103 protein-coding genes and 1 pseudogene (2 of these 104 running past the window's edge) are annotated in these 113875 nt (G+C 71.6%); 49 read left to right on the top strand and 55 right to left on the bottom strand.

Features of this window, described 5'->3' with window-relative positions; translation table 11 throughout:
• The 4 genes in view from FLP10_RS10140 to FLP10_RS10125 are tightly spaced (at most 59 nt apart) and all read left to right on the top strand, a layout consistent with a single transcriptional unit that may run on beyond the window.
• Window positions 1–922: the 3' portion of an ABC transporter substrate-binding protein gene (locus FLP10_RS10140; protein ID WP_168209161.1), read on the top strand. Its footprint begins 704 nt before the window's first position; 922 of the gene's 1626 nt are visible here — the last part of the coding sequence; its start codon lies beyond the left edge, outside the window; the stop codon is at window positions 920–922.
• A gap of 59 nt (window positions 923–981) precedes the next feature.
• The gene (locus FLP10_RS10135) at window positions 982–2016 is read left to right on the top strand and encodes an ABC transporter permease (RefSeq protein ID WP_210418375.1); all 1035 of its coding nucleotides are present in this window, start codon (window positions 982–984) and stop codon (window positions 2014–2016) included.
• Window positions 2013–2918 carry an ABC transporter permease gene (locus FLP10_RS10130; RefSeq protein WP_149160743.1) on the top strand — a complete coding sequence of 302 codons (906 nt, stop codon included), beginning with the start codon at window positions 2013–2015 and terminating at the stop codon, window positions 2916–2918. Before FLP10_RS10135 ends, FLP10_RS10130 begins: the two co-directional genes overlap by 4 nt.
• Complete coding sequence (locus tag FLP10_RS10125; protein ID WP_149160742.1) at window positions 2915–4606, top strand: dipeptide ABC transporter ATP-binding protein; 1692 nt, start codon at window positions 2915–2917, stop codon at window positions 4604–4606. The genes FLP10_RS10130 and FLP10_RS10125 overlap by 4 nt, the downstream gene beginning before the upstream one ends.
• A 125-nt stretch (window positions 4607–4731) precedes the next feature.
• Here FLP10_RS10125 and FLP10_RS10120 read toward each other — a convergent pair whose 3' ends face one another.
• From FLP10_RS10120 to FLP10_RS17820, 6 genes are all read right to left on the bottom strand, one after another.
• Complete coding sequence (locus FLP10_RS10120) at window positions 4732–5664, bottom strand: nucleoside hydrolase (RefSeq protein WP_149160741.1); 933 nt, start codon at window positions 5662–5664, stop codon at window positions 4732–4734.
• Window positions 5661–6671, bottom strand: a complete 1011-nt coding sequence (locus FLP10_RS10115) for a ribokinase (protein ID WP_149160740.1) — start codon at window positions 6669–6671, stop codon at window positions 5661–5663. The genes FLP10_RS10120 and FLP10_RS10115 overlap by 4 nt, the downstream gene beginning before the upstream one ends.
• On the bottom strand, window positions 6668–10057 hold the full coding sequence (locus FLP10_RS17580) for a hypothetical protein (RefSeq protein ID WP_210418374.1): 3390 nt from the start codon (window positions 10055–10057) through the stop codon (window positions 6668–6670). The genes FLP10_RS10115 and FLP10_RS17580 overlap by 4 nt, the downstream gene beginning before the upstream one ends.
• Window positions 10057–10632: an orotate phosphoribosyltransferase gene (pyrE, locus tag FLP10_RS10105; RefSeq protein ID WP_246149988.1), complete on the bottom strand. Its 576-nt coding sequence runs from the start codon at window positions 10630–10632 to the stop codon at window positions 10057–10059. Before pyrE ends, FLP10_RS17580 begins: the two co-directional genes overlap by 1 nt.
• 10 nt (window positions 10633–10642) lie before the next feature.
• A complete protein-coding gene (locus FLP10_RS10100; protein ID WP_149160739.1) occupies window positions 10643–12013 on the bottom strand; it encodes a threonine/serine exporter family protein in 1371 nt (456 codons plus the stop codon).
• A gap of 266 nt (window positions 12014–12279) precedes the next feature.
• The gene (locus FLP10_RS17820; RefSeq protein WP_281286416.1) at window positions 12280–12402 is read right to left on the bottom strand and encodes a hypothetical protein; all 123 of its coding nucleotides are present in this window, start codon (window positions 12400–12402) and stop codon (window positions 12280–12282) included.
• Window positions 12403–12552: 150 nt separating this feature from the next.
• Between FLP10_RS17820 and FLP10_RS10090 the strand changes: the two genes are divergently transcribed.
• The 4 genes from FLP10_RS10090 (at window position 12553) to FLP10_RS10075 (ending at window position 17501) form a co-directional block, all read left to right on the top strand.
• The gene (locus FLP10_RS10090) at window positions 12553–13455 is read left to right on the top strand and encodes a LysR family transcriptional regulator (RefSeq protein WP_149160738.1); all 903 of its coding nucleotides are present in this window, start codon (window positions 12553–12555) and stop codon (window positions 13453–13455) included.
• 112 nt (window positions 13456–13567) lie between these two features.
• Window positions 13568–14449, top strand: coding sequence for a hypothetical protein (locus FLP10_RS10085; RefSeq protein WP_149160737.1), 882 nt, complete (start codon window positions 13568–13570; stop codon window positions 14447–14449).
• A 55-nt stretch (window positions 14450–14504) separates the two neighbouring features.
• Window positions 14505–16718 (top strand): MMPL family transporter, encoded by a 2214-nt coding sequence (locus FLP10_RS10080; protein WP_149160736.1) that lies wholly within the window; start codon window positions 14505–14507, stop codon window positions 16716–16718.
• A 9-nt stretch (window positions 16719–16727) separates the two neighbouring features.
• Window positions 16728–17501 (top strand): enoyl-CoA hydratase/isomerase family protein, encoded by a 774-nt coding sequence (locus tag FLP10_RS10075; RefSeq protein WP_149160735.1) that lies wholly within the window; start codon window positions 16728–16730, stop codon window positions 17499–17501.
• Window positions 17502–17624: 123 nt separating this feature from the next.
• On the opposite strand, the gene FLP10_RS10070 is transcribed toward FLP10_RS10075, so the two are convergent.
• The 9 genes and pseudogenes from FLP10_RS10070 to FLP10_RS10030 form a co-directional block, all read right to left on the bottom strand.
• Window positions 17625–19160 (bottom strand): CoA-acylating methylmalonate-semialdehyde dehydrogenase, encoded by a 1536-nt coding sequence (locus FLP10_RS10070; RefSeq protein WP_149160734.1) that lies wholly within the window; start codon window positions 19158–19160, stop codon window positions 17625–17627.
• Window positions 19161–19163: 3 nt separating this feature from the next.
• Entirely contained in the window at window positions 19164–20492 is a 1329-nt protein-coding gene (locus FLP10_RS10065; RefSeq protein ID WP_149160733.1) for an aspartate aminotransferase family protein, read from the bottom strand.
• 118 nt (window positions 20493–20610) lie between these two features.
• Entirely contained in the window at window positions 20611–21774 is a 1164-nt protein-coding gene (locus tag FLP10_RS10060) for an ABC transporter substrate-binding protein (RefSeq protein WP_149160732.1), read from the bottom strand.
• 82 nt (window positions 21775–21856) lie between these two features.
• Window positions 21857–22705: an ABC transporter permease gene (locus FLP10_RS10055; protein ID WP_149160731.1), complete on the bottom strand. Its 849-nt coding sequence runs from the start codon at window positions 22703–22705 to the stop codon at window positions 21857–21859.
• On the bottom strand, window positions 22705–23571 hold the full coding sequence (locus FLP10_RS10050) for an ABC transporter ATP-binding protein (protein ID WP_149160730.1): 867 nt from the start codon (window positions 23569–23571) through the stop codon (window positions 22705–22707). The genes FLP10_RS10055 and FLP10_RS10050 overlap by 1 nt, the downstream gene beginning before the upstream one ends.
• Window positions 23568–24461: an ABC transporter permease gene (locus FLP10_RS10045; RefSeq protein WP_149160729.1), complete on the bottom strand. Its 894-nt coding sequence runs from the start codon at window positions 24459–24461 to the stop codon at window positions 23568–23570. Before FLP10_RS10045 ends, FLP10_RS10050 begins: the two co-directional genes overlap by 4 nt.
• Window positions 24458–25473 (bottom strand): annotated as a pseudogene (locus tag FLP10_RS10040) (TIGR03842 family LLM class F420-dependent oxidoreductase). Before FLP10_RS10040 ends, FLP10_RS10045 begins: the two are co-directional and overlap by 4 nt.
• 27 nt (window positions 25474–25500) lie before the next feature.
• Window positions 25501–26937 (bottom strand): dihydropyrimidinase, encoded by a 1437-nt coding sequence (gene hydA, locus FLP10_RS10035; RefSeq protein ID WP_149160728.1) that lies wholly within the window; start codon window positions 26935–26937, stop codon window positions 25501–25503.
• Window positions 26938–26968: 31 nt separating this feature from the next.
• Window positions 26969–27817, bottom strand: coding sequence for a nitrilase-related carbon-nitrogen hydrolase (locus tag FLP10_RS10030; protein WP_149160727.1), 849 nt, complete (start codon window positions 27815–27817; stop codon window positions 26969–26971).
• Window positions 27818–28054: 237 nt separating this feature from the next.
• On the opposite strand from FLP10_RS10030, the gene FLP10_RS10025 reads away from it, so the two are divergent.
• From FLP10_RS10025 to FLP10_RS10010, 4 genes are all read left to right on the top strand, one after another.
• On the top strand, window positions 28055–29446 hold the full coding sequence (locus FLP10_RS10025) for an aminotransferase class I/II-fold pyridoxal phosphate-dependent enzyme (RefSeq protein WP_149160726.1): 1392 nt from the start codon (window positions 28055–28057) through the stop codon (window positions 29444–29446).
• A gap of 58 nt (window positions 29447–29504) precedes the next feature.
• Window positions 29505–29921, top strand: a complete 417-nt coding sequence (locus FLP10_RS10020) for a YciI family protein (RefSeq protein ID WP_342780513.1) — start codon at window positions 29505–29507, stop codon at window positions 29919–29921.
• Window positions 29918–31195 carry an RNA polymerase sigma factor gene (locus FLP10_RS10015; protein WP_246149987.1) on the top strand — a complete coding sequence of 426 codons (1278 nt, stop codon included), beginning with the start codon at window positions 29918–29920 and terminating at the stop codon, window positions 31193–31195. The genes FLP10_RS10020 and FLP10_RS10015 overlap by 4 nt, the downstream gene beginning before the upstream one ends.
• Window positions 31196–31292: 97 nt before the next feature.
• Window positions 31293–33431, top strand: a complete 2139-nt coding sequence (locus tag FLP10_RS10010; protein WP_149160725.1) for a bifunctional lysylphosphatidylglycerol flippase/synthetase MprF — start codon at window positions 31293–31295, stop codon at window positions 33429–33431.
• Between the two features lie 93 nt (window positions 33432–33524).
• Here FLP10_RS10010 and FLP10_RS10005 read toward each other — a convergent pair whose 3' ends face one another.
• Window positions 33525–37073 (bottom strand): HYR domain-containing protein, encoded by a 3549-nt coding sequence (locus FLP10_RS10005; protein WP_149160724.1) that lies wholly within the window; start codon window positions 37071–37073, stop codon window positions 33525–33527.
• 225 nt (window positions 37074–37298) lie between these two features.
• On the opposite strand from FLP10_RS10005, the gene cofD reads away from it, so the two are divergent.
• From cofD to FLP10_RS09980, 5 genes are all read left to right on the top strand, one after another.
• A complete protein-coding gene (gene cofD / locus FLP10_RS10000) occupies window positions 37299–38318 on the top strand; it encodes a 2-phospho-L-lactate transferase (protein WP_149160723.1) in 1020 nt (339 codons plus the stop codon).
• Between the two features lie 248 nt (window positions 38319–38566).
• Window positions 38567–39643, top strand: a complete 1077-nt coding sequence (locus FLP10_RS09995; RefSeq protein ID WP_149160722.1) for a putative F420-0 ABC transporter substrate-binding protein — start codon at window positions 38567–38569, stop codon at window positions 39641–39643.
• Window positions 39643–40734: a putative F420-0 ABC transporter permease subunit gene (locus tag FLP10_RS09990; protein WP_149160721.1), complete on the top strand. Its 1092-nt coding sequence runs from the start codon at window positions 39643–39645 to the stop codon at window positions 40732–40734. The genes FLP10_RS09995 and FLP10_RS09990 overlap by 1 nt, the downstream gene beginning before the upstream one ends.
• Entirely contained in the window at window positions 40731–41612 is an 882-nt protein-coding gene (locus FLP10_RS09985) for an ABC transporter ATP-binding protein (protein WP_246149986.1), read from the top strand. The genes FLP10_RS09990 and FLP10_RS09985 overlap by 4 nt, the downstream gene beginning before the upstream one ends.
• A 52-nt stretch (window positions 41613–41664) precedes the next feature.
• Window positions 41665–42162 (top strand): nucleoside/nucleotide kinase family protein, encoded by a 498-nt coding sequence (locus tag FLP10_RS09980; RefSeq protein ID WP_149160720.1) that lies wholly within the window; start codon window positions 41665–41667, stop codon window positions 42160–42162.
• Window positions 42163–42190: 28 nt separating this feature from the next.
• Here the strand turns inward: FLP10_RS09980 and fgd are convergent, their stop codons facing one another.
• The 4 genes from fgd to FLP10_RS09960 all read right to left on the bottom strand — a co-directional run bounded on the left by fgd (window position 42191) and on the right by FLP10_RS09960 (window position 45992).
• The gene (fgd, locus tag FLP10_RS09975; protein WP_149160719.1) at window positions 42191–43219 is read right to left on the bottom strand and encodes a glucose-6-phosphate dehydrogenase (coenzyme-F420); all 1029 of its coding nucleotides are present in this window, start codon (window positions 43217–43219) and stop codon (window positions 42191–42193) included.
• Between the two features lie 110 nt (window positions 43220–43329).
• The gene (locus FLP10_RS09970) at window positions 43330–44016 is read right to left on the bottom strand and encodes a glycosyltransferase family protein (RefSeq protein WP_246149985.1); all 687 of its coding nucleotides are present in this window, start codon (window positions 44014–44016) and stop codon (window positions 43330–43332) included.
• 140 nt (window positions 44017–44156) lie between these two features.
• Complete coding sequence (locus FLP10_RS09965; protein WP_149160718.1) at window positions 44157–45158, bottom strand: TIGR03557 family F420-dependent LLM class oxidoreductase; 1002 nt, start codon at window positions 45156–45158, stop codon at window positions 44157–44159.
• A 54-nt stretch (window positions 45159–45212) separates the two neighbouring features.
• Window positions 45213–45992, bottom strand: a complete 780-nt coding sequence (locus FLP10_RS09960; protein WP_149160717.1) for a coenzyme F420-0:L-glutamate ligase — start codon at window positions 45990–45992, stop codon at window positions 45213–45215.
• Between the two features lie 116 nt (window positions 45993–46108).
• Between FLP10_RS09960 and FLP10_RS09955 the strand changes: the two genes are divergently transcribed.
• Window positions 46109–46603: a DUF6328 family protein gene (locus FLP10_RS09955; RefSeq protein WP_149160716.1), complete on the top strand. Its 495-nt coding sequence runs from the start codon at window positions 46109–46111 to the stop codon at window positions 46601–46603.
• A 35-nt stretch (window positions 46604–46638) separates the two neighbouring features.
• A complete protein-coding gene (locus FLP10_RS09950) occupies window positions 46639–47487 on the top strand; it encodes an exodeoxyribonuclease III (protein WP_149160715.1) in 849 nt (282 codons plus the stop codon).
• 11 nt (window positions 47488–47498) lie between these two features.
• On the opposite strand, the gene FLP10_RS09945 is transcribed toward FLP10_RS09950, so the two are convergent.
• Both FLP10_RS09945 and FLP10_RS09940 read right to left on the bottom strand, forming a co-directional pair.
• Window positions 47499–48125, bottom strand: a complete 627-nt coding sequence (locus tag FLP10_RS09945) for a response regulator transcription factor (protein WP_149160714.1) — start codon at window positions 48123–48125, stop codon at window positions 47499–47501.
• Window positions 48122–49327, bottom strand: a complete 1206-nt coding sequence (locus FLP10_RS09940; protein WP_149160713.1) for a sensor histidine kinase — start codon at window positions 49325–49327, stop codon at window positions 48122–48124. Before FLP10_RS09940 ends, FLP10_RS09945 begins: the two co-directional genes overlap by 4 nt.
• Window positions 49328–49413: 86 nt before the next feature.
• On the opposite strand from FLP10_RS09940, the gene FLP10_RS09935 reads away from it, so the two are divergent.
• Entirely contained in the window at window positions 49414–49887 is a 474-nt protein-coding gene (locus FLP10_RS09935; protein ID WP_149160712.1) for a DUF2871 domain-containing protein, read from the top strand.
• On the opposite strand, the gene FLP10_RS09930 is transcribed toward FLP10_RS09935, so the two are convergent.
• Entirely contained in the window at window positions 49871–50710 is an 840-nt protein-coding gene (locus FLP10_RS09930; protein ID WP_149160711.1) for an SDR family NAD(P)-dependent oxidoreductase, read from the bottom strand. The two genes, FLP10_RS09935 and FLP10_RS09930, sit on opposite strands and share 17 nt — an antisense overlap.
• A 262-nt stretch (window positions 50711–50972) precedes the next feature.
• On the opposite strand from FLP10_RS09930, the gene FLP10_RS09925 reads away from it, so the two are divergent.
• Genes FLP10_RS09925 through FLP10_RS09915 form a run of 3 tightly spaced genes read left to right on the top strand, consistent with a single transcriptional unit; the run spans window position 50973 to window position 53966 of the window.
• Entirely contained in the window at window positions 50973–51839 is an 867-nt protein-coding gene (locus FLP10_RS09925) for an ABC transporter ATP-binding protein (RefSeq protein ID WP_246149984.1), read from the top strand.
• 59 nt (window positions 51840–51898) lie between these two features.
• Window positions 51899–52948 (top strand): aliphatic sulfonate ABC transporter substrate-binding protein, encoded by a 1050-nt coding sequence (locus tag FLP10_RS09920; RefSeq protein ID WP_149160710.1) that lies wholly within the window; start codon window positions 51899–51901, stop codon window positions 52946–52948.
• 10 nt (window positions 52949–52958) lie between these two features.
• Window positions 52959–53966: an ABC transporter permease gene (locus FLP10_RS09915; protein ID WP_210418373.1), complete on the top strand. Its 1008-nt coding sequence runs from the start codon at window positions 52959–52961 to the stop codon at window positions 53964–53966.
• Between the two features lie 226 nt (window positions 53967–54192).
• Here the strand turns inward: FLP10_RS09915 and FLP10_RS09910 are convergent, their stop codons facing one another.
• On the bottom strand, window positions 54193–54600 hold the full coding sequence (locus FLP10_RS09910) for a TetR-like C-terminal domain-containing protein (RefSeq protein WP_210418372.1): 408 nt from the start codon (window positions 54598–54600) through the stop codon (window positions 54193–54195).
• Between the two features lie 181 nt (window positions 54601–54781).
• Here FLP10_RS09910 and FLP10_RS09905 point away from each other — a divergent pair, with 181 nt between their 5' ends.
• Genes FLP10_RS09905 through FLP10_RS09890 form a run of 4 tightly spaced genes read left to right on the top strand, consistent with a single transcriptional unit; the run spans window position 54782 to window position 57050 of the window.
• Window positions 54782–55111 carry a PadR family transcriptional regulator gene (locus tag FLP10_RS09905; RefSeq protein ID WP_149160708.1) on the top strand — a complete coding sequence of 110 codons (330 nt, stop codon included), beginning with the start codon at window positions 54782–54784 and terminating at the stop codon, window positions 55109–55111.
• 1 nt (window position 55112) lies between these two features.
• Window positions 55113–55478 (top strand): DUF1048 domain-containing protein, encoded by a 366-nt coding sequence (locus FLP10_RS09900; RefSeq protein WP_149160707.1) that lies wholly within the window; start codon window positions 55113–55115, stop codon window positions 55476–55478.
• 31 nt (window positions 55479–55509) lie between these two features.
• A complete protein-coding gene (locus tag FLP10_RS09895) occupies window positions 55510–56289 on the top strand; it encodes an ABC transporter ATP-binding protein (RefSeq protein WP_149160706.1) in 780 nt (259 codons plus the stop codon).
• Window positions 56286–57050 carry an ABC transporter permease gene (locus tag FLP10_RS09890; RefSeq protein WP_149160705.1) on the top strand — a complete coding sequence of 255 codons (765 nt, stop codon included), beginning with the start codon at window positions 56286–56288 and terminating at the stop codon, window positions 57048–57050. The genes FLP10_RS09895 and FLP10_RS09890 overlap by 4 nt, the downstream gene beginning before the upstream one ends.
• Here the strand turns inward: FLP10_RS09890 and nhaA are convergent.
• Complete coding sequence (nhaA, locus tag FLP10_RS09885) at window positions 57043–58995, bottom strand: Na+/H+ antiporter NhaA (RefSeq protein WP_149160704.1); 1953 nt, start codon at window positions 58993–58995, stop codon at window positions 57043–57045. The genes FLP10_RS09890 and nhaA overlap by 8 nt on opposite strands.
• Before the next feature lie 243 nt (window positions 58996–59238).
• Here nhaA and acs point away from each other — a divergent pair, with 243 nt between their 5' ends.
• Window positions 59239–61248: an acetate--CoA ligase gene (gene acs, locus FLP10_RS09880; protein ID WP_149160703.1), complete on the top strand. Its 2010-nt coding sequence runs from the start codon at window positions 59239–59241 to the stop codon at window positions 61246–61248.
• Window positions 61249–61809: 561 nt separating this feature from the next.
• Here the strand turns inward: acs and FLP10_RS09875 are convergent.
• Genes FLP10_RS09875 through FLP10_RS09865 form a run of 3 tightly spaced genes read right to left on the bottom strand, consistent with a single transcriptional unit; the run spans window position 61810 to window position 64717 of the window.
• On the bottom strand, window positions 61810–63399 hold the full coding sequence (locus FLP10_RS09875; protein WP_149160702.1) for a polysaccharide deacetylase family protein: 1590 nt from the start codon (window positions 63397–63399) through the stop codon (window positions 61810–61812).
• A 36-nt stretch (window positions 63400–63435) separates the two neighbouring features.
• Window positions 63436–64188, bottom strand: a complete 753-nt coding sequence (locus tag FLP10_RS09870) for a DNA alkylation repair protein (RefSeq protein WP_149160701.1) — start codon at window positions 64186–64188, stop codon at window positions 63436–63438.
• A 1-nt stretch (window position 64189) separates the two neighbouring features.
• Window positions 64190–64717, bottom strand: coding sequence for a hypothetical protein (locus FLP10_RS09865; RefSeq protein ID WP_149160700.1), 528 nt, complete (start codon window positions 64715–64717; stop codon window positions 64190–64192).
• Between the two features lie 105 nt (window positions 64718–64822).
• Here FLP10_RS09865 and FLP10_RS09860 point away from each other — a divergent pair, with 105 nt between their 5' ends.
• The 4 genes from FLP10_RS09860 to FLP10_RS09845 all read left to right on the top strand — a co-directional run bounded on the left by FLP10_RS09860 (window position 64823) and on the right by FLP10_RS09845 (window position 68261).
• Entirely contained in the window at window positions 64823–65323 is a 501-nt protein-coding gene (locus FLP10_RS09860; RefSeq protein WP_149160699.1) for a GNAT family N-acetyltransferase, read from the top strand.
• A gap of 159 nt (window positions 65324–65482) precedes the next feature.
• The gene (locus tag FLP10_RS09855; RefSeq protein ID WP_149160698.1) at window positions 65483–66940 is read left to right on the top strand and encodes a DUF6421 family protein; all 1458 of its coding nucleotides are present in this window, start codon (window positions 65483–65485) and stop codon (window positions 66938–66940) included.
• The gene (locus FLP10_RS09850; RefSeq protein ID WP_149160697.1) at window positions 66933–67625 is read left to right on the top strand and encodes an SDR family NAD(P)-dependent oxidoreductase; all 693 of its coding nucleotides are present in this window, start codon (window positions 66933–66935) and stop codon (window positions 67623–67625) included. Before FLP10_RS09855 ends, FLP10_RS09850 begins: the two co-directional genes overlap by 8 nt.
• Before the next feature lie 240 nt (window positions 67626–67865).
• On the top strand, window positions 67866–68261 hold the full coding sequence (locus FLP10_RS09845) for a PPOX class F420-dependent oxidoreductase (protein ID WP_149160696.1): 396 nt from the start codon (window positions 67866–67868) through the stop codon (window positions 68259–68261).
• Between the two features lie 31 nt (window positions 68262–68292).
• Here the strand turns inward: FLP10_RS09845 and FLP10_RS09840 are convergent, their stop codons facing one another.
• A complete protein-coding gene (locus FLP10_RS09840) occupies window positions 68293–69324 on the bottom strand; it encodes a hypothetical protein (protein WP_149160695.1) in 1032 nt (343 codons plus the stop codon).
• Window positions 69325–69464: 140 nt separating this feature from the next.
• Between FLP10_RS09840 and FLP10_RS09835 the strand changes: the two genes are divergently transcribed.
• The 3 genes from FLP10_RS09835 (at window position 69465) to FLP10_RS17425 (ending at window position 70779) form a co-directional block, all read left to right on the top strand.
• The gene (locus FLP10_RS09835) at window positions 69465–69854 is read left to right on the top strand and encodes a phage holin family protein (protein ID WP_149160694.1); all 390 of its coding nucleotides are present in this window, start codon (window positions 69465–69467) and stop codon (window positions 69852–69854) included.
• Between the two features lie 122 nt (window positions 69855–69976).
• Window positions 69977–70606 carry a VOC family protein gene (locus FLP10_RS09830; RefSeq protein WP_212392669.1) on the top strand — a complete coding sequence of 210 codons (630 nt, stop codon included), beginning with the start codon at window positions 69977–69979 and terminating at the stop codon, window positions 70604–70606.
• A gap of 29 nt (window positions 70607–70635) precedes the next feature.
• On the top strand, window positions 70636–70779 hold the full coding sequence (locus tag FLP10_RS17425; RefSeq protein WP_168209160.1) for a hypothetical protein: 144 nt from the start codon (window positions 70636–70638) through the stop codon (window positions 70777–70779).
• 132 nt (window positions 70780–70911) lie between these two features.
• Here FLP10_RS17425 and FLP10_RS09825 read toward each other — a convergent pair whose 3' ends face one another.
• Both FLP10_RS09825 and FLP10_RS09820 read right to left on the bottom strand, forming a co-directional pair.
• Complete coding sequence (locus FLP10_RS09825; protein WP_149160693.1) at window positions 70912–71283, bottom strand: UBP-type zinc finger domain-containing protein; 372 nt, start codon at window positions 71281–71283, stop codon at window positions 70912–70914.
• A complete protein-coding gene (locus FLP10_RS09820) occupies window positions 71283–71825 on the bottom strand; it encodes an EXPERA domain-containing protein (protein WP_149160692.1) in 543 nt (180 codons plus the stop codon). The genes FLP10_RS09825 and FLP10_RS09820 overlap by 1 nt, the downstream gene beginning before the upstream one ends.
• 292 nt (window positions 71826–72117) lie before the next feature.
• On the opposite strand from FLP10_RS09820, the gene FLP10_RS09815 reads away from it, so the two are divergent.
• Window positions 72118–73668 (top strand): sensor histidine kinase, encoded by a 1551-nt coding sequence (locus FLP10_RS09815; protein ID WP_246149983.1) that lies wholly within the window; start codon window positions 72118–72120, stop codon window positions 73666–73668.
• On the top strand, window positions 73665–74441 hold the full coding sequence (locus FLP10_RS09810; RefSeq protein ID WP_149160690.1) for a response regulator: 777 nt from the start codon (window positions 73665–73667) through the stop codon (window positions 74439–74441). The genes FLP10_RS09815 and FLP10_RS09810 overlap by 4 nt, the downstream gene beginning before the upstream one ends.
• A 131-nt stretch (window positions 74442–74572) precedes the next feature.
• Here FLP10_RS09810 and FLP10_RS09805 read toward each other — a convergent pair whose 3' ends face one another.
• Window positions 74573–76018, bottom strand: a complete 1446-nt coding sequence (locus FLP10_RS09805; RefSeq protein ID WP_281286415.1) for an MFS transporter — start codon at window positions 76016–76018, stop codon at window positions 74573–74575.
• Window positions 76019–76187: 169 nt separating this feature from the next.
• Here FLP10_RS09805 and FLP10_RS09800 point away from each other — a divergent pair, with 169 nt between their 5' ends.
• A complete protein-coding gene (locus FLP10_RS09800) occupies window positions 76188–77072 on the top strand; it encodes an ABC transporter ATP-binding protein (protein WP_149160689.1) in 885 nt (294 codons plus the stop codon).
• Complete coding sequence (locus tag FLP10_RS09795; RefSeq protein ID WP_149160688.1) at window positions 77069–78253, top strand: ABC transporter permease; 1185 nt, start codon at window positions 77069–77071, stop codon at window positions 78251–78253. Before FLP10_RS09800 ends, FLP10_RS09795 begins: the two co-directional genes overlap by 4 nt.
• A 189-nt stretch (window positions 78254–78442) precedes the next feature.
• Here the strand turns inward: FLP10_RS09795 and FLP10_RS09790 are convergent, their stop codons facing one another.
• A complete protein-coding gene (locus FLP10_RS09790) occupies window positions 78443–82423 on the bottom strand; it encodes a phage tail protein (RefSeq protein WP_168209159.1) in 3981 nt (1326 codons plus the stop codon).
• Between the two features lie 269 nt (window positions 82424–82692).
• Here FLP10_RS09790 and FLP10_RS09780 point away from each other — a divergent pair, with 269 nt between their 5' ends.
• Window positions 82693–83763 (top strand): threonine aldolase family protein, encoded by a 1071-nt coding sequence (locus FLP10_RS09780; protein ID WP_149160687.1) that lies wholly within the window; start codon window positions 82693–82695, stop codon window positions 83761–83763.
• A 206-nt stretch (window positions 83764–83969) separates the two neighbouring features.
• Entirely contained in the window at window positions 83970–84563 is a 594-nt protein-coding gene (locus FLP10_RS09775; RefSeq protein WP_149160686.1) for a nitroreductase family protein, read from the top strand.
• Between the two features lie 79 nt (window positions 84564–84642).
• Here the strand turns inward: FLP10_RS09775 and FLP10_RS09770 are convergent, their stop codons facing one another.
• Complete coding sequence (locus FLP10_RS09770; protein WP_149160685.1) at window positions 84643–85113, bottom strand: aromatic ring-opening dioxygenase LigA; 471 nt, start codon at window positions 85111–85113, stop codon at window positions 84643–84645.
• A gap of 168 nt (window positions 85114–85281) precedes the next feature.
• On the opposite strand from FLP10_RS09770, the gene FLP10_RS09765 reads away from it, so the two are divergent.
• A complete protein-coding gene (locus tag FLP10_RS09765) occupies window positions 85282–86568 on the top strand; it encodes an MFS transporter (protein WP_149160684.1) in 1287 nt (428 codons plus the stop codon).
• A gap of 160 nt (window positions 86569–86728) precedes the next feature.
• On the opposite strand, the gene FLP10_RS09760 is transcribed toward FLP10_RS09765, so the two are convergent.
• Window positions 86729–88960 carry an ATP-dependent Clp protease ATP-binding subunit gene (locus FLP10_RS09760; RefSeq protein WP_149162198.1) on the bottom strand — a complete coding sequence of 744 codons (2232 nt, stop codon included), beginning with the start codon at window positions 88958–88960 and terminating at the stop codon, window positions 86729–86731.
• 209 nt (window positions 88961–89169) lie between these two features.
• Here FLP10_RS09760 and FLP10_RS09755 point away from each other — a divergent pair, with 209 nt between their 5' ends.
• Entirely contained in the window at window positions 89170–90198 is a 1029-nt protein-coding gene (locus FLP10_RS09755) for an LLM class flavin-dependent oxidoreductase (protein ID WP_149160683.1), read from the top strand.
• 36 nt (window positions 90199–90234) lie between these two features.
• Here FLP10_RS09755 and FLP10_RS09750 read toward each other — a convergent pair whose 3' ends face one another.
• The 7 genes from FLP10_RS09750 to FLP10_RS09720 all read right to left on the bottom strand — a co-directional run bounded on the left by FLP10_RS09750 (window position 90235) and on the right by FLP10_RS09720 (window position 97217).
• Complete coding sequence (locus FLP10_RS09750) at window positions 90235–90753, bottom strand: GNAT family N-acetyltransferase (protein WP_149160682.1); 519 nt, start codon at window positions 90751–90753, stop codon at window positions 90235–90237.
• Between the two features lie 25 nt (window positions 90754–90778).
• Entirely contained in the window at window positions 90779–92008 is a 1230-nt protein-coding gene (locus tag FLP10_RS09745; protein ID WP_149160681.1) for an enterochelin esterase domain-containing protein, read from the bottom strand.
• A gap of 14 nt (window positions 92009–92022) precedes the next feature.
• Window positions 92023–92850: an ABC transporter ATP-binding protein gene (locus FLP10_RS09740; protein WP_149160680.1), complete on the bottom strand. Its 828-nt coding sequence runs from the start codon at window positions 92848–92850 to the stop codon at window positions 92023–92025.
• A gap of 39 nt (window positions 92851–92889) precedes the next feature.
• Window positions 92890–93906, bottom strand: coding sequence for a FecCD family ABC transporter permease (locus FLP10_RS09735; RefSeq protein ID WP_168209158.1), 1017 nt, complete (start codon window positions 93904–93906; stop codon window positions 92890–92892).
• Between the two features lie 185 nt (window positions 93907–94091).
• The gene (locus FLP10_RS09730; protein ID WP_210418371.1) at window positions 94092–95219 is read right to left on the bottom strand and encodes a FecCD family ABC transporter permease; all 1128 of its coding nucleotides are present in this window, start codon (window positions 95217–95219) and stop codon (window positions 94092–94094) included.
• On the bottom strand, window positions 95216–96208 hold the full coding sequence (gene fepB / locus FLP10_RS09725; RefSeq protein WP_149160678.1) for a Fe2+-enterobactin ABC transporter substrate-binding protein: 993 nt from the start codon (window positions 96206–96208) through the stop codon (window positions 95216–95218). The genes FLP10_RS09730 and fepB overlap by 4 nt, the downstream gene beginning before the upstream one ends.
• A gap of 139 nt (window positions 96209–96347) precedes the next feature.
• Window positions 96348–97217, bottom strand: a complete 870-nt coding sequence (locus tag FLP10_RS09720) for a siderophore-interacting protein (RefSeq protein ID WP_168209157.1) — start codon at window positions 97215–97217, stop codon at window positions 96348–96350.
• Between the two features lie 89 nt (window positions 97218–97306).
• On the opposite strand from FLP10_RS09720, the gene FLP10_RS09715 reads away from it, so the two are divergent.
• Entirely contained in the window at window positions 97307–98101 is a 795-nt protein-coding gene (locus FLP10_RS09715) for a helix-turn-helix domain-containing protein (RefSeq protein ID WP_149160676.1), read from the top strand.
• A 16-nt stretch (window positions 98102–98117) separates the two neighbouring features.
• Here the strand turns inward: FLP10_RS09715 and FLP10_RS09710 are convergent, their stop codons facing one another.
• Window positions 98118–98915, bottom strand: a complete 798-nt coding sequence (locus tag FLP10_RS09710; protein WP_149160675.1) for a tyrosine-protein phosphatase — start codon at window positions 98913–98915, stop codon at window positions 98118–98120.
• Between the two features lie 112 nt (window positions 98916–99027).
• Here FLP10_RS09710 and FLP10_RS09705 point away from each other — a divergent pair, with 112 nt between their 5' ends.
• Window positions 99028–99468: a nitroreductase family deazaflavin-dependent oxidoreductase gene (locus FLP10_RS09705; RefSeq protein WP_149160674.1), complete on the top strand. Its 441-nt coding sequence runs from the start codon at window positions 99028–99030 to the stop codon at window positions 99466–99468.
• A gap of 142 nt (window positions 99469–99610) precedes the next feature.
• Here FLP10_RS09705 and FLP10_RS17700 read toward each other — a convergent pair whose 3' ends face one another.
• The 5 genes from FLP10_RS17700 to FLP10_RS09670 all read right to left on the bottom strand — a co-directional run bounded on the left by FLP10_RS17700 (window position 99611) and on the right by FLP10_RS09670 (window position 103833).
• Complete coding sequence (locus FLP10_RS17700; protein ID WP_168209156.1) at window positions 99611–100942, bottom strand: FAD-dependent oxidoreductase; 1332 nt, start codon at window positions 100940–100942, stop codon at window positions 99611–99613.
• A gap of 140 nt (window positions 100943–101082) precedes the next feature.
• Window positions 101083–101805: a methyltransferase domain-containing protein gene (locus FLP10_RS09685; RefSeq protein ID WP_246149981.1), complete on the bottom strand. Its 723-nt coding sequence runs from the start codon at window positions 101803–101805 to the stop codon at window positions 101083–101085.
• A gap of 11 nt (window positions 101806–101816) precedes the next feature.
• Window positions 101817–102968 carry a type III polyketide synthase gene (locus FLP10_RS09680; protein ID WP_149160673.1) on the bottom strand — a complete coding sequence of 384 codons (1152 nt, stop codon included), beginning with the start codon at window positions 102966–102968 and terminating at the stop codon, window positions 101817–101819.
• Between the two features lie 59 nt (window positions 102969–103027).
• Window positions 103028–103402, bottom strand: coding sequence for an SHOCT domain-containing protein (locus tag FLP10_RS09675; RefSeq protein WP_149160672.1), 375 nt, complete (start codon window positions 103400–103402; stop codon window positions 103028–103030).
• 2 nt (window positions 103403–103404) lie between these two features.
• The gene (locus FLP10_RS09670; protein WP_149160671.1) at window positions 103405–103833 is read right to left on the bottom strand and encodes a DUF6325 family protein; all 429 of its coding nucleotides are present in this window, start codon (window positions 103831–103833) and stop codon (window positions 103405–103407) included.
• Window positions 103834–103983: 150 nt separating this feature from the next.
• Here FLP10_RS09670 and FLP10_RS09665 point away from each other — a divergent pair, with 150 nt between their 5' ends.
• Both FLP10_RS09665 and FLP10_RS09660 read left to right on the top strand, forming a co-directional pair.
• Window positions 103984–105132, top strand: coding sequence for a DUF998 domain-containing protein (locus tag FLP10_RS09665; protein WP_149160670.1), 1149 nt, complete (start codon window positions 103984–103986; stop codon window positions 105130–105132).
• A complete protein-coding gene (locus FLP10_RS09660) occupies window positions 105129–106595 on the top strand; it encodes a DUF2252 domain-containing protein (RefSeq protein ID WP_149160669.1) in 1467 nt (488 codons plus the stop codon). Before FLP10_RS09665 ends, FLP10_RS09660 begins: the two co-directional genes overlap by 4 nt.
• Window positions 106596–106734: 139 nt before the next feature.
• Here FLP10_RS09660 and FLP10_RS09655 read toward each other — a convergent pair whose 3' ends face one another.
• On the bottom strand, window positions 106735–107895 hold the full coding sequence (locus FLP10_RS09655; protein ID WP_149160668.1) for an AI-2E family transporter: 1161 nt from the start codon (window positions 107893–107895) through the stop codon (window positions 106735–106737).
• A 349-nt stretch (window positions 107896–108244) separates the two neighbouring features.
• Between FLP10_RS09655 and FLP10_RS09650 the strand changes: the two genes are divergently transcribed.
• Window positions 108245–108643: an SHOCT domain-containing protein gene (locus tag FLP10_RS09650; RefSeq protein ID WP_149160667.1), complete on the top strand. Its 399-nt coding sequence runs from the start codon at window positions 108245–108247 to the stop codon at window positions 108641–108643.
• A 60-nt stretch (window positions 108644–108703) separates the two neighbouring features.
• Here FLP10_RS09650 and FLP10_RS09645 read toward each other — a convergent pair whose 3' ends face one another.
• The 4 genes from FLP10_RS09645 to FLP10_RS09630 form a co-directional block, all read right to left on the bottom strand.
• On the bottom strand, window positions 108704–109888 hold the full coding sequence (locus tag FLP10_RS09645; protein WP_246149980.1) for a hypothetical protein: 1185 nt from the start codon (window positions 109886–109888) through the stop codon (window positions 108704–108706).
• A gap of 77 nt (window positions 109889–109965) precedes the next feature.
• The gene (locus tag FLP10_RS09640; RefSeq protein WP_149160666.1) at window positions 109966–110454 is read right to left on the bottom strand and encodes a DUF2017 family protein; all 489 of its coding nucleotides are present in this window, start codon (window positions 110452–110454) and stop codon (window positions 109966–109968) included.
• Window positions 110451–110741 (bottom strand): ATP-dependent Clp protease adapter ClpS, encoded by a 291-nt coding sequence (gene clpS / locus FLP10_RS09635; RefSeq protein ID WP_149160665.1) that lies wholly within the window; start codon window positions 110739–110741, stop codon window positions 110451–110453. The genes FLP10_RS09640 and clpS overlap by 4 nt, the downstream gene beginning before the upstream one ends.
• Before the next feature lie 52 nt (window positions 110742–110793).
• Window positions 110794–111960, bottom strand: a complete 1167-nt coding sequence (locus FLP10_RS09630) for a class I SAM-dependent methyltransferase (RefSeq protein ID WP_149160664.1) — start codon at window positions 111958–111960, stop codon at window positions 110794–110796.
• A 69-nt stretch (window positions 111961–112029) separates the two neighbouring features.
• Between FLP10_RS09630 and FLP10_RS09625 the strand changes: the two genes are divergently transcribed.
• Window positions 112030–112746, top strand: coding sequence for a hypothetical protein (locus FLP10_RS09625; protein WP_246149978.1), 717 nt, complete (start codon window positions 112030–112032; stop codon window positions 112744–112746).
• A 78-nt stretch (window positions 112747–112824) separates the two neighbouring features.
• Here FLP10_RS09625 and FLP10_RS09620 read toward each other — a convergent pair whose 3' ends face one another.
• A complete protein-coding gene (locus FLP10_RS09620) occupies window positions 112825–113238 on the bottom strand; it encodes a heat shock protein transcriptional repressor HspR (protein ID WP_149160663.1) in 414 nt (137 codons plus the stop codon).
• Window positions 113239–113241: 3 nt separating this feature from the next.
• Window positions 113242–113875 carry the 3' portion of a DnaJ C-terminal domain-containing protein gene (locus FLP10_RS09615; RefSeq protein ID WP_149160662.1) on the bottom strand. It continues 359 nt past the right edge of the window, so the window shows 634 of its 993 coding nt (coding positions 360–993); the start codon falls outside the window, past its right edge; its stop codon occupies window positions 113242–113244.

Raw genomic sequence — 113875 nt, 5'->3', positions numbered from 1 at the left:
TGAGGCGTACCTCGATGAGATCGTCATCATCCCGGTGACCGAGGACAGCGTGCGGCTGGGCACGCTCAAGTCGGGCGAGGCCGACCTCCTGCGCTACGTGCAGCCGAGCGAGGAGCAGCCGCTCGAGGACGCGGGCTTCCAGGTGCTCGGCCTCCAGGGCGCGGGCAACGCGAACATCTGGGATGTCCGTCAGCAGGCGCCGTTCCTCGACGAGCTCGACGTGCGCAAGGCGCTGCAGGTCGGCATCGACCGCGAGCAGATCGTCGACGATCTCTACACCGACCGCTGGAACGCGGCCACGAGCATCGTCTCGCCGACGGCGTTCGGGTACGTCGACCTCTCGGCCAAGCTCGGATACGACCCCGACGAGGCGAACCGGCTCCTCGACGAGGCGGGCTTCACCGGCCGCGACGCCGACGGCTACCGCACGCGCGACGGCGAGACACTTCGCATCCTCACCTTCGTCGATGTCTTCGACAGCACGTCGAAGCCGCTCTTCCAGCTGATCCAGTGGCAGCTCAAGCAGATCGGCGTGAAGCTCGACATCGACGAGACCGACTACGCGAACTACTCCAACGCGCTGAAGGACCCGAACGTGGGCGTGCGCCGCAACGGCTGGCCCGAGGCCGACGCGTGGGTGCGCCAGCGGGTGAACTACAGCTTCACCGGGTCGAACGCATGGTTCTTCTCCGAGGCAGACCCGAAGCTCGAGGAGCTGTACGACAGCCAGCTGCACGCGACCACGCCCGAGCAGCGCGCAGAGATCCTCGCCGAGCTGCAGGAGTACGTCGTCGACCAGGCGTACGCGCTGCCGATCATCGACGACACCCAGGTGTTCGTCCTGCAGCCGCACCTCCACGGGTTCTCGTGGAGCGCGGAAGCACGTCCGTACTTCTACGACGTCTGGACCGAGAAGAAGTGACCGCGGCCCGGCGCCCGTCTCGACGGGCGCCGGGCGCATCCCATCCTGGAAGGAATCCCATGCTCAGCTGGCCCGCCCTGCTTCGCAGACTGGCGCAGTCGGTGTTCGTCGTCGCGGCGACCTACGTGCTCGTCTACTTCGTGCTGTTCCTGCTGCCCGGCGATCCGATCCAGAGCCGAATCGACAACCCGCTCAACCCCATCCCCGAGGATCAGGCCCAGGCGATCCTCGCGTACTACCACCTCGACGCACCGGCCCTCGAGCAGTTCCGGCTCGCCGTCGTCCGGGCAGTGCAGGGCGACTTCGGCTATTCGCTGACGAGCGGCCGGCCGGTCGCCGACCTCATGGCGCAGGGCATCGGCCAGACGGTGACGCTCGCATCCATCGCGCTCGTGTTCGCGGTCGCCCTCGCCCTCGCCGTCGCGCTCGCCGCCGTCTACGCGCCGCTGCGAAGCATCCGCTCGTTCTTCCGCACGCTGCCCGTGGTGATGACCTCCACGCCCGGCTTCCTCGTCGGCCTCCTGCTGCTGCAGATCTTCGCCTATCAACTCGGATGGTTCTCCTCGATTCGCGACGAGGGCTTCAAGTCGCTCATCCTCCCGGCGGTCGCGCTGGCGATCGGCGTCAACGCCCCGATCGCGCAGGTGCTCATCCAGGGGCTGGATCGATCGGCGAAGGAGCCGTTCGTGACGGTGCTGCGCGCCGGCGGCGTATCCGAGCGGTCGATCGCCACCCGTCACGTCCTGAAGAACGCCTCGATCCCCGCGATCACGCTCATCGGGCTCACGGTGGGCGAACTGCTCGCCGGCTCGGTCATCGCCGAGACGATCTTCTCGCGCACCGGGCTCGGGTTCATGACCGAGCAGGCCGTGCGAGCGCAGGACGGCCCCATGGTGCTGGCCGTCGTCATGTTCGTCGCGATCGTCTTCACCCTCGTGAACCTCGCGACCGACCTCGTCTATCCGCTCATCGACCGGCGCATCTCGCTCACGAACGCGAGTGCGGCGCGATCCTCCGCTCGCCAATCGACGTCCGGAAAGTCGAGCGAGTCGACCGAGCAGAGCGACCAGTCTCGAAAGGTGGTGGCCGCATGAGCCTCACCGAGCACAGCCGCACGACCGACGCGCCCGACGCGCCCGACACCCTCGATGCGGGCTCGCCCGCCCCGGCGACGTCCAAGCGGCCCCGACTTAGCGCCATCGGGGTGAGCGACTGGCTCGCCATCGGGTTCCTGACCCTCGTCGCGATCGCGATCGCCGCCCCGTGGATCATCGCACCGGGCGACCCCCTCGGCGCATCGCCCGGCAACACGCTGCTCGCGCCGTCGCTGCAGCACCCCTTCGGCACCGACTACCTCGGTCGCGATCTCTACACCCGCGTGGTGCACGGCGCCGGGCGAACGTTGTTCGCCTCGCTGATCGCCGTCGTCATCGGCCTCGGCGTCGGATCCGTCCTCGGGCTCGTTGCGGCGTACTTCGGTCGCGGCACCGACCTCGTCGTCAGCCGTTTCGTCGACGTCCTGCTCTCGATCCCCGGCCTGCTGCTGTCGATGGTCGTCGTCGTCGCGCTCGGGTTCGGGTCGATCAACGCCGCCATCGCGGTGGGTGTGGCGTCGGTGGCGACGTTCGCCCGGCTCATGCGGTCGGAAGTGCTGCGAGTGCGCTCGCTCGGGTTCGTCGAGGCGGCCCACCACCTCGGCTCCTCCCCGGGCCGGGTACTGCTGCACCACGTGCTGCCGAACTCGTACGGCCCGGTCGTGTCGATGACCGCGATGCAGTTCGGCGGCTCGATCCTCTGGATCGCCGCCCTCAGCTTCCTCGGCTACGGTGCTCCGCCGCCGCTGCCCGAGTGGGGACTGCTCGTGGCCGAGGGCCGCGAGTACATCGCCTCGTCGCCCTGGCTCGTCCTGTTCCCGGGCGCAGTCGTGGCGCTCACCGTCGTGTCCATCAGCCGAGTGAGCGGGCTCATCGGCGCAAGCAGGAGCGTGAACCGATGACCCTGACCACCGACCGGATCGCCGCATCGACGGCGCCGTCGACATCGGCCGGCGGCGATCCGGACCGCGGCGTCCCGGCGCTCGAGTTCGACCGGCTCTCCATCGCCTACGACACCGGCGGGCACGATGCCGCGCGCGTCGTGCACGAGGTGTCGCTGCAGGTGCCCGCCGGCTCCACCGTCGCACTCGTCGGCCAGTCGGGGTCGGGCAAGAGCACGACCGCGCTCGCCGCGGCGGGACTGCTCCCCGCGAACGGACGCATCGAATCGGGCGCGGTGCGCATCTCGGGGCGGGATGTCACGTCTCTCCGGCCTCGCGATTGGAGGACGTTGCGCGGATCGGCGATCGGATACGTGCCGCAGGATCCGCTCGGGTCGCTCGATCCGGTCGAGCGCGTCGGTCGGCGCGTCGCGTTCGCCCTGCGCACCCATGCCCGAGTCCCGCGCGAGCGCGTGCACGCGGCGACGATCGAGTTGCTCGCGAAGGTGGGCATCCGGGACCCCGAACGCGCCGCGCGGGCATTCCCGCACGAGCTGTCGGGCGGGCAACTCCAGCGCGTGCTGATCGCGGCGGCGATCGCCGGCCGCCCGCCGCTGCTCATCGCCGACGAGCCGACGTCCGCGCTCGACGTCACGGTGCAGAAGACGATCCTCGACCTCATCGGCGAGCTGCAGGCCGAGCTCTCGCTCTCGGTGCTCTTCATCACGCACGACCTTGCCCTCGCGGCCGAGCGCGCCGACCGGGTCGTCGTGCTCACCGACGGCCGGGTCGTCGACGACGGCACGACCGCCGAGGTGCTGGGCGCCGCCACCAGCGCGTACACCCGCGAGCTCTTCCGCAACGCCCCGGCGCTCGCGCCCGACAAGTACCAGGTGGAGGTCGGCGCGTCCGACGCAGACGAGCGGGCCACGGCTGCGGAGCCGGTGATCGAGGTCACCGACCTGGTCAAGCGGTTCCCCGGCAGCGAGAGCCCGGCCGTCGACGGCGTCTCGTTCGCCGTGCGCCCCGGCTCGGTGCACGCGCTGGTCGGCGAGTCGGGCTCGGGCAAGACCACCATCGGCCGAGCGATCGCGGGGCTCACGCCGTTCGACTCGGGGCGCATCCGCATCGGCGAGCGCGAGCTCGGCGACCGCGATGCGCGCGGGCCCCGTCACGGGCGTCAGGTGCAGCTCGTCTACCAGAACCCGCTCGCGGCCCTCGACCCGCGGTTCACCGTGCGGCGAAGCATCGAGGAGCCGCTGCGAGTGCACCGGCTCGGTTCGGGGCGTGAGCGATCGCAGCGCCTGGCCGAGCTCCTCGATGCGGTGGCCCTGCCCGCCGCACTGCTCGACCGTCGCCCGCGGGAGCTCTCGGGCGGGCAGCGCCAACGCGTCGCCATCGCACGAGCACTCGCCCTCGAGCCCGAGATCCTGGTGCTCGACGAGCCCACGTCGGCGCTGGACGTGACCGTGCAGGCGCAGATCATCGACCTGCTCATGCGGCTCCGCGATGAGCAGGGCCTCACGTACCTCTTCATCTCGCACGACCTCAGCCTCGTGCGGCAGATCGCCGACGAGGTCGCGGTGCTCGAGCATGGGCGTCTCGTCGAGCAGGGGCCGGCGCAGCGCGTGCTCGCCGCGCCGGAGCATCCCTATACCCGGCGTCTCGTCGACGCGATCCCGAAGCCCGGGGTGATCGCGAACGCCTGAGCGCATCGCGACCGCCTGAGCGCATCGCGACCGCCTGAGCGCGTGTCGGGCGAGGGTCAGGACTCGCCGGTGCTCTGCGGTGACAGCCGCGACCGCGCCTCACCCGTCGCCGCCCGCGTGAGACCTCACCCCAACCGCGCCAACGCCTCCAGCACCGCGTCCCAGAATCGCGGCACGTCGAGTGCGACGGCGACGTTCGCGTTCGGCTCCCGGCGGAGCATCCCGTCGAAGTCGACGCTCGTGGCGCCGGCCGTCTCAGTGCCGGCGAGCTCGATGTCGAGCCGAGTGCGCACGACCTCGACGCTGCCGGGGTCGGCGAGCACGGCGACCGCGACGGGGTCGTGCAGCGGGCCGTCGGGCATGCCGAACACCTCGTCGTTGGTGCGGCAGAAGAAGTCGAGAAGTTCATCGCCGAACGCACCGATGCGGGTGCCGAGCGCGGCGATCCGCGAACGCACCGCATCGGTGACGAGCGCGCGATGCGTGACGTTCAGTCCGACCATCGTGAACGGGATGCCGCTGCGCACGACGAGGGCGAGCGCCTCGGGGTCGACGAGCGCGTTGAACTCGGCGTAGGGGGTTGCGTTGCCGCGTTCGGTCGATCCGCCCATCCAGACGATCTCGCGGATGCGCAGCGCGAGCTCGGGCCGATCGCGCAGCAGCACGGCGACGTTGGTGATCGGGCCGGTCGCGATGATCGCGACGGGTTCGGATGCCGCGGCGAGTGTGTCGGCCATGAGCTCGGTCGCCGTACGCGGGTCGAGCGGCACCGTGGGCTCGGGCAGCTCGGGCCCGCCGAGGCCGTTCGCATCGTGGATCCACTCGGCGGTCTGCAGCACGCGTTCGAGCGGCCCCGATGCGCCGGCCGCGACGGGCACATCGGTGATGCCGGCGACGGTGAGCGCAACGCGTGCGTTGTGCTGCGTGAACTCGAGCGGCGCGTTGCCGCCGACGGTGGTCACCGCGCGCAGGTCGAGCGCCGGATGCCCCGCCGCGAACCACAGGGCGAAGACGTCATCGTGGCCGGGGTCGCAGTCGAGGATGACGGGGAGGCTCATGAGGCCGTCTCGAGGGCGGCTGCGGCGGCGATCACCGCGTCGCGGTCGGCGTAGGAATCGACGGTGCCGCGCTGCTGCACCGCGAGCGCGCCGGCTGCGGTCGCGAATCGCACGGCATCCACGAGCGGATGCCCCGCGGCGAGCGCCGCGGCCAACGTGCCGGTGAACCCGTCGCCGGCACCGGTGCTGTCGACCGGGGTCACATCGAGCGAGGGCTGCGCCCACGCCACGACAGACTCGGCTGCGTCACCGCTGGACTCGAGGTCGCCGCGGGACGCGATGGCGGATGCCTCGGCTGCCACCGCGCCCGCCGCGCCGAGCGTCACGACCACCGAGCACGCCAGCCCGCGAGCGACCGCGGCCGACGCAGCGACGAGCCATCCGTCGAGTTCGCTCTCGTCGTCGTGGACGCCGGGCTCGATGCCGACCGCTCGCGCCTCGTGCTCGTTGACCACCAGCGGGTCGGCCGCGGCGAGGGCCTCGCCTGACACCGCGACGGGGGGCGCGAGATTGAGCACGAACCGGGTGCCGGCCTCTCGCGCGACCGCCGCGAGCCGCTCGATCGTGCCGACCGGGAGCTCGCCCTGCGTGAGCACCGCGGCGGCCGCGGCGATGCGCTCGCGCGCCTCGTCGACGACGGCGGGAGACATCCGCTCATTCGCGCCGCTCGCGACGATGACGGTGTTCTCGCCCGAGTCGGCGACGGTGATGAGCGCGACGCCCGTCGGAGCATCCGGTTCGATGCCGAGCCCATCGACCGCCAGGCCGAAGCCCGCGAGCGTATCGCGCGCCAGGTGGGCGTTGGCGTCATCGCCGACGCGCGCGAGGAGCCCCACCTCGGCACCGAACCGCTGGGCCGCGACCGCCTGGTTGGTGCCCTTGCCGCCGAGCGCGATGCGCAGGCCGTGCGCGGTGATCGTCTCGCCCGGCGCGGGGAACCCGCGCACGTACGCCGTCGAGTCGACGTTGAGCGACCCGACCACGATCACGCGGCCGACCCGACTCATGCCGACGGACCGGGCCCTTGCAGGCTCCCCGTGAGGGGCTCGCCGCTCGTGCGGTTGACGAAGCAGTAGAGGTTGCGCTGCCCCGAGTCCCACTGCTCCTGGGTGACGGGGAACGTACCCTGCACCTGCAGATCGGGCACCGCCGAGGCCGCGGCCTGGTCGATGACGCCCGCCGTCGTGCAGGTCGCGGTGATCTGCCCGGCGATCGCCTCCTCGCCCGGGAACGGCGCAGCCGGATCGGGGTTCACGCTCGCACGGTAGACGAGCTGCGCCGCGTGCGGCTGCGCGCAGTCGACGACGGTGAACTCCTCGGCCCACGGATCGGTGAACGGATCGAGGCACTCGCCGCCGAACAGGGTGTCCCAGGCGTGCGCGCCGGCCGGTTGCGGAGCGGTCGGCTCGGGTGCAACCGTCTCGGTCGGGGTCGCCGATGCCGAGGGCGAGCCGTCGGATGCCCCGCTGATCAGCCGCGTGCCGAGGATGAACAGGCCGACCAGGATGAGCAGCGCCACGAGCCCGCCGGCGATCCACAGCAGCAGGCGAACCGGGCCGCCCGAACCGTTGCGATTGCCGCCGCCGGCGCCGCCGGCACCACCGGAACCCGGTCCGCCGGAGTACCCGCCGCCGGAGCCGCCGGTGCTGCGGCCGCCCGCGCCACCGGGGCCGCCACCGGGGCCGCCACCGTACCCTCCGCCGGGGCCGCCGGAGTAGCCGCCGCCGGGGTAGCCTCCGGCGCCGGCGCCGCCTCCCGGCGCGCCCGCGGGCGGGCCCGGGTACGGCGCACCACCACCGGTCGATGCCGATGCCGATGCCGAGAACCAATCGGCCGGATCGTGCGCCGGCGGTGCGGGATCCCGCGGCGACTGGGCCGCATCGAATCCGGGCCTGTCGTATCCGGGCCTGTCGAATCCGGGCCTGTCGAATCCGGCCGCGTCGAACTCGGCCAGGTCGAGGCGTGCGGTCGGCATCGGCTCGGAGACCGGGTCCGCCACGGGCGCGGTCGACGGCTGGGTCGCCACCGGGGTCGGCTGGTGGAACCGGGGGACGTCGGGCGTGCCGCCCGCGCGCGGGTCGACGAACCCGGGATCGGGCCGCAGACCCCACTGGTAGACGGGCTCGGTCACCTCGGATGGGTACTCGTCGTCGTCGTCGACGTCGTCGCGCTCCTCGCGGCGGCGCTGCAACCAACCCCGAAGCCCTCGGGGCTCATCCGACTCCGAGCCCTCGTCGGGCATGACGAAGTCGGTGCGGGCGTACTCACCGGTCGCGGTCAGCGCATCGAAGCCGAGCGCCGACAACCCGTCGAACGATCCGGTGGCGGTCAGCGGCTCGCGAGGCGACGGGTCGTCCAGCGCAGGCGGCGCGGCACCGAAGCCGGCGCCCCAAGCGGGGGCCCCGGCTGCCGGGAGAGTGGTGGCTCCGCCGCCGGTCAGCGCAGCCAACACGTCGTCGACCGGCTCGGGCGGGCCGAATTGCGATCCCGTGAGCGGTTCCCGCGCTGGGGCCGATGGGAAGGGCTCGCGGTCGAGCCCGGGATGCTCTGCACCGAGCGTCCAGCCGGATGCCGCGGCAGCCGCCTGGCCGTCGCTCGGCCCCCGGACCTCGAGGAACGGAAACCCGCCGTCGCCCGCCGCGTTCGCCTCGGGCTCGTCATGCTGCGGCCAGGCTTGCGGGGCGTCGCGCCACGGTTGCTCGGCCGGATGCTGCTGCTCCCATGCCTGCGGCTGCGATTCCTGGTTCCACGCCTGCGGTTCTGGCGCATGCGCGACCTGATCCCAGGCCTGCGGCGGCGCCGACTCGTTCCAGGTCTGCTGCTGGGGTTCCGGCTCCCAGTTCTGCTGTTGGGTTTCCGGCTCCCAGTTCTGCTGTTGGGTTTCCGGCTCCCAGGTCTGCTGCGGCGCGACCTGATCCCAGGTCTGCGGCTGGGCGACCTGTTCCCAGGTCTGCTGCTGGGGTTCCTGAGTCCAGGCCTGCGGCTGGGCGACCTGTTCCCAGGTCTGCTGCTGGGGTTCCTGAGTCCAGGCCTGCGGCTGGGCCGGCTCGTTCCACGACTGCGGCTGCTCGACCGGGTCATTCCAGCTCTGCGGCTGCTCGACCGGCTCATTCCAGCTCTGCGGCTGCGACCAGTCCTGCGTTTGCTGCGACCAGTCCTGCTGCTGGGCGGCGGGCTGCTCCCAGGGGGTTGCCGACTGCTGCCCCCACTCGGGCTCCTCAGCGTGCGGCTGCTGCTGGGGCTGCTGGGGCGCCCACTGCTGCGGCTGCTCCCACGGCTGGGCGACCGGCTGACCCCACGCGTCGGGCTGTTCGGAGGCGGCCGGCGACGGGGCGACGGGTTCGGGCGACCACTGGTTCGCGGGTGCCTGAGGCTCGGGTTCGGTCAGGGCCGACCAGAGCTCGGCGCTGTAGTCGTGTGCGGGCCGCGCACCCTCAGGAGGAAGCGGGGTGAACGAGCTGCGCGCCACGGGTGGCGGGGTGAAGCCCGCGAACGGGTCGGCCGCCTCCGAATCCGGCTCGGTCTGCTGAGCCGGCGCAGCGGGCTCGGACCTCGTCGGCTCGGGCTGCCACGCCGCAGGCGGCGCAACCGGCTCGGGCTGCCACGGCGCAGGCGGCGCCGCCGGCTCGGGCTGCCACGCTGCGGGCTCGGGCTGCCACGGCGCAGGCGGCGCCGCGGGCTCGGGCTGCCACGCCGCAGGCGGCGCAACGGGCTCGGGTTGCCACGCCGCGGGCGGCGCAACCGGCTCGGGCTGCCACGGCGCAGGCGGCGCCGCGGGCTCGGAGGGCGCGACCGTCTGCGGCGCAGCGACGGAATCGGGATCCGCGAGCCGGCGGAAGGCGGCACGGAGGCCGTCCTCGGTGGCGAGGTCGGGACGCCGCTCGGGTTCGCCCCACGTGAGGGCATACGGTGCCGTCGGAGTCGCGGGCCCGGGTGCGGGTGGCGCGCCCCACGAAGCATCCGGCCCGGGCGCTGCAGGTGGTGCGACCGGCGGCACTGTGCCGCCGTGGAACGGCGCGCCCGAGGACGGCACCGAGAACTGCCGAGTGATCGGTTCGGGCTCGGTGCTGGCCGGCTCGGGACGACCGACGGGCTCGGCGAGTGAGAACCAGTCGGCCTGCTCGCCCCGGGTCGACGCCGGAGCCGGCGGCGACGCCGGAGCCTGCGGTGCCGGCTCAGGAGCGGGAACGCGAGGCGCGCCGGGATACCCCGCGTCGGGGTACGACGGCGTGCGACCCGCATCGGGATACGACGGATACGTCGCGGGCTGAGTCGGCGCCGCCGGCGGAGCCTGCGGCGCCCGTGGTGCTCCGTTCGCGAGATCGCGCAGGAGCCATTCGGCGCCCCGAAGGTCGAGCGGGTCTCCGCCGGGCACCGGTTCGTGGCGCGCCATCAGGCCAGCCCCAGGTCGGCCAGGCCGATCGCGTACAGGTAGGGGACGCCTGCGGCCTCGATGACCTCTCGCGCCCCCGTATCCCGGTCGACCACGACTGCGACCGCGACGACCTCGGCGCCGACCTTGCGCAGCGCCTCGACGGCCTTCAACGGCGAGCCGCCCGTGGTCGACGTGTCCTCGAGCACGATGACGCGCTTGCCCTCGAGATCGGGGCCTTCGACCTGCTTGCCGCGGCCGTGGTCCTTCGGCTCCTTGCGCACGACGAACGCGTCGTACGCGAGCCCCCGCGCAGCGCCCTGGTGCAGGATGGCCGCGGCGATCGGGTCGGCGCCCATGGTCATGCCGCCCACCGCGACGACGTCGGGAACTTCGGCGATGAGGTCGATCATGACCTGCCCGATGAGCGGCGCGACCCGATGGTCGAGACTCACCTTGCGCAGGTCGACGTAGTAGGTCGCCTTCTTGCCGCTGGTCAGCGTGAAGTCTCCGTGGAAGACCGCCTCGGCGGAGATGTGGTCGATGAGCCGGCGGCGCACGTCGACGGCCTCGGGCGAGGGCTCTGCTGAAGTCACGGGTGAGAGTTTACGTGCCGTCGGCCTTCGAGGAAGGGGGGAGTTCTCCGTGAGGACGCCCCCAGAACGAGCGCGGCGTGCCCGGGACGAAGCGCGCCCAGAGCGGCGGACGCTCGCTCTCGTGCAGTGCGGGCACGTCGACATGGAAGTTCGCCACTTCCTCGGCGCCGTGCCTCGCGAACCGGAACACCGCGGTTCCGACGAGCACGCCGATCGCGATCGACATGATCGACACCAGCGCGCCGACGAAGTCGTCGGTCGCCCCGTTCGGGCTCTGGATCGCCTCGGTGAGCCCCACCAGCCCGGCCGCCCCCGGCACGAGCAGCCAGAATGCCGGCAGGAACGTGAGCTGCGAGGGCGCGCCGTGCTTGAGACCCGCGATCCACAGGACCACCGGCGCGACCACGAACCCGCCGATGAAGCCGTTCACGCTCTGTCCGGCGATCAGTTCGCCGACCGTCTGCCCGAAGTACGCGACGATGATGACGAGGAACACCCACCAGAACGTGCGCGCGGGTGCGCCGAAATGCAGGAAGTTTCCGACCGCGAAGCAGATCAACCCCAGAGGGGCCGCCCACCAGGGGAACGACTCGGTGGTGACCAGCGGTACGTAGCTCGATGAGCCCACGCCGATCAGCGTGCCCGCCGCGATGATGCCGAACGAGAGCAGCCCGAGCGTCACCATGCCCATCACCAGCCGGGACGCACCCGCAACCATCTGCCCGGCGGCGAGTTCCATGACGGCGGTGGTGAGCGCCCCGCCCGGAAGGAAGGTCGCCAGCGGCGCGATCATGAGTCGGATCGGGTCGCCGAGCTCGATCACCGGCGCGATGAGGAACACGGCGAGCGCCGACACGAACGCCGCGACCACCGGGAACACGAGCTGCAGGGTGGGCGAGCGGATCAGCTTCGCGAACCCGAGCACCGTCCCGAGGCCGAACGCGACCAGCGCGCCCTGCCAGGTCGGCGCGAGCAGCAGCGCGAGCCCGGTCGTGAGCACCGCGTGCCCGAACACGCGCGAGATCCAGTGGCGCTGCATCTTCATCGCGCCGATCTCGTTCAGCCGGTCGATGCCCGCGCGGGGGTCGATCGCCGCCTGCTTCGCCTGCTCGATCAGCTCGTAGAGCGCGGCGATCTGGTCGAAGCGGAACTTCGCGCGCGACGACGACCGGAAGCCGATCTTCGAGCTCTCGCCGCCGCCGGTCTCGACGAGGGTCAGCGTGGGCAGCACGAAGAAGTCGACCTCGTCGTGGCCGTACGCGCGCGCCACCTGGCTCATCGTGTCGCCGACCCGGTCGACGCCGTCCTCGGCCGCGAGCATGCCCTCCGCCAGCCCCAGTAGGAAGCGGCGGAGCGCGGTGTCCTCGCTCAGCTCGGCCATCGACCGATCACACGATGAAGAGTCACAGGATCACCCCGATCGCCTCGCCGGCCCGGTCGCGATCACGTCCACCATCGCCACCCCCCGTGTCGGTGATCCCATTGGGTCAACCTAGCGCTGAGATCGCGATGGTGTCGAGGATGCCGCGGAGCGCGACGCGGCATCGCCCGCGCGGTTCGGACAGATGCGAAGAGCCGCATCGCGAGGTGTCCCTCTCTCGCGCTGCGGCTCTTCGTTGCGGGGGTTTGAGCCCCCGGTCGCACGGCCTAGACGGTGCGTGCGAACGTCTCCCTCGGCTGGCGGCGGTAGCCGTCACGCGCGGTGACGACGAACGATCCGATGACACCGGCAACGCTCAATGCGCCCAGGAGGAGAAGTGCGATGGTCACGGCCGAGTCCTTTCGAGGTGAGGTGGCTTCCGCAAGTACGCGGAGACACCGTCCCAGAGTGGTCCGCGTCCGCTTCGACTCTTCTATTGTGACCGCCGCAACCATTCAGCACAAGCTCACAATACTTCAACAACACTGTAGTCTTGCTACATGGATGTGAAGCGTCTCGACCTCCTTCGCGAACTCGCCGAACGCGGCAGTGTGACGGCCGTCGCCGATGCGACCGGCCGCACTCCGTCGGCAGTGTCGCAGCAGCTCAAGGTGCTCGAGCGCGAGGCCGGCATGCCCCTCACGCAACGCGAGGGCCGTGGCATCGCGCTCACCAGTGCCGGGCACGCGCTGGCGCGCAGCGCGACCGAGGTCGCCGTCGCGATCCAGCGCGCCGAAGCCCTGTGGGACGACTTCCGCAACCACCCGAGCGGCGAGGTCACCCTGCTCACGTTCCCCACGATCGGCGCCACCCTGCTGCCGGGCGTGCTCACCGATCTCGCCAGCGTCGCGGGGCTCGTCGTGCACGCCACCGACCTCGACCCCGAGCTCGACGAGTACGCCGACCTCACGAACGACCACGACATCGTGCTCGCCCACGCCATGCCCGGTGACCTGCCGTGGGGCGGCCGCGGGCTGAACGCCGTGCCGCTGCTCACCGAGCCTCTCGACGTGGGCCTGCCCGCCGATCACCGGCTCGCCGGCCGCTCGCACGTCACCGCCGACGACGTGGTCGACGAGACCTGGCTCGGCGTGCCGCCGGGGTTCCCGTTCGAGCGCATCCTGCACGCGATCGAGCAGCAGGCGGGCGGGCGCATCGAGGTGTCGCAGCGCATCAGCGACATGCGCATCATCGAGGCCCTCGTCGAGGCCGGGCTCGGCATCGCGTTGGTCCCCCGGTACACCTCGGGCCCCGTGCCGCCCGGCATCGTGCTGAAGCCGCTGCGCGGCGTGGCATCCGCTCGTCGCATCGTCGCGCTCACCCGACCCGACGTCGCCGAACGGCTCGCCGTGCGCACCGTGCTCGACGTGCTCGTCTCGCGCGCGGCGCGTTTGGGCGAATAGCCGCCCGGCCCGCACAGCCGCCCGGCCCGCCTTGCGTGGCGGGAGCACATTCGACGGGAGCGCAGCGACTCACAGGGGTGCGGCGGAACCGGCGAACGACGAGAATGGGCAGATGGCAGGCAGGTCGCGAGGCAAGCGGCTCGCGGGGGTGGCGGTCGCCGCTGCCGCGGTGGTCGCGCTGCTCACCGGCGCGGCGTGGGTAGGCAGCCAGGCGATCGACCTCGCGAACGCCCGCGGCGAACTGGATGCCTCGCGGCAGGCGCTCGACCTCGCGATCGACCGGTTGGATGCCTCGCTCGATGACGCTCGCACAGCCGACGCCGACGGACGCGCCGCGCTCGACGAGTCATCCGGTCGCACGCTCGACGAGGTCGCGCGCGACGCGCTGTCGACAGCACTCGCCGAACTCGACACGGTGAGCGCCGACGCCGAGCAGACGCTCGCCGAGGCATCCGCACTGCTCGCCGGCGCGACCGACCTCGACGACTCCCTCAGCCCCGACGACGTTCGGGCGACCGCCGGGGCCCTCGGCGAGGCATCCGACTCGATGACCGCGCTCGACGCCGATCTCGCTGACGCGACCGACGGCGCACGCGCGGCGACCGCCGCGGTGCGCGACGCCGTCGCCGCGCACGACGCCTGGCTCGAGCAGATGCGCGCGGGCGCCTACCGCGAGCACGTGTGGGCCGCCGGCTGGACCCCCGAACTCGACGCCTGCCAGGGCTCGGTCGACCTGACCGCCGCCTACGGGCTCCCCGCGATCGCCGAGCACTGGTCGTGCACCGGCAAGGAGTTCCCGCGCGAAGCGGGCGCGTTCGTCGTGCTCGACGGAGTGCTGGCCGGAACGTACCGAGTCGACGGCATCGCCGCGATGCTCGACCAGACGACCGACACCGTCGCCGACCTGCCGCAGGGCCACGACCTGCTCTACCAGACCTGCATCGACGGCAACTCGCGCACGATGGCGATGGTCGCGCTGACCCGGGTCGACTGAGCATCCGCCACGCAACGGGTGGCGCGAAGCATCCGCCGACCGCCAGCATGGGCGCATGAGAACGCTGCGCGTGGTGCTGCCCGCCGTCGTCATCCTCGCGTGGCTGACCCTCGCCGCCGTCGGCGGGCCGTTCTTCGGGCGCATCTCGGAGGTCGCGTCGAACGACCAGTCGACCTACCTGCCGCGCAGCGCCGAGGCGACGCAGGTGAGCGAGCTGCGCGACGACTTCCTCGGCGAGGCGACCGGGCGCCCCGCCATCGTCGTCGTCGAGCGCGACGGCGGCCTCACCGACGACGACCTCGCGTGGACCCAGGACCTCGCGGACCGGCTCGCCGACCTCGACGGCGTCGACCAGGTGAGCCCGCCCATCCCGTCGGACGACGGCGAGGCGGCCGAGCTCGTCGCCTCCACCTCGGGCGAGGTCGACGAGACGGTCGCGGCGATGCGCGAGGCATCCGACGACGACCGACCCGAGGGGCTGGGCGTCTGGGTGACCGGCCCGGCCGGGTTCACCGCCGACCTCGTCGAGGCGTTCGCCGGCATCGACGGGTTCCTGCTCGTCGTCGCGTTCTCGGCCGTGTTCCTCATCCTGCTCGTGGTCTACCGGTCGCCGCTGCTGCCGATCGTCGTGCTCGCGACCGCGCTCATCGCGCTCACCGGCGCGATCGTCGCCGTCTGGTGGCTCGCGAAGGTCGGTGCGATCGACGTGAACAGCCAGGTGCAGGGCATCCTGTTCATCCTCGTGATCGGTGCCGCGACCGACTACTCGCTCCTCTACATCGCGCGCTACCGCGAGGCGCTGCGCGACCACGAGTCCAGGTGGGATGCCACGCGGCTCGCGCTGCGCCGATCGGTCGCGCCCATCGTGGCCTCGGGCGGAACCGTCATGGCGGGCCTGCTCTGCATGCTGCTCAGCGAGCTGAACTCGAACCGCGCGCTCGGGCCGGTCGCCGCGGTCGGCATCGTCTTCGCCCTGGCGGCCACCCTCACCTTGCTGCCCGCGACCATGCTCGCGATCGGGAGGGCCGCGTTCTGGCCGCGACGCCCGAAGTACGGCGACCCGCAGCCCGACTTCACCGCGCCCGACGCGAAGGGATTCTGGCCGGGAGTCGCCCGACTCGTCTCGCGACACGCACGTGCGGTCTGGCTCGTCACGACCGGTGCGCTCCTGGCGGCCGGACTCGGCATCGTCGTGCTCGACGCCGACGGAGTGCCGCAGAGCGACGTGATCCTCGGGCAGAGCGACGGCCGCGACGGGCAGCGGGTGATCGGCGAGCACTTCCCTGCGGGTGCCGGAAGCCCGGCGCTCGTCGTCGGCGCCGACGACGACCTCACCGCGCTCGCCGATGCGGCACGCGACGTCGAGGGCGTCTCGGACGTGGTCGCCGTGTCGTCGAACTCGCCCACCGGCACGATGCCCGCAGGCACCGACGCGCCACCGTTCCCCATCCCGACGCTCGTTCCTCTCGAACCGACCGTCGTCGACGGGCAGGTCATGCTGCAGGCCACGCTCGAGGACGCACCCGACTCGGATGCCGCGGAGCAGGCGGTGCTCGACCTGCGCGACGCCGTGCGGGCGATCGACCCCGACGCCCTCGTCGGCGGGTACACCGCGACGATGCTCGACTCCGACGCGGCGTCGATCCACGACCGCACGGTCATCATTCCGCTGGTGCTCGCGGTGATCCTCGTCATCCTGATGCTGCTGCTCCGGTCGATCCTCGCGCCGATCCTGCTCGTGGCGAGCGTGATCGTGTCGTTCGCGGCGGCGCTCGGCGTGGCGTCGCTGGTGTTCCTCGCGTTCGGCTCGCCCGGCGCCGACCCGGCGGTGCCGCTCTACGGGTTCGTGTTCCTCGTCGCGCTCGGCATCGACTACAACATCTTCCTCATGACGCGCGTGCGCGAGGAGGCGGCGCACCTCGGCACCCGGCCCGGCATCCTGCGCGGGCTCACCGTCACCGGCGGCGTCATCACGAGCGCCGGCATCGTGCTCGCGGCGACGTTCGCGGCGCTCGCCGTGATCCCCGTGCTGTTCCTCGTGCAGATCGCGTTCATCGTCGCGTTCGGGGTGCTGCTCGACACACTCGTCGTGCGTTCGCTGCTCATCCCGGCCCTGTCGTACGACATCGGACCGGCGATCTGGTGGCCGTCGAAGCTGTGGCGCGACGAGCGGGCGGGGCGCGGCGGTGCGGATGCCCCGCAGCACTCTCACGGCCGAGACGCCGCCCACGGCCGGCACGCCTCCGAGGCATCCGACCCGCTCGTCTAGGCTCGTCGGGTGAGCAACGACGCGATCCTCTTCGAGGTCTCCGACGGCCTCGGCCGCATCACCCTGAACCGCCCCGACCGGTTGAACGCGGTCGACCCCGACGCGATCCGGCGCTGGAACGAGATCGCCCACGAGGTCGCCGAGCGCGACGACGTGCACGCGATCGTCTTCGACGCCGTGGGGCGCGCGTTCTGCGCGGGCGGCGACCTGCGGGCGATGAGCGAACTCGCGGCCTCCTCCGACGGCCCCGCGGGCGCGACGATCACGGCGCTCGCCGACGAGATCCACGCGGGCCACCGGATGCTCCGCGACAGCGGCGTGCCGATCGTGGCCGCCGTGCAGGGCGTGGTGGCAGGCGGCGGGCTCGGGTTCATGCTCGTCGCCGACCTGATCGTCGCGAGCGAGCAGGCGGTGTTCCAGAGCGGGTACGCCGACGTCGGACTCACGCCCGACTGCGGGGTGAGCTGGCTGTTGCCCGAGGCGGTGGGCCAGCGCCGCGCGCTCGAACTCACGCTGACACCGCGGCGGTTGAGCGCCGCCGAGGCACTCGACCTGGGGCTCGTCACCGAGGTCGTCGCGCCCGACGCGCTCGCCGACCGGGCGCTCGCGATCGCACAGACGTGGCTCGCGACATCCGGCGCCTACCAGCAGGCCAAGCGCCTGGTGCGCGCGGCGGCCGAGCGCCCGTTCGCGGAGTCGCTCGACGACGAGGCCCGCACCATCGGCGCTGCCTTCCAGACCCCCGAGGCGCAGGCCCGTATCGCTGCCTTCACCCGCCGCTGACCCGCGCGCCCCGCCGCCCCGCCGACTGAACCGCATTTGCGTGACGGAGCCGGTTCTGCACCGGGCTCCATCGCGCAAATGCGGTTCCATACGGCTGCGACAGGGCGGGCCGGCCGCGCGGGCTCAGTCGTGCTGCGGGAAGCCCAGGTTGATGCCGCCGTGCGTGGCCGGGTCGAGCCAGCGGCTCGTGATCGCCTTCTCGCGCGTGAAGAACTGCACGGCCGCGGGGCCGTACGCCTTCGCGTCGCCGAACATCGACGCCTTCCAGCCGCCGAACGAGTGGTAGGCCACCGGCACCGGGATCGGCACGTTCACGCCGACCATGCCGACCTGCACCTCGCGCTGGAACCGCCGAGCGGCGCCGCCGTCGTTCGTGAAGATCGCGGTGCCGTTGCCGTACTTGCCGCGGTTGATGATGTCGAGTCCGTCTTCGTAGCCCTCGACGCGCACGATCGACAGCACCGGCCCGAAGATCTCGTCGGTGTACACGGGCGAGTCGAGCGGCACCTTGTCGATCAGGGTCGGCCCCAGCCAGAAGCCGGATGCCTCGCCGTCGAACTCCCCGTCGCGCCCGTCGACGACCACCGTCGCGCCGTCGCCGGCCGCCCGGTCGATGTAGGTCGCGACCTTGTCGCGGTGCTGCTCGGTGATGAGCGGACCCATGTCGCACGAGCGCCGGCCGTCGCCGGTCTTCAGGCCCGCCATGCGCTGCTTGACCTTCGCGACCAGGTCGTCGGCGATCGAGTCGGTCGCCAGCACGACCGAGATCGCCATGCACCGCTCACCCGCTGAGCCGAATCCGGCGTTGACGGCCGAGTCGGCGACCAGGTCGAGGTCGGCGTCGGGCAGCACGAGCATGTGATTCTTCGCGCCGCCGAGCGCCTGCACGCGCTTGCCGTTTCGCGCCGCGGTCTCGTAGATGTACTGCGCGATCGGGGTCGACCCGACGAACGAGATCGAGGCGATATCAGGATGCGACAGCACCGCGTCGACCGCCTCCTTGTCGCCGTGCACGACGTTGAACACCCCGTCGGGCAGGCCGGCCTCCTGCAGCAAGCGGGCCAACCAGATCGCAGCGCTCGGGTCCTTCTCGCTCGGCTTCAGCACCACGGTGTTGCCGGTCGCGATCGCCATCGGGAAGAACCACAGCGGCACCATCGCCGGGAAGTTGAACGGCGAGATGATGCCCACGACTCCGATCGGCTGGCGCACCGTGTACACGTCGATGCCGCCCGACACCTGCTCGCTGTACTCGCCCTTCATGAGCTGCGCGATGCCGCACGCGTACTCGACGACCTCGAGGCCGCGGGCGATCTCGCCGGCGGCATCGGAGAGCACCTTGCCGTGCTCGCTCGTGAGGATCTCGGCAAGCTCGCCCTTGCGGGAGTTCAGCAGCTCGCGGAACGCGAACAGCACCTGCTGCCGCTTCGAGATCGACGTCTCGCGCCAGCCCGGCAGGGCGCGGGACGCGGCGGCGACCGCCTCGCCGACATCGGCGGCGGTGGCGAAGCGCACGCGCTTCTGCACGATGCCGAGGGCGGGGTCGTAGACGGGCCCGGTGCGGTCGCCGGTTCCAGGGGCGGATGCCCCGTCGATCCAGTGGTCGATCGTGCCGACCTCTTCGGCCTGGGCGGGGGTGTCAACAAGTGTCTGGCTCATGAGTCAGCTCTCTCCTTCGAGTGCGGTGCTCAGTACTTCATCGTAGATCGCCATGGCTTCGGCGACCTCCTCCGCCGTGACCACGCACGGCGGCACCACGTGGATGCGGTTGTCCTGCACGAACGGCAGGAGCCCGCGCTCGACGAGCGCGGCTTTGATGCGGCCCACCGCCGCGGCGGGCAGCGGCTCGCGGGTCTCGCGGTCGGCGACGAGCTCGACCGCCCAGAACACGCCCTCGCCGCGCACTTCGCCGATGACGGCGTGCCGGTCGGCGAGGTCGGCGAGCGCCGGCCCGATCTCGGTTTCGCCGATGGCGCGCGCGTTGTCGACGATGCCCTCGGACTCCATGGCGTCGAGCGCGGCGACGATCGAGGCCATCGCGAGCGGATGCCCCGAATAGGTGAGGCCGCCGGGGAACACCCGGTCGTCGAAGGTCTGCGCGATCGGCTCGTCGATGATGACGCCGCCGACAGGGACGTACCCCGAGTTCACGCCCTTCGCGAACGTGATGAGGTCGGGCCGCACGTCGTACCCGTCGAACGCGAACCACCGGCCGGTGCGGCCGAATCCGGCCATCACCTCGTCGAGGATGAGCAGGATCCCGTGCCGGTCGCACAGTTCGCGCACCCCCGCGAGGTAGCCGGGCGGCGGCACGAGGATGCCGGCGGTACCGGGCACCGTCTCGAGCAGCACCGCCGCGATCGACGTCGGCCCTTCGGCCTCGATGACCCGCCGCAGGTGGTGCAGGGCTCGCTCGGCCTCCTGCTCGGGCGTCGTCGCCCAGAACTCCGACCGGTAGAGGTAGGGCCCGAAGAAGTGCACGTGCCCGCGGGCGAACTCGTTCGGGACGCGCCGCCAGTCGCCCGTCGACACGATGGCCGCTCCGGTGTTGCCGTGGTACGACCGGTACGTCGACAGGATCTTGTCGCGGCCGGTGTGCAGCCGAGCCATCCGGATCGCGTTCTCGTTCGCGTCGGCACCGCCATTGGTGAAGAAGACCCGCCGGAATCCCTCGGGCGCGCGCGCGACGATGCGCTCGGCCGCCTCGCCGCGGGCGAGGTTCACGGTGGCGGGTGCGACGGTGGTGAGCAGCTCGGCCTGCTCGCGGATCGCCGAGACGACGGCCGGGTGCTGGTGCCCGATGTTGACGTTCACGAGCTGGCTCGAGAAGTCGAGGTATTCGCGGCCGGCGTGATCCCACACGCGACATCCGCGGCCGCTCGCGATCACGAGCGGGGAGGCCTGCGATTGCGCAGACCAGGAGTGGAAGACGTGCGCCCGGTCGAGCTCGCGCGCCACTGCGTCGAGGTCGGCGACGGTGTCGTCGGTCATGGCTTGGTGCCTTTCTTTCGTTCGGATCGCTGGTCGAGTAGCGACGAAGGAGCGTATCGAGACCTGGTGACGTGGTCTCGATACGCGCTTCGCGCTACTCGACCAGCGGTTGGTGGTGCTAGTTGCCGCCTTCCTGGAGCTCGACCTCGATCGGCGACCAGTTCTCACCCGTCAGGTCGAGGTCTTCGCCCTCGAGCTCGTCGAGCGCCTTCTGGATCCACTCGTTCGACCAGGCGGTCGCGGGCGGCTCCTCGGTGATGAGGTGGGCGCCCGACTCGTTCACGGCTGCGAGCGCGCCCGCCACCGTCTTGTCCCACGCGGCCTCGTCGATCACGCCGATGCCGTCGGGCGAGGGCCAGATGAGCTTGTTGGTCTCGTTGACCATCCACAGTTCGTGGCTGGGGCCCCAGCCGCTGCCGGCCGCGATCGTGATCTCGGACGCCTGCTCGGGGTTCTCGGCGGCGAACACCCAGCCCCTGATGACGGCCTTCAGGAACTTGACCGTCGTCTCCTGGTACTCGGTGTCGCTCTCGAGCCGTTCGGTGTCGGCCCAGATGGCGTCCTGCAGCATGGCGCCCTCGGTGTCCTCGTACGAGATGACGTTGAAGTCGTCGGGCTGGTACAGCTCGCCGGTGTCGGGGTTCACCGACTCGAGCAGCTGCGCGTACTCGTTGTAGGTCATCGCCTGCGCCGCATCGATATCGCCCTGCAGGAACGCGTTCATGTTGAAGTCCTGCGTGATGATCTGCACGGTGGTCGAGTCGAGGCCCTCGGCGGCCATGGCCGCGAAGATCTCCCACTCGTTGCCGAAGCCCCACGAGCCGATCTTCTTGCCCTCGAAGTCGGCGACCTCCTCGATGCCCGAGTCGGCCCACGACACCTGCAGGGTGCCCGAGCGCTGGAAGATCTGCGCGATGTCGGTCAGGTTCGCGCCCTGCTCGATCGACCCGAGCACCTTCGGCACCCACGCGATCGCGTAGTCGACGTCGCCGTTGGCGAGCGCGTCCTGCGGCACGATGTCGCCGCCCGACGGGATGATCTCGACTTCGAGGCCCTCGTCCTCGAAGTAGCCCTGGTCGACGGCCGCGAAGTAGCCGGCGAACTGGCCCTGCGGCAGCCACTGGAGCTGGAGCTTGACGGGGGTGAGTTCGCCGCCGGCGTCGCCGCCGCCGCCCCCTGCGTCGCCGGAGTCGCCGGTCGAGCAGGCGGAGAACACGAGGGCCGCGGTGGCGGCCAGGGCGCCGAACATCGCGAGGCGACGACGGCGGGTGCTGTGTTTCATGTCGATCCTTCCGTGGTGATTCTCTGGGTGGGACCGGGCAGGGCCGGGTGGTGCGGTGGTGGCGCGGTGTGCGGTGGTGCGTTCATCTGTGGTGCGTTCGGTGCGGCTGGACGAGGCGTTCGAGAGCGAGGGTGGCCAGGTAGAACAGCAGGCCGAGGGCGATGGATGCCACGACGTACGCCCAGGCGCGGGCGTAGGCGCTCGACGCGGCCGAGGTGGAGATCAGCCCTCCGAGCCCGCCGCGCGGGCCGCCGAAGTACTCGGCGACGAGCGCCGAGATCACCGCGAGGGACGACGCGATGCGGATGCCGGTGAGGGCGAACGGTCGCGCGGTCGGCAGGGTGAGCTTGCGCAGCACCTCACCGGATGTCGCGGCGTACGCCTTCATCAGGTCGCGATGCACGGGCGTGGTCTGCCGGAACCCGCGCAGCGTGTTCACGAATACCGGCACGAACGACGCCAGCGCGGCGATCGCCTGACGGCCGAACTGGCTGTCGGCGCCGAACATGGAGTTCAGCACGGGCGCGAGCGCGACGATCGGGATCACGGCGAGCGACGCCACGACTGGTGCGCTCATCAGGTCGATCGCGCGCCAGCGCGCAGCGAGCGCGGCGAGCACGAGCCCGAGCAGCGAGCCGACGATGAGCCCCAGCAGTGCGTTGGTGCCGGTGATGATCGCGGCCTGCAGGATCGACGGCCAGTAGGCGACGAACTCCCCGGCGATCGACGCGGGGCTGGGCAGCAGGTAGTCGGACACGCCGACCACGCTGACCAGGAACTGCCAGACGCCGAGCACGACGAGTCCGACCACGATCGGCGCGAGGATGCGCAGCACGGTCTCGCGACGGCTGCGCGCGGCGCGCGACCCGCCGACCCGGGCGCCCATCACGGCCGTCGTGGTCGCTGCGGTCGTGCCGGCGGTGGCTGCCATCAGCGCGTCTCCACTCCGCGCGCGCCGCCGACGGGCGCACCGTGCAGCGCTTCGCGCACGGCGGTCACCATGTCGAAGAACGCGCGCTCTTCACGCAGGCCCTCGGTGCGGGCCGCGCGGCTCGTGCCCGAGGCATCCGCACCCAGGCGCATCGTGACCACCTCGCGGATGCGACCCGGCCGCGGGCTCATGACCACCACCCGATCCGAGAGGAACACGGCCTCGGGGATCGAGTGCGTGACGAACACGACCGCGGCGCCCGTCTCGGCGGCGATACGCACCAGGTCGGCCTGCATCTTCTCGCGGGTCATCTCGTCGAGCGCGCCGAACGGCTCGTCCATGAGCAGCAGTCTCGGCTGCTCGGCGAGCGCGCGAGCGATGGCGACGCGCTGCTGCATGCCGCCCGAGAGCTGGTCGGGGTAGCGGTCGGCGAAGTCGGTCAGACCCACCATGTCGAGCAGGTGCGCGACCCGGTCGCGTCGGGCAGCGGATGCCACGCCGTGCACCTCGAGCGGCAGAGCCACGTTGTCGGCGACGGTGCGCCAGGGCATGAGGCCCGCCTGCTGGAACGCGATGCCGTAGTCCTGGTCGAGCCTGGCCTGCTTTGCCGACTTGCCGAAGACCGTCACGGTGCCCGTGCTCGGCTCGTCGAGGTCGGCGACCAATCGCATGAGCGTCGACTTGCCGCAGCCCGACGGGCCGATGAGCGACACGAACTCGCCCGCGGCGACGGTGAGGTCGATCCCCTCGAGCGCCTGCACGGCGCCGGATCGGGTGTCGAAGATCTTGTCGACGCCGGTGATCTCGACGGCGTGGGCGCCCGCGGTGGCGCCGGGGGCGGTCGGCGTGGTCGTCGGGTCGGTCATGCCGTCTCCTCGTTGCGTCGGTAGTTCTTCAGGATCACGCCGAGCAGGGCCACCGACCCCGCAGCGACGAGGCCGAGCAGGACGGCGCCGAAGATCGGGCCCCACGCCTTCGCGGGGTCGCCCGACGCCTGCCCGGCGAACTGGATGAGGATGCGCCCGATGCCGCCCTGCAGGCCGGTCGAGACCTCGGCGACGACGGCGCCGATGACGGCGTTCGCGGCCCCCAGGCGCAGCGCGGGCAGCAGGTAGGGCACGGCCGCGGGTGCCCGCAGCTTCCACAGCGTCGCCCAGTACCCGGCCGCGTACGTCTGCATCAGCTCGGTGTGGATGCGGTCGGGCGATTGCAGGCCCTTGAGCGCGCCGACCGCGATCGGGAAGAACGCGAGGTAGCTCGCGATGAGCGCGACCGACATCCAGTCCTGCCACTCGAGCGCGCCGATCTCGATGCGCGAGCCCCAACTCTTCACCACCGGCGCGAATGCGATGAGCGGCACGGTCTGGCTGAGGATGATCCACGGCAGCAGGCCCCACTCGGCGAGCCGCCACCGCTGCATCACGAGCGCGAGCCCGACGCCCACGACGACGCCCACGAGCCATCCGGCCGCCGCGATGCCGAGCGTGGTGAGCGCTGCGAGCAGGATGACCAGCCAGAGCGGCAGCGCGTTCGGCGAGCGCGTGACCGGTTCGGCGAGCCGGCCGAGCATCTCCCAGACGTGCGGCATCGCGAGGTCGGTCGTGCGGGGCAGTACGCGCAGTCCGCCGACCACGACGCCGTCGGTCGGGGCGAGCAGCTTGTAGGCCTCCCAGAGCACGACGAGCGCGAGTACGCCCGCGACACCCCAGCCGACGGCCGACCATCGGCGTCGGGATCTCGAGACCTCCGCACTCATGACTTCGCCGTGACGTGCTCGGACATCGCCGGGATGACGGTCTCGCCGTAGACCCGCAGGGTCTCCTCTTTGTTGTCGTGCTGGAGGTAACCGGCGAACTGGTCCACACCGAGCTCGGCGAGCTGCTTGAGCTTCTGCAGGTGCTCGTCGGCCGACCCAAGCACGCAGAAGCGCTCGACGATCTCGTCGGGCACGAACTGCGTGTGCGAGTTGCCGGCTCGCCCGTGCTCGTTGTAGTCGTAGCCCTCGCGCCCGCGGATGTAGTCGGTCAAGGCGTCGGGCACCGTGCCATGCGCCCCGTACTTCTCGACGATGTCGGCGACGTGGTTGCCCACCATTCCGCCGAACCAGCGGCACTGGTCGCGCATGTGCGCCCAGTCATCGCCGATGTAGAACGGCGCCGCCACGCAGAACTTGATCGACATCGGGTCGCGGCCGGCGCGCTCCGCGGCATCCCGAACCGTCTTGATCATCCACTCGGCGATGTCGACGTCGGCCAGCTGCAGGATGAACCCGTCGCCGACCTCACCGGTGAGCTTCAGCGCCATCGGTCCGTAGGCCGCGACCCACACCTCGAGCTCCGAGCCCTTCGACCACGGGAACTGCAGGGTCGAGCCCTTGTACTCGACCGACCGCGAGTTCCCGAGCTCACGGATGACGTGGATCGCCTCGCGCAGCTCGGCCATCGTGGTCGGCTTGCCGTTCGTCACGCGCACCGCAGAGTCGCCGCGGCCGATGCCGCACACCGTGCGGTTGCCGTACATCTCGTTGAGCGTGGCGAACGTCGACGCGGTGACCGTCCAGTCGCGGGTCGCGGGGTCGTGACGAACGGACCGACCTTGATCCGCTGCGTCTCGGCGAGGATGCGGCTGTAGATGACGTACGGCTCCTGCCAGAGCAGGTGCGAGTCGAACGTCCACACGTGGCTGAAGCCGTGCACCTCGGCGAGCTTCGCGAGCTGCACCGTGCGCGACGCGGGCGGGTTGGTCTGGAGGACTGCGCCGAATTCCATGGATGCTCCGTTCGGGGTTCGGGGCGGTCAGATCAGGTACTGGCTGAGGCCGCGCTTCAGGAACTTCCCGTCGCCCTTGGTGCCGAGGTACTCGTTCCCGTCGACGACGACCTTGCCCCGCGAGATGACCGTGTCGACGTGCCCGTCGATCTCGAAGCCCTCCCACGCCGAGTGGTCCATGTTCATGTGGTGCGTCTTGTCGACCCCGATGCTCGTATGACCGGCAGGGTCGTACACGACGATGTCCGCGTCGGCGCCCGGCTGGATGACGCCCTTGCGCCCGTACAGGCCGAACATGCGCGCCGGGGTGGTGGAGGTGAGCTCCACCCAGCGCTCGAGCGTGATCTCGCCGGTCACGACACCCTGGTACATGAGGTCCATGCGGTGCTCGATCGAGCCGATGCCGTTCGGGATCTTGCGGAAGTCGCCGAGCCCGAGCTCTTTCTGGTCTTTCATGCAGAACGGGCAGTGGTCGGTCGACACCATCTGCAGGTCGTTGGTGCGCAGCGCCTGCCACATCGAGTCCTGGTGACCCTCTGCTCGCGAGCGCAGCGGTGTCGAGCACACCCACTTGGCACCCTCGAAGGCGCCCCACTGGTCGCTGGATGCCCCGAGCTGCTCCTCGAGCGAGAGGTACAGGTACTGCGGGCAGGTCTCGCCGTAGACGTTCTGCCCCTTGTCGCGCGCCCAGGCGAGCTGCTCGACCGCCTGCTTCGCCGACACGTGCACCACGTAGAGCGGCGCCCCGGTGAGTTTCGCGAGCATGATCGCGCGGTGGGTCGCCTCTTCCTCCATCTCCCACGCGCGGGCGATGCCGTGGTAGTACGGGTCGGTCTTGCCCTGCTCGACGAGCTGCGCTGCGAGCACGTCGATCGCGGGCCCGTTCTCGGCGTGCATCATCGTGAGCATGCCGGTGTCGCGCGACACCTGCATCGCCTTCAGGATCTGCGCGTCATCCGAGTAGAAGACCCCCGGATACGCCATGAAGAGCTTGAAGCTGGTGATGCCCTCGTCGGGGAGCTTGCGCATCGCGTCGAGCGATGCCTCGTTCACGTCGCCGATGATCTGGTGGAACCCGTAGTCGATCGCGCAGTTGCCCGCGGCCTTCTCGTGCCAGGCGGCCAGGCCGTCTTCGACGCGCTGCCCGTAGGTCTGCACCGCGAAGTCGACGATGCTCGTCGTGCCGCCGTGCGCGGCGGCACGGGTTCCGCTCTCGAAGGTGTCGGATGCCTCGGTGCCGCCGAACGGCAGCTGCATGTGCGTGTGGGCGTCGATGCCGCCGGGGATCACGTACTTGCCGGTCGCGTCGATGACGCGGTCGACGGAGGTCGCGACATCCGACCCGAGCAGTTCGCTGCCCGGCTCGAGCACGGCGACGATGCGCTCGCCGTCGACGAGCACGTCGGCGGCGACGCGGCCCGTGGCGCTCACGACGGTGCCGCCGAAGATGAGGGTGGTGGTCATGGGGGCTCGCTCCTTTACGACTCGGCCGGCCTCACGGCTTGGGGATGGAGGTGTACGACTCGGGGCGGCGGTCGCGGTAGAACTGCCAGGCGTTGCGCACCTGGCGGATCATGTCGAGGTCGAGGTCGCGCACCACGACCTCTTCGGAGGTCTCGGAGCCGTAGTCGCCCACGATGTTGCCCTGCGGATCGACGAACTGGCTCTTTCCGTAGAAGTTCACCGCGAGGTCGCCGTACTCGTTGTCTTCGAGGCCGACCCGGTTCGCGGCGCCGATGAAGTAGCCGTTCGCGGCGGCCGCGGCGGGCTGCTCGATCTCCCACAGCCGGTTCGACAGGCCCGGCTTCGTGGCGTTCGGGTTGAACACGATCTGCGCGCCGTTCAGGCCCAGCTCGCGCCACCCCTCGGGGAAGTGCCGGTCGTAGCAGATGTACACGCCGATCGGCCCGACCGCGGTCTGGAAGACCGGATAGCCGAGGTTGCCGGGGCGGAAGTAGAACTTCTCCCAGAACTTGTCGAGGTTCGGGATGTGGTGCTTGCGGTACTTGCCGAGGATGGTGCCGTCGGCATCGACGACGACCGCGGTGTTGTAGTAGACGCCGGGCTGCTCCTCTTCATAGATCGGCAGCACCATGACCATGCCGAGCTCCTTCGCGAGCGCGGCGAAGCGCTGCACGATCGGGCCGTCGGCCGGCTCGGCGTAGTCGTAGTACTTCACGTCCTCGGTGATGCCGAAGTACGGCCCGTAGAACAGCTCCTGGAATGAGATCACCTGGGCGCCCTGCGCCGCGGCGTCTCGCGCGAACTGCTCGTGCTTGTCGAGCATCGAGTCCTTGTCGCCGGTCCAGGTCGTCTGCGTGATGGCCGCTCGGACGATCGTCATACTGCCTCCTGTTTCAGGTCGGCGTCGTTGCCGTCCGCGGTGGGCGTTGCGCGGGTGCGCGGTGGTGCTCGCCTACCGGGATCTGACCAGACGCCGAGAGGTGGTGCCGAGAACGTGGCGGGCCATCCGACCCGTTCTGTTATTCTTCGGCGTGAACATTTCCCTTGTGTTTCACTCTGTGACGTACGTGTAAGTCATTGTGAGGGTCGCTCCCGTTCGCGGCAAGAGGCAGACAGGGTGGAAACCGTGCACAGCGGAATCGAGATCGACGGCGGGTCGCCGAGCGACATCGCCGCCTCGATCGCGCGACTCATCACCGGCGGCCGGCTCGCTCCGGGCGAGCGACTGCCCACCGTGCGTGCGCTCGCGGCCGAGCTCGGCGTGAGCCCGGCGACGGTCAGCCAGGCCTGGCAGGCGCTGTCTCGCGCCGGGCTCATCGTGTCGCGCGGGCGGGCCGGCTCCTTCGTCAGGCAAGCGGATGCCTCGTGGCTGCCGCCGCGCACGCAGGGCCTCGCGGGCCACCTGGGCCCGACCCGGCTCGACCTCTCGCGCGGCACGCCCGACCCCCTGCTGCTGCCGCGACTCGGCCGCGCGCTCGCCCGGGTCTCGGCGATCGCCGACACCCCGAGCTACCACGACCTGCCCGTCATCCCCGAGCTCGAACGCGTGCTGCGCGACGGCTGGCCGTACGAGGCCGAGGCCGTCACCGTGGTGGACGGCGCGCTCGATGCGGTGAGTCGCGCGCTCGAGGCATCCGTGCGCTTCGGCGACCGGGTCGCCGTCGAGGTGCCCGGATTCCCGCCGTTCTTCGACCTGCTCGACGCGCTCGGCGCGAGCCGGGTGCCCGTCGCCGTCGACGCCGAGGGCGTGACGCCCGAGTCGCTCTCGGCCGCGCTCGGGCAGAAGCCCCGGGTCGTGCTGCTGCAGCCGCGGGCCCAGAACCCGACCGGCGCATCGATGACGGCCGAACGCGCCGAGCGGCTCGCCCGCCTGCTCGCGAACCACCCCAACGGCGCCGACGTGCTCGTCATCGAAGACGACCACTCGGGCCAGATCTCGACATCGGCCGACGTCAGCCTCGGCCGCTGGCTGCCCGACCGGGTGCTGCACGTGCGCAGCTTCTCGAAGTCGCACGGCCCCGACCTGCGGATCGCGGCCATCGGCGGCCCGGCGTCGGTCGTCGACCCGATCGTCGCACGCCGGATGCTCGGGCCGGGGTGGACGTCGCGCATGCTGCAACGGATCCTCGTCGACCTGCTCACCGACGGCGAGTCGATGGACGAGGTCGCCGAGGCGACCCGGCAGTACTACGCCAGGCAGCGCGCGCTGGCTGCGGCGCTCGAGGGATTCGGCGTCGAACCGACCCGATCCGACGGCATCAACACCTGGCTGCCCGTGCACGACGAGCGATCGGCGCTCGTGCAGCTCGCGGCGGCGGGGATCCGCGTGGCACCCGGCTCGCCGTTCCTCGCGCCCGACGGCGCGGGGGGCGCGTTCGTGCCCGGCGCGTTCGTGCGCGTCACGGTGGGCATGATGCGCGAGGATGCCTCCGGCGTCGCCGCCGCCCTCGCCGCGGCCGCCCTTCCCCACCCGCCCGGCGTCTACTCCCTCGAGCACCGCTGGGCGTAGCCGGCGCCCCATCCGCCTGTCGATCGGGGGCTGGCCGGATCGTCATTCCGATGTCAGCATGACGAGAGGAAGGACCACCATGCGGTACACGCTGCTGTTGCACTACCCCGAGCTCATGGCCGAAGGCGAGCTCGACGAGGCCGCGATCCAAGAGGGCCAGCGGGCGTTCCAGGAGTACGCGACGGCGCTCGCCGACGCCGGCGTGCTCATCGGCGCCGACGTGCTCGCGCCGTCGTCGGCGACCACGCAGGTCACCCGCAAGGCCGGCGAGCTGCAGGTGCAGGACGGCCCGTTCGCCGACACCCGCGAGGCCCTCGGCGGCCGGTTCCTGATCGACGTCGCCGACCTCGACCAGGCGCTCGAGTGGGCCGCGAAGGCGCCGTCGGTCACGTGGGGCACCGTCGAGGTGCGGCCCGTCGGCACCTGGTTCGACCTCGACTCCCGGCACTGGCAGGTCGATCCGCAGGCGACGTGAGCGCCGACGCGGTGGATGTCCCGGGCCCGGCGGACGCCGCCGACGCCGCGGCATCGGCCGTTCGCCGCTCAGCCGGGCGGCTCGTCGCGATGCTCGCGAGCTCGACCCGAGACATCCCGCTCGCCGAGGACGTGCTGTCCGACGCGGTCGAGCGCGCACTCGAGCGCTGGCCGCGCGACGGCGTGCCCGACAATCCCGATGCTTGGCTGCTCACGGTGGCGCGCAACCGCCAGCGCGACCTGCTGGCCGGTGCCGCGGCCACTCGCTCGGCCCCGCTCGACGACGAGACCATCATGCACACCATCGACGACGCGCTCGAATCTCTCGACGGCATCCCCGATCGGCGGCTCGAGCTGCTGTTCGCGTGCGCGCATCCGGCGATCGATCCCGGTATCCGTGCGCCCCTGATGCTGCAGGTCGTCCTCGGCGTCGATGCCGCCGTGATCGCGCGCGCGTTCGCCGTGGCACCGGCGACGATGGCGCAACGGCTGGTGCGGGCCAAGCGCCGCATCCGTCAGGCCGGCATCCCGTTCGCCCTGCCGACCCTGCACGACCTGCCCGGGCGCACCACCGCGGTGCTCGAAGCGATCTACGGCGCCTACTCGGTCGACGCGACCGAGTCGGGCGAACTCGCCTTCGAGGCGCTCCAACTCGCCGTCACCACAGCCGGCCTGCTGCGCACCGACGCCGAGGCCTGGGGCCTCGCCGCCCTCATCGCACTGTCGCTCGCACGCGCGGACGCGCGCGTCGTCGACGGCCGGTTCATCCCGCTCGACGAGCAGGACCCGTCACGCTGGTCGCGACCGCTCATCGAGCAGGGCGAGCGGATGCTCCGCACAGCCGCCGTGGTCGGCGGTGCCGCCGGCGCGGGGCGAGCGGGAGTACCGCCGGGCCGGTTCCAGCTCGAGGCGGCGATCCAGTCCGCGCATGACGCGCGCGCGACGGATGACCCGCGGCCCGGGGCCGCCGACGCGGTCGCACGCCTGTACGCGGCGCTCGTCGCCGTATCGCCGACGCTCGGCGCCCGGGTCGCCCACGCCGCCGCGGTCGGGCGCGCCGACGGCCCGACCGCGGGACTCGCGCTGCTCGACGCCATCGGCTCGGAGGCCGAGGAGTTCCAGCCGGCCTGGGCGACCCGTGCTCACCTGCTCGCGACGGCGGGGGCTGCCGGCGAGGCATCCGTCGCCTTCGACCGTGCCATCGCGCTCACCGGCGACCCCCTCATCGCCGTGCACCTGCGCGAGCGACGGGCCGCGATCGCGGCGACTCCGTGAGCATGCGCTCACCCCTCGACCAACGGCGACCGCGGGTTCTTGTCGCGACGAGCCGCGCGCCGATACCGTGGGCACACGCCTTGGGGGGAGGCATCCGATGACCGTGACATCCGAACGCGAACCGGCGCCGACCGCCACGCCCGCACGCACGACCCCGCGCCCGATCGCGTTCCTCGCCCGCGTGCCGTTCACGCTCGCGCTCATGGCGGCGCTGCTCGTCGTCGGCATCGCGACCGGTGGGTTGGTGCGGCCGATCACCGAGGCCGACTGGTACGAGACCTTCGCGTACGGGGCGCCGTCGTTCGCCGACGGTCGATGGTGGACGGTCGTCACGGGCACCTTCCTCGTGATCACGCCGTGGGGCTATCTGATCCTGGCGGTGCTCGTGCCGCTGGGAGTCGGATGGCTCGAACTGCGCCGCGGGTCGAGGGCCGCGTCGGCGTACTTCATCGGCGGGCAGGCGATCGCGGTCGTGGGGGCCGCGATCGTCATCGCCGCGTTCGCCGAGTTCGGTTCCACTTGGGCCGAAGGGCTCGTCACGCAGGTCGACGTCGGGCCGTCTGGCGGCGTGATGGCGTGCCTGGCCGCAGCCGGGGCGAGCCTCGGGTCGCCGTGGCGCAGCCGCGCGCTGCTCGTGCTCACCGCGTTCGTGTTGGTGAGCGTGCTGTTCCTCGGGTCGATCGCCGACGTCGAGCACGCCGTCGCGGTCGGCACCGTGCTGCTCATGAACGCTCGGTCGTTCACGAAGCCGACCCTGCGTGAGCAGCGGTTCGTCGCGTTCGTCGCGATCATCGCCCTGACCGCCGTGCAGGTGCTCGCCGCCCTCGTGCCGACGCGCGGGCCGTTCGGAGCGACCTACGCCGGTGGCATGGACCTGATCGACGTGCTGATCGATACCGTGATCGTCGTGGTCGTGGCGACCGGACTGCGCCGCGGCTACCGAGCGGCGTGGATCACGACGCTCGTGCTCGCAGCTCTCAACGTGCTTGTCGGCGCGCTCGCGGTCGTGTTCATCGCGCACCCCGATCTGCTCGGCGGCTCGTCGGGCGCGGTCGACGCCGGCGACTTCGACGACCGTGAGGGCCTCGCGTTCGCCGCGGCCACCGGGTTCCTCTGGGCGGTGCTGCTTCTCTGGCTGCTCGTGTGCGCGCGGGCGTTCCGGGCGCGGTTGCGCCGCCGGCTCCACGGCGATCACGGCGCCGATCGGCCCGGTGCCCGAATCGAGGAGGCCCGCGACGTCGTCCAGACGACCGGTGGCGGCGTGCTGTCGTGGATGGCCACCTGGCGCGACAACCGGCATTTCTTCGGCGCGCCGGGCACGGTCGTCGCCTACCAGACCCACCAGGGCGTCGCACTCGTGCTCGGCGATCCGATCGCTCCGCCCGACGAGCTCGGTGAGGCGCTCGCCGGTTTCGCGAGCGCCGCTGAGCGCGGCGGGTTCATCGTGTGCGTGTTCGGCGCGAGCGCGGCCGCCCGCGACGCGATGCCGCGCGGCTGGCACGCGCTGCAGATCGCCGAAGACACCCTCGTCGACCTGCCCGGGCTCGAGTTCACCGGCAAGCGGTGGGGGGCAGTACGTACTTCGCTGAACCGCGCCGAGCGCGAGGGCGTGCGGTTCCGGTTCGCCTCGCTCGCGACCGAGCCGCGGTCGGTGCGGGCGCAGATCGGTGCGATCTCCGAGCAGTGGGTGGGCGACAAGGGCCTGCCCGAGATGCGCTTCACCCTCGGGTCGATCGACGAGGCGCTCGACCCCGCGGTGCGAATGGCGCTGGCCGAGACATCCGACGGCACCATCGAGGGGTTCCTGAGCTGGCTGCCCGTGTACGCACCCGGCGGAAGCCCGCGCGGCTGGACCCTCGACCTGATGCGCCGACGCGACGGCGGCTTCCCGCCGGTGATGGAGTTCCTGATCGGGTCGTCGGCGCTCGCGTTCCGCGACGAGGGCGCGCAGTTCCTGTCGCTCTCAGGCGCACCGCTCGCGCATTCCGAGGAGCTCGAGGGCGAGTCATCCGTCGAGCGCGTGCTCGACCGGCTCGGCGCGCTGCTGGAGCCGGCCTACGGGTTCCGCTCGCTGCACCGCTTCAAGCAGAAATTCAACCCGCGCGCCGAGCCGCTGTACCTGCTCTACGGCGACGGCGCCGACCTCGCGCGCATCGGCGTCGCGCTCGTGCGCGCCTACCTGCCGGATGCCTCGGTGCCGCAGCTCGTGCGCGCCGGGCTCACGATGGGCGGTTAGCGCGGCTCGAGCGGGTGGCGCGCTTCGAATGCGGGGAAGCTCCTTGCGAGGTGCGCTCGGGGCGCGGACTCGTCACTGTCGGTTCGGGTCGCATCAACGATGAGCGGATGCCTCGCGGCGGCGTGATCCGAGTCGCAGTGCCGCCGCGCCGCCGAGCAGCAGCGCGAGGGCAGCGAGCAGGGCAGCGTCGGCCTCGGCGCCGGTCGAGGCGATCCGACCGGTCGACCCCGTCCCGGCACCGCCCGAACCGCCGCCCGAGCCGCCGCTGCCACCCGGATCCTCACCGGGGCCGCCCGGTTCGCCCGGTTCGCCCGGTTCGCCCGGTTCGGTCGACTCGTTCACCGTGATGGTGAAGGAGTCGCTGACGACGGCGAACAGCACGATCTGGTCGGGCGGCGCCGAGTCGGTCGCCGTGCAGGTCACCGTCGTGACCCCGATCGGGAAGAAGTCGCCCGAGTCGGCATCGCACTCCGTCGTGATCGGCGGGACGCCGCCGCTCACCGTCGGTGCCGGGAAGTCGACGTTCGCGCCGCTCTCTCCCGGGTCGGCCGTGACGACGATGTCGTCGGGAGCCGTGATGGTGAGCGGGTCGCTCGCCGCGGGGAGTAGGTAGGTCACCGAGTTGTCGGTCGAGATGGATGCCGCGTTGGGCAGGTTCGCGGCATCGGTGAACACGTCGGCGGGAATACTCGCGGTGAGCGTTCCGTCGCCGAGCAACCCGTCGACCTCGAGGGTGTACAGCGTCTCGGTTGCGCCCGGCACGAGCGTCGCACTCGGAACGCCCGGGCCGGTCCAATCCAGCAGCACGTCGCTCGCGGCGAACCCGGCGACCGCCTCGGAGACAACGATGTCGAACACGATCGGCAACACGCTCGTCGGATCCACCTGCCCGGCACCCTGATTGATCGTCACCGTCGGCGCCGTCACATCACCCTCGTCGAACTCGAACGTCACCTCGTTATCGAACGTCGTCGACGCCTCGCTCAGATTCGCCGCGGCATCCTGCGCAGCGCCCGCCGGAATCTCCGCGACCACCAGACCGTCCGCGTTCATCCCCGACACCTCGACCGTGTACGTATCACCATCGACCGCGATCACCGTCGCCGTCGTCGCATTCGCCGAACCGCTCAACACCACATCCGCGTTCGTGAACCCCGTCACCGGCTCACTGAACTGCACATCGAACACGATCGGCGACACCGACGTCGGATCCACCTGCCCGGCACCCTGATTGATCGTCACCGTCGGCGCCGTCACATCACCCTCGTCGAACTCGAACGTCACCTCGTTATCGAACGTCGTCGACGCCTCGCTCAGATTCGCCGCGGCATCCTGCGCAGCGCCCGCCGGAATCTCCGCGACCACCAGACCGTCCGCGTTCATCCCCGACACCTCGACCGTGTACGTATCACCATCGACCGCGATCACCGTCGCCGTCGTCGCATTCGCCGAACCGCTCAACACCACATCCGCGTTCGTGAACCCCGTCACCGGCTCACTGAACTGCACATCGAACACGATCGGCGACACCGACGTCGGATCCACCTGCCCGGCACCCTGATTGATCGTCACCGTCGGCGCCGTCACATCACCCTCGTCGAACTCGAACGTCACCTCGTTATCGAACGTCGTCGACGCCTCGCTCAGATTCGCCGCGGCATCCTGCGCAGCGCCCGCCGGAATCTCCGCGACCACCAGACCGTCCGCGTTCATCCCCGACACCTCGACCGTGTACGTATCACCATCGACCGCGATCACCGTCGCCGTCGTCGCATTCGCCGAACCGCTCAACACCACATCCGCGTTCGTGAACCCCGTCACCGGCTCACTGAACTGCACATCGAACACGATCGGCGACACCGACGTCGGATCCACCTGCCCGGCACCCTGATTGATCGTCACCGTCGGCGCCTCGGTGTCGACCGGCACATCGGTGTCGATGATCGTGACCGTCGCCGTGCCGTCGGTGATCGAGACGTCGAAGCCCGGCGGGAACGGCGGGTCGGCCGGGAAGCCGTCGATCGAGACGAGGTAGGTCTCATCAGGGTCGACCTCGTCGTCGTCGAGGGCGTCGACCGGGATGTCGATCGACGCCGCGTTCTCGGGGATGGTGAACGTCTGGGCGGTGATCGGCGAGAAGTCGGTCGCGCTCGTCGGCGGCACCGCCGAGGTCGAGACGATGACGTCGAACGCGGGGTGGGTCGTCGGCGTCACCGTGATCGGCACCACGTCGGCGCCGCCCTCGGGGATCGAGACATCCGTCGGCATCGCGACCTGGATCTCGGTGCCCTCGCCCACCTCGACGACGACCTTCTCGACGGTCGGGAAGTCGTTCGTGTCGAAGTCGAATCCGAAGAACGGCACCTGGATGCCGTACGGCGGATCGCCGAGGTACTGCAACGGCAGCCCGTTGTTACCGAGGTCGCTGACCAGGAACCGCACGGTGCACGTCACGTCGGCCAGACCCGTCGCGTCGAATTCGACCTGATCGAGGACGTAGTTGAGGTCGTCGATCGCGTTCAGCCCGCTCACGACGCCGGCGAACGCGCTGTGCGGATCGCTCGGGTTGCCGGTCGCGAACGGCAGGTTCTTGACCTCGTCGGGCAGCGCGTTCATCGCGGCCTCGATCAGCAACGCCTTGTTCGCCTCGTACTCGGCGAACTCGGGGTCGCTCGGGTCGGGCGAAACCGCGAGGTCGAGCGTGTCCTCCATGAGCTGCTCGAGGTCGTCGTAGATCGAGAACGGCGAGGCGGGCATGGAGAACATGCCGCAGTCGGCCCACGCGATGAGCAACCACTCGTCGCCCGGCCCGTCGAGGGTGTCGTTGTCGTCCTGCTCGTCGTTGTCCTCATCGACGACGTTCCAGTCCTCCTCATCGGGCTCGCCGACGTCGGACCCCGCGTCACCGAGGAACCCCGTGCCGCCCGACGGCACCTGGAACACCTGGTCGGGCACCGTGACCTCGGGGAACCCGTTGATCTTCTGCACGCGGATCTGCACCTGGTGGCTCGCGGTGCCGAGAGTCGGGTCCCCGGGCGCGAGAAGCACCTGCAGCGTCTCGGGATTCGAGCCGTTGTAGTAGTAGGGATCGTCGGCGGTACCGTCGTCGTCCTCATCGGTCTCGGGCGTGTACACGAGGGTCTTCAAGGCGTCGTTGACCTGCTGGGTCGTGCCGATGATCGCGACCGCCGCGGCGTCGTCGAGCTCCGACAGCTCGTGCTTGTCGCGCTCGAGCGCACCGCCCTGCAGTTGCAGCACGTCGAAGTCGCTGTCACCGTCGTCCTCCTGGGTCGGTGCCGGGTCGAAGCTGAGCCTGCCGTGCGAGACGCTCAACTGCACCGCGGTGCATCCGCCCATATTCCAGTCGGGGGCGGCCATCGCACAGCCCTGCTCGGCCGACTCGACGATGATCGAGCGCACGTCCTGAGAGATCAGGTCGGTCTCGCCATCGAACGCGAGCTCGCCCTCGGGGATGACGGTCGGGAATCCGTCGGGCAGCGACACCGGCAGCGAGCCGGCGGGAGCCATGTAGAGGCGCGTCGGCGGCTCGACGAACGACGGCGGCGCCGCGAACGCGGGTGCCGAAAGCGTCATCGCGAGCAGCGCGGCCGCTCCGATTCCAGCGATGGATGCGACGCCCACCCGCCGGGGCGCACGCCCACGACCGCTTCGGGAACGCGCGGACTCCACGACCATCTCGGCCTCCCCATCGCCGACCAGTGGTGCGTTGGGCTCACGCAACCAGTACCGGGGGCGGCGCGTCAAGAGCCAATCGAGCAATCCTCGTGAAATCAGGGGCAGCCCTGAGGATGAACCGCTGTTCCGGTCACGGGCCGTCGCGGTCTCGGCGCGACCTACGCTGGGATGATGCGGATCACGGTGCTGGCAGGCGGTGTCGGCGGTGCACGGTTCGTGCGCGGCCTGCGTGAGGAGGTCGCTCGGCGCGGCGGCGACTCCGATGAGATCACGGTCGTCGTGAACACCGGCGACGACCTGTGGCTCGCCGGCGTGCGCCTGATGCCCGACTTCGACTCGATCCTGTACGCGCTCGCAGGCGTGAATGACACCGAGCGCGGCTGGGGTCGGGCCGGCGAGACCGAGCGGGTCGCGGCCGAACTCCGCGAATGGGGCGTGGGCTGGCCGTGGTTCACCCTCGGCGACCTCGACCTCGGCACGCACCTCGCGCGCACCTCGTGGCTCCGCGAGGGACTCACTCCGTCGCAGGTCGGCGAACGCCTGCAGCGACGTTGGCCGCTCGGCGTGCGGCTCATCCCCGCGACCGATACCGAGGTCGATACGCACGTGCTCGTCGACGTCTCGGGTCTCCACGACGACCCGCCCAGCGGTGCCCCGACGCGGGCCGAGCTGCACTTCCAAGAGTGGTGGACCCGCTACCGCGCGTCGCTGCCCGCCCTCGCATTCCGGCAGCGGAATATCGACGATGCCCGCCCTGCCCCCGGGGTCGCCGAGGCCATCGCCGACGCCGACCTCGTGCTCGTGGCCCCCTCGAATCCGGTCGTGTCGATCGGCACGATCCTCGCCATCCCGGGCATCCGCGACGCGCTCGCGACGACGGCTGCCCCGGTGGTCGGCGTCTCCCCGATCATCGGCGGACGCGTCGTGCGCGGCATGGCCGACGCCTGCCTGCACGCGATCGGCGTCGAAACCGACGCCGGCGCGGTCGCCCGGCACTACGGCGCGCGGTCGGCCGGCGGCCTGCTCGACGGCTGGCTCGTCGACGAGACGGATGCCCCGAGCGCCGACGCGCTGACCGCCGAGGGCATCGCTTCGCGCGCCGTTCCTCTCTGGATGCGCGATCTCGACACGTCGGCGACGCTCGCGGGCGCGGCGATCGACCTTGCCGACGGGCTGCGCCGCACACCCTGACCCCGGACCCCCGCCGCGCCGCTCCACGCGCGCCGACCCCGCCGTTTGGACGCCTTTCGGCGGCACTCCGGTCGGCGACCCACCCAAACGCGTCCAAACGGCGGGGGCGACTCCGCCGCCCCGCACGCCTAGACTGGGGACGACCGCCGGCCGAGCTGTGGCCGGTCGCGATGGCCCGGGCTGTGGGCCGTGAGTCCCCGACCTTCGTCGGATGCATCTCATCCACCACGCCTGCCCTCGGAGCATCCATGCCATCGCGATCCGTCCGTCCCCTCCGCTCGTTCCGCCACTGCCGGCGCTCTCGCGTCGTCGCGATCGCGGGTGCGCCGCTCGCCGCCGCCCTACTGCTCGCCGGCTGCGCCGCACCGAGCGCCATCGGCAGTGGTGACGCCGCCGCCGACACCGGCTCCGAGGCATCCGGCTACCCCGTCACTGTCGACAACTGCGGCACCGAGGTGACCTTCGACGCCGCACCCGAGCGGGTCGTCACGATCAAGTCGTCGACCCTCGAGCTGCTGCTCGCGCTCGGACTCGGCGACCGCGTGGTCGGCACCGCCTTCAGCGACGGGCCGGTGCCCGACGACGTGGTCGGCGCGGCCGGGCTCGCCGGCGAGGCATCCGATCTGGTCGTCGTCAGCGACAAGGTGCCCTCGCAGGAGGCGACGCTCGCGCTCGAGCCCGACCTGGTGTTCGCCGGCTGGGAGTCGAACTTCTCGGCCGAGGGCGCGGGCGACCGGGCGATGCTCGAGCAGCTGGGCGTGCACACCTATGTCGCGCCCGCCGCATGCAAGGCGGCCGGGTACATGCCCGATCCGCTGACCTTCGACGAGGTCTTCCGCGAGTTCGAGGAGGCCGGAGCGGTCTTCGGCGTGCCGGATGCCGCGGAGCACCTCGTGAGCGAGCAGCGCGCCGCGCTCGACGCGATCACGCCCGACGACCGCGGACTCACCGCGCTCTGGTACAGCTCGGGCGACGAGACGCCCTACGTCGGCGCCGGCATCGGCGCACCGCAGATGATCATGCAGGCCGCGGGCCTCGAGAACGTCGTCGCCGACGTGCACGACACCTGGACGTCGCTCGGATGGGAGGCGATCGTCGACGCGAACCCCGACGTGATCGTGCTCGTGGACGCCCCGTGGAACACCGCCGAGCAGAAGATCGCGCACCTCGAGACCAACCCGGCGACCGCCGCGATGCCGGCGGTGCAGCACGGGCGGTACCTCGTGGTCGACTTCCCGGCAACCGAGGCCGGCGTGCGCAACGTGTCGGCGGTGCAGTCGCTCGTCGGCCAGCTCGGTGCGCTCGAGGTCGGGAGCCTCGGCTGATGTCCCGCACCACCGCGCCAGACGACTCGGGGTCGCTCGTGATCGCCTCGGAGCCCGCCGAGCGGCAACGAGCGACCCCGACACGGGGAATCGGGGCGTGGTGGCTCGGCGGGCTCGGCGTCGGGTTGCTCGCGGCGTCGATTGTCGCGGCCGTCACGATCGGGCCGGCCGGCCTCGCGCCGCTCGACGTGATCCGCAGCGTCGCCGCACACCTCGGCCTGGGCACCTCCGACCTCACGCACCTGCAGGACGCGATCGTCTGGGAGCTCCGGATGCCCCGCGTGCTCACCGCTGCCGCCGTCGGCGCCGGGCTCGCGATCTGCGGTGCCGTGATGCAGGCCCTCACCCGCAACCCGCTCGCCGACCCGTACCTGCTCGGCCTGTCGGCGGGCGCATCGGTCGGCGCGGTGCTCGTACTCGTGCTGGGCCTGGGTCTCGTGCTTCCGGTCGCGGCGTTCGCCGGTGCCCTCGCGGCCCTCGCCGCCACGCTCGGACTCGCCCGCGCCGCCGGCGGCCTCACCCCCGCGACCACGCTGCTCGCCGGCCTCGCCGTCTCGGCGGTGTTCGGGGCGATCACGAGCCTCGTCATCTTCTGGAGCGCCACGACCGACAGCTACCGCGAGATCCTGAACTGGCTGCTCGGCTCGCTCGCGGGCACCGACTGGAGCTCGGTCGCCCTCGCCGCGGGCGCGCTCGCGATCGTCGGCATGCCGTTGCTCTTCAGCGGCCGCACGCTCGACGCCTTCACGTTCGGCGACTCGGCCGCGGCAGCGCTCGGCGTGCACGTCACCCGCACGCGAACGCTGCTGCTGGTCGCCACCGCGCTGCTCACCGGCGCGCTCGTCTCGGTGAGCGGTGCGATCGGGTTCGTCGGGCTCATCCTGCCGCACGCGGTGCGGCTCGTCGTCGGTGCTGGCCATCGTGCGCTGCTGCCCCTGTCGGCGCTCGCGGGTGCGGTGTTCCTGGTGTGGGTCGACACCGGCGCGCGCACGCTCTTCGATCCGCGCGAGTTGCCGGTCGGCATCCTCACCGCGCTGGTCGGCGGCCCGGTCTTCGCGGCGCTGCTGATCCGGTCGAGGAGGCGGGCATGACGGCTGCAGAGCTCATGACGGATGCCTCGCGCGGCAGTGCGTCCGAGGCATCCGAGTCGCCCGAGGCATCCGCGCTGCCCGAGGCATCCGCCCTCGATCTCGCCCACCTGCGGTTCGCCCGCCGCGACCGGCTCGTGCTCGACGACGTCGGCCTCGAACTGCCGCGCGGATCGGTGGGCGCCCTCGTCGGGCCGAACGGTGCGGGCAAGTCGAGCATGCTGCACGTGCTCGCGGGCGTCGAGCACGCCGAGGCGGGCACCGCGCTGCTCGGAGGCGACGACCTCGCCGCACTGCGACGCCGCGAGCGGGCCCGACGCATCGCCCTCGCCGAGCAGGAGACGCGCGATGCCCGTACCCAGGGGCTCACCGTCGCCGACGTCGTCGCGCTCGGGCGCATCCCGCACCAGGGCGCGTGGGGCGGCGACCGCGCCGAGGACCGCGAGGTCGTCGCGCGCAGCCTCGACGCGGTCGACGCGTCGGCGTTCGCCGCACGCGGGTACGACGAACTGTCGGGCGGTGAACGACAGCGGGTCAACCTCGCCCGCGCGCTCGCGCAGGAGCCCGAGCTGCTGCTGCTCGACGAGCCCACGAACCACCTCGATGTGCGAGCGCAGCTCGTGACCCTCGACCTGCTGCGTCGGCTCTCCGCCGACGGGCTCACGGTGCTCGCGGCCCTGCACGACCTCGGGCTCGCCGCCTCGTACGCCGACCACGTCGTGGTGCTCGCCGAGGGCCGGGTCGTCGCCGCGGGCTCGACCGACGAGGTCCTCACCCCGTCGCTCGTGCGCGACGTATGGGGCGTGGACGCCGAAGTGTCGAGGCATCCGCGAACCGGGCGACCCGTCGTGCACTACCTCGGCATCGCCGAGGGCGACTGACTCGGGACGGATGGCCTGCTTCGAGGCATCCTCACGGGCATACCGTGGAGGTATGAGCGACACGACCGATGCGACCCGCCTGACCGACGCTCGACGCGACCAGCTCGACTCGATCGTCGACGAGTTCCTCCACAACTCCCCGCGCGGCCGCCGGCTGCTCGCGGTCGACGGTGCCTCGCCCGAGCAGGCCGCCCGCTGGGCCGACGACCTCGCCGCCCGGCTGCGCGCCAAGGGCCAGCCCGCGACGCGGGTGTCGAACGGCGACGCCGGCGAGCAGGCGCTGCGCGCCGAGACGATCGAACCGTTCCGCGCGGGCACCCTCGCGGGCGCCGACGACCCCGACGCTGTGCTCGTCGTCGACGGGCGCGGCCTGCTCGACGGGTCGGCTCACGGGCTGTGGCACTTCCGCGTCTGGACGCTGGCCGGCGCCGAACTGCCGAACTCGGGCGCCGACATCATCGTCGACGCGACTGACGAAGACGCTCCGACGCAGTTCTTCTACGACTACTGCAAGCTGCCGCCGAGTGTGAATCCGCCCGGGCTGCACTGAGCCGGGTTCACCACGCCCCCCTGACCGGTTACTGCCCGGCTCGGGCCCGCAGCCGCGGCGCGAGGTCGCGCTCGAACAGCTCGAGGAACCGGCGCTGGTCGTGCCCCGGCGCGTGGAACACCAGGTGGTCGAAGCCCCAGTCGACATACTGGCCGATCTGCTCGACGACCTCGTCGGGGTCGGTGCCGACGATCCAGCGCTTCGCGATCTGCTCGATCGGCAGCGCGTCGGCGGCCCGCTCCATCTCGACCGGATCGGTGATGTCGTGCTTCTGCTCCTTCGAGAGCGACAGCGGTGACCAGAACCGGGTGTTCTCGAGCGCCGCGTCGAGGGTCTCTTCATACGACAACTTGATCTCGATCATGCGGTCGAGCTGCTCGAATGAGCGGCCGCCGGCCTCGGCGCCCTCCTTCGCCGCCGGGATCAGCTGGTCGACGTACAGCTCGGCGCCCTTACCCGAGGTGCAGATGAACCCGTCGCCCGCACGCCCCGCGTACTTCGCCACGGTCGGCCCGCCGGCCGCGATGTACACCGGCACCGCGATATCCGGCCGATCGTAGATCGACGCGCCGTGCGTCGAGTAGTACTCGCCCTCGAAGCCGACCTGGCCGTCCTCGGTCCAGAGCGCGCGCATCAGCCGCACCGCCTCGCGCAGCCGCGCGAACCGCTCGCGGAACTCGGGCCAGTCCTGCTCGCCCGCACCGCGGAACCCGGTCGCGATCTCGTTCAGCGCCTCACCGGTGCCGAAGCCGGCGATGATGCGGCCCGGGTACAGGCACCCGAGCGACGCGAACGCCTGCGCCAGCACCGCCGGGTTGTAGCGGAACGTCGGCGTCATGACGCTCGTGCCGATCTTCACCGTCGACGTGCGCTCGCCGACCGCGGCCATCCAGGTCAGCGAGAACGGTGCGTGCCCGCCCTCGTGCCGCCACGGCTGGAAGTGATCGCTCGTCCACACCGATTCCATGCCGTGCTGCTCGGCGAGCACCGCGATCTCGACGAGCTCACGCGGGTTGAACTGCTCGGCGCTGGCCTTGTATCCGAGGGTGAGGGTCATACTTCGATCCTTCCACGCCCACCCGTCATTCGAGTGGGCAGAGAACGCTCGAAGGCACCCGGACTCGCGCGTTCTCTGCCCACTCGATCTGCGGCGAGGCTGCGGCGCGGTCAGGGGCCGAGCCAGGGCAGGGATGCCGCGAGGCGCGCGACCTCGGCGGCGGTCGCCCGACCGACTCCGAGGGCGACGGCCTCGGCCAGGGCTGACGCGGTGTCGACATCGCGTCGCAGGGTCGGCCATGAGGACGCATCGGATGCCCCGAGCTCGACGAACCCGGCCGCGGAGTGCCGCGCCGCCGAGTCGTGCCCGAACCGCGGCGCGAACGGCACGCCCGCGCGGGCGGTCGCGAGGGTGGTGCCCGTGCCGTCGGCGTCGCGCACGAAGGCGAGCGGATGCCGCGCCGCGGCCTCGAGCGCCGCCGCGAGGTCGACCGTGCGAAGGGCCGGCAGGTCGCCGAGCAGCACGCCGACCGGCGGGGCCTCCGCGGGGTGCGCGCCACTTGAGCGCCCTCCGCGCCATTCGGACTGGCGCGACACGCGCGTGGGTGGCGCAGAGCCGATAGCGGTCGCGCCCGCCGCGGCGATGCCGTCGGCGATCGCGGGTTCGAGCCCGCGCACCTCGGGCTCGGCGACGAACTCGGCGGCGCCGGCGAGCGCGCGGTCGTCGGCGACCACGAGCACGCGCCCGACGCCGGGGGTGGCGAGCGCGACCGCGACGGTGTCGGCGGCGAACGCGCGCGCGAGCGCGGCCCGGTCGTCGGGCCCGACCTCGGGCGCCAGGCGCGTCTTCGCGCGCAACGGCGACTTCACCGGAATGACGAGGGTCCAGACATCCGGGCCCGCGCGCTCTGCGCCAGTTCGCCGCCCGCTGCGCCATTCCGGCTGGCGCGGAGGTCGGGCAGCTGGCGCAGACGCCGAATCCGGCAGCTCGCCCGCGCTCATCGGTGCAGCCCCGGCAGCACCTCGCGGCCGTACACCTCGAGGAACGCGCGCTGGTCGCGCCCCACCTGGTGCACGTAGACCCGGTCGAAGCCGAGGTCGAGGGCCCGCTGGATACCCGCACGGTGCACGTCGGGGTCGGCGCCGATGAGCATGCGGCCGGCGAAGTCGTCGGGGCGCACGGTGCGGGCGACGTGCTCGAAGTCGAACGGTGAGCGGATGTCGCCGCGCGGGATGCGCAGCCCCGCGATCGGCCACTCGGCGACGGCATTCGCGATCGCCTCCTCGTCGGTGGGCGCCCACGACACGTGCAGTTGCAGCACCTTCGGCATGCGAGACGCGTCGCGGCCGACCTCGCGCGCCCCCTCGGCGAACTTCGTCAACAGCACCGCGAGCCGGTCGTCGCCGGGCGCCCCCGTCGTGATGAGCCCGTCGACCGTGCGACCCGCCCGCTTCGCCGTGACCGGGCCGCCAGCCGCGACGAGGATCGGCGGCGCGACCTCGGGCATCGTCCACAGCCGAGCCGACTCGAGCTTGAAGTCCTGCCCGGCGAACCGCACGTCACGGCCCGCGATCGACGCGGCGAACAGGCGCTTGATCAAGTCGACCGCCTCGAACATGCGGTTGATGCGCTCGGGCGGCTCTGGCCAGTACCGCCCGACGACGTGCTCGTTCAGCGCCTCGCCCGACCCGATGCCGAGCCAGTGCCGGTCGGGGTGCATGGCGGCGAGCGTCGCGGACGCTTGCGCGACGACGGCGGGATGCATCCGGTAGCCGGGGGTCGTGACGCCCGGACCGAAGTCTCCCGTGGTGCGCGCGGCGATCGCGGCGAGCACGCTCCAGACGAAGGATGACTCGCCCTGCGCCGGCAGCCACGGCTGGAAGTGGTCGCTCGCCATCGTGCCGGCGAACCCGTGCCGTTCGGCGAGCGCGGCGAGCTCGACCGCCTCGGCGGGCGGGAACCGTTCGAGCATCGCGGCATAGCCGATGTGCGCAGGCATGCCTCAATCCTGCCCTGTCGCGTGGTCCGCCGGTCGACCGGCGGAGAGGACGGCTCAGGAGTGCAACGGCCCCTCGGCCTGCGCCTCGTCGAAGCCGGCACGGTAGCCCTCGTCGTACGCCTCGTCGGCGCCGAGCCGGAACAGGTCGCGTTCGGCGGGCCGCACGATGCTGCGCGCGCCCGGCAGGTCGAGGTCGCCGACGTAGCGCCCGAGGCCCCGCACGATCGCCACGGGCACGCCCGCCGACTTGCCCTTCACGAGCTCGGCCGCACCGGCGATCTCGTCGGCCACGCACGGCATGGTGACCGCGAGCGCATTGCCCGAGGCATCCGTCGAACCGCGCAGGTCTTCGAAGACGTGCACGCCGGCCGCGCCGATCGCCAGGTCGGTCTGCCCCTCGCGCCAGGCGCGCCCCACGGTGTCGGAGACGATCACGCCGACGTGCGCGCCGGTGAGGGCGCGCAGGCCGGTCGCGAGGTCGCGAGCGGATGCGTCGGGGTCGACGGGCAGCAGCAGCACCGTGCCATCCGGGGCATTGGAGGCGTCGACCCCGGCCGCGGCCTGCACGATGCCCTGCCGGTTCTCGACGATGCGGGTGACGCCGCCCTCGAACTCGCGGGTGGCGACGACGCGCACCGTCTCGGCGGTGATCGCGTCCTCGCGATCGGATGCCTCGATCACCCGCCCCTCGGCCTTCGACACGATCTTCGAGGTCACGACGAGGATGTCGCCGTCTTCGAGTTCGGTCGCGGCGGCGATGATGCCGGCGAGGTCGTCGCCCGCCGTGATCTCGCCGATGCCCTCGACGCCTACGACACTGAAGCCCACGCTCACCCCCGGATGTCTCGCCGACCATCATTGCAGTTCGCCGTGCGCGTCGCCCTGAGACATCCGGCCGAACCGATCGCAAGCCCTCGTCTCGGCCGCACCCGACCGCGTACGATCCGACCATGACGCACGCCGACATCCCGGGCGACGGGCGCTCCGAGACGCCCACCGAGAAGGCCGACCGCAACTGGAACGACATCCTCCAGGAACTGCGGGCCGTGCAGACCGGCACACAGCTCATCACCGGCTTCCTGCTCGCCGTCGCGTTCCAGCCGCGGTTCACCGACCTCGACGCGTACGAGGTCGGCCTGTACCTCGTGCTGGTGGTGCTCGCGGGCCTCGCGACCGTGCTCGGGCTCGCGCCGATCATCATGCACCGTCAGCTGTTCGGGCGCCGCCAGAAGCCGCGACTGGTGCGCACCGCGAACCGGCTGCTCATCGCGCTGCTGGTCGTCGTGTCGATCCTCGCGGCCGGGGTCGTGAGTCTCATCTTCGACGTCGCGGTCTCGCGCACGGCCGGATTCGTGGCCCTCGGCGTGTCGGTCGTCATCGTCGTGCTGTTCTGGATCGCGGTGCCCCGCATCGGACGCCGGGCCGCGACGGACGCGGGCGCGTAGCATCCGGGTCGGCGGTGCCGCTTACGCTGGATCGCATGCGCATCGCCACCTGGAACGTCAACTCGATCCGCACCCGCCACGCTCGGGTCGTCGACTGGCTGGTGCGCGAAGACGTCGACGTGCTCGCGATGCAGGAGATCAAGTGCAAGCCCGAGCAGTTCCCGCACGAGGCGTTCGAGGCGGCCGGGTACGAGGTCGTCGCGCACGGGCTCAACCAGTGGAACGGGGTCGCGATCGCCGCGAGGCATCCGATCACCGAGGTCGAGACGCACTTCCCCGACCAGCCCGGGTTCCTGAAGGGACATGAGGGGCCCGACCTGCCGATCGAGGCGCGCGCGCTCGGGGCGACCGTCGGCGGCGTGCGGCTGTGGAGCCTGTACGTGCCCAACGGGCGCACCCTCGCCGACCCGCACTACGTCTACAAGCTCGACTGGCTCGCCGCACTGACCGAGTACACGCGTGCCGAGACCACCGGCCGGCCCGAGGTGCCGTTCGCGCTCATGGGCGACTTCAACATCGCGCCGTTCGACGTCGACAACGGCGACCCGGCCGTGCGGGTGGGGGTGTCCACGCACGTGTCGCCCGAGGAGCGCGAGGCGTTCTTCACCCTCGAGAACGCGGGCGTCGCCGACGTGGTGCGCGCGCGGGTGCCCGAGGGCCTCTACACGTACTGGGACTACCAGCAGCTCAAGTTCCCCCGCAACGAGGGCATGCGCATCGACTTCATCCTCGGTTCGGCGGCGTTCGCCGAGCGGGTGACGGATGCTTCGATCCACCGCAACGAGCGCAAGGGCACCGCGCCGAGCGACCACGTGCCGGTGCTCGTCGACCTCGCCGACGCCGAGGGCGACGACGAGGACTTCGACCGGCCGATGTTCCTGTAGCGGTCGGCGGATCAGTCGCGCAGCACGCCCCACTCGCGGGCGCGCGCGACCGCGTCGGTGCGCGAGGTCGCGCCGAGCCGATGATTGATGCGGGCGAGGTGCGACTTCACGGTCGCCTCGCTGAGATGGAGAGCCGCGGCGATCGCACGGTTCGACTCGCCGGCCGCGACGAGTTCGAGCACCTCGAGCTCGCGGCGGCTGAGCGGGGCGAGCTCGGCGCGTTCGGCGAGCAGCACGGCGCCGCGCACCGGGTCGCCTGCCGCCGCCGAGCGGATCGCGGCGACCAGCACGTCGGGCGGGGCGTCCTTCAGCAGGTACGACGTGGCGCCCGCGTCGATGGCGCGCACGATGTCGCGGTCGCTGTCGTAGTTGGTGAGGATGAGCACCGCGGGCGGAGCGACCCATCCCTGCGCCGCCGCACCCGAGCGGATCAGGCCGGTCGCTTCGGCGCCCTGCATCCCGGTCGGGAACTGCAGGTCCATGAGCACCACGTCGGGTCGCAGGGTCGCGATCGCGTCGATCGCGGCGGATGCCTCGCCGAGATCGGCGACGACCTCGATATCGGGCTCCGACGACAGCACCGCCCGCAGGCCGGCCCGCACGACGGGGTGGTCGTCGACGATGAGCACGCGGATCACGCCGCCCTCCCGGGAACGGTCACGGCGACGGCGGTGCCGCGCCCCGGCGCCGACTCGATGCTCAGCGTGCCGCCGAGGGCCGCCGCACGCTCGCGCATCGACTGCAGACCGAACCCCGAGGTGGTCGCCGGGTCGAAGCCCGCACCGTCGTCGACCACGTCGAGGGCGACCTCGCCCGACCCGAGATGGCTCAGCGTCAGGTCGACCCGGGTGGCGCCGGCGTGCCGCACCGCGTTGGCGACCGCGCCCTGGGCGATCCGTAGCAGCTCGCCCGCCGTGACCTCGTCGAGGTCGTGCGGGTCGCCCGTCACGTGCGCGCCGACGGGCACCTTCGAGATCGCGGTGGTCTCGACGGCGAGCCGCTGCAGTGCGGCCGCGAGTCCGTCCGTGGCATCCGCCCGCAGCCCGGCGATGAACCGGCGCGACTCGGCGAGCGCATCGCCCGCGGTCTCCCGAGCGAGCCGGACGTCGGCCCGCACGGCCGGGTCGAGCGCACCGCGCTCGGCCGCGTGCAGCAGCAACTGGATGCTCGACAAAGCCTGCGCGACCGTGTCGTGCAGGTCGCGGCCGATCCGCGCCCGCTCGGCGAGCACGCCGGATTCGCGTTCGGCGGCGGCGAGCCGATCCCGGGTGTCGGTGAGTTCGCCGATCAGCCGGTCGCGCTCACGTGCCTGCCGGATGAACGCTTCGAGCGCGGCCGAGATCACGACCGCGACGGCTGCGCCGAGCACCGGCCCGATCACCCCGCCGAGCGACCACCCCGATCGCAGCCCGGGCACGACCACGGCGATCGCGGTGATGCCCGCCACCCAGGCGATGCCACGGAGCCCGGGCCGCTCGTGCAGCACGATGAAGCACAGCGGGAACGCGAGGAACAGTGCGTCCGCGGCGACCCAGACGAGCCCCGCCCAGATCAGGACGGCGGCGGCGAGCCAGACCAGCCGGATCCGTCGGGCACGCCGGGCACGCCCCTCGGTGCCGGCCGCGGAACGCGCCCCGACCGCGCAGCACGCGACGAACCCGGTCACGCCCGCGAGCGTCGCGATCGCGGCCGGCGTCCATCCGGATTCCGCGATCCCGATGCACGCGCGCAGCACCACGATGGCGACCAGCCCGACCAGCAGCGCGGCGACCGCCCAGCCGAGCACGGTGAGGATCCGCGCGATGCCCGGCGGATCGCCGCGGTGGTGCGACCGGGTCATGGCTCGAGGCTACCCGGCCGGCGCCGGCCCCGATTCATCCGTTCGGATGAACGCGCGCACCCGCGCGACGCGACAGGCTCGACCGCATGAGACGACTCTTCATCGCAGCCTGCGTCTACCTCGCCGCCGGCCTCGCCGGTGGCCTCTTCCACCGCGAGTTCACGAAACTCACCGGGTTCCCCGAGGGCGGCGCCACGCAGCTCGCCGTGGTGCACACCCACCTGCTCACGCTCGGATTCCTCGCGATGCTGCTGTTCCTGGTGCTCGAGCGGGTCTTCGCGCTCAGCCGGTCGCGCCTGTTCGGATGGTTCTTCTGGACGTACAACGCGGGTCTCGTGCTCACCGCCGGCATGCTGGCGCTGCACGGGTCGCTCACCGTACTCGGGCTCGAGAGCTCGAAGGCGATCGCCGGCATCGCCGGCACCGGTCACCTGCTGCTGGGCGTCGGTACCGCGCTGCTGCTGGTCGCGCTGGGCAAGCGGCTGCGGGCAGACCGCATCGCATCGGCGGATGCCCCGCTCAGCGCTGCATCGGATGCCCCGCTCAGCGCCGCCCGGTGAACCCCTGCATCGAGCGGTAGACGCCGAAGCCGTCGCCCACGACGCGGTCGAACACGCGCGTGGGCAGTACGGCGCGCAGCACGCGTGAGAGGCGCACGCTCGACGGCAGCTCGAGCAGCGGATCGCCGGCGAGCATCGACTGCCATACCCGGTCGATGACGTAGTCGGGCTCGAGCACCGGCGCGAGCAGCGGGCCCGTCGCACCGGCGAACATGCCGGTCGAGATGTAGCTCGGGGTCACGGTGAGCACCTTCACGTGCCGGTGCCCAGCCTGCTCGAGCTCGATGCGCAGCGAGTCGCTCCAGCCGATGACGGCCGCCTTCGACGCGGCGTAGGTCGCCATCCGCGGGTTGCCGAGCGTGCCGGCCGCGCTCGCGATGTTCACGATGCGCGCCTCGCGGGCGGGGTCGGCGATCATGCCCGGCAGGAACTCGCGGGCGACGTACATCGGCGCGAGCGCGTTGACGAGCATGGTCGGCCGGATGTCGTCGCCGCTGTCGGTCTCCCAGAAGTACCGGTTGCCGCGCACGATGCCGGCATTGTTCACGACGATGTCGGGGTTGCCGACCTCTTTGCGCACCTTCTGCGCGTGCTTCGCGATCGCGCCGAGGTCGCCCACGTCGACCACGTAGGTGTGCACTCGGGTACGGCCGCGCGAGCGGGCGCCGAGCTCGTCGGCGGTGCGGGCCAGGGCGTTCGCGTCGCGATCCCAGAGGGTGACGGATGCCGCGCCCTCCGCCACGGCCCGCTCGGCGTACATCCGTCCCATGCCGGCGCCGCCCCCGGTGATGAGCAGTGCAGCGCCGCGAACCGTCCTCGTCATACGGCAATTCTCCCCCGCCCGACCACCCCCTCCTGAGGAAATCGGGCTCCCCGTGGATGCCTTTTTCAGGAGTTCCTGCGCCGTGAAGCGGCTCGACACGGCGTGTCGTCCTGAAAAGCGATCGGTTTCGATGCCTGGCTCCTGAAAAGGGCATCCGCGGGGCGGTGACGCGTGTTACGTCGTGGGTCGGGTGACCGCGACAGGATCTGCGCGTGTGGGTAGCTTCAGAGCACCGCCAATCCACGTTCTTCGGAGATACCCCGTGTCCGTCGCAGCAGCTTCCGCCTCGGCCGGCGTCGCCGGCACCGCGGTCGGCGTGCGCCTCGCCGGCCTCGGCCGCGCCTTCGGCGATCGCCCCGTGCTGCGCGACATCGACCTCGAGGTGGTGCCGGGCGAGATCGTCGCGATCCTCGGCCCGAGCGGCTGCGGCAAGTCCACGCTGCTGCGCATCGTCGGCGGGCTCGACCGGGCGACGGCAGGCTCGGTCGAGATCGACGGCTCGCCCGTCGGCGACTACGACGTGCGCTGCGCGGTCGGGTTCCAGGAGCCGCGCCTGCTGCCGTGGCGCTCGGTCGAGCAGAACGTCGCGCTCGGACTTCCGCGCGGCACGCCGCGGCCGGCCGGTCGCGCCCGGGTCGCCGAACTGCTCGAGCTCGTCGGGCTGGACTCGTTCGCTCGACACCGGCCGCGCGAGATCTCGGGCGGCATGGCCCAACGCACCTCGCTGGCGCGGGCACTCGCCCGCCGCCCCGAGGTGCTGCTGCTCGACGAGCCGTTCGGGGCGCTCGACGCACTCACCCGGCTGAAGATGCAGGACCTGCTGCTCGATGTGCACGCGGCCGCCCCCACGACCGTGCTCCTCGTCACGCACGACGTCGACGAGGCGCTGCAACTCGCCGACCGGGTCATCCTGCTCGGCGCCGAACCCGACGACGACGAACTCGGCCAGGCAGCCCCGGGCGCCGTGATCCGCCAGATCGTCACCGTGCCGGGCCACCGCCCGCGCGACCGCGGCTCGGCCGAGCTCGCCGAACTGCGCGGACGCCTGCTCGACGGACTCGGCATCGACCGGCACGGGCAGGCCCGTGGCATCCCATCGACCGCGACCATCCCGCACTTCCCGTACTGAATCGCACCGCACCGCACCGCACCCCACCGCCCTGCCTCGCCCACGAAGGAGTCCCGCCCATGTCCCGCTCCCGCTTCCTCCGCTCCGCGCTCGCGGCCGGCGTCGTCGCCGCAGCATCCGCCCTGGTTCTGACCGGATGCGTCGCCGGCGAAGGCCAGGCCGCCGCACCCGCACCCGAGGCTTCCGAGGCCGGCGACGCCGCCTCGCTCGAAGGCCAGACCCTCGCGATCGACTTCGCGACCTACAATCCGCTGAGCCTCGTGATCAAGGACCAGGGCTGGCTCGAAGACCTCGGCCTCGAGGTCACCTGGGTGCAGTCGGCGGGGTCGAACAAGGCCAACGAGGCGCTGCGCGCGGGCGCGATCGAGGTCGGCTCGACCGCGGGCTCGGCGGCGCTGCTCGCCCGGTCGAACAGCTCGCCCATCCAGGTGATCGACCTCTACTCGCAGCCCGAGTGGGCCGCACTCGTGACCGTCGACGGCACGGGCATCTCGTCGGTCGAGGACCTCAAGGGCAAGCAGGTCGCGGCCACCAAGGGCACCGACCCCTACTTCTTCCTGCTGCAGTCGCTCGAGGCCGAGGGCGTATCCCCCGACGAGGTCACCGTGCAGAACCTGCAGCACGCCGACGGCTGGGCCGCACTGCAGAACGGCTCGGTCGACGCGTGGGCGGGCCTCGACCCGATCATGGCCGGTGCCGAGGAGTCGGGCGCGACGCTGTTCTACCGCAACGTCGACTTCAACTCGTACGGGTTCCTGAACGCCACCGAGGACTTCATCGCGAACAAGCCCGAGGTCGCGCAGGCCGTCGTCGACGCCTATGCGAAGGCCCGCGAGTGGGCCGAGGCGAACCCCGAGGAGACCGCGCAGATCCTCGCCGACGTCGCCGGCCTCGACCTCGCGGTCGCGACGAAGGTCATCGACGAGCGCACCAACCTCGACGTCGACCACGTGCCCGGCGACGCGCAGGTCGCGGTGCTCGAGAAGATCGGCCCGATCTTCGTCGAGCTGGGCGACGTCGCGTCGCAGCAGCAAGTCGACGACGCGCTCGACACGCTCATCAACGACGAGTTCGCCTCCGCGGCGGACGCGTCGCGCTTCGAGGGCTGAGGCTGCGCAGATGACGGATGCCTCGCGCGGAACGCGCACCGGCGAGCCGGCCTCGCCCGGCCACGAGCGGGCGGATGCCTCGGTGACCTCGGTCGACCGGCAGTTCCGTTCGCCCGTGGTCGACGGGGGGCTCGCGGTCGCGACTGCGGGCGAACTCGGGGCGTCGGGCATCGACCGACCCGAGCGGCTGCCCGGATCGGGCATCGGCCGGCCGGGCGGCGAGGCATCCGTCACCTCGGCGCCGGGCGCACGCCGTCGACTCGTCGACCGTCGCTGGTTCCGCATCGTCGGCGGCGCGCTGATCCCGATCGTGCTGCTCATCACGTGGCAGGTCGTGTCGACCTCGGGCGCGGTGCCCGTGTCGCAGCTGCCGAGCCCCGAGATGGTGTGGCTCGCCGCCGTCGACCTCGCGCAGCGCGGCCTGCTCGGACTCTACGTCGCGATCTCGACGCAGCGCGTGTTCATCGGGTTCGCGTTCGGCGCTGCCATCGGGCTCGCGGCCGGCGCGATCGTGGGGCTCTCGAAGCTCGGCGACATCCTGCTCTCGCCGACACTCGGCGCGATCCGCGCCGTGCCGTCGCTCGCGTGGGTGCCGCTGCTCATCCTCTGGTTCAAGATCGGCGAAGAGTCGAAGATCATCCTCATCGCGATCGGCGCGTTCTTCCCCGTCTACACGATCGTGGCGGCCGCGCTGCGGCACGTCGACCGGCAGCTCTTCGAGGCCGGGCGCGCGTTCGGTCTGCGCGGGGTGCGCCTGTTCACGGCGGTGCAACTGCCGGCCGTCGTACCCTCGGTCGTGTCGGCGCTGCGGCTCGCGCTCGCTCAGGCGTGGCTGTTCCTCGTGGCGGCCGAACTCATCGCGAGTTCGATGGGGCTCGGGTTCCTGCTCGTGGACTCGGGCAACAACGGCCGCATCGACCGGATCTTCCTCGCGATCATCCTGCTCGCGATCCTCGGCAAGCTCACCGACGCGCTCGTCGGACTGTTCGAGAAGTGGGCGATCAAGCGCTGGGCGTGAGCCCTCCCGCCCCCTGAGCCATCCGCCCACTGAGCCACCCGCCCCAACCTGCACGCGCGCCCACCCGGGCTTCGGGCTCGGCTCTGCGCCAGTTGCGCGTCCTCCGCGCCAGGTCGGATGGCGCGGAGTCGCCCGAAGCGGCGCAGCCGGGGGACGGGGGCCGGCAGTTCGCGGGTTCGCGGGGGGCGGCGGGGCCGGGGCGGGGGCGGCGGTTGGCGGCTCGGCGTCAGGGGCGCAGGCCGTTGAGCGCGGTGCCGATGAGCGCGTCGAGGTGGGCATCGTCGAGCGGACCGCTGCGCTGGAGCCACCGGTTGAGCACGGGCCCCCAGATCAGGTCGATCGCCACCTCGAGGTCGAGGTCGGCCGCCAGTTCGCCTGCCGCTTGCGCGCTGCGCAGGCGCTGCCGCTTCGCCTCGCGCAGGGGCGCGTCGAGCCGCTCGTGGTACGCGGCGGCGAGGGTCTCATCGTGCGCGATCTCGGTGGCCAGCGCACGCATCGGCTCCGCAAGCTGCGGATTGTTCAACTCGGTGGCGGTCGCGCGCAGCACCAGCGTCAGGTCGGCCCGAAGGTCGCCGGTGTCGGGAAGCCGCGGCGGCTCGCCCTCACCCGCCTGACCGCACCCGCCTGACCGCACCCGCCTGCCCTCGCGCCGCCGACACATTCCCGCTGCGCCACCTCGACGACACCCGCGCCACTTCGGCTGGCGCAGACCCTGACGAAGTGGCGCGGCGGGGTATTCAGTGTTGCTATCTACTAGTACTCATGCTTACTATGTACCAGTACTCAGCAACACCGACTAGCAGAGCGGGGGTCTCATGGGCAAGCAGATGACCGAGATGCTGAAGGGCACCTTGGAGGGCATCGTGCTCGCGCTGATCGCGGGGCAGCCCGCATACGGGTACGAGATCACCGCGCGACTTCGCGAGCAGGGGTTCACCGAGATCGCCGAGGGCACCATCTACGCGCTGCTGGTACGCATCGAGCAGCGGGGACTCGTCGATGTCGAGAAGGTCCCCTCCGAGAAGGGGCCGCCGCGCAAGGTGTACTCGCTCAACCCCCGGGGTCGGGAAGACCTCGATGAGTTCTGGAGGACCTGGAGCTTTCTCGCAGACCGGATCGAAGAGCTCCACACGAAGGGAAACTGACATGGCCGCGAAGTGGATCGAGACGATCACCGGATCGCTCGACGACAAGAAGCAGTACAAGCAGTACAAGGCTCGCCTCGAGGCGCTGCCCGGCAAATACCGCACCGCCGCCCAGGCGCTCGACCGCTACGTCATCTACTCGGGCGGCGTCGTGAAGGCCGACGTGATGCTCAAGATGTTCGACGACCTGGCCACGCTCTTCGAGCAGGCCGCCGCCGACGGCACGCCCGTCAGCGCGATCGTCGGCGACGACCCCGTGGAGTTCGCCGAGACGTTCCTCGCGAACTACGCCGACGGGCAATGGCGGAACAAAGAGAAGCAGCGCCTCACCGACGCGATCGGCGAGGCCACCGCAGACGAGAACTGAGGCCCGCTGGCCTCGGCGGGAGGGAACCACCGTGAACACCGCACTCCAACCGGCGATCCACGTGCGCGGCATCGAGAAGTCGTTCAAGGACCTGCACGTACTGCGGGGCGTCGACTTCGACGTCGCATCCGGCTCGATCCTCGCCCTGCTGGGCTCGAACGGGGCCGGCAAGACGACGCTCGTGCGCATCCTGTCGACGCTGCTGAAGGCCGACGCGGGCACCGCGACGGTGCACGGCTTCGACGTGGCCGAGAAGCCCGGCGACGTGCGCGAGTCGATCAGCCTGACCGGGCAGTTCGCCGCGGTCGACGAGGTGCTCACCGGCCGCGAGAACCTCGTGCTGGTCGCGAAGCTCCGCCACCTGACGCAGCCGGGCGCGATCGCCGACGACCTGCTCGCGCGATTCTCGCTCACCGAAGCGGGCGGGCGTCGGGCGGGAACGTACTCGGGCGGCATGCGCCGCCGACTCGACATCGCGATGAGCCTGATCGGCGACCCGCCGATCATCTTCCTCGACGAGCCGACCACCGGCCTCGACCCGCAGTCGCGCATCGAGGTCTGGCAGACCGTGCGGGCGCTCGCCGACGGCGGCACGACCGTGCTGCTCACCACGCAGTACCTCGACGAGGCCGAGCAACTCGCCGACCGCATCGCGATCCTGCACCAGGGCACCATCATCCAGAACGGCACGCTCGCCGAGCTCAAGCAGCTCCTCCCGGCCGCCCAGGTCGAGTACGTCGAGAAGCAGCCGACGCTCGAAGAGGTCTTCCTCGCGCTGGTCGGCGCACCGACCGGAACGGAGTCATCATGACCACGCACGTCCTCGGCGACACCCGGGTGCTCACCGGGCGTTCACTCACCCACATCCTGCGCAGCCCCGACACGATCATCACGACCGCGGTCACCCCGATCGCGCTGATGCTGCTGTTCGTGTACGTGCTCGGTGGGGCGATCAACACCGGCACCGACCAGTCGTACATCGACTACATGCTGCCCGGCATCCTGCTGATCACCGTCGCCTCGGGTGTGGCCTACACCGCATACCGGTTGTTCCTCGACCTGCAGGGCGGCATCTTCGAGCGGTTCCAGTCGATGCCGATCTCCCGGTCGAGCGTGCTGTGGGCCCACGTGCTGACCTCGCTCGTGGCCAACCTCACGTCCCTCGCGATCGTGGTCGGCGTCGCGTTCATCATGGGGTTCCGCACCGGGGCATCCGTCACAGCCTGGCTCGCGGTCGTCGGCATCCTGGTGTTGTTCACCCTCGCGCTGACCTGGCTCGCGGTCGTCGCGGGGCTTTCGGCGAAGACCGTCGATGGTGCGAGCGCGTTCAGCTACCCGCTGATCTTCCTGCCGTTCATCAGCTCGGCGTTCGTGCCGACCGAATCCATGCCGGGGCCGGTCGCCTGGTTCGCCGAGAACCAGCCGGTGACGAGCGTCGTGAACACCATCCGTGCGCTGTTCGCCGAGCAACCGGTGGGCGCCGACATCTGGATCGCCCTCGCGTGGCTCATCGGCATCCTGCTCGTCGCCTACGCCTGGGCCGTCGCGATCTACCGCCGCAAGCTCAGCTGACGTCCTCGGAACGACGTTCGACCGGCCGCGACGCGGGATCCGACGAGGATCCGGCCGTCGCAGCCGTCGCGTCCGACGCGTCCGTCGCAGCCGGTGCCGTCTCCTGCAGCGCTCGGATGAGCGATCGCGCGTCGAACGGCCCGCGATGCCTACGCCCGTTGACGAACAGCGTCGGCGTCGAGGTGATGTCCATCGCCTCGGCATCGAGGATGTCGTCGCGCACGCGATTCGCGACCTGTGCGCTGGTCAGGTCGGATTCGAACCGGTCGACGTCGAGACCGAGCTCGACGGCACGCCGCGAGATATCGGCGGGGAGCAGGTGATCCTGGTCGGCGAAGAGACTGCGCTCCATCTCGAAGAAGCGGCCCTGCAGCGCCGCCGCCTCGGATGCCTCGGCCGCCGCCAACGCGTTCGGATGCACCTGGGTGAGTGGGGCGTGCCGCCATGCGTAGCGGAGTCGGTCGCCGAGCACCTCGTGGACCTCTTGGATCGACCCCGAGGCCTTCAGGCAGAAGGGGCACTGGAAGTCGCCGTACTCGACGATCGTGTACTCGGCGTCGTCGGGCCCGAACACGTGGTCGCGAGCGGGATCCACCGGTCGGGCGAGCGTCTCTCCGATGCGCTGCTGCGGGGCGACCGCGTCGGAGATCCGGAAGATCACGGTGGCGAGCAGGAACGCGACGACCGACGCGGCGAGCACCCCGACCCGCGCCTCGTTCTGCGCCGCGGGGTCGTCGATCGCGAGATCGACGATGAACAGCGAGATCGTGAAGCCGATGCCGCAGAGCGCGGCGCCGCCCGCCATGCGCGCCGTGGTGAGCCCCATGCCGAACTCGCCGACGCGCAGCGCGCGCAACAGGGCGGTCGACCCGAACACGCCGACGAACTTGCCGACGACCAGACCCGCGAGGATGCCCCAGGTCACCGAGGAGACCGCGGCGGCTTGCAGGATCTCGCCGCTCAGGTGCACCCCGGCATTCGCCAGTGCGAACACGGGCAGCACGAAGTACGCGATGTACGGATCCCAGGCCGACTGCAGCCGCTCGTTGATCGAGATCGACTCGCGCAGGCTGTTCGCCGCTTGCCGCGCGTACTCGCTGTTGGGCGACTGGCGGAAGGTTCGCGCGAGCTCGAGGGCGTGCTCCACATCGCGGCGGGTCGGCCGGTAGACGGGCACGAGCAGTGCGATGGCCACGCCCGCGAGCGTGGGGTGCACGCCCGACGCGAGGAAGCAGAGCCAGACGAACACGGCGAGCGTCGCGTAGACGGGCCCCCGGCCGCCGCGAAGGTATCGGGTGAGGTACACGCCGGCGAGGCCGACCGCCGCGAACGCGAGCGGCAGCGGATTGAAGTCCTGGGTGTAGACGAGCGCGATGATGCTCAGCGCTCCGATGTCGTCGACGACGGCGAGCGCGAGCAGGAACACGCGCAGCCGGCCCGGCACCTTCGGCCCGACGAGTGCGAGGGCACCGACGAGGAACGCCGTGTCGGTCGAGATCACGATGCCCCAGGCGTGCTCGTGGCCGCTGCCCGACGCGACGAGCACGTACAGCAGGGCGGGCACGGCGAGGCCGGCGAGCGCGGCCGCCACGGGCACGAGCGCACGCGACCAACTGGTGAGCTCGCCGATCGCGAACTCACGACGCACCTCGAGGCCCACGGTGAAGAAGAACATCGCCATGAGCGCGTCGTTGACGACCGAGTGCAGGGTGAAGTCGAGCCGCAGATCGGCGACCCCGATCGACAGTTGCGTCTCCCAGAAGGCCTCGTAGCCGCCGGCGGACGCGTTCGCCCACACGATGGCGGCGACCGTCGCCACCAGCAGCAGGATCGCCCCGGTCCGGTTGCGCCCGAGTTCGCGGAGGGCGTCGACGAACGACCGGCGGGGTGGGGTCTCCTCGGGCGGGGGTTCCGAGGCGGCCTGGGGGATCGTGACTTCCGACATGGGGGTCCTCTCGAGGACGTGGGCGGACGCGACGAAGTGCGGTGCGATGTGCGCCACGCTAATCCGGCGACCAAGCGGCGTCCACACCCGGGCCCCTGGTGCGCACCCGGGAGTTCCTCGGCCACCGCCCGGGGTTACGGGGCATGACGCGGGGGCCCACCTCGGGCGGGCTGGTCGCCTAGCGTCGAAAAGGTACGGATGTCTCGCGCCGGCGCTGCCGCGACCGATTCGCAGAGGACGCCCATGACCATCGACACCTTGCTCGACGAGCGCCGGCGATTCGCGCCGTCAGCCGAGTTCGCGGCGCGCGCGAACGTCACCGCCGCCGACGCCGAAGCGCTGTACGCCGAGGCAGCCGCCGACCCGGTGGCGTTCTGGGAGCGACAGGCCGAGCGGCTCGACTGGGCCGAGCGGTGGCAGACGGCGCATACGTGGGTGCACCCAGTGCCGTCCGCTTCTCGAGAAACGGATGAGCCCGTCGGCGCGACCTGGTTCTCGGGCGGGCGGTTGAACGCGGCCGTGAACTGCGTCGACCGGCACGTGGCATCCGGCCGAGGCGACAAGGTCGCCTTCTTCTTCGAGGGCGAGCGCGGCGACCGCCGCTCGCTGACCTACGCCGAGCTCGAGCGCGAGGTCGCGAAGGCGGCGAACGCGCTGACCGAGCTCGGCATCGGCCAGGGCGACCGGGTGGTGATCTACCTGCCGGTGCTGCTCGAGACGGTGATCGTCACGCTCGCGGTCGCGCGGCTCGGCGCGGTGCACTCGCTCGTGTTCGGCGGGTTCTCGGCCGAGGCGCTGCGGTTCCGCGTCGAGGACACGGGCGCGAAGCTGCTCGTGACGACCGACGGCCAGTTCCGGCGCGGGCAGGCGGTGCCGGTGAAGGCGGCCGCCGACGCCGCGGTCGAGGGCGTGGGGCACGTGGAGCATGTGCTCGTCGTCCGGCGCACGGGCGACGAGACGCCCGACATCCCGTGGACGCCCGGCCGCGACGTCTGGTGGCACGAGCTCGTCGACCGCCAGCCCGACACCCACGAGCCCGAGTTCTTCGACGCCGAGAACCCGCTGTTCATCATCTACACGTCGGGCACGACCGGGCGCCCGAAGGGCCTCGTGCACACGACCGGCGGCTATCTGACGCACGCCGCGTACACCCAGTGGGCGGTGTTCGATGTGAAGCCCGATGACGTGTACTGGTGCACCGCCGACCTCGCGTGGGTGACCGCGCACACCTACGAGCTCTACGGGCCGCTGCTGAACGGCGTGACGAGCGTGATCTACGAGGGCACGCCGAACACCCCGCACCCGGGCCGGCACTTCGAGGTCATCGAGCGGTACGGGGTGACGACGTACTACACGGCGCCGACGCTGATCCGCAGCCTCATGACGTGGTTCCCGGCGGGCGTGCACGGCTGGAACCTCTCGAGCATCCGACTGCTCGGCTCGGTCGGCGAGGCGATCAACCCCGAGGCATGGGTGTGGTTCCACCGCGAGATCGGCGGCGGCCGCGCGCCCATCGTCGACACGTGGTGGCAGTCCGAGACGGGTGCGGCGGTGCAGGCGCCGCTGCCCGGCGTCGACACGCTGAAGCCCGGTTCGTCGCTGCGCGCGCTGCCCGGTCTGCGCACGCGCGTCGTCGATGAGGAGGGGGCCGACGTCGCGCCCGGACGCGGCGGGTACCTCGTCGTCGACGGCACCTGGCCGGGCATGGCGCGCACGGTGTGGGGCGACCCCGACCGGTACCGCGCGTCGTACTGGGAGCGCTTCGCGCACCGCGGCTCGTTCTTCTCGGGCGACGGCGCGAAGCTCGACGCCGACGGCGACGTGTGGCTGCTCGGCCGGGTCGACGACGTCATCAACGTGTCGGGGCACCGGCTCTCGACGATCGAGATCGAGTCGGCGCTCGTCGCGCACCCGTCGGTCACCGAGGCGGGCGTGGTCGGCGTGTCGGATGCGACGACGGGCGAGGCGATCGCCGCGTTCGTGGTCGCCGGCGACGGCGTCGAGGGCCACCCGGATGCCTCGGGCGAAGCATCCGCCCGCGCTGCCGCGCTGCGTGCGCACGTGGCATCCGCCATCGGACCGATCGCGAAGCCGCGCGATGTCGTCTTCGTCACCGACCTGCCGAAGACCCGCTCGGGCAAGATCATGCGCCGGCTGCTGGTCGACCTCGCCGAGGGTCGCACGCTCGGCGACACCACCTCGCTGCAGGATTCGACGGTGCCGACGCGCATCGCGGAGCTTCTCGCCCGCTGAGCCTGCGTTCGCCCCCCTGCGCCGGGGACGCTCGTCGCCGCTCACCCCTCACCCCCTCTGTCGCCCCCTCTCTCGCCCTCCCTCGCCCTCCCTCGGGGACGCTCGTTGCCGCCTCGAGCTCGCGCACGCGACCACAAGCGACCCCGACGAGAAGGATCGGCCGCACGACGCAGAATCGCCCCGCCCCACCGGGGACGCTCGTTGCCGCCTCACGCCCCCGCAAGCGGCCACAAGCGATCCCGACGAGAAGGATCGGCCGCACGACGCAGAATCGCCCCGCCCCACCGGGGACGCTCGTCGCCGCCTCGACCTCGCGCACGCGACCACAAGCGACCCCGACGAGAAGGATCGGCCGCACGACGCAGTATCGCCCCGCCCCACCGGGGACGCTCGTTGCCGCCTCGAGCTCGCGCACGCGACCACAAGCGACCCCGACGGCAAGACGCGGGCACGGCACGGCACGGCACGGCGCGGCGCGGCACGGCACGGCGCGGCGCGGCGCGGCGCGGCACGGCACGGCACGGCGCGGCGCGGCACGGCACGGCACGGCGCGAGCTGCGCTCACGGCCCGTGCGAGACCAAGGTTCCCGGCGGGGGCAGCACCCCGCCGAACTGCGCGCCGACGGTCGCGAGCGTGAACCCACGCGCGCGCAGGCCGTCGATGATGCCCGCGGCCGCTTCGACCGTCTGCGCGTGCGTGTCGTGCATGAGGATGATCCCGCCGCGCCCGACGGCGCCGACGGCGTACTCGGTGAGCGGCCCGACACCGGGATCGCGCCAGTCGTTCGTGTCGACGCTCCAGACGACCCAGACGAGCGGCACGAGTGCGCGCACGCGATCGTCGGATGCCCCGTACGGCGGCCGCACCATCGCCGGCGCCTTCCCGGTGACCGCGGCGATCGCCGCCTGCGTGCGGTCGATCTCGGCGCGCACCTGGTCGTCGGGCAGCTTCGTGAGGTCGGGGTGGCCCCACGTGTGGTTGCCCACCTCGTGCCCCTCGGCCGCCGTGCGCCGCACCGTGTCGGGGCGGTTGCCGACGTACCCGCCCTGCACGAAGAAGGTCGCGGGCGCCCGCCGCGCGGCCAGCGTGTCGAGCAGCGCGTCGGTGAGGTCGGTCGGCCCGTCGTCGTAGGTGATCGACGCGCAGGCGACGAGCGTGCAGTCGACCGGGTCGGCCGCGGTCGGCGCATCGCCCGCCTCGAATGGCTCGTCGGCGCGCACGGCATCGAGGATGCTCCGCCCGAACCCCGTGAGCCATGGACCCACGAGCCTCGCGGGCACCATCACCGTCACGGTGTACTCGCCCGACCCATCAGGGCGCACCGGCCACGGCACCGCGATCACCACGCCGTCGGCGACGACGGTCGTGTCGGCGAGGATCGCCCGCGCCCCCTCGGGCGTGACGTCGCGAAACGGCGCCGCACCCGGCGGCAGCCGGTTGCCGAGCACGAGCGCGCGGGTCACCTGGCCGAGCACCTGCCGTGAGGTCTCGGGGCGATAGAGGTCGGCGCCGTCGCCGAGGGCGCCGTCGGGCGAGAGGTACTGCACGGCGCGGGACGCCGAGGCGGTCACCCCGGCCTCGCGGCGCAGCACCACGATGCGCTCGCCGAGCATCGATCCGGATGCCGCGACGACGGTGCATCCGATCGAGAACGCCCGCGCGCCCGCCGGGGGCGCGGTTCCTGCGCACGCCGGGCCCACCCCGCCGGGCGCGATGTCGACGCCGGGAACCCACGCGCCTCCGAGCGACGAGGCGTACCCGTGCGCCGCACCGGCGACGAACCCGTCGAGCCGGTCGCCGAAGCCGGTGCGGCCTGGCGGCGTCGCCCACCGGGCGACCGCGGTGAAGTCGGCACCGGCCATAGCCGCGAGCCTGGAGACGAGCCCGGGCGCCTCGTCGGGAGCGAGCCGGGGGATCTCGCCGGCCGTCGCGAGCCGAGGCTGCGGGGCCCGCCCGAGGCGATCGTCGCCGTCGAACCACGGCGGCACCGGCTGCGGTTCGACCGGAACGCCGATGCCGAGCCGTTCGGGGCGGCCCACCGACCAGAGTTCGTCGTCGACGGGAGCGGCCGCGCAGCCGGCGAGCAGCACCGCCGCGACCAGCGCGGCGATGCCGCCGAGCGCCGCACGGCGACGGTTCCCCCACCCCATGCCGTCACCCTACGCGGGCGGCGATCGATGAGGCAGTCAGCGCATCGCGCGGTACGCGGCGCGATGGCCCGGGTCGAGGTGCTCGGTCGCGTACGAGAGCATGACGCGGGGCATGCGCGCGGCGTGCTCGTCGAGGAAGGCGAGCAGCTCGTCGCGCGAGACCCGTTTGCCGACCTCGCGCAGCATCCAGCCGACGGCCTTGCGGATGAGGTCGTGCGGGTCTTCGACGAGCCGGGTCGCGACCTCGATCGTCGGGCGTGCGTCGCCCGCCTTGATGGCGGCGAAGGTCGCCACGACCGCGACGCGGCGGCTCCAGACCGAGTCGGATGCTGCGAGGCGAGCGCTGAGCGGCGGGAAGGGGTCGGCAGCCGGGGCGGGGAGGAACAGGATGTCTCCGACCAGGTACTCGGCCGTGACATCCACCAGGTCCCAGTTGTCGACGTGCCCGGCGTCGAGGTGCTCGAGGTATGCCGCGTGCAACGCCTGGCGCTGCGCGTCGTCGCGCGTGCGCGGCTTGCTCGCCGCCCGGAACCGATCGACCATGACGACCAGCCCGCACACGCGGTGCTCGTGGAACGGGCTCGCGACGAGCTCGTCGATCTCGGCTTGGGGCAGGTCGGCGAATCGCTTGGCGACGGCCCGGACCTGCGGCATCGTCACGCCGACGAATTCGTCGCCCTCGCCGTAACCGCCCGGCCCGGTCTTGAAGAACCAGGCGTAGGCCTCCGCACGCTCCGCGCTCGCCACTTCGGCGAGCGCGGAGCAGACGTCGGAGGCCGTCGCCGGCATGTCAGGCGCGGGGTGCGTCGCCCTCGGCGGGCGCGGCGGGGGCCTCAGGCGCGGCCGGGGCCTCGACCGCCTCGACGGCTTCCACGACCTCGGCGGTCTCGGTGGCGGCAGGCGTGGCGGGGGCGGCGGCGGGCGCGGCGGGCGCGGCGGGAGCAGCAGCGGCGGCGGCGACCGCCTCGACCGAGTCCTCCTCGAAGCCCTCGTCGTCGGTGTCGTCGTCGAACTCGTCGGCGTCATCGTCGGCGGCCGCGCTCGAGAACGCGCCGAGGGCGATGAGCACGCCGAAGACGGCGAGTGCGATGATGACGCCGATGATGCCCGCGCCGAGCAGCGTGGAGGCGATCTGCAGTTCGGCCTGGCCGCCGTACACGTCGGCCGCGGTGGCGGTGGGGCTCTGCAGGGCCTCGACCAGGGCCGTGTTGGCGGTCGCGACGCGCAGTGCGCCGTAGACCGCGACGGCGCCGGAGCCGATCAGGGTGATCGCCGGCGCCAGCAGGGCGACGGCGGTGGACGGGCGGCGTGCGGACATAGCTGGGCCTCTCGGTGGAAGTCAGGGACTCGCCAACCGTACGCGAATCGCCTTTCGATCCGCTATGCCTTCCGAGCCGGCGAGATCGGATGTCACGATGGGCCCATGACCGAGGCATCCGACCCCGCCGAGCCGACCGACGCCACGCGACTCGAGTTCGTTCCGATGACCGACGAGGACGTCCTGCTGTGGCTGCCCGAGTCGATGTCGTACTACGAGGAGGCCAGGCTGCAGGCCGGCGACACCGAGGCGGGGGCGGCGGCGGCCCGTCAGGCGTCGATGGACCGCTTCTTCCCCGACGGCCGGCACCTCATCGACGGGCAGTTCCTGTTCGCGATCGTCGCCGACGGCGAGGATGTCGGCTGGCTCTGGCTCGGGCCGTGGGGCGACGGCGACCAGTGGTGGGTGTGGGACATCCATGTGCGTGCGCCCCACCGTCGGCACGGCTACGCGCGAGCGGCGATGGCGTACGCGCAGCGGTTCGCGCGCGAGCACGGCGCACCCGTGCTCGGGCTCAACGTGTTCGCCAACAACGTCGCCGCGATCGACCTCTACGAATCGCTCGGCTTCGAGGCGGCGTCACTGCATATGACGAAGACGCTCTGATCCTGCGCAGAACCGCAGCCACGCGCAGCAAACCCGCGTCGATTCACAATCAATCGCGGATGATTCGCTTCTAGCCTGGGATGCAGCGACGCAGCTGCGCCGCGATCCCCGCCGCGCCCGATCCCGTTCGCGGCCCGATCCCGAGGAACGGAGGTTCCGATGTCACAGACCACCATGGCGACGATCGTTGGCGAACCCGAGGTCCTCGAGGACGCCCTCACCGTGACGCCCGAGGTCATCGCCCTCGCCGACGGGGTCGAGCACGACCCCGCGTGGCTTCGCCTCAAGGAGTCGGCGACCGCGTTGCAGGCACTGCAGGTGAAGGACGGCTCGGTGCCGGATGTCTCGGGGCCCGAGGCATCCGATCGCTCCGAAGCACCCCGCTCCGAGGCATCCGAGCTTGTCGACGCGATCGTGGAGTCGATCGCCGCGCTCGCACCGCGCTTCCCGCACGAGGCCGCCTACCTCGAGGCGCTGCAGACCGACTTCCGACGGTGGCAGCGCGAGGGGTTCGGGGTGCCCGACTTCCTCGACTCGCTGGTCGAGTTCCAGCCGCAGCGGTACCGGGTCGACGGCATCCGGCACCTCGTGGTGTTCCCGATGGTCACGCAGAACGGCTCGCCCGACCGGCACGTCGAGGCGCTCGTGGTCGAGACGATCTGGCCCGAGTTCATCGCCGACCTCGAGGCATCCGCCTACTCGAACAAACTCTTCGTGAGCCTGCGGCTCGTCGACTTCACCCCCGGGTACGACACGAACTCGGCGGTGCTGTTCCCCGAGACCGTCGCGATGCGCGAGATCCCGCCGTTCACGTGGGGCGCGATCTTCCAGGACCGCGAGGCGGCCCGCTACCGCCGGGTCGTGCGCGCAGCATCCGAGATCACGAAGCTCGACCTGCCCGACGACGCGGCGCGACTGCTCGACGACCAGAACCTGGCAGAAGAGACCTTCGTGATGTGGGATCTCATCCACGACCGCACCCACATGCGCGGCGACCTGCCGTTCGACCCGTTCATGATCAAGCAGCGCATGCCGTTCTTCCTCTACTCGCTGGAGGAGCTGCGGTGCGACCTGACCGCGTTCCGCGAGTCGGTGAAGCTCGAGCGCGACCCCGCGACCGATGCCACGGTGCGCGAGCACGCGAAGCTCGTGCAGTACGCGGTGATCTTCGACCGGATCTTCCGGTTCGCGATCACCGGCTCGCGCGTGCGCAACTACGACGGGCTCGGCGGGCAGTTGCTGTTCGCCTGGCTGCACCGGAAGCACGTGCTCGAGTGGACGGATGTCTCGCTGAGCTTCGATTGGTCGGCGGTGCCCGACGCGGTGGTCGAGCTGGGCGACGCGATCGACGAGCTGTACTGGAAGTCGATCGACCGGCCGAAGACGGCGCACTGGCTCGCCGCGTACGACCTGGTGCGCTCGGTGCTCACGCCGAACCCGGCGTCGGTGTGGGCCGAGGGCCTGCCGCGCGAGGTGCTCGCCGGCCCGCCCAAGGGGTACACCGATCTCGTGATGGACGACGAGTTCCCCCTCTCGATGTTCTACGAGGCGCTCGACAAGAAGATGAAGGCGGTCATCGAGTCGACGGTGGGCATCACCGGGACGACGGATGACTGACGCGGGGCTCCCTGAGCCTGTCGAAGGGAAGGCCCCCGGCGTCGTCGGCCGGACGGTGCTCATCGCGGGAGCGACGAGCGCGTCTGGCCGGGCCGTCGCCGCGGCACTGCTCGAAGCCGGCGCGCGGGTGATCGCCGTCGGCAGCGATCGCGCCCGCATCGAGGAGCTCGAGACCGACCTGCCGGGTCTCGTCGGCGAGGTCGCCGACCTCACCGACGAGGACGAGGTGCTCGAACTCGCGATGCGCGTGCACGCGGCCGTCGGCGACGTCGACGGCGTCATCCCGCTCGTCGGCGGCTGGCGCGGCGGCGGCGGCATCCTCACCCAGAGCGACGAGGACTACCGGGCGATCGAGCGCTCGCTCACCGCGCTGCGCTTCGTGAGCCGCGCCTTCTGGGACGACCTCGTGAACTCGCCCGCCGGTCGCATCGCGATCGTGTCGTCGACCTCGGTCGGCGCGCTGACGGCGGGCGGCGCGAACTACGCCACGGTGAAGGCGGCTTGCGAGACCTGGATGCAGGCGCTCGCGCACGGCTTCGCGGGGTCGGATGCCGCGGCCGCCGCCGTGACGTTCCGGGTGCGATCGCTGGCGGGCCTCGAGGGGCCGCTCGCGGCATCCGTCGTCGCGCTCTGGGATGCGCCGGCCGCCGACCTGAACGGCACCGTCACCACCCTCACCGCCTGAACCCCTGCCCTTCCCCCTGCCCCCTTCCCCCTCCGCCCTTCCCCCTCCGCCCTTCCCCCTTCCTCACGCCCCCTCCACCGATTGGACGCGTTTCGGCGCCAGCCGGCTCGCGAAGACGCCGAAACCCGTCCGATCGGCGCGGGTTGCGAGCGAGGGGGGCGGGGCGGGCATGCTTTGAGGCATCCACGCGTTGTCGAAGGGAGTGCGCGCGACGCCGCGCGCCCCGACAGGAGGACGAGCATGACCGTGATCCCCGATGACCTGACCGACCTGCTCGAGCGCCCGCTGTTCGGCGCGCTCGGCACGATCAAGCCGAACGACACCGTGCAGGTCAACCCGATGTGGTTCGAGTACGACCCGGCCGACGACGTCATCCGGTTCACCCACACGACGTACCGGGCGAAGTACCGCAACCTGCAGCACAACCCGGCGATGAGCCTGCTCGTCATCGACCCCGACGACCCGATGCGGTTCCTCGAGGTGCGCGGCAAGCTCGTCGACGTCACCCCCGACCCGACGGGCGAGTTCTACGTGCGGCTCGGCACGCGCTACGGCGATCCCGAAACGCCCGCGCCCGCGGACAAGGCCGACCGGGTCGTGCTCACCATGTCGGTCGAGCGCACGCAGCGCAAGTAGGCTCCCGCGTCGCTGGCGGCGTCGCCCGGGGTCAGCCGAACTCGGCGTAGCCGGTCGCGTCGGCGCCGGTCGTCCAGCATCCGCCGCCGTCGAGCGACCCGCCGCTGCCGTCGGGCGAGCCGAACGCGGCGGTCGTCCACGCCGCGCGTTGCGCGTCGTCGAGGCCGGGCGGCATCGCGGCGGGGCCGTCGGTGCCGGCGTACGCGGGGTTCCAGAACTCCCAGTAGCGGTACTCGTAGCCGGCGTCGGTCATGCACGCGCGCACCGCGTCCTGGAATCCGAGCCACCGCTCACGCGGCGTCGGGCCAGTCGAGGGCGGCGGAACCGGCGCGGTGAGCGGCGCGCCCGCGGCCGCGGCCTCGTCGGCGGCGTGCCACGCGGCACCCTCGCATCCGGCGGACTGCCAGTCACCCTCCTGTGACCCGTCGCCGCGCAGCGCGTGCATCCACGCCGCTTCGGCGTCGGCGTCGAGGCCCTGCGGCATGGGGCTGCCGCCCTCCCACCAGAGCCAGTCGAGGTAGTCGAAGCCGGCGTCGGTCATGCACTGGCGCACGACGGTCTGGCGGCCGAGCCAGGCCGACTTCGCGTCGTCGGTCACGTAGGCGGGGTCGCCCGGCGTCGTGTACGGGTTGTACTTCGGCGACATCGGGTCGGTCGGGTCGGTCGACACGGGCGGATGCGTCGGAGCCGGCGTGGGCGTCGGGGCCGGCGTCTCGTCGGGTGAAGGGCCGGGAGTCGGGCCCGGAGCCGGCGCGGGAGTCGGAGGTGTCGAGGGGTTCGGCGTCGGCCCGGGGCTCGGGGTGGGCTCGGCGGTCGCCCCAGGCGGATCGGTCGGGTCGGTGCCCGGGGCCGCATCGATCTGACGGGGCTCGCCGTCGCCGGGCCGCGAGGACACCGCATCCCGCTCCCACGGCAGCACTCCCGGATGCGCCATCAGCACGGCCGGGCCATCGTGGTCGCCGAAGGCGGCGTGCGCGCCGATCGCGAACCCGGCCCCGCACAGCAGCGCGAGCGTCGCCGCGCCGATGACGGCGAGACGACGAGGCGATGGGCGCGAAGACATTCCGGGCAGTGTAAGCAGATCGGCGTGCCCCCCGCAAAGGGGACAGCGGGGGTTGCGCTCGGCAATCGGCGATCTCAGGTCCTGGATGCGCACCCGCGAGGCACCTGCTCACGGAGGGGGTCGGCCGCTAGCCTCGATCCATGATCAGGGTCTTGATCCGTCTCGCCGTCTTCCTGGGGTTGGCCGCGGTCGCCCTGCTGCTCGCCGCGCTGCTCGTGCCGGGCATGCACCTGCACTGGGCGGGCTTCATCGTCGCGATCGTGGTGTTCGCGATCGTGCAGGCGTTCGTCGCCTGGCTCGTCGAGAAGTTGTTCCGCCGGGGCGCGCCCGCGGTCGCGGGCGCCGCCGGGCTCATCTCGACGGCGGTCGCGCTCTGGCTCGCGACGCTGATCGGCGACGGGCTCGCCTTCGACGGCATCGCCCCGTGGGTGCTCGCCGCGGTCGTCGTCTGGTTGGTCACCGGCCTCATCGGATGGCTCGCCGGCAAGTACCTGTTGCCGCGCGTCGCGCCGGTGAAGACGAAGGAGTAGCCGGTCATCCACGCGTCGTAGGCGAACTTCATGCCGGAGTCGTACGGGCTGCCGAACCGGCTCGCGCAAGCGGTCAGGAATCGAGAAGCGGCCGCGCGCGCCCGGTTCGTAGCGTTGCCTGCATGGACACCATCACCACCATCACCAGCATCGATTCCGTCAGCATCGAGGCGACCGACCCGGTCGTCGCCGAGCGGTTCTACGCCGAGGCCTTCGGGCTCGGCGAGCGCATCCGCGTCATCGAGACGGATGCCCCGACGAGCGGGTTCCGCGGCTACACGCTCTCGCTCACCGTCCCGCGGCCCGGCGACGTGCGCCTGCTCGTCGACCGCGCCGTCGCAGCGGGTGCGACCGTCGTGAAGCCCATCGCGAAGAACCTGTGGGGCGTCGGCGCGACCGTGCAAGCGCCCGACGGCGCGATCTGGAAGATCGCGACCACCGCGAAGAAGGACACGACCCCCGCGACCGGCGCCGTCGATTCGATCGTGCTGCTGCTCGGGGCGGAGGACGTGACGGCCACCAAGCGGTTCTACGTCGATCATGGGCTGAAGCTGGGCAAGAGCTTCGGGTCGTACGCCGAGTTCGACCTGCCGGGTACTGCCGTCAAGCTCGGCGTCTACAAGCGCCGTGCGCTCGCGAAAGACGCGGGCGTCGACGAGGCCGGTACTGGTTCGCACCGCATCCGCATCGCATCGCGCGAGGGCGCGACCTTCACCGACCCCGACGGGTTCGTGTGGGGGCAGGCTGCCTGACGAGGCACCCGGTCGGCTGCGCTCCATGCATGGAATGGATGCTGCTCGGGGTACTGCTCGTCTTCGTGCTCGGCACGATCTCGATCACGGGTTCGCTGCGCACCATCCGCGACTCGAACGACCGCATCGTCGAGCTCCTCGAAGCCGAGGCCGCCGAGCGCGAGCGCCGCTGACCATCTCGCCCTCCGCTGGTCGAGTAGGGAGCGAAGCGACCGTCTCGAGACCACGCGACCCAGCACGCGGTCACCAGGTCTCGATACGCGTGCTCCTTCGTCGCGCGCTACTCGACCAGCGGGGTGGGTGCGTCAGCCGAGCTGGTGCAACTGCTCGCGCCAGTCGTCGGGCACACGGTTGCGGGGCGACGGCGGGCGCTGCCCCTCGGGGTGGCTCGTCGGCGGGGCGAGCTCGACGGATTCGACGGGTTCGTTCCGCGCGTAATCCCACATCCAGTCTTCGCCCGGCTCGAATGACTGGGCTACGGGATGCCCCGCCTCATGCGCGTGCCGGGTGGCATGCTGCCCGGGCGAAGAGTCGCAGCATCCGATGTGCCCGCACGCCGCGCAGCGGCGCAGGTGGAACCACCAGCCGTCGGGCAGCTCGAGGCACTCGACGCACCCCTCGCCCGACGGCGGCACCTCGGGGCGGATCGGCTCGTCGTCGGTCGCGGCATCCGTCATCAGAACCTCCGGGTGAACGGCATCGGCTTGCGCATCCGGATCAGCAGCAGGATCGGGATGAGCACGTACGGCAGGTTGAACGCGAGGAACTTCGCCGGGTTCGGGGTGACCCACTCGGGCTCGCCGAAGAACTCGACGCCGAACACGATGATGCCCGTGATCGACGCGATCATGGTCGCGTAGATGACGGCGGGCAGCTGGATCCAATTCCAGCCCTTGATCAGCGCTGGCACGAGCACCAGGTAGAACGCGAGGTACACGAAGGCGCTGAGACCCGTGACGATGCGCATCCACACCGGCGGGTTCTGGAACAGGGGGTCGGTGTCGTGCGCGTACCACCAGTTCGAGTTCACGATGAAGTTCGGCGACGGCTGGTTGAAGTCGATGCCGAGGGTGGGCACCATGTCGGCGATCGAGCTCGTCACGATGAACAGGCTGAACACGACGACGAAGAAGATGTCGATGGGGCGGTCGCGCAGGCGCAGGTTCGCGGGGGCGGCCGAGGTCGTCGGCGGGGCGGGCTTCGACGCAGGGGCGGTCATGGCTCACGAGCGTAGCGGGCCGCGTCCCACCCGTCAGTCCGCCCGTCCCTCCGCCCTCCCGCCCGTCCCTCCCTCCGCCCTCCCGCCCGTCCCTCCCTCCGCCCTCCCGCCCGTCCCTCCCTCCGCCCTCCCGCGAGTGTTTCCGTTTGCGCACTCGGTTTCCGGTCTTCGGGAAACGCAGTGCGCAAACGGAAACACTCGCGAGAGCCTGCGCGGCGGGCGCGGGGCGGGCGCCGGGACATCCGTCGCGTGACGGATGCCTCGCGCTCGCGCGGCGGCTAGCGTGAACGGAGTGACCGCCCGTCCTGCCACCGCCGCGCCCGTCGACCCGGCCGCACCCGGCGACCCGGCCGCGCAGGCCCGAACCGCCGCGCCGGCCACGGCGAGCACGCCGGCCACGCCGACCGCGCGCGCCCGAACCGCCGACGACGCCGACTGGCTGCGCCCCCGCCCCACGCGCACGCAGGTGCGCAACGACGTGCTGCTTGCAGTCGTGCTGTTCGCGGGAACCTTCCTGAGCACCCTGCTCTACCGCACTGCGGGCTTCTGGGAGGATCCGTCGCCGCTCTGGCTCGCGATGCTCTGGTGCGCAGGCATGGCGCTGCCGCTCGCCGCTCGCCGCGTCGTTCCCGAGATCGTCGCGCTCGTGCTCACGGCGGTCTTCTTCGCCGGCGCGGTCGCCCAGCTCGCCGAGCCGCTGTTCTCGAACATCGACCTGTTCATCGCGATCTACACGGTCGGCGCCTGGAGCCGACGCCGTCGGTGGGCGCTCATCACACGCGTGCTCATCGTCGTGACCATGCTGGTGTGGCTGTTCTGGGGGCTCATCATCGCCTCGAACGTGCCCGACCACCTGCCCGAGCTCTCGCGCGAAGCCGATGGCGGCATCGTGTCGCCGTACGTCGCGTTCGCGCTCATCAACATCGTCACGAACCTGCTGTACTTCGGCGGCGCCTGGTACTTCGGCGACACCGCGTTCCGGTCGGCCCGCTCGCGCGCGTCGCTCGAGCAGCGCACCGCCGAGCTCGCCGCCGAGCGCGAGCGCAGCCGGGCGCAGGCGGTCGAGCTCGAGCGGCTGCGCATCGCCCGCGAATTGCACGACGTGGTCGCTCACCACGTGTCGGTGATCGGCGTGCAGGCGGGCGCCGCCCGGCGGGTGCTCGCCCGCGACCCCGAGGCGGCGGCCGCCTCGCTCACCGCGATCGAGTCGAGCGCGCGCGAAGCGATCGCCGAACTGCATGGCCTGCTCGGCACGCTGCGACACGGCGACTCGGATGTCGCGGAGGCCGCCGTCAGCGATGTCTCGACCGTGACCGGCCCGACCGAGGCGGTCGCCCGCGGCTTCGCCGACCTCGCCGCGCTCGCCGACGCGACGACCGACGCAGGGGTGCCGACGGGCTTCCGCGTGATCGGCGAGCCGAGCGATGCTGGCGCACTGGTCGGGCTCACCGCGTATCGCATCGCGCAGGAGGCCCTCACGAACGTGCGCAAGCACGCCGGTGCGGGTGCGACCGCCGACCTTCGGGTGCGGTGGAGCGAGGCATCCGTCGAGGTCGAGGTGACCGACACCGGGCTGGGCCGCGCCACCGTGATCGGCGGCGCCGGCGCGCCGGCGGCCGGGGGCGGCCTCGGTCAGGCTGGCATGCGCGAGCGGGTCGCCGCGGTCGGCGGCGAGCTCGAGCTGGGGCCGCGTCATCGCGGCGGCTACCTCGTGCGCGCGACACTGCCGCTTCGGCGGGCGGATGCCGCTGCCTCGGCCGCGCCGCAGACCCGTGCGTCGCGGCCGGATGTCTCGCAGCCGGATGCCTCGCAGTCGGATGCCTCGCAGGGGGTCCAGGCGTGACGATTCGCGTGCTCGTGGTCGACGACCAGGCGCTCGTGCGCGCTGGGTTCCGCACCATCCTCGACTCGGAGCCCGGCATCGAGGTGGTCGGCGAGGCCGACGACGGCGCCGCGGCGATCGATGCGGTCGGCAGGCTCGACCCCGACGTCGTCTGCATGGATGTGCAGATGCCCGGTGTCGACGGACTCACCGCGACCAGGCGGATCGTCGCCGATGGCGGCCATCGGCCGGCCGTGCTCGTCCTGACCACGTTCAACCGCGACGACTACCTGTTCGACGCGCTCGAGGCCGGCGCGAGCGGGTTCCTGCTCAAGAACTCGAGCCCCGAGCAGCTCATCGAGGCGGTGCAAGTGGTCGCCCGCGGCGACGCCCTGCTCTCGCCCGACGTGACCCGCAGCGTGATCGCCGCCGCCGCGCGCCGCACCGCGCGCACGCCCGACCCCGACGTCACCGCGCGCACGCCCGAGCCCGACGTCGAGCGTTTCCGTTCGCGCACCGCGTTTCCGCCGGATCGGAAACCGAATGCACCAACGGAAACACTCGCCGAGGCTGGAGCCCACCCGGCACTCGCCGCGCTCACCGACCGCGAGCGCGAGGTGCTCGAACTGCTCGCGCTCGGCATCTCGAACGCCGAGATCGCCGCCCGCCTGTGGGTCGGCGAGGCGACGGTGAAGACGCACGTGTCGAACGTGCTGCAGAAGCTCGGCCTGCGCGACCGCGTGCACGCCGTCGTCTACGCCTACGAGCACGGGGTCGTGCGGCCGCAGGGCTGACCCGGCACCGACGTGACCGGGTCAGGGGCGGGTGCGATACTCGCATCCGGTCACCTTCATCGAGCGCGCGGCGATCAGCCGAGCTCGCGCATCAGGAGCGCGGTGCGCAGGCTGCGCACCGCGTCTTGAGGTCACCGACCGGCCTCCACCTCGTCTGCGCCTTCGTCGACGATGTCTGTCGCGGAGGCAGCAGGCTCGGCCCCCGGCTCGGCTCCGGGCGCATCCCCCGGGGCCGACTCGTACCGCGCCGACAGCACGCGATACGACTTCGTCGTGAACGCGGCGAGCGCGAGCACCACCATCACCAGTCCGGCGAACACGAACACCAGCGCGATGCCACGTGCGGCGCCGTCACCGAGCAGCCAGCCCCACGTACTCTGCCCGTCGGCGCCCTCCATGTAGGGGATGATCCAGAACTCGGCGATCGGCGCGATGAGGAACGCCGTGATCGGCGCAGCCGCCGCCTCGAACGCCTGCGCGAACCCGAACACCCGCCCCTGCGTGCGGAAAGGCACCACCTTCTGGATGACGGTCTGCTCGGCCGCCTCCACCGCGGGGATGAGCATCATGTACAGCCAGATGCCGCCGGCGTACAGCCACCACCAGTCGCGCAGCGTGAACAGCGAGCCGAGCACGCCCATGATGACGACGAGCCACAGCATCGTGCGGATGGGGTTGCGGCCGAGCCCGACCTTCGCCACGACGGCTCCGCCGATCAGGAACCCGGTCGCGGTGACCGCGAGCACGATGCCCCAGATCTCGACCGGGAACAGCTCGAGGCCGTACGGATCCATGAGCGCCATGTAGACGCCGCCGATGAGGTTGTTGAACGTCGAGAAGATGATGAGCGCGAACAGCCCCGACGCGGCCTTGATAGCTCTGATGCTGCCGCGCAGGTCGAACGTCGACGCGTGCTCTCCCTCGGCTGGCTCGGGCTTCGCCTCGGGAATGCGCACGAACGCGAGGTGCACGAGCGCGAGCAGCGTGAACCCGATCGCGATGACCAGCGTCCACCCCATGCCGAGCAGCCCGATCGCCAGCCCCGAGAAGACGCTCGTCACGATGAACGCGAGCCCCTGTACCGTGCCGACCAGGCCGTTCGCGTTCGCGTGCCGCTCGACCGGCACGAGCAACGTCACGGTGGTCGACAGCGCGATGTTGCGCAGGTTCTCGACGACCGCACCGAACAGGATCACCCCGGTGAACACCCAGAACCACGGCCCGCCGAGGTCGACGAGCGCCTCCTCGGGCTGTGCGAGGTAGAGCCCGCCCGCCGCCGCGAACGCGGCGAACGTGACGATGCTCGACACGAGCATCACCCGGTGCTTGCGGTACCGGTCGACGAGCGTGCCGAACAGGATGCCGAACACCGCGACGAGCAGCATGTACGCGCCGCCGATGATGCCGGTCGCGAGCACGGACCGCGTCTCGAGGTACACCCAGAACGTCAGCGCGAACCACAGGAAGCTCGTGGTCACGTTCGCGATGAGCGTGTTCACGAGCACCTGCACGAAGGTGCGCATCCCCGTCGGGGGCGTCTCGCCGGCGGAAGGGTTCGAGGTGGTCGCCTCGGTCATCCTGCGAGCGTAGCCAGCACCTCCGACATCGGGAACCCCCCGGATGCCTCGCGGCTCCCCCGCGCGGCGGAGGCGACCGCATCGCGCGCCACGCGACATCCGACACCGCCTCCGAAGACCCCCCACGCGACGGATGCCTCGCCCGCGAGGCATCCGTACCGTGACATCCATGCTCGAACTCGACGGACTCACCAAGCGCTACGGCGACCGCCTCGCGCTCGACGGCGTCAGCTTCGCCGTCGGCGACGGCCGGCTCACCGGCTTCGTCGGCGGCAACGGCGCCGGCAAGACCACGACCATGCGCATCGTCCTCGGCGTGCTCGCGGCCGATGCCGGTGCGGTGCGCCTCGACGGCCGCACCGTCACCGCGACCGACCGGCGCCGTTTCGGCTACATGCCCGAGGAGCGTGGCCTCTACCCCAAGATGAAGGTGCTCGAGCAGACGGTCTACCTCGCCCGCCTGCACGGCTGGTCGACCGCGGCGGCCCGACGCAACGCGACCGAGCTGCTCGAGCGGCTCGGGCTCGAGGAGCGATTGGACGACACCGTCGAGTCGCTCTCGCTCGGCAACCAGCAACGCGCGCAGATCGCCGCCGCGCTCGTGCACCGGCCCGACCTGCTGATCCTCGACGAGCCGTTCTCGGGCCTCGACCCGATGGCGGTCGACGTCGTGCAGGGCGTGCTCGCCGACGCCGCCGCGCAGGGCGCGCCCGTGCTGTTCTCGAGCCACCAGCTCGACGTGGTCGAGCGCATCTGCGACGACCTCGTGATCATCGCCGACGGGCGCATCGCCGCCGCAGGTGCACGCGACGCCCTCCGCGAGGAGCACGGCACCGCTCGCTGGGAGCTGCTCACCGGCGGCGACGCCGGCTGGGTGCGCGACGTGCCCGGCGTCGAGGTGGTCGGCTTCGACGGCGGATGGGCGCTCTTCGAACCCGAATCGGATGCCTCGCGGCAGGCGGTGCTCGAAGAGGCCGTGCGCCGCGGCGAGGTCGTCAGCTTCACCCGCGAGCAGACCACGCTCGCCCAGATCTTCAAGGAGGTCGTGCAATGAGCACCGCCGTTTCAGTGCAGAAGGAGCAGCACGAGCCGCGTTTCAGCGAAACCGTCGGGCTCGTCGCGTCGCGCGAGATCATGTCGCGGCTGCGCAGCAAGGCGTTCGTCATCTCGACGCTCGTGCTCATGCTCGCCGTGCTCGCATCGGTCGTGATCGGCTCGCTCGTGAGCGCCAACCAGGAGCCGCCGAAGGTCGCCGTCGTCGGCGAGGCATCCGACGCGGTCGCCGCGACCGGCCTGCGCTCGGAGCCCGCCGCCGACCTCGACGCGGCCGAGCAGTTGCTGCGCGACGGCGACGTCGACGCGATCGTGGCGCCCACGGCGCTGGTCGAGTCATCCGGCCTGCTCGATGACGCGACGACCGTGACCAGCGGCGCGGATGCCTCGCAGGCCGCGTCGTCCGCCGCGTTCGACGTGACCGTGGTCGGCATCGACCAGGCGCCGCGCAGCGTCGTGCAGGCGCTCGCGATCACGCCGCCGTTCGCCGTGCTCGACCCGGCACCTGCCGACCCGCTGCTCGCCTACTTCGTCGCGCTCGGCTTCGGCATCGTGTTCTTCTTCTCGGCGATCACGTTCGGGTCGACCATCGCGCAGTCGGTGGTGGAGGAGAAGCAGACCCGCATCATCGAGATCCTGCTGTCGGCGGTGTCGGCGCGGGCGCTGCTCACCGGCAAGGTGATCGGCAACAGCGTGATGGCGTTCGGGCAGATCATCGCGATCGCCGCGCTCGCGATCCTCGGGCTCGCCGTGACCGGGCAGCGCGTGCTGCTCGGCGGTCTCGGACCGTCGGTGGTCTGGTTCGTGGTGTTCTTCGCGATCGGGTTCGTGATGCTCGCGGCCCTGTTCGCGGCGACGGCGGCGACCGTGTCGCGGGCCGAAGACGTGGGCAATGTGACCACGCCCGTGACCATGCTCGTGATGATCCCCTACTTCCTCGTCGTATTCCTCAACGACAACCCGACCGTGCTCACGATCATGAGCTACGTGCCGTTCTCCGCCCCGATCGGCATGCCCGTGCGGATCTTCCTCGAGCAGGCCGAGTGGTGGGAGCCGATCCTCTCGCTCGTGATCCTCATTGCGACGACCGTGCTCGCGGTGCTCATCGGCGAGCGGATGTACCGCAACTCGCTGCTGCGCACCGGCGCGCGGGTGAAGTTCAGCGAGGCGCTGCGGGGGTAGCGCTCGCGCGCTCTGGGTCGCTCGGTTCCGCGAGCGAGCTGGATGCCTCGGGCGCACGCAGCCCGAGGCATCCAGTACCCACACCGAAAGCAGGATGAGCCGGGCTCTCCCATCTGTATCGGGGGATGACGCGGCTCATCCGGTTTTCCGGCCGCCTCAGGCAGACACGCGAGCGAGGCATCCGTGAGCTCACGCACTCTCGCCCGGCCCGCGGAAGTCCATCCCGACGCCGGCATCCCAGTCGACCTTCTCGCGCGACTGGGTGTCCTCGTTCTCGCTGCCCCACGAACTGTTCACCGAGCGCGGCACGATCTCGAACTTCCCCTGCCCGTACCAGGCCTTCCGGGTCGCCTGATCGGTGTTCTTGCCGGCTCCGTTGAAATGGCTGACGACGGTCGGATCGTGGTCGAGGGTGGCTTCGCCGACGCCCTTGTGCACGTTCTCGTACCAGACGTTCTCGTAGAACCACCTCTGACCGGGATGCTTGCCGACGTCGTCCTTGTGCCGGAGCCCGTCGCCGACTCCGTAGGTCGTGGTGAGCCGCCGGAGCTTCATCGCATCGACGACCGGGCCGTAGTCGGTGCCGTAGAAGAGCGACCGCCACTTCTTCTTGTACTCGGGGGCGATGAAGAACTTCCCCATCGGGGGACCCTCCACGACGTACTTCGACTTGTGGATGCCGCCGGTGTGCGGCCGCAGCTCGTCCTTCGTCTCGTCGTGGTTCTTCAGGAACTTCGCGACCGGGAATCCGCGGGCCAGCGACGTCGAGGCTTTCGGGCCTCGGCCGGTCTTCTTGACGAACGAGCAGTAGACGACCTGTGTCGCCGCGTCGACACGGTCGACCTTCGCCACGACCCACTCCTCCTGGGTGCGGCCGATCACGATCAACGTGCCGACGAGTGAGGTCGCCCGGGCGAGTTGCTCGGCGGTGGTCGCGGCGGCGGGGGGCGCAGCGACCGGTCGGTCGGGGGTGTTCGCGTCCTCGCGTTGCACGTGCACGTGATAGGTGTTCGGCGCCCGCCCTGAGACGAGCTCCGCCCGCGCGAGCCCATACTCCGACCTGATCGCCGGAAGCGCCCCGCGCACCGATTCCAGCGTGGCTCCGGGCGCGGTCAGTACGCGATCCGCGCGGTCGCGTGCCTCGCGCACCGATCCCCGGCCACCGCGCAGATCGGCCACCTTCCCCTTCACCCACTGCTTGCCCGCCTCGGCCTTGCCCTTCACCCACGCCTTGCCGGCGGCGACCTTGGCCTTCACCCGCGTGCTGATGCCCTTGATGCCGCGGATGATCGGGCCCGCGAGCTTCAGCCCGCCCTTGATGATCGCGTCGATGGCCTTGGTGATGGGCCGCTGAATGGCCTTCAGGATCGACCGGATCTTCTCGCCGATGCCGCCGATGCCGAGCACGCTCGCCATGAAGCCGATGAGGATCGGCACCATGCGGCCGAGCGCCTGGTCGACCTTGTCGACGACGACGCTCACGTTGCCGCGCGCGATCTCGACCACGCCGTCGAGCACGGTGTTCACGAACTCGGCGATGCGGGCGGCGTTGTTCACGAAGAACATGACGACGTCGTAGATCAGCTTGCAGGCCTTGATGAACGCGGCGGCGGGGTTCAGCAGCCCGATCAGCCATTGGATGCCGGCGACGATGATCTTCGTCACGACGAAGTCCTGCAGCTGCTCCATGATCATGGCCTTGATGTCGCCGATCTTCTCGACGAGCTTCTGCCAGAGTCCGCCGATGCCCTGGTCCTTCATGATCTGGAAGATCTCGACGCCCTTCTCGACCGCGTTCATCGCGGTGTCGCCGATCTGCTTCACGATCCGGTTGCGGATGTTCGTCCAGGTGAGCCCGAAGACGGATGCCACGAGCTTGACGATCCCCTTGATGTCGAATGAGTCGGGCAGTTCGATGCCGGCGTCGCCGAGCTGGCCGAACAGCCAGCCCATGAGGCCCTTCTTCAGGTGCTCCTCGATGCCGTTGAAGAACTTCTCGATGCCGCCCTTCACGCCGGCGATCAGGTTGCCGAGGAACTTCACGGGCGCCGCGATGATGTCGCCGATGACGCTGACGGCCCGCGCGAGCGCGTTCGTCAGCATGGCGACGAGCTCGCGGATGGTGTTGATGACGGCCTTGATCGCGCCGATCGCCTTGTCGACGAGTCCCTTGTTCTCGGCCTGCAGCGCCTCGATGCGCTCATCGAGGCCCGACCGGGCTTCGACGTACTTCGACGCGAGCGTCTCGACGACCTCGTTCTGCTTGTCGTTCACGTCGCTCTCGAGCTGTTCGAACCGGTCGCCGATCTCGGTCGCCGCTTCGGAGCCGACCTTCTGCAGGTCCTGCGGCAGCGACTTCACGTAGGCGGCGATCTCGGCGCGGCCCTTCGCGATGCGCTGCTTCGCCTTCGTGAGATCCGTGGCGACGATGTCCGCGACCCCCGAGATCACCCCGTCCATGCGCTTCAGGTACAGCTCGCGGCCGGCCTCGTAGAACTCGTCGACCTTGGCGGGCATGCCGAAGAGCTTGTCCTTGGCCCAGCGCAGGCCGCCGAGCCATCCGCCGTACCGATCCGCCTTGTAGGCCGACATCTTCTGCGAGACGTACGACTCGAACGCGGCCCGCGCGCTCGCCTCGCCGGTCTCGAACGCCTTCTCGACCTTCGGGTCGATGCCGTCGAGCAGTTGCTTCACGTCGGTCTCGGTCGCGGCGAAGATCGACTGGATCTTCGCGGTCACCTCGGCGCGCTTCTGCTCGTCCTTCGACTTCGCCTTGCCCTTCTGCGCGACGAGCTGCGCGAGGGCGGCGGCCTTCGACCCCTGCATGCCCTGCATGCCCGCCGCGGTGGTGGCCGAGGCATCCGCCCTGCTCTGCTCGATGGTGGCCTGCTCCTGCGAGCGATACTCCGCGGGGGCCGTGTCGGCGTGCTTGGCCGCCTCCTGCTTGTCGGCCAGCGCGCCCTGGAACTCGGGCTCGTTCGACTCGGCCAGCTGCTGGTCGGTGACGTTCGCCTGCGCCATCTCGTCGCCGACCTGCTGCTTGCCGGCCTGCAGGTTGGTCTGCTCTGGCGGCGCGGGCTTCGGCACGGCCCCGGCGGCGGGCACGGATGGCGCGGGGCCCGGGTTCTCGGGCGCGAGCGGCGTCACGGGCTTGGCGACCGCCTTCGAGGTGTCGGGCGGAGCATCCGTCGCCTGCTCGATGTCCTTCGCCGACTCGTTCGTGCCCTGGCCGACGAGACCCTTGATCTCGCCCTTCACGTCGCCGGCCTTGCCCGACTTCGCCGCGTCGTCGGCCTCTTTCAGCGTCTTCGGCGACTTCGCCTCGATCGCGGCCTTCACCGCGGCGATGAACGCCTTCTTGTCGAACGACCCGGGCTGCTGCGCATCCATCGTGTCGGCCTTGGCGGCCTTCGCCTGCCCGGCGAGGTCGTCGGCGGGTGCGACGGCGGCGCCCTGCGCCTCCTGCGCCTTCGCGGCGGCTGGCGGATGGGCGCGCTTGGCGGCCCCGACCGCCTTGACTCCGCCGGCCACCTTCGCGAACGCGGGATCCTGCGCGGGCTTGGTGTGCGCGGGCGGCTCGGGCGGCAGCAGCAGCTTGTCGGCGCTGAGCGGTGCGGATGCCGCGGCGCCCGCGGCGGCGCCACCTGCTGCCGCACCGCCGCCCGCCGTCATCGCGCCGACCGGGCTCGCGGGCTTCGCCGGCCCGGCGGCCTTGGGCTTCGCGGCGGCGGCCTTGCCGAGCGGCGACACCGCCGGAACGGGCTTGGGCGGCGGCACGGGCTTCTTGCCGGCGACCGAGCCCGGACCGAATCCCGTCTTCGTCACGGCGAGCGCGGCGGCCGGCGGCTTCGGCCCCTCGAGGTCGACGGGAACCCCGACCGCCTTGGCCTGCTTGAGCCCCTGCTCGACGGTGTCGATCGCCGGCTCGTCACGGCGCAGTTCGCGCAGCGCGGCGTCGATCTCGGATCCCGCCTGCTCGCTCGGCCACTTCAGCTTCGCGGCCATGAGTGCGCTCACGGCCGCGTTGCCCGCCGTGCGCTGCAGCGCGAGCACGGCACCGGCCCGGCCCGCGGGGGCGTGGGGTGCCGTGCCGGCGCCCCGATGCCGGGCGTCGGCGAGCGCGCTGGTGACGGCAGCCCTCGTGGCGACCGAGTGCGGTGCGCCGGCCATGCTTCGAGTCTCGCCGAGGGTCGCGGCATCCGACCCGCCCGCGACGCACCCGATGGGGCACGCCCGCCTGCCCCATCGGGCAGCGCCCACCCTCTCCCCCTCCCCACCCTCTCCCCACCCTCCCTCTCCCTCTCCCTCTCCCTCTCCCTCTCCCCACCCACCCTCTCCCTCTCCGAGTGTTTCCGTTTGTGCACCGCGTTTCCGCACGAACGGACACCGAGCGCGCGACCGGAAACACTCGGCGGTGATGACGATGCGAGGATGGTTCGGTGAACCAGCTCCACGACACCGCCATCCGCGGCTTCGCCTCCGACAACTACTCCGGTGTGCACCCCGAGGTGCTCGACGCCATCGCGACCGCGAACGGCGGCCACCAGGTCGCCTACGGCGAAGACCAGTACACCGAGCGCCTGCAGCAGGTGTTCGCGCAGCACTTCGGCGAGGGCGTCGAGGCGTTCCCGGTGTTCAACGGCACGGGCGCGAACGTGACCGCGCTGCAGTCGATGCTGCCGCGCTGGGGCGCCGTCATCAGCGCGAAGACCGCGCACATCAACTCCGACGAGGGCGGAGCGCCCGAGCGCGTCGGCGGCATGAAGCTGCTGACCGTCGAGGCGCCCGACGGCAAGCTCACGCCCGAGCTCGTCGACCGCGAGGCGTGGGGCTGGGGCGACGAGCACCGCGCGCAACCGCTCGTCGTGTCGATCACGCAGACCACCGAGCTGGGCACCGCGTACACCGCCGACGAGATCCGCGCGCTGGCCGACCACGTGCACGGGCACGGCATGAAACTGCACCTCGACGGCGCTCGTCTCGCGAACGCGGCGGCCTCGCTCGATCTGCCGCTGCGCGCGTTCACGCGCGACGCCGGCGTCGACGTGCTGAGCTTCGGCGGCACCAAGAACGGCGCGCTCGGCGCCGAGGCGATCGTGGTGCTGAACCCCGAGGCATCCGACGGACTCGTCTACCTGCGCAAGCTGAACATGCAGCTCGCGTCGAAGATGCGGTTCGTGTCGGCGCAGCTGATCGCGCTGCTCGACGGCGATCTGTGGCTGCGCAGCGCCGCGCACGCGAACGCGATGGCGAGCCGCCTGCGTGACGCGCTCGACGCCGGCATCGCGTCGGGCGAACTGCACGGGCTCGGGTTCACGCAGGCGACCCAGTCGAACGGGGTCTTCGCAACGCTGCCCGACGGCGCGGCCGACCGGCTGCGCGCGCGCGGGTTCCGCTTCTACGACTGGGATGCCTCGCGCAACGAGGTGCGCTGGATGTGCTCGTTCGACACGACCGAGGCCGACATCGACGCGTTCGTGTCAGCGATCGGCGAGGAGCTCACCGCCTGAGCGCACGCTGCCGGCCTCGCCGCCGAGTGTTTCCGCCCCCACCCGATGTGGCCGCTCGAGCGGCCGAACTCAGTGCAACCGGAAACACTCGATGAGCGCGAGCGCACGCACGAGGCGCCCAGGGAATAGGCGTAACATCCATGCGTTGTAATCGATCAGGTCAACGGCGCCCGATCCCGTTCCCCGATCCGAAGGCACCGCAGCGCATGACCCTCGTCACCGAACTCACCTCACGCAAGGCCGACACGACCGCCCCGCTCATCGACCCGCTCGTCGAGCGCTGGAGTCCGCGCGCGTACGACCCCGCGGCTGAGGTGTCGGTCGACCTGCTGCGCACCATCCTCGAGGCCGCCCGCTGGGCGCCGTCGGCGAACAACTCGCAGCCGTGGCGGTTCATCGTCGCCCGCCGCGGCACCGACGCGTTCGCGACCGTGCACGGCGCGCTGATGGGCTTCAACCGCGAGTGGGCCGACTCGGCCGCCGTGCTCATCGTGAACGTGGCCGAGACCGCCGACGACGAGGGCCGGCCGCGCCCGTGGGGCCGCTACGACCTCGGCCAGGCCGTGGCGCACCTCACCGTGCAGGCGCAGCACGAGGGCCTGCACACGCACCAGATGGGCGGGTTCGACGCCGCCCGCATCGCCGATGCCTTCGGCCTCGCCGCGAACCTCGAAGTCGTCTCGATCACCGCGATCGGCGTGCTCGGCGACGTCGACGCGCTCTCCGCACCGCTGCGCGAGCGCGAGGTCGCCCCTCGATCGCGCAAGCCGCTCGAAGAGCTGGTGGTCGCGGCCGCATAGCCACCCGGCAGCGCACGCGCGGATGCCTCGGGCCACGTCGGCCCGAGGCATCCGCCGTCCTGGTCTGAGCCCGTCTCGTCTACGTCTGCTTCGGGAACGGCGGTACGACGACCCGCAGCGACCATCCGAACAGGATGAACAGCAACCCGACGCCGCCCGCCATGAGCGCGACGCCGAACGCGATGACGGACGTGAACAGCGACGCGCGCAGGAACGAGGCGTTCATGACGGTCGCCCGCAGCGGATCCTCACGGTCGAGCTCGGCGTAGGTCTTGCCGTCGGCCATCTCGCGGGCATGCATGTCGATGACGCCCGCCTGGATGAACGCGTCGATCGGGCCGTCGACGACCTTGCCCGCGAAGATCGGCGCGTCGTCGGGGATCACGATGTCTTCGGCGCGCAGCTGGTTCGACACCGAGATCCACGCCAAGATCGCGACGACGACCATCGCGATGCCGCCCACGATGCCCGCGAGCCCGGTCAGGCGCACCACGTTCACCTGGCCGCGGCTCAGCGTCGTTCCGCCGGTCTCGAACTGCTCTTCGGTCATACGACGTCCCCCTTCGTCGAGCGCGCCCCCGCCGGCGCCCCTGCGCCCACGCTAGCGGGAGGCGGGGGCGCGAGGGAAGCGGCGCGCGCGGCGCTCGCGCCGCGCGCGTCCGCCGACTCGGCGAGCGCGACCGGCCGCGGTCACCCCCTGTCGGGGGGTTCGGGCAGAATGTCCCGAGTGATCAGCGCGCGCTCCTTCTGGCAGTCCCTTCCCACCGAGGGGCGCTGGCTGCTGTCGACGGTCGCGTTCCAGACCCTCGGCCGCGGGCTCACCCTGCCGTTCACGATCATCTACCTGCACGAGGTGCGCGGGTTCAGCCTCGGCATGTCGGGGTTCCTGATGAGCCTGATCGCGATCGTCGCGCTGGTCATCGCGGGGCCCGGCGGCACCCTCATCGACCGGTACGGTGCACGTGTCGTGCTGTTGGTCGGGCTCGCCGCGATGATCGTCGGGTGCACGATCCTCGCCTACGCGACGCATCCGTTCGTCGCCGGCGTCGCACTCGTGCTCATCGGCGTGAACTTCGGCGTCTCGTGGATCGGCTTCAACGCCCTCATCGCGACCATCGTTCACGGCGAGGTGCGCCAGCAGTACTTCGGCGTGAACTTCGCGCTCATCAACCTCGGCATCGGCGTGGGCGGCATCATCGGCGGGTTCTTCGTCGACGTCACGCGACCCGAGACCTTCACGATCATCTTCCTGGTGGATGCCGCGACGAGCCTCATCCCGATGGCGCTGCTGCTCGGGCCGCTGCGCAAGGTGCGCACGCAGGGCGAGCCCGACCCCGCGGCACCCGACGCGCCCGCAGAGGGGTACCGGCAGATCCTGCGCCGCCCCGAGGTGCTCTGGGTCAGCCTGCTCACGTTCGTCGCGATGTTCATCGGCTACGGGCAGATGGAGGGCGGGTTCCCGGCGTTCGCGCGGCAGGTTTCGGGCGTGTCGACGCAGGTCATCGGCTTCTCGTTCGCCGTGAACACCGCCGTCATCGTGCTGCTGCAGTTCACCGTGCTGAAGTTCATCAGCGGCCGGCGTCGCACCCGCGTGATGCAGGTCATGGCGCTGGTGTGGGCGGCCTCGTGGCTCATCCTCGGAGCGACGGGCCTGTTGCCCGACACGCTCGCTGCGGCGATCGGCGTGCTCGCGTTCATGGGCGTGTTCGCGTTCGGCGAGACCATGCTGCAACCGACCGTGCCGGCGGTCTACAACGACCTCGCGAGCGACCGCAGCCGCGGGCGCTACAACGCGATCAACTCGGCGGCGTTCCAGGGCGGCGCCATCACCGGGCCGATCGCGGCGGGCCTACTGCTCGACCACGGCCTGCAAGCGGGGTACATCGCGACGATGGTGATCGGATGCTTCGCCATCGCGGTGCTCGCCATCGCCCTCGAGCGACGCATCACCCCCGCAGTGAACGGCGTGCGCGAGCCCGAGCCGGCGGCGAAGCCCGCCGAGTAGGTGCGGCACGGTCCGGCACGGTCCGGCACCGGGAGCGCACCCGCGCCGCCCATCGTTTGGACGCGATTCGGCGCCCACCCGGGCGCACCCCCGCCGAATCGCGTCCAAACGATACCTGCGTCGGCGCCGGGCGGGCGGGCGCGCGGGACCGGGCGCGGGCCTACTCCACGATCTCGGCGTCGATCACGTCGTCATCCGGGGCATCCGACGCCTCCGAGGCATCCGGACGAGCGACCGGCTCACCGCGCGTGACCGTGAGCGAGCCGCCGTCGGGCGCGAGCCCGACCACGACCGCGTCGCCGTCGTGGATCTCACCCGACAGCAGCGCCCGTGCCAACCGGTCGTCGATCTCCTTCTGCATGAGCCGGCGCAGCGGGCGCGCACCGTACAGCGGGTCGTAGCCGCGCTCGGCGAGCCAGGCGCGCGCATCGGGCGTGACCCCGAGCTCGAGCCGGCGCTCGTGCAGCCGCACGCCGAGCCGATCGATGTAGAGGTTCACGATCTCGGCGAGCTCCTGCTCGCTCAGCGCGCTGAACACGACGATGTCGTCGAGCCGGTTCACGAACTCGGGCTTGAACGACTGCCGCACGGCGGCCTGCACCGCGGCCTCCTTCTCGTCCCAGCTCAGCGTCGGGTCGATGAGGTACTGCGACCCGAGGTTCGACGTGAGGATGAGGATCGTGTTGCGGAAGTCCACGGTGCGCCCCTGCCCGTCGGTGAGTCGGCCGTCGTCGAGCACCTGCAGCAGCACGTCGAACACCTCGGGGTGCGCCTTCTCGACCTCGTCGAACAGGATCACGCTGTAGGGCCGGCGCCGCACCGCCTCGGTGAGCTGGCCGCCCTGGTCGTACCCGACGTACCCGGGGGGCGCGCCGACGAGCCGCGAGACCGAGAACTTCTCGCCGTACTCGCTCATGTCGATGCGCACCATCGCGTGCTCGTCGTCGAACAGGAACTCGGCGAGTGCCTTCGCCAGCTCGGTCTTGCCGACGCCGGTCGGGCCGAGGAACAGGAACGACCCGGTCGGACGATTGGGGTCGCTGAGCCCGGCCCGCGAGCGGCGCACGGCATCGGCGACGGATGCCACGGCCGCCTTCTGCCCGATGAGCCGCTTGCCGAGCTCGGTCTCGAGGTGCAGCAGCTTCTCCATCTCGCCCTGCAGCAGGCGCCCGACGGGGATGCCGGTCCACGCCGAGATGACCGCGGCGATGTCCTCCTCGGTCACCTGCTCGTTGACCATGCGGGGTTCGCCGCCGGCGTTGCCGGAGGCATCCGCCTGCTCCGCCTCGGTGATGTCGCGCCCGAGCTGGGCGATCGTCTCGTACTCGAGCTTCGACGCCCGCGCGTAGTCGCCGGCGCGCAGCGCGAGGTCGCGCTGCGTGATCGCCTCGTCGAGCCGCTTCTTCAGCTCGCCGACCCGGTTGAGGCCCTGCTTCTCTCGAGCCCATCGCTCTTCGAGGCTCGCGAGCTCCCGCTCTTTGCCGACGAGGGTCTCGCGCAGCTTCGCGAGCCGCTCTTTCGACGCGTCATCCTTCTCTTTCTTCAGGGCGAGCTCTTCGAGCTTCATGCGGTCGACCTCGCGCTTGAGCTGGTCGATCTCGACTGGGCTCGAGTCGATCTCCATCTTGAGGCGGCTCATGGCTTCGTCGACGAGGTCGATGGCCTTGTCGGGCAGCTGGCGGGCCGAGATGTAGCGGTTCGAGAGGGAGGCCGCGGCGACCAGCGCGGCGTCGGTGATCGTGACGCCGTGGTGCGCCTCGTACCGGCCGCGCAGGCCGCGGAGGATCGCGATGGTGTCTTCCACGCTGGGCTCGCCGACATACACCTGCTGGAACCGGCGCTCGAGCGCCGCGTCCTTCTCGATGTACTCGCGGTACTCGTTGAGCGTGGTCGCGCCGATGAGGTGCAGCTCGCCTCGGGCGAGCATCGGCTTCAACATGTTGGATGCCGCGACCGACCCCTCGCCGCCGCCGGCGCCCATCAGCAGGTGCAGTTCGTCGACGAACGTGATGATCTCGCCCTCGGCCTCGTCGATCTCTTTGAGCACGCTCTTCAGCCGCTCTTCGAACTGACCGCGGTACATGGCGCCTGCCACGAGTGCCGAGATGTCGAGCGAGACGAGCCGCTTGTTCTTCAGGCTCTCGGCGACGTCGCCCGCGACGATGCGCTGCGCGAGCCCCTCGACGACCGCGGTCTTGCCGACGCCGGGCTCGCCGATGAGCACGGGGTTGTTCTTGGTGCGCCGGGTGAGCACCTGGCTGACGCGGCGGATCTCGGAGTCGCGGCCGATCACCGGGTCGAGTTTGCCGGCCTTCGCGAGCGCGGTGAGGTCGACGCCGAACTGTTCGAGCGCCGACTTCTGCTCGTCCTGCGAGCTCGGCGCGCCCTGCATGTTGGCCACAGGCGGTTTCCCTTCTCTTCAAACTTGAGTCTACTCAACTCAACTTTGCGATCCAGGGTGAGTATTCCCCCACTTGCTCACGCTAGACGGATGCCTCGCGGCTGTCACCTGTCGGACGCGCCCGGAATCCCAGCCGCCGGTCCGGCTGGCAGCACGCCACCCGCCGGAATAGCCCCCGGCACCCCCGCGTTGCCCCCGACGTGCGACGCTTCGGAACCCTCTCGTTCGGCCACTACGGCCCCATCGGCGCCGGGCGCCGGCTCTCGGCGGCCGACTCGATGCTGCAGGCGATCGACCTCGCACAGGGCATGGACGACCTCGGCGTGAACGGCGTGTACTTCCGCGTGCACCACTTCGCTCGGCAGCAATCGTCGCCGATGCCGCTGCTCGCCGCGATCGCCGCACGCACCGAGCGCATCGAGGTCGGCACGGGCGTCATCGACATGCGGTACGAGAACCCGCTGCACCTCGCCGAGGAGGCCGCCGCGGTCGACCTCATCTCGGGCGGACGGCTCGCGCTGGGCGTCAGCCGCGGGTCACCCGAGAGCGTCGTCCGCGGATACGAGGCGTTCGGCTACACGGGCTCCCAAGACCCGCGCGGCGCCGACATCGCCCGAGACCACTTCGCGAGGTTCCTGCAGGCGATCGAGGGCGAAGGGCTCGCCGAGCGGGATACCGCGTCGCCGTTCGGCGGCGGCACGGGCATGCAGCGCATCGAGCCCTACTCCGAAGGGCTGCGCTCGCGGGTGTGGTGGGGCGCCGGCAACCGCGACTCCGCCGAGTGGGCGGGCCGGGTCGGCGTTAATCTCATGTCCTCGACGCTGCTCACCGAAGATCGCGGCATCCCGTTCGACGAACTGCAGGCGCAGCAGATCGAGGCGTTCCGCGCGGCGTGGCGCGAAGCGGGGCATCCGGGCGATCCCCGCGTGTCGGTGAGCCGTTCGATCTTCCCGATCACGACGGCTGAAGACGAACTGTACTTCGGCGGCCGCCAGGACGGCGACGGGGTCGGCGTGATCGACGGCATCCGCTCGACGTTCGGCAAGACCTATGCGGGCACGCCCGACCGGCTGGTCGACCAGTTGCAGCGGGATGCCGCGATCCAGTCGGCCGATACGCTCATGCTCACCATCCCGAGCCAGCTCGGTGTCGAGTTCAACCTGCGACTCGTCACCGCGTTCGCCGAGCACGTCGCACCGAGCCTCGGCTGGGAGTCGACGCGCGCCTGAGCGACGCCGCGCGCGGGCTGCCCCCGCGCGCGTGGTTCACCCCCGCGGCACCGCGTACTTGAATCCGCGGTGCGAGCCGGCGAAGCCGAGGCGCTCGTAGAAGCGGTGCGCATCGACACGTCGGTCGTCGCTGGTGAGCTGCACGAGCGCGACGCCCAGGCGCGGCGCCGCGACCTCCGTCACCCATCGCATCATCGCGCCGCCGATGCCCGCCGAGCGCAGGTCGCTGCGCACCCGCACCGCTTCGACGTGCAGGCGCGTGGCCCCGCCGCGGGACATCCCCGGGATGACCGTGAGCTGCATCGTGCCCACGACGCCGTCCACGGGATGGTCGGCGACCACGATCGTGTTCGCCGGGTCGCCGATGACCGACTCGAGGGCGCGCAGCGAGGCCGCACGGTCCACGGTGTCGGCGCCGTGCCCGCGCGCGACCGTGAGGTCGTCGTCGGTGAGCAGCCGGATGATCGCGTCGACGTCGTCGGGTCGCGCGGTGCGCAACACGGCTTCGGGAATGGCGGGAGACAAGGGGGCGGGCAGGTCGAGGGCGTTCAGCACGCATCCAGTCTGCACGGCGACGGATTCAGCGCGCGGCGAGCTCGTCAAGGGCGTCGAACAGGCCGGTGCACCACCAGGCGTAGTCGTGGCCGCCCGTGTACGCGCGCAGTGTCACGTCGCCGCCGGCCGCGCGGGCGGCATCGGCGAAGCTGCGCGCGAGGTCGAGCATGCCGGCCTCCTCGGTTCCGGCCTGCACCGCGAACCGCCCCGAGACGGATGCCTCGGCGAGCCGCCGCACGAGGTCGCCGACCTGTCCGGCGGGCACCCGCGACTCCTCGTCGGCCCGGAAGTGGAACGACCCCGACTGCACGATCGCCGTCGCCGCGAGGTCGGGACGCAGGGCCGCCACGGATGCCGCGGCGAGCCCGCCGTAGCTCTGCCCGGCGACGACCACCCGCGACGGGTCGGGGAGTCCGCCGATCAGCGCGGCGACGGCGGGCAGCACCTCGGTCTCGAGGTGTGCGATGACGCGCTCCGGATGCGGCAGCAGCGCCGCGCGCCGGGCGAGGTCTCCCGACGGCACGAGCACCACCGTCGCGGGCGGAGCGAGGTGCCGCGCGAGCGCCTCGCGCACACCGGCCCCGGCCCAGTGCTCGCCGTCGAAGAGCAGCAGCACCCGCCCATCGGCGGCGCCGGCCGGGCGCAGCACGGTGAGCGAGGTATCTCCGTCGATCGGCACGACCTCGGCGCGCACCTCGCGCGGCTCCCGCGGGGTGCGCGCCTCCCACGCCGGATGCACCCGCGCACCCGGCATGACCAGCACCGACGACCGGGTGCCGAGCGGGTTCGGCAGTTCGCGCGGGTTGCGGGGGTCGGGACATCCCAGCCGGTGGATGCTCCGCCAGCCCGCATGCGTCAGGCCCGCGTCGCGGGGCAGGTGCGGCGCGCTCGCGAACCGGTAGCTGGCCACCAGGTCGTCGGGCAGCAGGTAGGCGATGACGCCGAGCGGGGCGTCGGAGCCGGCCGCACCGGGAACCCGCTCGAGCAGCGCCGGGCCGAGGTCGTGGCGGTGCCCGTCGGTGATGCCGTTCAGGTGGATCATGCCCTCGTGCCCAGCCGGCAGGTCGGCGACGAACGTGACCTCGCGGAGCATCCGCCCGTCGTCGCCCACGACCGACCGACCGAACGCCGGCCAGGTCGGCGACACCGCCTCGGGCGGCTCCCCGGCGAGCAGGCGCGCCCGAGCCTCGGAATCGGCCCGCGGGGGCGCCGGCCGGGTCGGTCGGCGTGCGCCCGTGGCATCCGGTCTGCCCATCGTCGCCGCCCCGCTCACGCGACTGCCGCCCGCCCGGGCAGCGGCACGACCAGCGGGGTGCCCGTCAGTGGATCGGGCACGACCTGCGCGCGCAACCCGAAGACCTCCTCCACGAGCTCGGCCGTCACGAGCTCGCCGGGCGGGCCCTCGGCGACGACGCGTCCGTCGCGCATCGCGATGAGGTGGGTCGCATACCGGCACGCCTGGTCGACGTCGTGCAGCACGGCGACGACCGTCTTGCCGGCGGCGTGCAGGTCGCGGCAGAGCTCGAGCACCTCGATCTGATGGGTGAGGTCGAGGAACGTCGTGGGCTCGTCGAGCAGCACGAGATCGGTCGACTGGGCGAGCACCATCGCGAGCAGCACGCGCTGACGCTGCCCGCCCGAGAGCTCGTCGACGAGCCGGTCGGCCAGGTCGTCGACGCCCGTCGCCGCCATCGCGTGCGCCACCGCTTGTTCGTCGTCGGTCGACCACTGCCGTAGCATCCGCTGATGCGGGAACCGCCCGCGCGCGATGAGGTCGGCCACCGAAATGCCGTCGGGCGGCACGACCGACTGCGGCAGCAGCGCGAGCGCGCGGGCGAACTCCTTCGGGCGGTACGCGTCGACGTCGCGCCCGTCGAGCGTCACCGCGCCGGCCGACGGCCGGAGCTGACGGGCGAGCGCGCGCAGCACAGTCGACTTGCCGCACGCGTTCGGCCCGATAATGACGGTGAAGCCGCCGTCGGGAATGCGCACGGCAAGGTCGTGCACGACGTCGCATCCGTCGTAGGCCAGGCGCAACGAGGATGCCTCGAGGCGCGCCTCGTGCGCATCGCGGGGGTGTGCGGATGTCTCGTGCACGGTGTGTCCTCCGGGTCGGCGTTCGTTCCGAGGTCTGGGTCAGCGGCCGCGCGAGAGCAGCCAGAGCAGGTACACGCCGCCGAGCATCGCGGTCACGATGCCGACGGGTGCGGCGAGGGCGAGCGGCAGGTGCTGCGACACGAGGTCGGATGCCACGAGCAGCACGGCGCCCATCGCGGCCGAACCGACGATCGACAGCGTGCCCGACCGGCCGACGCGCATCACGAGCTGCGGTGCGGCGAGCGCGACGAACGAGATCGGGCCGGCCGTGGCGGTGGCGAACGCGGCGAGCACCACCGCGATCGCGATCGACGTGACGCGCAGCGACCCGAGCGGCACGCCGATCTGGCGCGCGGCGTCGTCGCCGAGGTCGAGCATCACGAGCCGGCTGCGCAGCACCACGAGGATCGGCAGGAGCACGACGACGGCGACCAGCGTGGGCAGCACCTCCTCCCACCCGCGCGCGTTCAGCGTGCCGACGAGCCACTGCTGCGCGCCGACCGCCTCGTCGCGCTGGCTGCGGGTGAGGAGCAGATCATTGACCGCGCCGAGGAACGCCCCGGCGCCGATGCCGACGAGCACCAGCCGGTACCCGGCGCCCGACCCGTGCCGCAGGGTGAGCGCACCGACCACGAGAGCGACGACGAGGCCGGCCACGACGGCCGATGCGGCCACGATCCGCGCCGGGGCGTCGAACACGATGATCGCGACGATCGCGCCCGTCGCCGACCCCGAGACGAATCCGATGATGTCGGGCGAGCCGAGCGGGTTGCGCGACACCGCCTGGAACACCGCGCCGCTCACGCCGAGCGCGGCGCCGACGACGACGCCGGCGACGAGGCGGGGCATCCGGATGCCCTCGATCACGCGAACCGCCGGGCCCTCGCCCTGACCGATCAGCGCGGCCCAGATGTCGGCCGGGGCGAGCGGCATCGACCCGGTCGTGAGCACGCCGACGCCGAGCGGCAGGAGCAGCACGATGAGCACCCCGGCGACGATCGCCGGGCGCAGGTGCCACCGCAGCGAGACGCGCTCGCCGCGGCTGCGCCAAACCACCGCCCCGCCCGAGTGCCGGGGCTCCGCCCCTCCCCCTTGCCCGGCCTCGACCCCGCCCCCCTTCAGCGAATCAGGAAGAACGTGCGCGGTGTCGGCGTGTCGGGCAGGCCCGACCGGCGTGTCGCGTCGGAATTCCTGATCCGCGAGATCGGCGGGCGTGGAGTGCGCGGGGATCGGGTGCGCCATCAGAGCCTCATCAGTCGGCGTCGGCGAGCGAGCAGGATGAAGATCGGCGCACCGATCAGCGCCGTCACGATCGAGGTCTCGACCTCGGCGCCGGGCAGGATGAGCCGCCCGATGATGTCGGATCCGAGCACCAGCGCCGCGGCGGCGACGACCGACAGCGGCAGGATCCACCGGTAGTCGGGGCCGACGAGCAGCCGCACGCCCAGCGGCGCCGCGAGCCCGACGAAGACGATCGGCCCGGCGATGGCGGTGGCGCCTCCGGCGAGCAGCACGATGATCACCGCGCCCGCCGACAGCACGCGCCGGGGGTCGGCGCCAAGCGAACGCCCGAGCTCGCGGCCCAGCGCGATGGCGTTGAACGACGGCCCGAGCAGGCAGGCGACGAGCAGCGTCGGCACGATCACGAGGGTCGCGGGCAGCACCAGCTCGGGGCCGCGCCCCTGCACCGAACCGACCGCCCAGTGCCGGAACGTGTCGAACACCGTGGGGAAGTTCAACAGCAGCGCGTTGGTGTACGCACCGAGCACGACCGACAGGGCGGCGCCGGCGAGGGTGAGCCGGATCGGGTCGGCACCGGTGCGGAACATCCCGCCGAGTGCGGCGACCAGCACCGACGCCACCGCGGCGCCCGCGAACGCGAAGGCGAGCGTGCCGAACACTCCCCCCGGCATCCCGCCGAATGCGGCACCCGAGACGGCGATGCCGGTGGCGGCGGCCGCGGCGGCGCCCGCGTTCACGCCGAGGATGCCGGGTTCGGCGAGCGGGTTCCGCGTGAGCGCCTGCATGACCGCACCCGCCACCCCGAGCGCGGCGCCGACGAGCGCGGCGAGCGCGGTGCGGGGCAGCCGGAGTTCAGCCACCACGAGGTGGCGGTCGTCGGTCGGGTCGAAGTCGACGACGGCGGCCCACACTACGGCGGGGTCGATCCCGCGCGTCCCGACCAGCACGCTCACGACGGCGAGCACCGCGAGCAGCACCAGCCCGATCACGAGCGCGACCACGGGCCGCCGCCGCGGCCCGCGCACACCGCGCAGGCCACCCAGCCCACCCAGCCCGCGCACCCCGCGCAGGCCGCCCCGCCGGCGCACGGCCGACGGGGCGATCACTGCGGGCGGGGCGAGGTTCACGCGAACTCGGACTCCACGATGTCGACGATCTGCGACGCGCTGTAGTAGTCGATGCGGAACGAGGTCGGCCCGAGCGACACCACCGATCCGGAGGCGATGGCCGGCGCGGTCGCGAGCACCGCGGTGGCGAGAAGGTCTTCGGCGGTCTCGTCGCCGCCGCTCACCAGGAACACAGTGTCGCCGGTCAGCGCGGTCGTCACGTTCTCGATCGAGAGGAACGCGAAGTCGTTGCGCGGCTGCTCGCTCGTGTCGAACTCGTCGGGTGCCCCCTCGACGACGAAGCCGAGCGACTCGAGCAGCTCGGTGTGCGCACTGCCCGGCTTCGCGAACGCGGTCGGGTTCTCGGTGCCGTTCCACACGATCGCGTTCGCGGTGCCGTCGGGCACGGTGATCGCGTCGGCGACCTCGGCGACGTGCGCGTCGAACGACGCGACGACGTCGGCGGCCTCGTCCTCGTGCCCGGTCGCCTCGCCGAGCACGGCGGCGAGCTGCTGCCAGGTGTTCGCACCGTAGTCGAGCACGATGGTGGGCGCGATCGCCGACAGCGCCTCGAGCTCGTCGGCGGTCGAGTCGGCACCGCTCGACGACACCACGATCAGATCGGGGTCGGCGGCGATGACGGCCTCCTCGTCGAACTCGAGGTTCGGGTACAGCGATTCGACGCCGCGCTCCACGGCGACGTCGGCCCACTGGCTGAAGAACCCGTTCTCGTCGGTGATCGCGCTCGGCGTGGTGGTGGCGGTCGCCACGATCGGCGCGTCGATCGCGAGCAGCGTGCCGGCGAGGGTGAGCGAGGTCGACACGATGCGCTCGGGCGCCGCGGGGATCTCGGTGACCCCGCCCACGTGCTCGATCGTGCGGGGCCAGGCACCGTCGTCGGCCGCGGTGTTCGGCGCCTCTTCGGCGGCGGAGGGCCCGGAGCATCCGGTCAGGAGGAGCGCGACGGCGGCGACTCCCGCGGCCGCGACGGACTTCCAGTGTGCAGGCATGTTCTGCTCTCTCTCGGTGGGTGGGTGCGACGGATGCCGCGGGGCGCGCTCGCCCGAGGCGCGCCCGTCGAGCGGGCGGCCGCGTGGGCGTGCGCTCGTCGGTGAGCTCGGTGGGCGCCGCGCGGGGGCGCGGCGCCGGTCAGTCCTCGTCGGGGAGGTGGTGGTCGAGCCCGGCGGTGCCGAGCTTCCAGTAGCCGTCGATGTCGGATGCTTCGCGGGGCACGCCGGCCGCGCGCAGCGCGCGCCGGAACGGCTTCAGCGACCCGGCTTCGCCCGCGGCCCAGACGAACGTGTCGTCGAGGTCGGCGATGAGGCCGGCGACCTCGGCCAGCACGTCGGCGCGGTTCGGGCCGATCGGATGCTCCAGCCAGTGCACGCGGGTCCGCGGGCGCACGGGCAGCGGGTATTCGCCCGCCTCGGCGGCGAGGGCGAACACCTCGACCTCGGCGGTCCACCCGGGTTCGTCGAGCCAGCGGCCGACGGCGGGCAGCGCGGTCTCGTCGGCGACGAGCACGTAGCGTGCGTAGTCGCGTGGGTAGAGGTGCGAGCCGCGTGGGCCAAGCACGCCGATCGGGTCGCCGACCTTCGCCGCGATCGCCCAACGCCCGGCGGGGCCGTGGTCGTGGCGCACGAAGTCGAGCACGAGCCCGTCGGCGCTGTACGCCCGCACGGTGTAGTCGCGCAGGATCGGGTCGGCGTCGCCCGGCATCGCGAGTCGGTCGTCGCGCACGCCGGGCAGCGGGATGCGCCCCGTCACCGGGTCGGGCAGCACGAGCTTGACGTGGTCGCCGGCGGCGAACGCGGGGAACGGGAACGCGTCGAGCTGGTCGCCGGCGAGCGTGATGCGCTGCATGCGCGGGCCGATGCGCTCGGTCGCGGCCACCTCGAGCAGGCGGGCGCGGAGCGGGTGCATGACGGTCTGGACGGCGCGGGACGCGACCGGAGCGTCGGTGCGGGCCGCGATCGGGGCGGCGGGGCGAGCGGCAGGGCGAGCAGCGAGATCGGTCATCGCAGAAAGCTTAGGTTTGCCTAACCTGACTCGCTGCCTACAATCGGACATGGCATGACGGTGAGCGGACGACTTCGACGGGTGGGCGCATGACGGCGACGATGAACGCCTCACTCGGCGCGGTGCGCCTGCGCGACCAGACGACGCACCGACATGACGTCGACGAGCTGACGTGGGTGGTCGACGGCTCGTGCACCGTCGAGGTCGACAGGCAGCGCTGGATCGTCGACACCCGCCAAGCCCTCGTCATCCCCGCGGGCGTCGAGCACACGGTGATCCCTCGGCCCGACTCGATCGTGTTCCCGCTGCTGTTCCCCGACGGTCTGTCGGGCCCGCATGACGCCGACGAAGAGCGACCGGATGTCGCATCCGCTCGCCTGATCGCCCGAACCCCCGCGCTCGAGCTGTGCGCACGCGCGCTGCTCCAGCCGGGACTCGCCGAGGCATCCGCCCTCGACGCCGCGCGCCGCGCCGCGCACGAACTGGTCGTCGCAGCCGAGGCATCCGACATGCCCGCGCTGCCCGCCGACAGCCGCGCCCGCACCGTCGCGCGCGCGATCCTCGAGCACCCTGCGACGCACGAATCGCTCGACGACTGGGCCGCGCGCGTGCACACCAGCGGCAAGACGCTGCAGCGCCACTTCGTGAAGGACACCGGCCTCAGCTTCCAGCACTGGCGCGTCAACGCGCGCCTCGCACTCGCGCGCCGGCGCATCGAGCACGGCGAGGGCGTGCTCACCGCAGCACGCGCCGTCGGCTACGCCAACGCGAGCGCGTTCATCGCGGCGTTCCGCCGACGCTACGGGGTGACGCCCGGCACGCTCGCGGTGCGAGCGCCCAGCCGGGGCACGAACGCCGCCCGCTCCCGCGCGCCGCTCGGCTGAGCGCGCGGCCCGGCACTCACTCCAGCAGCGCGTCGCGCAGGGCCTGCTGCACGGATGCCTCGAGCGCGAGCCCCTCGTCGAAGTAGCCCTGGATGTCGCCGAACCTGGTGTGCAGTTCGTCGAACGCCGTCTCGAGGTAGTCGCGCTCCACCCCGAGCACGGTCACGAGCAGCGCGCGATCGCCGCCGGCCGCCTCGAACTGCTGGAACACCGGCTCGAGCGCCGGCAGCAGCTGCTCGTTCGTGAGCAGATAGTCGCGGATGACGAGTTCCTCGGGCACGCCGAGGAAGCTGAGCAGCGCCGCAGCACCCCACCCGGTGCGATCCTTGCCGGTGGTGCAGTGGAACAGCGCCGGCCGGTTCGCCGGCTCGGCGAGCTCGGTGTAGAGCCGCCGATACGACGCGAGCGCGCTGGGCAGGCTGACGATCTGCCGGTACGCCTGGGCGAAGAGCGCCTGCGCCCGCCCGTCGCCGAGCAGTCGATCGGCCGAAGCCGGGTCGGAGACGATCTTCATGAGCTCGGCCGGCGCGGCCCCCGCCCCCGCGTCGGCGAGCACGTCGAGCGCCTCGTCGCGCACCCCGTCGGGCACCCGGTCGGGCGATGCCTCGCGCTCGACGGCCGTGCGCAGGTCGAAGATCGTGCGCACCCGCAGCTCGGCGAACCGGCGCAGATCGTCGGCGTCGACCCGTCCCAGCTCGGTCGACCGGTACACCTCGCCCAGCCGGATCCGCCGGCCGTCGGCGGTCGTCCACCCGCCCAGGTCGCGCAGGTTCGGCAACGTGGCGAGCGGAATCGCGGCGCCGGGCTCGGTCATGGTGCCCCCTCGGGTCGATCCGCGGCATCCGATGGGATGTCGCGAGGAATGCCCTCGGGGCATCCCTCGTTAATCTGCCGCAGAACCGACCGTCGAACCAGAGGGAGCACGCATGCCGCTGCAGGGGGAGTACGCACCGAGCACGTCGAGTTGGGCGCGCAAGCAGGCAGAGGAGTTCGAGGCGACCGGCGGCGCGAAGGCGAATACGCTGCAGGGCCGCCCGATCATCGTGCTCACCACGCTCGGCGTCCAGAGCGGCAAGCTGCGCAAGACCGCGCTCATGCGCGTCGAGCACGACGGCGAGTACGTGGTCGTGGGGTCCAAGGGCGGCGCCCCCGAGCACCCGAAGTGGGTGGCGAACCTGCGCGCCCACCCCCTCGCCGAGCTGCAGGACGGCGCCGAGAAGCACGACTACGCGGTGCGCGAGCTCGAACCCGGCCCCGAGCGCGCCCTCTGGTGGGCCCGTGCGAACGAGACCTGGCCCGACTACGCGGGCTACCAGGCGAAGACCGACCGGCTCATCCCGCTCTTCCTGCTGACCCGGGTCGACTGACCCCCGCCGCCGAGGCCCCGCCGGTCGTGCAGGGAGCGCAGCGACCGTATCGCGACCCCGCACGCGACCGGCCCGGCCGGCCATCTCACCGGGTCTCGAGACGCGTCCGACTTCGGCGGGCGCTCCTCGCCCAGCGGATGCCTCACAGCCAGCGCATCGTGAACGCGGCCGCCAGAAGCGACCGGAACGGCGGCACCGCGAGCACGCGCACCACCGCGTTTCGCCCGCGCAGTCGCGCACCGGCGGTCGGCGCGCCCATTCGCATGTTGAACCGTGCCTGGCGCACGGCGCGGGCCGCCGCCGAGCGCCGCACTCGGTCGTAGGCGACGAACGCGTCGAGCACCCCGCCCTCGGCGACCCCACCGGCCAGATCGCGAACGAGGTGCTGCGCGTCGAGCCATCCGAGGTTCATGCCCTGCCCGCCGATCGGGCTGACCTCGTGCGCCGCGTCGCCGACCAGGGCGACGCGTCCGTTCGCGAACCGGTCGGCGAGGTGCTGCCGCGCGGTGAACGCGCTCGGCTCGCTCGCCGAGGACGGATCGACGGATGCCCCGGCGCGCGCGTCGACGATGGTCGCGAGCGCCTCGGCGTCCAATGGAGTCGGCGCCCGCCGCACCCACGCCACCCAGCGCCGGCGCCCGCCCGGCAGCGGGAACGACTCGACCACCCCCGACGGCTCGAAGTGCAACAGCGCGGTGGTCGCGGCATCCGTGGTGTCGTCGCTGTCGCCCATGACGTACTCGGCCCGCCCGCGGCGCTCACGCCAGCCGATGCCCGCGACCTGCCGCACGGTGCTGCGCACCCCGTCGGCGCCGACCAGGTAGGTCGCCGCGATCACGCCCGCGCCGGTCCCGGCGCCCGTCCCGGCGCCCGTCCCCGTCCCCGCGCCCGTCCCGGCGCCCGTCCTCGCGCCCGTCCCCGACGTTGGAACCGTTCTTGCGTCATGGAACCCGTCCCGAACCCGGTTCGATGACGCGAATGCGGCTCCATCGGGGGCGGCGGGGGCGGGGGCGGCAGGGGCGGGGGCGGCGGGGGCAGGGGCGGGGGCGGCAGGGGCGGGGGCGGGAGGGAAGGCCGGGGCGACCGCGAGCTCCACGTGGGTGCCGCGATCGCGCCAGCCCGTGACGGCGACGCCGCGCCGCAGTGCGCCGGGTGCGAGCGACGCGAGGCGCGCCTCGAGCAGCGCCTCCGTCTCGTGCTGCGGCAGCGCCCGAACCGGTTCGCGGAACCGCATCCGCCCGAGCGTGCGGCCCTCGCAGGTCACGACGCCGTCGCGGATGGGCGTCGACCGCTCGCGCACGGCGGCGCCGACGCCGGCGGCGTCGAGCACTCGCAGCCCGGGCGGGTGGATGCCGATGGCCCGCGACGACCCCGACGGCTCGCTGCGACGCTCGAGCACCACGACGTCGAGCCCGCGCGCGGCGCCGAGGCACGCCAGCAGCAGTCCGACCGGCCCGCCCCCGACGATCGCCACGTCGTAGCGCTGATCGTCGCCCGACCGAGGCAGCTTTGTGCGACCGAGGCCGACCTGGGAAGACCTCGGTCGCGCAAATCGACCTCCGTCGGCGGGGCCGGCGGGAGCGCCGCCGCGTGGTGCGGGAGGCCGGCGGCCCCTCACGGCCACTCCTCGCGCACCATCTCGAGCCGCGACGGAAACGCCCGGCGCACGCGCCAGCCGTCGGGCAGCGCCGGAGCGAGCTCGGCCGCGGTGTGGCTGCGCCGGATCGACGTCAGCCCGTCGGCGCGAATGTACGAGTCGGCGAGCAGGTTGCCCGCGAACGGCCAGGTGCCGACGGCGAACGCCGCGTACCCGAGCCGCGACCGTTCGATGTCGCCGTGCACCGCCACCCCGCCGGCGGCCGTCAGCCGCTCGGAGTCGGCGAGCAACGCCCCGAACTCCCGGCCGCTCAGGTGGTGCAGCACATGATTCGACACCACGAACTCGAACCGCTCGTCGGCGTCGGCGAGCGCGCGGCTCGTCGTCGCGGCGAACCGCAACCCGAGCATCGCGGGCTGCGACGTGGCGAACGCCATCGCCCGCTCGTCGGGGTCGATCGCGAGCGCTTCGAGCCGCAGCCCGTCGGCCGCGGCCCAGCGCAGCAGGCGTCGCGGCAGGTCGCCGCCGCCGGTGCCGATGTCGAGCAGCCGCGAGGTCCATACGGGCGACAGGCGCGGCCGCACCCAGCGCCGGTAGACGTCGCGCGCACCCGACACGACGGCGTTCACCAGCGCGAAGCGGGCGTAGGTGCGCGTGAGCAGGCGCGGGTCGGCGTCGGACGCGTCCATCTGCTCGCGCGCGTCGGCGTCGCGCTCGGCGAGGAAGCGAGCGGATGCCACGGCGCGCGCCCTCAGCCCCGCACCGTGAGCAGTGCCGACTCGACGGTCAGGCCCGGCCCGAACGCCATCGCCGCGACCCGCTCGCCGTCGACCGCCGCGACCGGACCCACCCCGTCGAGGATGCCGCGCAGCACGAACAGCACGGTGGCGCTGGACATGTTGCCGAAGTCGCGCAGCGTCGACCGCGACGGCACCAACTGATCCTCGCGCAGCGCGAGCCGGGCCTCGACGCGGTCCAGGATGCTCCGCCCGCCGGGGTGGATCGCCCAGTGCGCGATCGATTCGCCCGAGGCATCCGCCTCCAACGCGCCCGAGAGCGAAGCGTCGCCCGCGAACAGCGGCTCGAGCGCGCCCGTGATGTGCTCGCCGATGATGTGCGGCACCTGCGGCGAGAGGCCGATGTCGAAGCCGTGGTCGCCGATCTTCCACGCCATATCGCCCTCGCCGACGGGCGTGATGCGGGTCGCGAACCTATCGAGGTCGAAGCCGCGCTCACCCGGTTCGAGCGGCCGCGCGGTCACGATGCCGGCTCCGGCGCCGTCGGCGAACAGCGAGGACGCGACGATCGTGTCGGGGTCGTTCGAGCTGCGCAGATGCAGCGTGCACAGTTCGACCGAGACGACGAGCACGACGGCCGAGGCATCCGCGTCGCAGACCTGGGCCGCGAGCCGCAGCGCCGGGATCGAGGCGTAGCATCCCATGAACCCGAGGTGGTAGCGCTGCACACCCGCCGGAAGCCCGAGATCGCGCGCCAGCACGTAGTCGGGGCCGGGCGCGTAGAAGCCGGTGCAGCTCACGGTGATCACATGCGTGACATCGGATGCCTCGATGCCGGGTGTGGCCGCGATCGCCGCCGCGCCCGCTTCGAGGGAGATGCGCGACGCCTCGTCGGTGTAGATGTCGTTGCGCACCTTGGTGCCGGGCAGCAGCAGGTCGCCCGTGGCCTGGTCGAAGAACACGGGTTCTTCGTCGCGCGGATCCCAGGTGAGTTCGTCGAGCACGGTGTGCCGGGTCTCGATGCCCGACTCGTTGAACGCGGTCGTGAGGATCCGCTGCGCGAGCCGATTCAGCCCGGGCTGCGCGGCGTAGACGTCGCGCACCTCCGACTGCACCAGCACGGTCGGCGGAACAACGGTGGACAGGCCTCGCAGCGTCGCGGTCATGACTCAGTGTAGGAAGCCGACCGGATGCCCGGACAAGGGGTTGCGCCCGCTCTTCCGCGCTACCCGAGCAGCTTCGCTTTCGCGGCGGCGAACTCGTCGGCGCTCAGGAGGCCCTGCTGCTGCAGCGCGGCGAGCTTCTGGAGCTCGGCGACGATGTCGACGCCGCCCGCCGGAGCGGCCGGAGCCGCCGGTGCAGCCGCAACCGGCCCGGCCGCCGCCGCGGCCTGCTGCTGGGCGACCGCCTGCTGCGCTGCGGCCTGCATCTGCGCCTGCTGCTGTTGAGCCTCGTACTGCTGCTGCTCGTACTCGTCTTGCGCGCGCTGCTGCTGATGCCGCTGCATGCCGCCCGACACCGCCGTGGCGGTGCCCGCGACGACCGCGGTGCGCGCTGCGAGCCCGAGGAGTCCGGGTCGACCGACTCTTCTGATGGGCATGACTACTCCCCCTCCGCCTCGGACAGCACGGCGTTGACGACCGGCGCTGGAATGCGCTCGGTCTGCAGCACGACGCCACCGGCGGCGGCGAACCGAGACGCGAGCTGCTTCGCCCAGACGAGCTCGATCGCGAGGACCGCCCCCGACGTTCCGGGCGGGATCACCTCGGCCAGCTCGTCGATGTCGTCGTCGCCGACGAGGCCGCCGGCTTCGAAGGTCACCTGGGAGACGTCGAACTCATCGCCCAGGTCTTCGAACTCGCGCACCTCGATGCTGCCGTCCTCGTGCCGGGACACGATGATCGCGTCGAGCACCCGGATGTGACCCGTGTCGACCAATTCCGCGATGGCTGCGAAGGTGTCGGCATCGAGCCGATCCCCCTCGAATCCGATCACGTACAGGTCGACCGGACCGTACTCGAAATCCGCCATCGTTCCCCCTCTGACACGATGACCCTATCCCCCTGCGATCGCTGCGCGATAGCGTCAGACCAAGCCGACCCCGTGACACGGCTCGGCTGGACTCGTGGCCGTTCCGCAGGCACGGTGCGGCACGGAGCCGGGCGTGAGGGGGCGATCGGCATGCAGCGTTCGGGCACCGAAGTGATCAGCGTCGAACCCGAGGTTCGCGCGAAGCGCGGAGTCCGCGCCGAGACCGAGGCGGTGGTGGCCGGCACGGTCGGCGCCGCGGTCTCGGGCGCGGTCGCATTGCTGCTGTTCCTCGGCGCCCTGACGCCGTTGTGGGCGGTCGGCCGGTCGGTGGGCGTCGTCGCCGGCATCGCCGTCTTCGCGGCGAGCGCCGGTGCGGCCGGCACCGCGTACATGCGGTCGCGCCGGCAGCCGGGGCAGGAGTGGCGACGCCGGATCCGGCCCTGGCAGGATGCCGTCGACATCGGCACGGTCGCGGCCGTGCACGCTGCGATCGCGGCGGTCCTCACCGTCGCCGTGTTCGTGCTGCTGCAGCGCAGCTTCGAGGGGCTCGAGGTCGACGCCTTCATCGGCACACTGGCGGTCGTGGCATCCGCGGGGTTCTCGGGCTACCTGGCCTACTCGTCGGCGGCGGCCATGACGACCCGGAAGATGTCGACGCTGCTGGTGACCTACATGGCCGTCGCGACGCTGGGCAGCATCGCGGCCGTCGAGGACCCGCTCTGGTGGGAGTACCACTTCAGCCAGCTCGGCACCGCCGACGACTTCTCGGCGTTCCTGTTCAACAGCACGCTCATCGTCGCCGGCGTCTTCGTGACCACGTTCTCGCTCTACCTGACCCGCGACCTGACGACGCTGGCCGAGCGGGGCGTGCTCGAACGGGCGTGGGCGCCGCGGTTCTACGGCATCGTGTTCGTCGTGCTCGGCCTGATGCTGGCCGGCGTCGGGCTGTTCCCGCTCGACGTGAGCATCGCCCTGCACAACGGTTGCGCGGCGGGTATGGCCGCGTCGTTCGCGGCGATGGTGCTGGGGTCGCCGGCGATCCTCCGCGGGCTGCCGCGACGCTTCTTCGTCTTCTGCTACGCCGCGTTCGCGCTGCTGATCGGCGGGTTCCTGCTCTATGCGCCGATCGGGTACTGGAATCTCACGGCGTTCGAGCTCGTCGCCTTCAGCCTGATCTTCGGCTGGATCACGGTGTTCATCCGATTCGTGAACGCGATCACGGTCGATGAGGCGGATGCTCCGAGCCCGCCGGGTGCCGACGCGGCTCCACGACCCGCATCGAGAGGAGTCCGACCATGACCGACACCGTCGCGTCCGCCGACGCGAGCATCGCCCGTCTGGGTGCGCATCGCCCGACCAGGTCCGAGCGCCGCGCCGCGGGTGCCGCGGTGCGCGATCGGCTCCCGCACGAGGCGCACGCCGAGCCGAACGCCGAGCCGAACGCCGAGTCGTCCGCCGACGAGCACGGTCGCGACCCGGTCGCGGTCATCGAGGCCCAAGGGCGCACCCGGCTGCCCGACCTGCTGGCGTTGCGGCACGGACGCATGGCGGCGTCGCCGTTCGCGTTCTATCGGGGGGCTGCGGCGATCATGGCCGACGACCTGCGCGCCGCGCCCGACACGGGTATCGAGACCCAGCTCTGCGGCGACGCGCACCTGTCGAACGTCGGGTTGTTCGCCTCACCCGAGCGCTCGCTGCTCATCGACCTGAACGACTTCGACGAGACGGCCGTCGGGCCCTTCGAGTGGGACGTGAAGCGCATGGCGGCGAGCTTCGAACTCGCGGGGCGCGCCCGCGGGTTCGCGCCCGAGCAGCGCGCCCGCATCATCTCCCGTCTCCTGACCTCCTACGCCGAGGCGATCGATGTGGCATCCCGCACGCCGGTGCTCGAGATGGCGACCGCCCGGCTGGATGCCGACGCGATGATCGCCCGGGTGCGCGGCGAACTGCGACCCGAGGTCGCCGAGCGCGTGGTGAAGGGCATCGCGAAGACCCGGCAGCGCGACAGCGCCGACGCCGTCGCCCGGCTTGCCGACCAGGTCGGCGGCTCGTACCGGTTCCGCACGAACGCGCCGACGCTGGTGCCGCTGCGCGAGCTCACCGAGCACACCGGCATCGATCAGGCGACCGGCATCGACCGGGTCGAGGCGATGCTGCTCGGCTACCGCTCGTCGCTCACCGAGGCGCATGCGCGCATCCTCGACCGGTTCCGGGTCGTGGATGTCGCGCTGAAGGTCGTCGGCGTCGGCAGCGTCGGCACCCGCGCCTGGGTGGTGCTGCTCACCGGCAACGGCAAGCGCGACGTGCTCGTGCTGCAGGCCAAGGAGGCGCAGCGGTCGGTGCTCGAGCCCCCCGACCGTCCCAGCGCCTACGCGCACCAGGGCGAGCGGGTGGTGCACGGGCAGCGGCGGCTGCAGGCCTTCGGCGACGTGCTGCTCGGCTACACCCGCGTGGTGGGGCTCGACGGGCAGGAGCGCGACTTCTACGTGCGGCAGTTCCGCGATTGGAAGGGTTCGGCCGAGCCCGAGCGTATGGAGCGGTCGACGATGAAGCTCTACGCCGAGTACTGCGGCATCGTGCTGGCACGAGCGCACGCCCGAGGCGGCGATGCGGCCACGATCTCGGGCTACCTCGGCGACGGGAACGCGTTCGCGCGCGCACTCGTGCAGTTCGCCGCGGCGTACGCCGACCGCACCGAACGCGACCACGCGGCGCTCGTCGACGCGATCACGAGCGGACGCCTGCCGGCGGTCGCGCCCTGAGCGAGACATCCCGCCCCGATGCTTTTCTCAGGAACCGCCCGCCGAAACCGCACCGTTTTCAGGAAGACACGCCGGGCGCGACGGCGAACCGACCCATTACGCCTGAAAAAGGCACCCTGCACCTGCACCGGCCGCCGGGTCAGCGGGGCTTGCGGGCTTTGCGTTCGGCCTTCGCCGCGGCATCCTCGACGCGCATCTCGAGCTTGGTCTGGTCGAGTTCGCCGAGGGCGGGCCTGATCCAGTTCAGCCGGGGGTCGGTGTCGACGAGCAGCATCCGCACCAGCAGCGTGAGCGGTACCGCGAGCAGTGCGCCCATCGGGCCGAGCACGACCGCCCAGAACAGCACCGAGATGAACGTGAGCGACTGGCTGAGCGAGACCGCGTCGCCGACCACCTTCGGCTGGATGACCGACTGGATGATGCCGTTGATGAGGCCGTAGACCACGATCACCGCCACGACGAGCGGCCAGCCTCCGACCAGCGCGCCGAACACCAGCGGCGGGATGATCGCGATGAAGTACCCGATATTCGGGATGAAGCTGCACAGGAACGAGAGGATGCCCCACAGCGGCGCCCCCGGGATGCCCATGCTCGCCAGCGCGATCCAGTTCACCACGCCCTGGGCGGCGCCGAGTCCGGTCGTCACGGCCATGTAGCGCCGCACACCCGACGTGAACCGGCCCACTCCGACGGCGATCCAGGGCCGACGGCGCCCGATGCCCTCGAGCAGCGGCGACGCGTACGACGAGTCCATCGCCATCAGCACGAGCAGGGTGAGCAGGATCACCGCCGACGAGACGAACCCGGCCGCACCGCCCAGCACGCCCCCGAGGAACGCGATCACCTGCGTCGGGTCGAACGAGTCCAGGATGCGCTGCGCCTGCTCGGCGCCGATGCCGAGCGCTTCGAGCCAGGCGCCGAAGTCGGCCAGCGCGGCCTGCAGCTGCGGCAGATACGAGGGCAGCAGCGACGAGAACTGGGCGAACGACAGGAACAGCGCCCCCGCGAACGCACCGAGCAGCAGCACGACCGCGAGGAGCACCGACACCGTCGCGACGCCGCGCGGCACGCCGCGACCCTGCATCCAGGTGCGGATCGGGTGCACGCAGATCGTCAGCACGAGCGCGAAGAACGCCGCGGTGAAGATCGACCCGATCGCGGCGATGCCGAACGACGCGACCGCGGCACCACCCAGCCCGAGCAGGATGAACGCGGTGCGGTGGGCGATCGCCGGCGGGGCCGTGCCGGGCTCGCCCGCGGCCGGCGCCGGCTCAGGCTCCCGTTTCCGGTTCCACCACATGAGGTCCCCCTTCGAGGGCCGGCGCGGCATCCGCGGCATTCGCGGCATTCGCTCCCGGCGGAGCACCCGCACTGCGGTTCCCCTCATCGCGCATCGGCACTTCGTTGCCTGCAACATATCGGGCGGGGCACCCCCCGACGCGGGATCCGCCTCGACGCGCCGCACTCGCCCGCGAATCCGCGCATTCCTCCCCCATTCCGGGCATCCGCCGCGATAGTGTGCAAGCGGGGAACACGAAGATCTGGGGGGAGATCGAGCACCTCGGTCGTGGCGTCAGCCGCCCGTCCCTTCGTTTGCGACCCGTCGGCGCACCCGCGCGTCGGCTCTCACAATCGAAGAAGGGCTCCGAATGAGTTTCTGGCAGAGTTTCTGGGACATCGTCTGGTGGACGATCTGGATCTTCGCGTTCTTCGCCTACCTCTGGGCGGTCATCGCGATCATCACCGACCTGTTCCGCGACCAACAGCTCAACGGCTGGTGGAAGGCGGTCTGGATCATCTTCCTGCTGTTCTTCCCGTTCATCACCGCGCTCGTCTACCTCATCGCCCGCGGCCGCGGCATGTCCGAACGCGCGCAGAAGGAGGCGGCGCAGGTGCAGTCGGCGACCGACGCGTACATCCGGCAGACCGCCGGGGCCGCGGCGAGCCCGTCCGACGAGATCGCGAAGGCCAAGGCGCTGCTCGATGCCGGCACCATCAACCAGGCCGAGTACGACGCGTTGAAGACGAAGGCGCTCGCGGGCTCCTGACCGGCTGCGTGAACGAGAGGGGCGGATGCTTCGGCATCCGCCCCTCCGTCGTCCGCCGTGTCAGGCGGGGACGGGCGGCGCCGGCTCCGGAGCATCCGCCTGGCTCATCGCGCTCGAGTTGCGCAGGAACAGGATGATCCAGCTGAAGATGAGCACCGCGGCGACCAGCTCGACCGCCGTGAGGTTGTAGTAGCCGATCGCGAAGAACACGCCGAGCACCACGATCACCCCGACGTACACGTACCCGAGGATCACGAAGGGGCGCGGCATCCCGGGTACGAACCACGGCAGCCCGATCACGACGACCGCGTACGCGACCGCCATGCCCGTGGCGACCGAGTTGTGCACCCAGAAGAACTGGTCGACCGAGAAGACGCCCACGCAGGCGAGGAAGATGCCGATGAGCGCCAGCCCGTTGCGCACCACGTTGCGATGCCGCCGATCGAGCGGCGTCGCGATCGGCAGGGACGCGGTGCAGTAGCGGGCGATGATCGTGACGATCGCGCCGGCGATGATGAGCGTCAGGTTGAAGGCGATGGCGGATGCATCGTGGCCGATGCCGAGGGCCGACAGGTTCTTCTGCCACCAGAGCGGATCGCTCGCGCCCAGCATGCTCGTGATCGCCCCGACCACGAGGAACACCGCGAGCACCAGCGACAGCAGCATCGGGGTGAGCCGCGCCGCCGACAGGAACACCGCGTAGGCGCTCACCGCCAGCCCGACGCCGGTGAGCGCGACCGCGGGCACCGTGAACACGACGGCGCCGATGAAGCTGCGCTCGAGCACATTCGACAGGCCGAGCCAGGCGATGAGCACGACCGCACCGTGCGCGAGCGCGAGCGCGGTGAGGTCGAACCAGTGCAGGCGGGCGCCCGCGACCGCCAGCCCCGGGCCGACCTCGCGCTGCAGGGCGGTGCTCGGCGACCGCAGCACCAGCCGCCCCAACACGAACGCGGCGATCGCGACCAGCGCACCGCTGATCGCGACGAACTCGCCGATCGACCCGGCCCCCGAGATCGGCACGTCGCGGTTCCAGAACGCGATCAGCGCGGCGACCGCTCCCACCGCGAACGCGAACGACCCGATGATGAGCGCGACCGATTCGAGCGACTCGGCGTTCTCCGCCGGGCGGCGGACGATCTCTGCCAGCGAGGTGGCCCGGCGCTTCTCGGCTGCATGGGCCGGTGCCCCATCGGGTGGGCGGTCAGGATCGATGGATGTCTCGGCGGCGGCGATCTCGGTCATGGATGCTCCCCTCGCGGCCCCCTGCCGCGTCGGCACCAGCCTGCCACCGGGGGCGGATCGGGTCGAGCATCACGCCGTCAGGGCATCGGGTCGAGCACCTCGAGCATCGAGCCCTGCACGAATCCCGCCCACTCGTACGCCGCCCGCAGGTAGTCGTCGCGCGACTCGTCGGCGTCGTCGGTGCCCTCCTCGACGACGCCGACCCGTTCGGCGAGGATGAGCCGCAGGTCGGTGAGGAACGTCAGCCACCCCCACGCCTGCGACTGGTCGAGTTCGATCTCGACCAGCCCGCGCTCGCCGGGCGCCGCCGTCGCGTCGCGCACCGACTGCGCGGCCTGGCGCTTTCCGTCGACGAGGCTCTCGCGGGTGTACCGCGTGTAGTCGCGCGACGCCGAGGCATCATCGGGGTAGGCGTTGGGCAGCAGCCGCCCGAGGGCCGGGTCGTCCTCGGTGCCGAGCAGCAGCACCGAGTCGACTTGGTCGGCGAGCTCGGACAGCAGCATCGCCTCCTCGGCCTCGAGCACCAGGCGAACCCCGTCGCCTCCGTCGCGGCCGGCGACGATCATGGCTCGGCCCTCACGACCGTGGCCTGCAATCCGTAGCCGTGCATGGCGACGACGTGCCGCTCCATCGCCTCGCGGTTGCCCGTCGCCACCACGGCGCGCCCCTCGGTGTGCACCCGCAGCATCAACCGTTCGGCCTGCTCGCGTGCGAACCCGAAGTACGTCTGGAACACGTAGGTGACGTACGTCATGAGGTTGACCGGGTCGTCCCACACGACGACATTCCACGGCCGGTCGACGGTCGCGATGGTCGCGACGTCGAGGTCGTGGAGCTCGAGCGTGTCGGTCATCCTCCCAGCCTGACACGATCGCCCGATGGATGCATCCCCGCCCGGCGCCGCCTCAGAGACGTGTCGAGACGGTCACCGTGAACTTCGGATTCCGGGCGATCTGCCGCGTCGGACCGACGAGTCGCTGCAGGGCCTGACGGTACCTCAGATGCGAGTTCCAGACGGTCACGAGCCGTCCGCCCGGCCGCAGAGCGCGGCCCGCGTCGGCGAACAGCCGCTCGGCGAGCGCGGTCGTCAGAGCGCCGCCCGCATGGAACGGCGGATTCAGCACCACGAGGTCGGCGATCCCGTCGCCGACGAGTTCGAGCGCGTCGGCGCGCTCGACCCGGATGCGGTCGGCGACACCGTTCGCCTCGGCCGTCTCGCGCGCCGACCGCACGGCCACCGCCGACTGGTCGTACGCCTCGACCTGCGCGGCCGGCAGCAGTCGGGCCAGGGCCACCGCGACGACGCCGGTGCCGCACGCCAGGTCGATCGCGCGTTCGGGCCGCTCGCCGCCGATCGCGACGGGCAGTTCGGCGATCAGGAAGCGGGTGCCGATGTCGACCGAGGTGCCGGCGAACGCGCCGCCGTGCGAGACGATGTCGATGTCGAGTTCGTCATCGTGCGCGCGGCGCGGCCACGCGGCATCCGGCCCTGTGATCGCGCCCATGCCGGCCGGATGCGGCTCGCGCACGACCAGCACCCGCGACTTCTGCCTGGCGTGACTCACGTCCACCCGCCCGAAGTGGCGCAGCAGCACGTGATTCATGGCCGGGCTCATGTGCTTCAGCCGCCCGCCCGCGACGACGACCACGTCGTCGTCCGCGTATTCGGCGATCAGCGCCGCGACCTCGTCGAGGGCATCGAGCGACCGCGGCAGCCGCAGCAGCACGACGCGGGCACCCTCGACGAGGGCGGCCTCGGCCGGTAGCACCCGCACTGCGTCGGCGAAACCGACCCGGCGCGCGTTCTCGGCGATCGCGCGCTCGCCGAGCAGGGCGTCCTGGTGCACTCGGATGCCACGCAACCCGTGCGCTGCGGCGGTGCCGAGGGCCAGCGCGCCGTGCGTGTCGCCGATCACCGCGACCCGGGCCCCCGCGGCGGTCGCGCCGAGGTCGGCGACGAGCGCATCGACGAACGGCCGGGCCTCATCGAGGATGAGCCGGTCGGCCGCGTCGGAGGCCTCGAGTCCGGGTGCGCTCACGTCGGGGCGCCTGCGGAGATCGCTGAGTTCCACCCGGGCAGGTTACCCGCACTCGGGGGTCACGGTGAGGGTTCAGCCGGTGTTTGCTACCCTCGGTCAGGCATGCGGGAAACACGCCGAAGCCAGCCGGGGGGCCGCCGCGTCGCGCCGAAGTCGGGCGCGACGCCCGTCGGACGTACCCGCACGGTGCGCCGATTCGGCGCTCTCCTGGCCACTTTCGCGGTCGGCGGGTTGCTCGCGACCCTCGCGATCGCACCCACCGCGCCGCCGCTTCTGGCCGATCCCGCCGTCGCCGCCTCATCGCTCACGCACGACCGCCTGCAGCGCGTCGCCGTCGACGCCGGGGGCGCGGTGCCCGGCGTCTCCGAGGACTCGTACGTCGCCTCGACCGGGCCCGAGACCCTCATCGAGGGGGGCACGAACCACGACTGGGCCAAACTCGTGCTCGTCGACGGCGGGTTCCCCGTGACCGAGGCGAACGTCACCGTCATTCTGCGGTGGATGCGCCAGGAGAACGGCGTCGACAACTGGTGGAACCGCAACAACCCGCTGAACAACGGCAACGGATCGGGCGGCGGATCGGGCCTCGGCAGCTACGACACCCTCGTCACCGGCGCGTACTACGCGGCCGACAGCCTGCGCCGCTACGCGTTCTACGACGCGATCGAGGCGGCGCTCGAGGTGGGAGACGACGCGGATGCCACGGCTCGCGCCATCTGGGCATCGCCGTGGGCCGGAAGCCACTACGGCAACGGCACGCACTGGTCGACCCGCCCCGTCGAGGCGATCGAGGCCCCGGCGAGCGCCTGGGGCCGCTGACGCCTGCGCGGCGCGTCGGTTGCGTCGGTCTCGATACGCGTTGCCGCTTCGCACTGGCGCTACTCGGCCGGCGACGGGCTACCGGTCGAGCGGCCGCCAGACGACGAGGGCATTCTCGCGGCGCACGCGCGTGCCGGCCTTGATGGTGACGATGTCGCCTGCCGAGCCCGCGGCGAACACGCGCCGGCCGGGGCGGTTCAGCATCTCATCGGCGAGCATCGCCTCGAGCTCGCGCACCCGGGTGCGCAGCGCCGACACCTCGTCCTCGAGGCCGAGCACGCGGCGGATGCCCTCGAGGCTGACGCCCTCGCTCGACAGCTGGGCGATCTCGCGCAGCTGCACGACATCGCGCATCGAGTAGCGGCGCGACTTGCCGGCGGTGCGGCTCGGCGAGACGAGCCCGAGCCGGTCGTACTGGCGCAGGGTCTGCGGATGCATGCCGGCGAGCTCGGCCGCGACGGAGATCACGAAGATCGGGCTCGTCTCGTCCATCGCCTACCCCTTGGCGCGCGCGATGAGGTCATCGCGGGGGTTCTCGTCGGGCAGCAGCGCTGCGAACTCGCGCAACCGCTCCTCGGCCTCCTTCGAGAGATGCGAGGGCACCGCCACCTGCACGACGGCGAGTAGGTCGCCCGTGCCCTTCTTCGTCGCGACGCCTCGGCCCTTCACGCGCAGCACCCGGCCGCTCGGGGTTCCCGGCGCGACCTTGAGCTTCACCGGGTCGCCGCCGAGCGTCGGCACCTGGATCGTCGCGCCCAACGCTGCCTCTTCGAAGGTCACCGGCACGGTGACTCGCAGGTTCAACCCGTCACGCTCGAACACGGGGTGCTTGCGCACGTTGACGGTGAGGATCATGTCGCCGTTCGCGCCGCCGTCGGGTGACGGGTGACCCTTGCCGCGCAGCCGGATCTTCTGCCCGTCGGCGACGCCGGCGGGGATGTTCACCGTCACGGGCTTGCCCTCGGCCGTCTGCAGGGTCACCTGGTCGCCCCGGGTCGCGGTGATGAAGTCGAGCGTGGTCGTGGCCGTGACATCCCGGCCCGGCGTCGGACCGCCGAAGCCGCGGTAGCCGCCCGTCGACTGCCCGAACCGGCCGCCGCCGAACAACCCGCCGAGCAGGTCGTCGTAC

It is taken from the genome of Agromyces intestinalis (genome assembly GCF_008365295.1).
In the GTDB taxonomy this organism is placed as follows: Bacteria; Actinomycetota; Actinomycetes; order Actinomycetales; family Microbacteriaceae; genus Agromyces; species Agromyces intestinalis.
This window is presented reverse-complemented; position numbering and strand designations above follow the sequence as displayed.

Coding starts and splice junctions, on each gene's coding strand:
- FLP10_RS09950 (WP_149160715.1), top strand. CDS start 46,639: ATGCGCATCGCCACCTGGAACGTCAACTCGATCCGCACCCGCCACGCT.
- FLP10_RS09660 (WP_149160669.1), top strand. CDS start 105,129: ATGACCGACACCGTCGCGTCCGCCGACGCGAGCATCGCCCGTCTGGGT.
- FLP10_RS10090 (WP_149160738.1), top strand. CDS start 12,553: ATGGATGTGAAGCGTCTCGACCTCCTTCGCGAACTCGCCGAACGCGGC.
- FLP10_RS09670 (WP_149160671.1), bottom strand. CDS start 103,833: ATGGCGGATTTCGAGTACGGTCCGGTCGACCTGTACGTGATCGGATTC.
- FLP10_RS09930 (WP_149160711.1), bottom strand. CDS start 50,710: ATGACGAGGACGGTTCGCGGCGCTGCACTGCTCATCACCGGGGGCGGC.
- FLP10_RS10070 (WP_149160734.1), bottom strand. CDS start 19,160: ATGAGCCAGACACTTGTTGACACCCCCGCCCAGGCCGAAGAGGTCGGC.
- FLP10_RS09935 (WP_149160712.1), top strand. CDS start 49,414: ATGAGACGACTCTTCATCGCAGCCTGCGTCTACCTCGCCGCCGGCCTC.
- FLP10_RS09680 (WP_149160673.1), bottom strand. CDS start 102,968: ATGACCGCGACGCTGCGAGGCCTGTCCACCGTTGTTCCGCCGACCGTG.
- FLP10_RS09650 (WP_149160667.1), top strand. CDS start 108,245: ATGAGTTTCTGGCAGAGTTTCTGGGACATCGTCTGGTGGACGATCTGG.
- FLP10_RS09825 (WP_149160693.1), bottom strand. CDS start 71,283: ATGACGGATGCCGCGACCGACGACGAGCCGATCCGCCCCGAGGTGCCG.
- FLP10_RS09940 (WP_149160713.1), bottom strand. CDS start 49,327: ATGACCCGGTCGCACCACCGCGGCGATCCGCCGGGCATCGCGCGGATC.
- FLP10_RS10120 (WP_149160741.1), bottom strand. CDS start 5,664: ATGAGCCTCCCCGTCATCCTCGACTGCGACCCCGGCCACGATGACGTC.
- FLP10_RS09620 (WP_149160663.1), bottom strand. CDS start 113,238: ATGGACGAGACGAGCCCGATCTTCGTGATCTCCGTCGCGGCCGAGCTC.
- FLP10_RS10130 (WP_149160743.1), top strand. CDS start 2,013: ATGAGCCTCACCGAGCACAGCCGCACGACCGACGCGCCCGACGCGCCC.
- FLP10_RS09745 (WP_149160681.1), bottom strand. CDS start 92,008: ATGGGCAGACCGGATGCCACGGGCGCACGCCGACCGACCCGGCCGGCG.
- FLP10_RS09640 (WP_149160666.1), bottom strand. CDS start 110,454: ATGATCGTCGCCGGCCGCGACGGAGGCGACGGGGTTCGCCTGGTGCTC.
- FLP10_RS09860 (WP_149160699.1), top strand. CDS start 64,823: ATGACCGAGGCATCCGACCCCGCCGAGCCGACCGACGCCACGCGACTC.
- FLP10_RS10085 (WP_149160737.1), top strand. CDS start 13,568: ATGGCAGGCAGGTCGCGAGGCAAGCGGCTCGCGGGGGTGGCGGTCGCC.
- FLP10_RS09675 (WP_149160672.1), bottom strand. CDS start 103,402: ATGCCCATCAGAAGAGTCGGTCGACCCGGACTCCTCGGGCTCGCAGCG.
- nhaA (WP_149160704.1), bottom strand. CDS start 58,995: ATGTCGGAAGTCACGATCCCCCAGGCCGCCTCGGAACCCCCGCCCGAG.
- FLP10_RS09775 (WP_149160686.1), top strand. CDS start 83,970: ATGACCCTCGTCACCGAACTCACCTCACGCAAGGCCGACACGACCGCC.
- FLP10_RS09795 (WP_149160688.1), top strand. CDS start 77,069: ATGAGCACCGCCGTTTCAGTGCAGAAGGAGCAGCACGAGCCGCGTTTC.
- FLP10_RS09805 (WP_281286415.1), bottom strand. CDS start 76,018: ATGACCGAGGCGACCACCTCGAACCCTTCCGCCGGCGAGACGCCCCCG.
- FLP10_RS09770 (WP_149160685.1), bottom strand. CDS start 85,113: ATGACCGAAGAGCAGTTCGAGACCGGCGGAACGACGCTGAGCCGCGGC.
- FLP10_RS17580 (WP_210418374.1), bottom strand. CDS start 10,057: ATGGCGCGCCACGAACCGGTGCCCGGCGGAGACCCGCTCGACCTTCGG.
- FLP10_RS09705 (WP_149160674.1), top strand. CDS start 99,028: ATGCCGCTGCAGGGGGAGTACGCACCGAGCACGTCGAGTTGGGCGCGC.
- FLP10_RS09715 (WP_149160676.1), top strand. CDS start 97,307: ATGACGGCGACGATGAACGCCTCACTCGGCGCGGTGCGCCTGCGCGAC.
- clpS (WP_149160665.1), bottom strand. CDS start 110,741: ATGACCGACACGCTCGAGCTCCACGACCTCGACGTCGCGACCATCGCG.
- FLP10_RS09655 (WP_149160668.1), bottom strand. CDS start 107,895: ATGTGGTGGAACCGGAAACGGGAGCCTGAGCCGGCGCCGGCCGCGGGC.
- FLP10_RS10010 (WP_149160725.1), top strand. CDS start 31,293: ATGACCGTGACATCCGAACGCGAACCGGCGCCGACCGCCACGCCCGCA.
- FLP10_RS10135 (WP_210418375.1), top strand. CDS start 982: ATGCTCAGCTGGCCCGCCCTGCTTCGCAGACTGGCGCAGTCGGTGTTC.
- FLP10_RS10065 (WP_149160733.1), bottom strand. CDS start 20,492: ATGACCGACGACACCGTCGCCGACCTCGACGCAGTGGCGCGCGAGCTC.
- FLP10_RS09915 (WP_210418373.1), top strand. CDS start 52,959: ATGACGGATGCCTCGCGCGGAACGCGCACCGGCGAGCCGGCCTCGCCC.
- FLP10_RS09995 (WP_149160722.1), top strand. CDS start 38,567: ATGCCATCGCGATCCGTCCGTCCCCTCCGCTCGTTCCGCCACTGCCGG.
- FLP10_RS09965 (WP_149160718.1), bottom strand. CDS start 45,158: ATGCCTGCGCACATCGGCTATGCCGCGATGCTCGAACGGTTCCCGCCC.
- FLP10_RS10050 (WP_149160730.1), bottom strand. CDS start 23,571: ATGACCGACCCGACGACCACGCCGACCGCCCCCGGCGCCACCGCGGGC.
- FLP10_RS09890 (WP_149160705.1), top strand. CDS start 56,286: ATGACCACGCACGTCCTCGGCGACACCCGGGTGCTCACCGGGCGTTCA.
- FLP10_RS17425 (WP_168209160.1), top strand. CDS start 70,636: ATGGAATGGATGCTGCTCGGGGTACTGCTCGTCTTCGTGCTCGGCACG.
- FLP10_RS09840 (WP_149160695.1), bottom strand. CDS start 69,324: ATGTCTTCGCGCCCATCGCCTCGTCGTCTCGCCGTCATCGGCGCGGCG.
- FLP10_RS09800 (WP_149160689.1), top strand. CDS start 76,188: ATGCTCGAACTCGACGGACTCACCAAGCGCTACGGCGACCGCCTCGCG.
- FLP10_RS09835 (WP_149160694.1), top strand. CDS start 69,465: ATGATCAGGGTCTTGATCCGTCTCGCCGTCTTCCTGGGGTTGGCCGCG.
- FLP10_RS10055 (WP_149160731.1), bottom strand. CDS start 22,705: ATGGCAGCCACCGCCGGCACGACCGCAGCGACCACGACGGCCGTGATG.
- FLP10_RS09955 (WP_149160716.1), top strand. CDS start 46,109: ATGACGCACGCCGACATCCCGGGCGACGGGCGCTCCGAGACGCCCACC.
- FLP10_RS09870 (WP_149160701.1), bottom strand. CDS start 64,188: ATGCCGGCGACGGCCTCCGACGTCTGCTCCGCGCTCGCCGAAGTGGCG.
- FLP10_RS09665 (WP_149160670.1), top strand. CDS start 103,984: ATGCAGCGTTCGGGCACCGAAGTGATCAGCGTCGAACCCGAGGTTCGC.
- FLP10_RS09625 (WP_246149978.1), top strand. CDS start 112,030: ATGCGGGAAACACGCCGAAGCCAGCCGGGGGGCCGCCGCGTCGCGCCG.
- FLP10_RS09985 (WP_246149986.1), top strand. CDS start 40,731: ATGACGGCTGCAGAGCTCATGACGGATGCCTCGCGCGGCAGTGCGTCC.
- FLP10_RS10060 (WP_149160732.1), bottom strand. CDS start 21,774: ATGAAACACAGCACCCGCCGTCGTCGCCTCGCGATGTTCGGCGCCCTG.
- FLP10_RS09790 (WP_168209159.1), bottom strand. CDS start 82,423: ATGGCCGGCGCACCGCACTCGGTCGCCACGAGGGCTGCCGTCACCAGC.
- FLP10_RS09645 (WP_246149980.1), bottom strand. CDS start 109,888: ATGACCGAGATCGCCGCCGCCGAGACATCCATCGATCCTGACCGCCCA.
- fgd (WP_149160719.1), bottom strand. CDS start 43,219: ATGACCCTCACCCTCGGATACAAGGCCAGCGCCGAGCAGTTCAACCCG.
- FLP10_RS10115 (WP_149160740.1), bottom strand. CDS start 6,671: ATGAGTCGGGTCGGCCGCGTGATCGTGGTCGGGTCGCTCAACGTCGAC.
- FLP10_RS09875 (WP_149160702.1), bottom strand. CDS start 63,399: ATGGGGTGGGGGAACCGTCGCCGTGCGGCGCTCGGCGGCATCGCCGCG.
- FLP10_RS09710 (WP_149160675.1), bottom strand. CDS start 98,915: ATGACCGAGCCCGGCGCCGCGATTCCGCTCGCCACGTTGCCGAACCTG.
- FLP10_RS09720 (WP_168209157.1), bottom strand. CDS start 97,217: ATGACCGATCTCGCTGCTCGCCCTGCCGCTCGCCCCGCCGCCCCGATC.
- hydA (WP_149160728.1), bottom strand. CDS start 26,937: ATGACCACCACCCTCATCTTCGGCGGCACCGTCGTGAGCGCCACGGGC.
- FLP10_RS09980 (WP_149160720.1), top strand. CDS start 41,665: ATGAGCGACACGACCGATGCGACCCGCCTGACCGACGCTCGACGCGAC.
- FLP10_RS10080 (WP_149160736.1), top strand. CDS start 14,505: ATGAGAACGCTGCGCGTGGTGCTGCCCGCCGTCGTCATCCTCGCGTGG.
- FLP10_RS09855 (WP_149160698.1), top strand. CDS start 65,483: ATGTCACAGACCACCATGGCGACGATCGTTGGCGAACCCGAGGTCCTC.
- FLP10_RS10125 (WP_149160742.1), top strand. CDS start 2,915: ATGACCCTGACCACCGACCGGATCGCCGCATCGACGGCGCCGTCGACA.
- FLP10_RS09765 (WP_149160684.1), top strand. CDS start 85,282: ATGTCCCGAGTGATCAGCGCGCGCTCCTTCTGGCAGTCCCTTCCCACC.
- FLP10_RS09845 (WP_149160696.1), top strand. CDS start 67,866: ATGACCGTGATCCCCGATGACCTGACCGACCTGCTCGAGCGCCCGCTG.
- acs (WP_149160703.1), top strand. CDS start 59,239: ATGACCATCGACACCTTGCTCGACGAGCGCCGGCGATTCGCGCCGTCA.
- FLP10_RS09990 (WP_149160721.1), top strand. CDS start 39,643: ATGTCCCGCACCACCGCGCCAGACGACTCGGGGTCGCTCGTGATCGCC.
- FLP10_RS09920 (WP_149160710.1), top strand. CDS start 51,899: ATGTCCCGCTCCCGCTTCCTCCGCTCCGCGCTCGCGGCCGGCGTCGTC.
- FLP10_RS10045 (WP_149160729.1), bottom strand. CDS start 24,461: ATGAGTGCGGAGGTCTCGAGATCCCGACGCCGATGGTCGGCCGTCGGC.
- cofD (WP_149160723.1), top strand. CDS start 37,299: ATGCGGATCACGGTGCTGGCAGGCGGTGTCGGCGGTGCACGGTTCGTG.
- FLP10_RS10030 (WP_149160727.1), bottom strand. CDS start 27,817: ATGACGATCGTCCGAGCGGCCATCACGCAGACGACCTGGACCGGCGAC.
- FLP10_RS09760 (WP_149162198.1), bottom strand. CDS start 88,960: ATGCAGGGCGCGCCGAGCTCGCAGGACGAGCAGAAGTCGGCGCTCGAA.
- FLP10_RS09900 (WP_149160707.1), top strand. CDS start 55,113: ATGGCCGCGAAGTGGATCGAGACGATCACCGGATCGCTCGACGACAAG.
- FLP10_RS09850 (WP_149160697.1), top strand. CDS start 66,933: ATGACTGACGCGGGGCTCCCTGAGCCTGTCGAAGGGAAGGCCCCCGGC.
- fepB (WP_149160678.1), bottom strand. CDS start 96,208: ATGCCTGCACACTGGAAGTCCGTCGCGGCCGCGGGAGTCGCCGCCGTC.
- FLP10_RS10020 (WP_342780513.1), top strand. CDS start 29,505: ATGACGAGAGGAAGGACCACCATGCGGTACACGCTGCTGTTGCACTAC.
- FLP10_RS10100 (WP_149160739.1), bottom strand. CDS start 12,013: ATGGCCGAGCTGAGCGAGGACACCGCGCTCCGCCGCTTCCTACTGGGG.
- FLP10_RS09865 (WP_149160700.1), bottom strand. CDS start 64,717: ATGTCCGCACGCCGCCCGTCCACCGCCGTCGCCCTGCTGGCGCCGGCG.
- FLP10_RS09905 (WP_149160708.1), top strand. CDS start 54,782: ATGGGCAAGCAGATGACCGAGATGCTGAAGGGCACCTTGGAGGGCATC.
- FLP10_RS09820 (WP_149160692.1), bottom strand. CDS start 71,825: ATGACCGCCCCTGCGTCGAAGCCCGCCCCGCCGACGACCTCGGCCGCC.
- FLP10_RS09830 (WP_212392669.1), top strand. CDS start 69,977: ATGGACACCATCACCACCATCACCAGCATCGATTCCGTCAGCATCGAG.